Annotated in this window: 106 protein-coding genes and 3 pseudogenes (2 of these 109 running past the window's edge); 55 read left to right on the top strand and 54 right to left on the bottom strand. The window is 66.6% G+C overall.

From position 1 onward, the window contains the following. Positions 1-1245, top strand: the 3' portion of a protein-coding gene (locus H516_RS17945) for a trans-sulfuration enzyme family protein (RefSeq protein ID WP_022888209.1). It extends 24 nt beyond the left edge of the window; only the last 1245 of its 1269 coding nucleotides appear in the window; the start codon falls outside the window, past its left edge; it ends in the stop codon at positions 1243-1245. Here H516_RS17945 and H516_RS0102810 read toward each other — a convergent pair. Next, complete coding sequence (locus H516_RS0102810; protein ID WP_022888208.1) at positions 1197-2582, bottom strand: MFS transporter; 1386 nt, start codon at positions 2580-2582, stop codon at positions 1197-1199. The genes H516_RS17945 and H516_RS0102810 overlap by 49 nt on opposite strands. Positions 2583-2646: 64 nt before the next feature. Next, the gene (locus H516_RS0102805; RefSeq protein ID WP_022888207.1) at positions 2647-4473 is read right to left on the bottom strand and encodes a DEAD/DEAH box helicase; all 1827 of its coding nucleotides are present in this window, start codon (positions 4471-4473) and stop codon (positions 2647-2649) included. Positions 4474-4536: 63 nt separating this feature from the next. Here H516_RS0102805 and H516_RS0102800 point away from each other — a divergent pair, with 63 nt between their 5' ends. After that, the gene (locus H516_RS0102800) at positions 4537-5322 is read left to right on the top strand and encodes an SGNH/GDSL hydrolase family protein (RefSeq protein ID WP_022888206.1); all 786 of its coding nucleotides are present in this window, start codon (positions 4537-4539) and stop codon (positions 5320-5322) included. On the opposite strand, the gene H516_RS17940 is transcribed toward H516_RS0102800, so the two are convergent. Next, the gene (locus H516_RS17940) at positions 5304-6608 is read right to left on the bottom strand and encodes a D-alanyl-D-alanine carboxypeptidase family protein (RefSeq protein WP_022888205.1); all 1305 of its coding nucleotides are present in this window, start codon (positions 6606-6608) and stop codon (positions 5304-5306) included. The genes H516_RS0102800 and H516_RS17940 overlap by 19 nt on opposite strands. Beyond that, entirely contained in the window at positions 6605-7423 is an 819-nt protein-coding gene (locus H516_RS0102790) for a TrmH family RNA methyltransferase (RefSeq protein ID WP_022888204.1), read from the bottom strand. The genes H516_RS17940 and H516_RS0102790 overlap by 4 nt, the downstream gene beginning before the upstream one ends. A 156-nt stretch (positions 7424-7579) precedes the next feature. Between H516_RS0102790 and H516_RS0102785 the strand changes: the two genes are divergently transcribed. Both H516_RS0102785 and H516_RS17935 read left to right on the top strand, forming a co-directional pair. Further along, a complete protein-coding gene (locus tag H516_RS0102785) occupies positions 7580-8362 on the top strand; it encodes a Sir2 family NAD-dependent protein deacetylase (protein ID WP_084620302.1) in 783 nt (260 codons plus the stop codon). A gap of 31 nt (positions 8363-8393) precedes the next feature. Then, entirely contained in the window at positions 8394-8999 is a 606-nt protein-coding gene (locus tag H516_RS17935) for a histidine phosphatase family protein (RefSeq protein ID WP_022888202.1), read from the top strand. 37 nt (positions 9000-9036) lie between these two features. Here the strand turns inward: H516_RS17935 and H516_RS0102775 are convergent, their stop codons facing one another. Both H516_RS0102775 and H516_RS0102770 read right to left on the bottom strand, forming a co-directional pair. Next, a complete protein-coding gene (locus tag H516_RS0102775) occupies positions 9037-10137 on the bottom strand; it encodes a glycosyltransferase family 4 protein (RefSeq protein WP_022888201.1) in 1101 nt (366 codons plus the stop codon). Then, complete coding sequence (locus H516_RS0102770) at positions 10134-11027, bottom strand: alpha/beta fold hydrolase (RefSeq protein WP_022888200.1); 894 nt, start codon at positions 11025-11027, stop codon at positions 10134-10136. The genes H516_RS0102775 and H516_RS0102770 overlap by 4 nt, the downstream gene beginning before the upstream one ends. Positions 11028-11149: 122 nt before the next feature. Here H516_RS0102770 and H516_RS0102765 point away from each other — a divergent pair, with 122 nt between their 5' ends. Continuing rightward, positions 11150-11851 carry an exonuclease domain-containing protein gene (locus tag H516_RS0102765; RefSeq protein ID WP_022888199.1) on the top strand — a complete coding sequence of 234 codons (702 nt, stop codon included), beginning with the start codon at positions 11150-11152 and terminating at the stop codon, positions 11849-11851. Between the two features lie 94 nt (positions 11852-11945). Here the strand turns inward: H516_RS0102765 and H516_RS0102760 are convergent, their stop codons facing one another. The 3 genes from H516_RS0102760 to glgA form a co-directional block, all read right to left on the bottom strand. Then, on the bottom strand, positions 11946-12194 hold the full coding sequence (locus H516_RS0102760) for a type B 50S ribosomal protein L31 (protein ID WP_022888198.1): 249 nt from the start codon (positions 12192-12194) through the stop codon (positions 11946-11948). Positions 12195-12348: 154 nt separating this feature from the next. Then, positions 12349-13140 carry an ABC transporter ATP-binding protein gene (locus tag H516_RS0102755; RefSeq protein WP_022888197.1) on the bottom strand — a complete coding sequence of 264 codons (792 nt, stop codon included), beginning with the start codon at positions 13138-13140 and terminating at the stop codon, positions 12349-12351. A gap of 60 nt (positions 13141-13200) precedes the next feature. Next, the gene (gene glgA, locus H516_RS0102750) at positions 13201-14388 is read right to left on the bottom strand and encodes a glycogen synthase (protein ID WP_022888196.1); all 1188 of its coding nucleotides are present in this window, start codon (positions 14386-14388) and stop codon (positions 13201-13203) included. 82 nt (positions 14389-14470) lie between these two features. On the opposite strand from glgA, the gene H516_RS0102745 reads away from it, so the two are divergent. Next, positions 14471-15718 (top strand): glucose-1-phosphate adenylyltransferase, encoded by a 1248-nt coding sequence (locus tag H516_RS0102745; RefSeq protein WP_022888195.1) that lies wholly within the window; start codon positions 14471-14473, stop codon positions 15716-15718. Continuing rightward, positions 15715-16377 (top strand): phosphoserine phosphatase SerB, encoded by a 663-nt coding sequence (gene serB / locus H516_RS0102740; RefSeq protein ID WP_022888194.1) that lies wholly within the window; start codon positions 15715-15717, stop codon positions 16375-16377. Before H516_RS0102745 ends, serB begins: the two co-directional genes overlap by 4 nt. 24 nt (positions 16378-16401) lie before the next feature. On the opposite strand, the gene H516_RS0102735 is transcribed toward serB, so the two are convergent. Then, on the bottom strand, positions 16402-17112 hold the full coding sequence (locus tag H516_RS0102735; protein ID WP_022888193.1) for a beta-ketoacyl-ACP reductase: 711 nt from the start codon (positions 17110-17112) through the stop codon (positions 16402-16404). Positions 17113-17245: 133 nt separating this feature from the next. On the opposite strand from H516_RS0102735, the gene H516_RS17930 reads away from it, so the two are divergent. The 3 genes from H516_RS17930 to H516_RS0102720 are packed head-to-tail and all read left to right on the top strand — an operon-like array spanning position 17246 to position 18662. Continuing rightward, positions 17246-17572 (top strand): DUF3099 domain-containing protein, encoded by a 327-nt coding sequence (locus tag H516_RS17930; RefSeq protein WP_022888192.1) that lies wholly within the window; start codon positions 17246-17248, stop codon positions 17570-17572. After that, complete coding sequence (locus H516_RS0102725) at positions 17569-17826, top strand: hypothetical protein (protein ID WP_022888191.1); 258 nt, start codon at positions 17569-17571, stop codon at positions 17824-17826. The genes H516_RS17930 and H516_RS0102725 overlap by 4 nt, the downstream gene beginning before the upstream one ends. After that, entirely contained in the window at positions 17823-18662 is an 840-nt protein-coding gene (locus tag H516_RS0102720; RefSeq protein ID WP_022888190.1) for an SURF1 family cytochrome oxidase biogenesis protein, read from the top strand. Before H516_RS0102725 ends, H516_RS0102720 begins: the two co-directional genes overlap by 4 nt. Before the next feature lie 19 nt (positions 18663-18681). Here the strand turns inward: H516_RS0102720 and H516_RS0102715 are convergent, their stop codons facing one another. Then, complete coding sequence (locus H516_RS0102715; protein WP_022888189.1) at positions 18682-20280, bottom strand: ABC-F family ATP-binding cassette domain-containing protein; 1599 nt, start codon at positions 20278-20280, stop codon at positions 18682-18684. 113 nt (positions 20281-20393) lie between these two features. On the opposite strand from H516_RS0102715, the gene H516_RS17925 reads away from it, so the two are divergent. Then, positions 20394-21509: a winged helix DNA-binding domain-containing protein gene (locus H516_RS17925; RefSeq protein WP_022888188.1), complete on the top strand. Its 1116-nt coding sequence runs from the start codon at positions 20394-20396 to the stop codon at positions 21507-21509. Positions 21510-21557: 48 nt separating this feature from the next. On the opposite strand, the gene H516_RS0102705 is transcribed toward H516_RS17925, so the two are convergent. Continuing rightward, positions 21558-22121 carry a YceI family protein gene (locus H516_RS0102705; protein ID WP_022888187.1) on the bottom strand — a complete coding sequence of 188 codons (564 nt, stop codon included), beginning with the start codon at positions 22119-22121 and terminating at the stop codon, positions 21558-21560. Positions 22122-22234: 113 nt separating this feature from the next. After that, positions 22235-23395, bottom strand: coding sequence for a glycoside hydrolase family 3 N-terminal domain-containing protein (locus tag H516_RS17920; protein ID WP_033196756.1), 1161 nt, complete (start codon positions 23393-23395; stop codon positions 22235-22237). Between the two features lie 80 nt (positions 23396-23475). On the opposite strand from H516_RS17920, the gene H516_RS22485 reads away from it, so the two are divergent. From H516_RS22485 to H516_RS0102670, 6 genes are all read left to right on the top strand, one after another. Further along, entirely contained in the window at positions 23476-24636 is a 1161-nt protein-coding gene (locus tag H516_RS22485) for an aggregation-promoting factor C-terminal-like domain-containing protein (protein WP_022888186.1), read from the top strand. Beyond that, positions 24636-25484, top strand: a complete 849-nt coding sequence (locus tag H516_RS0102690) for an oxygenase MpaB family protein (protein WP_022888185.1) — start codon at positions 24636-24638, stop codon at positions 25482-25484. Before H516_RS22485 ends, H516_RS0102690 begins: the two co-directional genes overlap by 1 nt. Before the next feature lie 8 nt (positions 25485-25492). Continuing rightward, entirely contained in the window at positions 25493-25987 is a 495-nt protein-coding gene (locus tag H516_RS0102685) for an Lrp/AsnC family transcriptional regulator (RefSeq protein ID WP_026378330.1), read from the top strand. Positions 25988-26096: 109 nt separating this feature from the next. Beyond that, positions 26097-27224, top strand: coding sequence for a pyruvate dehydrogenase (acetyl-transferring) E1 component subunit alpha (gene pdhA / locus H516_RS0102680; protein ID WP_026378329.1), 1128 nt, complete (start codon positions 26097-26099; stop codon positions 27222-27224). Beyond that, a complete protein-coding gene (locus tag H516_RS0102675) occupies positions 27221-28243 on the top strand; it encodes an alpha-ketoacid dehydrogenase subunit beta (RefSeq protein ID WP_022888182.1) in 1023 nt (340 codons plus the stop codon). Before pdhA ends, H516_RS0102675 begins: the two co-directional genes overlap by 4 nt. Beyond that, positions 28240-29721 (top strand): dihydrolipoamide acetyltransferase family protein, encoded by a 1482-nt coding sequence (locus tag H516_RS0102670; RefSeq protein ID WP_022888181.1) that lies wholly within the window; start codon positions 28240-28242, stop codon positions 29719-29721. Before H516_RS0102675 ends, H516_RS0102670 begins: the two co-directional genes overlap by 4 nt. Positions 29722-29789: 68 nt before the next feature. Here the strand turns inward: H516_RS0102670 and H516_RS0102665 are convergent, their stop codons facing one another. Further along, positions 29790-30293 carry a hypothetical protein gene (locus tag H516_RS0102665; RefSeq protein ID WP_022888180.1) on the bottom strand — a complete coding sequence of 168 codons (504 nt, stop codon included), beginning with the start codon at positions 30291-30293 and terminating at the stop codon, positions 29790-29792. Positions 30294-30387: 94 nt separating this feature from the next. Beyond that, the gene (locus tag H516_RS0102660; protein WP_022888179.1) at positions 30388-30885 is read right to left on the bottom strand and encodes a glutathione peroxidase; all 498 of its coding nucleotides are present in this window, start codon (positions 30883-30885) and stop codon (positions 30388-30390) included. 68 nt (positions 30886-30953) lie between these two features. Here H516_RS0102660 and H516_RS0102655 point away from each other — a divergent pair, with 68 nt between their 5' ends. Both H516_RS0102655 and H516_RS21110 read left to right on the top strand, forming a co-directional pair. Beyond that, positions 30954-31754: a metal-dependent hydrolase gene (locus tag H516_RS0102655; RefSeq protein ID WP_169513487.1), complete on the top strand. Its 801-nt coding sequence runs from the start codon at positions 30954-30956 to the stop codon at positions 31752-31754. A gap of 235 nt (positions 31755-31989) precedes the next feature. Continuing rightward, positions 31990-34038, top strand: a complete 2049-nt coding sequence (locus H516_RS21110) for a PQQ-dependent sugar dehydrogenase (RefSeq protein WP_022888177.1) — start codon at positions 31990-31992, stop codon at positions 34036-34038. A gap of 449 nt (positions 34039-34487) precedes the next feature. Here the strand turns inward: H516_RS21110 and H516_RS0102645 are convergent, their stop codons facing one another. From H516_RS0102645 to H516_RS0102600, 8 genes are all read right to left on the bottom strand, one after another. Continuing rightward, the gene (locus tag H516_RS0102645; RefSeq protein ID WP_022888176.1) at positions 34488-35525 is read right to left on the bottom strand and encodes an Eco57I restriction-modification methylase domain-containing protein; all 1038 of its coding nucleotides are present in this window, start codon (positions 35523-35525) and stop codon (positions 34488-34490) included. Between the two features lies 1 nt (position 35526). Then, entirely contained in the window at positions 35527-38859 is a 3333-nt protein-coding gene (locus tag H516_RS0102640; RefSeq protein ID WP_022888175.1) for a DEAD/DEAH box helicase, read from the bottom strand. Then, on the bottom strand, positions 38852-39499 hold the full coding sequence (locus tag H516_RS17910) for a DNA methyltransferase family protein (RefSeq protein ID WP_022888174.1): 648 nt from the start codon (positions 39497-39499) through the stop codon (positions 38852-38854). The genes H516_RS0102640 and H516_RS17910 overlap by 8 nt, the downstream gene beginning before the upstream one ends. Positions 39500-40090: 591 nt before the next feature. Beyond that, complete coding sequence (locus H516_RS0102625; RefSeq protein WP_022888172.1) at positions 40091-41521, bottom strand: ApeA N-terminal domain 1-containing protein; 1431 nt, start codon at positions 41519-41521, stop codon at positions 40091-40093. A 146-nt stretch (positions 41522-41667) separates the two neighbouring features. Continuing rightward, positions 41668-42783 (bottom strand): EcsC family protein, encoded by a 1116-nt coding sequence (locus tag H516_RS17905; RefSeq protein ID WP_022888170.1) that lies wholly within the window; start codon positions 42781-42783, stop codon positions 41668-41670. Between the two features lie 359 nt (positions 42784-43142). Beyond that, the gene (locus H516_RS0102610; protein ID WP_022888169.1) at positions 43143-43664 is read right to left on the bottom strand and encodes a hypothetical protein; all 522 of its coding nucleotides are present in this window, start codon (positions 43662-43664) and stop codon (positions 43143-43145) included. Next, positions 43664-43912: a hypothetical protein gene (locus tag H516_RS0102605; protein WP_022888168.1), complete on the bottom strand. Its 249-nt coding sequence runs from the start codon at positions 43910-43912 to the stop codon at positions 43664-43666. Before H516_RS0102605 ends, H516_RS0102610 begins: the two co-directional genes overlap by 1 nt. A 72-nt stretch (positions 43913-43984) precedes the next feature. Then, complete coding sequence (locus H516_RS0102600) at positions 43985-45154, bottom strand: hypothetical protein (RefSeq protein ID WP_157432119.1); 1170 nt, start codon at positions 45152-45154, stop codon at positions 43985-43987. A gap of 171 nt (positions 45155-45325) precedes the next feature. Here H516_RS0102600 and H516_RS21515 point away from each other — a divergent pair, with 171 nt between their 5' ends. Beyond that, positions 45326-46129 (top strand): helix-turn-helix domain-containing protein, encoded by an 804-nt coding sequence (locus H516_RS21515; RefSeq protein WP_245561712.1) that lies wholly within the window; start codon positions 45326-45328, stop codon positions 46127-46129. Positions 46130-46149: 20 nt separating this feature from the next. Here the strand turns inward: H516_RS21515 and H516_RS0102585 are convergent, their stop codons facing one another. From H516_RS0102585 to mobF, 5 genes are all read right to left on the bottom strand, one after another. Beyond that, a complete protein-coding gene (locus tag H516_RS0102585; protein WP_022888164.1) occupies positions 46150-46884 on the bottom strand; it encodes a hypothetical protein in 735 nt (244 codons plus the stop codon). A gap of 197 nt (positions 46885-47081) precedes the next feature. Next, the gene (locus H516_RS0102580) at positions 47082-48368 is read right to left on the bottom strand and encodes a hypothetical protein (protein WP_157432118.1); all 1287 of its coding nucleotides are present in this window, start codon (positions 48366-48368) and stop codon (positions 47082-47084) included. 5 nt (positions 48369-48373) lie between these two features. Next, on the bottom strand, positions 48374-48640 hold the full coding sequence (locus tag H516_RS0102570; RefSeq protein WP_022888161.1) for a hypothetical protein: 267 nt from the start codon (positions 48638-48640) through the stop codon (positions 48374-48376). An 89-nt stretch (positions 48641-48729) separates the two neighbouring features. Next, positions 48730-49194, bottom strand: coding sequence for a hypothetical protein (locus H516_RS17895; protein WP_342663192.1), 465 nt, complete (start codon positions 49192-49194; stop codon positions 48730-48732). Positions 49195-49218: 24 nt separating this feature from the next. Further along, positions 49219-52665, bottom strand: coding sequence for a MobF family relaxase (mobF, locus tag H516_RS17890; protein ID WP_051138687.1), 3447 nt, complete (start codon positions 52663-52665; stop codon positions 49219-49221). Positions 52666-53048: 383 nt separating this feature from the next. Between mobF and H516_RS21105 the strand changes: the two genes are divergently transcribed. The 11 genes and pseudogenes from H516_RS21105 to H516_RS0102505 form a co-directional block, all read left to right on the top strand. Further along, a complete protein-coding gene (locus H516_RS21105; protein WP_084620213.1) occupies positions 53049-54623 on the top strand; it encodes a serine hydrolase domain-containing protein in 1575 nt (524 codons plus the stop codon). A 236-nt stretch (positions 54624-54859) separates the two neighbouring features. After that, complete coding sequence (locus H516_RS0102550; protein ID WP_026378325.1) at positions 54860-56296, top strand: ABC transporter substrate-binding protein; 1437 nt, start codon at positions 54860-54862, stop codon at positions 56294-56296. After that, positions 56296-57231, top strand: a complete 936-nt coding sequence (locus H516_RS0102545) for an ABC transporter permease (RefSeq protein WP_022888156.1) — start codon at positions 56296-56298, stop codon at positions 57229-57231. Before H516_RS0102550 ends, H516_RS0102545 begins: the two co-directional genes overlap by 1 nt. Next, the gene (locus H516_RS17880; RefSeq protein WP_211217057.1) at positions 57231-58145 is read left to right on the top strand and encodes an ABC transporter permease; all 915 of its coding nucleotides are present in this window, start codon (positions 57231-57233) and stop codon (positions 58143-58145) included. The genes H516_RS0102545 and H516_RS17880 overlap by 1 nt, the downstream gene beginning before the upstream one ends. Next, positions 58142-59917 (top strand): dipeptide ABC transporter ATP-binding protein, encoded by a 1776-nt coding sequence (locus H516_RS0102535; RefSeq protein ID WP_022888154.1) that lies wholly within the window; start codon positions 58142-58144, stop codon positions 59915-59917. Before H516_RS17880 ends, H516_RS0102535 begins: the two co-directional genes overlap by 4 nt. After that, on the top strand, positions 59910-61442 hold the full coding sequence (locus H516_RS0102530) for an N-acyl-D-amino-acid deacylase family protein (RefSeq protein ID WP_022888153.1): 1533 nt from the start codon (positions 59910-59912) through the stop codon (positions 61440-61442). The genes H516_RS0102535 and H516_RS0102530 overlap by 8 nt, the downstream gene beginning before the upstream one ends. Before the next feature lie 3 nt (positions 61443-61445). Beyond that, positions 61446-63056 (top strand): PucR family transcriptional regulator, encoded by a 1611-nt coding sequence (locus H516_RS0102525; protein ID WP_022888152.1) that lies wholly within the window; start codon positions 61446-61448, stop codon positions 63054-63056. Positions 63057-63097: 41 nt separating this feature from the next. Then, positions 63098-64387: a diaminopimelate decarboxylase gene (gene lysA, locus H516_RS0102520; protein ID WP_022888151.1), complete on the top strand. Its 1290-nt coding sequence runs from the start codon at positions 63098-63100 to the stop codon at positions 64385-64387. Further along, positions 64384-66033, top strand: a complete 1650-nt coding sequence (locus tag H516_RS0102515; RefSeq protein WP_022888150.1) for a serine hydrolase domain-containing protein — start codon at positions 64384-64386, stop codon at positions 66031-66033. The genes lysA and H516_RS0102515 overlap by 4 nt, the downstream gene beginning before the upstream one ends. 173 nt (positions 66034-66206) lie before the next feature. Next, complete coding sequence (locus H516_RS22855; RefSeq protein ID WP_051138657.1) at positions 66207-67334, top strand: type III PLP-dependent enzyme domain-containing protein; 1128 nt, start codon at positions 66207-66209, stop codon at positions 67332-67334. A 32-nt stretch (positions 67335-67366) separates the two neighbouring features. Then, positions 67367-67840: pseudogene (locus H516_RS0102505) on the top strand (DnaB-like helicase C-terminal domain-containing protein); the annotation flags it as partial. 227 nt (positions 67841-68067) lie between these two features. Here the strand turns inward: H516_RS0102505 and H516_RS17870 are convergent. Together H516_RS17870 and dhaL are read right to left on the bottom strand one after the other, a co-directional pair. Next, positions 68068-68745 (bottom strand): DAK2 domain-containing protein, encoded by a 678-nt coding sequence (locus tag H516_RS17870; RefSeq protein ID WP_022888147.1) that lies wholly within the window; start codon positions 68743-68745, stop codon positions 68068-68070. Positions 68746-68758: 13 nt separating this feature from the next. Further along, a complete protein-coding gene (gene dhaL / locus H516_RS22850) occupies positions 68759-70648 on the bottom strand; it encodes a dihydroxyacetone kinase subunit DhaL (RefSeq protein ID WP_084620207.1) in 1890 nt (629 codons plus the stop codon). A 71-nt stretch (positions 70649-70719) separates the two neighbouring features. Between dhaL and H516_RS0102490 the strand changes: the two genes are divergently transcribed. From H516_RS0102490 to H516_RS0102480, 3 genes are all read left to right on the top strand, one after another. After that, the gene (locus tag H516_RS0102490) at positions 70720-71472 is read left to right on the top strand and encodes an IclR family transcriptional regulator (protein WP_022888145.1); all 753 of its coding nucleotides are present in this window, start codon (positions 70720-70722) and stop codon (positions 71470-71472) included. 248 nt (positions 71473-71720) lie between these two features. Then, positions 71721-72476, top strand: a complete 756-nt coding sequence (locus tag H516_RS0102485) for an MIP/aquaporin family protein (protein WP_022888144.1) — start codon at positions 71721-71723, stop codon at positions 72474-72476. 58 nt (positions 72477-72534) lie between these two features. Then, complete coding sequence (locus tag H516_RS0102480) at positions 72535-73590, top strand: alpha/beta fold hydrolase (RefSeq protein WP_022888143.1); 1056 nt, start codon at positions 72535-72537, stop codon at positions 73588-73590. 128 nt (positions 73591-73718) lie between these two features. On the opposite strand, the pseudogene H516_RS20855 reads toward H516_RS0102480, so the two are convergent. Beyond that, positions 73719-74139: pseudogene (locus H516_RS20855) on the bottom strand (ATP-binding protein); the annotation flags it as partial. A gap of 152 nt (positions 74140-74291) precedes the next feature. On the opposite strand from H516_RS20855, the gene H516_RS0102465 reads away from it, so the two are divergent. The 6 genes and pseudogenes from H516_RS0102465 to H516_RS21505 all read left to right on the top strand — a co-directional run. Beyond that, positions 74292-75020 carry a GntR family transcriptional regulator gene (locus H516_RS0102465; RefSeq protein ID WP_033196746.1) on the top strand — a complete coding sequence of 243 codons (729 nt, stop codon included), beginning with the start codon at positions 74292-74294 and terminating at the stop codon, positions 75018-75020. Positions 75021-75098: 78 nt separating this feature from the next. Next, positions 75099-76004: an ABC transporter substrate-binding protein gene (locus H516_RS0102460; RefSeq protein WP_022888141.1), complete on the top strand. Its 906-nt coding sequence runs from the start codon at positions 75099-75101 to the stop codon at positions 76002-76004. 3 nt (positions 76005-76007) lie between these two features. Continuing rightward, positions 76008-76943 carry an amino acid ABC transporter permease gene (locus H516_RS17860; protein ID WP_022888140.1) on the top strand — a complete coding sequence of 312 codons (936 nt, stop codon included), beginning with the start codon at positions 76008-76010 and terminating at the stop codon, positions 76941-76943. Position 76944: 1 nt separating this feature from the next. Continuing rightward, on the top strand, positions 76945-77733 hold the full coding sequence (locus tag H516_RS0102450; RefSeq protein WP_022888139.1) for an amino acid ABC transporter ATP-binding protein: 789 nt from the start codon (positions 76945-76947) through the stop codon (positions 77731-77733). Positions 77734-77769: 36 nt separating this feature from the next. Next, the gene (locus tag H516_RS0102445; protein ID WP_022888138.1) at positions 77770-78903 is read left to right on the top strand and encodes an NAD(P)/FAD-dependent oxidoreductase; all 1134 of its coding nucleotides are present in this window, start codon (positions 77770-77772) and stop codon (positions 78901-78903) included. 279 nt (positions 78904-79182) lie between these two features. Then, positions 79183-79312, top strand: a pseudogene (locus H516_RS21505) (CoA-transferase); the annotation flags it as partial. A 160-nt stretch (positions 79313-79472) separates the two neighbouring features. Here the strand turns inward: H516_RS21505 and H516_RS22475 are convergent. The 5 genes from H516_RS22475 to H516_RS0102420 form a co-directional block, all read right to left on the bottom strand. Next, a complete protein-coding gene (locus tag H516_RS22475) occupies positions 79473-79676 on the bottom strand; it encodes a hypothetical protein (protein WP_211217056.1) in 204 nt (67 codons plus the stop codon). Between the two features lie 217 nt (positions 79677-79893). Then, on the bottom strand, positions 79894-80295 hold the full coding sequence (locus H516_RS21500) for a YciI family protein (RefSeq protein ID WP_169513486.1): 402 nt from the start codon (positions 80293-80295) through the stop codon (positions 79894-79896). A gap of 286 nt (positions 80296-80581) precedes the next feature. Then, positions 80582-80872, bottom strand: a complete 291-nt coding sequence (locus tag H516_RS21495; protein ID WP_084620198.1) for a DUF4287 domain-containing protein — start codon at positions 80870-80872, stop codon at positions 80582-80584. A gap of 4 nt (positions 80873-80876) precedes the next feature. Beyond that, a complete protein-coding gene (locus H516_RS17850; RefSeq protein WP_022888135.1) occupies positions 80877-81464 on the bottom strand; it encodes a dihydrofolate reductase family protein in 588 nt (195 codons plus the stop codon). A 9-nt stretch (positions 81465-81473) separates the two neighbouring features. Beyond that, on the bottom strand, positions 81474-82289 hold the full coding sequence (locus H516_RS0102420) for an alpha/beta fold hydrolase (protein ID WP_022888134.1): 816 nt from the start codon (positions 82287-82289) through the stop codon (positions 81474-81476). A gap of 110 nt (positions 82290-82399) precedes the next feature. Between H516_RS0102420 and H516_RS17845 the strand changes: the two genes are divergently transcribed. Then, a complete protein-coding gene (locus H516_RS17845; RefSeq protein WP_022888133.1) occupies positions 82400-83125 on the top strand; it encodes a TetR/AcrR family transcriptional regulator in 726 nt (241 codons plus the stop codon). A gap of 205 nt (positions 83126-83330) precedes the next feature. Here the strand turns inward: H516_RS17845 and H516_RS0102410 are convergent, their stop codons facing one another. The 3 genes from H516_RS0102410 to H516_RS0102400 all read right to left on the bottom strand — a co-directional run bounded on the left by H516_RS0102410 (position 83331) and on the right by H516_RS0102400 (position 85487). Further along, positions 83331-84128 carry an alpha/beta fold hydrolase gene (locus tag H516_RS0102410; protein WP_022888132.1) on the bottom strand — a complete coding sequence of 266 codons (798 nt, stop codon included), beginning with the start codon at positions 84126-84128 and terminating at the stop codon, positions 83331-83333. Between the two features lie 64 nt (positions 84129-84192). Further along, a complete protein-coding gene (locus H516_RS0102405; RefSeq protein WP_022888131.1) occupies positions 84193-84579 on the bottom strand; it encodes a VOC family protein in 387 nt (128 codons plus the stop codon). 47 nt (positions 84580-84626) lie between these two features. Then, positions 84627-85487, bottom strand: coding sequence for an SDR family NAD(P)-dependent oxidoreductase (locus tag H516_RS0102400; protein ID WP_022888130.1), 861 nt, complete (start codon positions 85485-85487; stop codon positions 84627-84629). Between the two features lie 112 nt (positions 85488-85599). On the opposite strand from H516_RS0102400, the gene H516_RS0102395 reads away from it, so the two are divergent. Further along, positions 85600-86205, top strand: a complete 606-nt coding sequence (locus tag H516_RS0102395; RefSeq protein ID WP_022888129.1) for a TetR/AcrR family transcriptional regulator — start codon at positions 85600-85602, stop codon at positions 86203-86205. Between the two features lie 635 nt (positions 86206-86840). Here the strand turns inward: H516_RS0102395 and H516_RS21100 are convergent. The 10 genes from H516_RS21100 to H516_RS0102345 form a co-directional block, all read right to left on the bottom strand. Then, positions 86841-87296: an alpha/beta hydrolase gene (locus tag H516_RS21100; protein ID WP_157432115.1), complete on the bottom strand. Its 456-nt coding sequence runs from the start codon at positions 87294-87296 to the stop codon at positions 86841-86843. 462 nt (positions 87297-87758) lie between these two features. Continuing rightward, the gene (locus tag H516_RS0102385; protein ID WP_051138686.1) at positions 87759-89429 is read right to left on the bottom strand and encodes a PucR family transcriptional regulator; all 1671 of its coding nucleotides are present in this window, start codon (positions 89427-89429) and stop codon (positions 87759-87761) included. 16 nt (positions 89430-89445) lie between these two features. After that, a complete protein-coding gene (gene menC / locus H516_RS0102380; RefSeq protein WP_026378319.1) occupies positions 89446-90546 on the bottom strand; it encodes an o-succinylbenzoate synthase in 1101 nt (366 codons plus the stop codon). Positions 90547-90578: 32 nt separating this feature from the next. Further along, on the bottom strand, positions 90579-91364 hold the full coding sequence (locus H516_RS17835) for a hypothetical protein (RefSeq protein WP_051138656.1): 786 nt from the start codon (positions 91362-91364) through the stop codon (positions 90579-90581). Next, positions 91361-92482: a M20 family metallopeptidase gene (locus tag H516_RS0102370; RefSeq protein ID WP_022888124.1), complete on the bottom strand. Its 1122-nt coding sequence runs from the start codon at positions 92480-92482 to the stop codon at positions 91361-91363. Before H516_RS0102370 ends, H516_RS17835 begins: the two co-directional genes overlap by 4 nt. Before the next feature lie 175 nt (positions 92483-92657). Continuing rightward, positions 92658-94217, bottom strand: a complete 1560-nt coding sequence (locus H516_RS17830) for an ABC transporter substrate-binding protein (protein ID WP_022888123.1) — start codon at positions 94215-94217, stop codon at positions 92658-92660. Positions 94218-94248: 31 nt separating this feature from the next. Further along, positions 94249-95937 carry an amidohydrolase gene (locus tag H516_RS17825; protein WP_022888122.1) on the bottom strand — a complete coding sequence of 563 codons (1689 nt, stop codon included), beginning with the start codon at positions 95935-95937 and terminating at the stop codon, positions 94249-94251. Then, positions 95934-97601 (bottom strand): dipeptide ABC transporter ATP-binding protein, encoded by a 1668-nt coding sequence (locus H516_RS17820; protein ID WP_022888121.1) that lies wholly within the window; start codon positions 97599-97601, stop codon positions 95934-95936. The genes H516_RS17825 and H516_RS17820 overlap by 4 nt, the downstream gene beginning before the upstream one ends. Further along, positions 97598-98551 carry an ABC transporter permease gene (locus tag H516_RS17815; protein ID WP_022888120.1) on the bottom strand — a complete coding sequence of 318 codons (954 nt, stop codon included), beginning with the start codon at positions 98549-98551 and terminating at the stop codon, positions 97598-97600. The genes H516_RS17820 and H516_RS17815 overlap by 4 nt, the downstream gene beginning before the upstream one ends. A 4-nt stretch (positions 98552-98555) precedes the next feature. After that, positions 98556-99515: an ABC transporter permease gene (locus tag H516_RS0102345; protein WP_026378318.1), complete on the bottom strand. Its 960-nt coding sequence runs from the start codon at positions 99513-99515 to the stop codon at positions 98556-98558. 299 nt (positions 99516-99814) lie between these two features. Here H516_RS0102345 and H516_RS0102340 point away from each other — a divergent pair, with 299 nt between their 5' ends. Then, positions 99815-100657 (top strand): M55 family metallopeptidase, encoded by an 843-nt coding sequence (locus H516_RS0102340; protein WP_022888118.1) that lies wholly within the window; start codon positions 99815-99817, stop codon positions 100655-100657. Between the two features lie 274 nt (positions 100658-100931). Here H516_RS0102340 and H516_RS0102335 read toward each other — a convergent pair whose 3' ends face one another. The 4 genes from H516_RS0102335 to H516_RS0102320 all read right to left on the bottom strand — a co-directional run bounded on the left by H516_RS0102335 (position 100932) and on the right by H516_RS0102320 (position 104048). Continuing rightward, complete coding sequence (locus tag H516_RS0102335) at positions 100932-102050, bottom strand: alpha/beta hydrolase family protein (protein ID WP_026378317.1); 1119 nt, start codon at positions 102048-102050, stop codon at positions 100932-100934. 26 nt (positions 102051-102076) lie between these two features. Beyond that, complete coding sequence (locus H516_RS17810; RefSeq protein WP_022888117.1) at positions 102077-103099, bottom strand: DUF6545 domain-containing protein; 1023 nt, start codon at positions 103097-103099, stop codon at positions 102077-102079. Then, the gene (locus H516_RS0102325; protein ID WP_026378316.1) at positions 103096-103560 is read right to left on the bottom strand and encodes a hypothetical protein; all 465 of its coding nucleotides are present in this window, start codon (positions 103558-103560) and stop codon (positions 103096-103098) included. The genes H516_RS17810 and H516_RS0102325 overlap by 4 nt, the downstream gene beginning before the upstream one ends. A gap of 65 nt (positions 103561-103625) precedes the next feature. After that, positions 103626-104048, bottom strand: coding sequence for a hypothetical protein (locus H516_RS0102320; protein ID WP_022888114.1), 423 nt, complete (start codon positions 104046-104048; stop codon positions 103626-103628). A gap of 342 nt (positions 104049-104390) precedes the next feature. On the opposite strand from H516_RS0102320, the gene H516_RS0102315 reads away from it, so the two are divergent. From H516_RS0102315 to H516_RS0102275, 9 genes are read left to right on the top strand one after another with little or no spacing between them, the layout of a single operon-like run. Further along, a complete protein-coding gene (locus tag H516_RS0102315; RefSeq protein ID WP_026378315.1) occupies positions 104391-105452 on the top strand; it encodes an ArdC family protein in 1062 nt (353 codons plus the stop codon). Further along, positions 105452-106381, top strand: coding sequence for a bifunctional DNA primase/polymerase (locus H516_RS22900; protein WP_022888112.1), 930 nt, complete (start codon positions 105452-105454; stop codon positions 106379-106381). The genes H516_RS0102315 and H516_RS22900 overlap by 1 nt, the downstream gene beginning before the upstream one ends. Next, the gene (locus tag H516_RS17800; protein ID WP_022888111.1) at positions 106369-107067 is read left to right on the top strand and encodes a DUF2637 domain-containing protein; all 699 of its coding nucleotides are present in this window, start codon (positions 106369-106371) and stop codon (positions 107065-107067) included. The genes H516_RS22900 and H516_RS17800 overlap by 13 nt, the downstream gene beginning before the upstream one ends. Continuing rightward, on the top strand, positions 107060-107470 hold the full coding sequence (locus H516_RS21095; RefSeq protein WP_022888110.1) for a hypothetical protein: 411 nt from the start codon (positions 107060-107062) through the stop codon (positions 107468-107470). Before H516_RS17800 ends, H516_RS21095 begins: the two co-directional genes overlap by 8 nt. A gap of 3 nt (positions 107471-107473) precedes the next feature. Further along, positions 107474-108364: a hypothetical protein gene (locus H516_RS0102295; protein WP_245561694.1), complete on the top strand. Its 891-nt coding sequence runs from the start codon at positions 107474-107476 to the stop codon at positions 108362-108364. Continuing rightward, on the top strand, positions 108361-109338 hold the full coding sequence (locus tag H516_RS0102290; protein WP_026378314.1) for a ParB/RepB/Spo0J family partition protein: 978 nt from the start codon (positions 108361-108363) through the stop codon (positions 109336-109338). The genes H516_RS0102295 and H516_RS0102290 overlap by 4 nt, the downstream gene beginning before the upstream one ends. Positions 109339-109392: 54 nt before the next feature. Further along, on the top strand, positions 109393-110049 hold the full coding sequence (locus tag H516_RS0102285; RefSeq protein ID WP_022888107.1) for a hypothetical protein: 657 nt from the start codon (positions 109393-109395) through the stop codon (positions 110047-110049). A gap of 13 nt (positions 110050-110062) precedes the next feature. Next, positions 110063-111226 carry a M23 family metallopeptidase gene (locus H516_RS0102280; protein ID WP_022888106.1) on the top strand — a complete coding sequence of 388 codons (1164 nt, stop codon included), beginning with the start codon at positions 110063-110065 and terminating at the stop codon, positions 111224-111226. Position 111227: 1 nt separating this feature from the next. Next, positions 111228-111494 (top strand): DUF6112 family protein, encoded by a 267-nt coding sequence (locus tag H516_RS0102275; RefSeq protein WP_022888105.1) that lies wholly within the window; start codon positions 111228-111230, stop codon positions 111492-111494. A gap of 21 nt (positions 111495-111515) precedes the next feature. Here the strand turns inward: H516_RS0102275 and H516_RS0102270 are convergent, their stop codons facing one another. Then, positions 111516-111890: a hypothetical protein gene (locus tag H516_RS0102270; protein ID WP_157432114.1), complete on the bottom strand. Its 375-nt coding sequence runs from the start codon at positions 111888-111890 to the stop codon at positions 111516-111518. A 296-nt stretch (positions 111891-112186) separates the two neighbouring features. On the opposite strand from H516_RS0102270, the gene H516_RS0102265 reads away from it, so the two are divergent. The 3 genes in view from H516_RS0102265 to H516_RS0102255 are tightly spaced (at most 27 nt apart) and all read left to right on the top strand, a layout consistent with a single transcriptional unit that may run on beyond the window. After that, a complete protein-coding gene (locus H516_RS0102265) occupies positions 112187-112456 on the top strand; it encodes a DUF6112 family protein (protein WP_022888103.1) in 270 nt (89 codons plus the stop codon). A gap of 27 nt (positions 112457-112483) precedes the next feature. After that, a complete protein-coding gene (locus tag H516_RS22315) occupies positions 112484-113896 on the top strand; it encodes a conjugal transfer protein TrbL (RefSeq protein WP_022888102.1) in 1413 nt (470 codons plus the stop codon). A gap of 3 nt (positions 113897-113899) precedes the next feature. Then, positions 113900-114155, top strand: partial view of an SCO6880 family protein gene (locus H516_RS0102255; RefSeq protein WP_022888101.1) — the 5' end (the start) only. 1205 nt of this gene lie beyond the right edge of the window; only the first 256 of its 1461 coding nucleotides appear in the window; the start codon lies at positions 113900-113902; its stop codon lies off the right edge, out of view.

The raw sequence follows: 114155 nt of genomic DNA, 5'->3' as shown, positions 1-114155 counted from the left end.
GAGACCCGCGCCGTCCACGGCGGAATGAGCGGAGTCCGGGAGAGCGGATCCCACGTTCCCGTCATCGATTTCTCGACCACGAATCCACTCGGCTCGGTCGAGGCCGGTGGGCTCTCCTACGAGGAGCTCGCCACCGGTCACGACCTCGGCGAGGATCGTTCGGCGGTATACCAGCGCCTCTGGCAGCCGGGCGTCGCACGCTTCGAGGAGTCGCTCGCCGGCCTCGAGGGCACCGACGGCGCCGTCGCCTTCGGCAGCGGCATGGCCGCGCTCACCGCGGTGCTCATCGCCACGGCCTCGGCGGGCAAACCGCACATCGTCGCGGTGCGCCCGCTCTACGGCGGTACCGACCACGTGCTCGAGAGCGGTCTGCTCGGTACCGAGGTGACCTGGGCGACGATCGACGAGGTCGGCTCGGCGATCCGCCGCGACACCGGGCTCGTCGTCGTCGAGACGCCGGCGAACCCGACGCTGGAACTGGTCGACCTGCGCCGGCTCGCCGACGCCGCGGGCGAGGTGCCCCTGCTCGTCGACAACACCTTCGCCACCCCGGTGCTGCAGCGCCCCGCCGAGCACGGTGCGACGCTCGTGCTGCACAGTGCGACGAAGTACCTCGGCGGCCACGGCGACGTCATGGGCGGCGTCGTTGCGGCCGACCGTGACTGGGTCGAGCGTCTCCGCCGGGTGCGGGCGCTCACCGGCGGGCTCCTCCATCCGATGGCCGCCTACCTCCTCCACCGCGGGCTCCGCACGCTGCCGCTGCGGGTGCGCGCGCAGCAGGAGACGGCTCGTGAGCTCGCCGAGCGCCTTGCGGGCCACCCGGCAATCGCCCGGGTGCACTACCCGGGGCTGCCCGGACAGGATCCGCAGGGCCTCGTCGGCACGCAGCTCGAGGGGCCGGGATCGATCATCGCGCTCGAATTCGCCCACGGGTTCGACGCGGCGGTGCGGTTCACCGAGTCGTGCGAACTCGTCACTCACGCCGTTTCACTCGGCGGCGTCGACTCGCTCGTGCAGCATCCTGCGTCGCTCACGCACCGCCCCGTCGCCGGTGCGGCGAAGCCGGGCGACGCGGTGGTGCGCCTCTCGATCGGGCTCGAGCACGTCGACGACCTCGCGGCCGATCTCCTCGCAGCGCTCGACGCGGCGGCGTCGGCCTCGGGCGCGGAGGACGACGCCGACCGCACCGACGCCGGTCAGTCCGCCGGCGACGCCGACGAGGGCTCCTCGACCCGCGCCGCCTGAGGCGGGTTGCGGATCCCGAGCCAGGAGACGACTCCCCCGACCACGAGGAGGGCCGCCGTCGCGATCGCGGCCCGGTGGTAGCCGTCGACGTCGAGCGTCGATCCGACGATGACGCCGATCGAGGCGATCGCCACGAGTCCGGCGATGCGTGCGACGGCGTTGTTGACGGCCGAGCCGATGCCCGCCCTGGCGGGATCGACGGCCCCGAGGATGGCCGCGGTGAGCGGGGCGACGGTGATCGCCATACCGATGCCGGAGACGACGATGCCGGGAAGAAGCTCGGTCCAGAAGCCGACCTCCTCGGTCACGGCGAGCGTGAGCAGGTACCCGACGGCGACGATGATCGGCCCCGCGGTCATGAAGATCCTCGGGCCGAACCTCGTCGAGAGCCCGCCGAACCACGAGCCGAGGAGCACGAGCATGATCGTCGGCGGCAGGGTCGCGAGACCCGCGGCGGTGGCGCTGAACCCGCCGAACTCCTGCAGGAAGATCGTGATCGCGAAGGGTCCGAGCGAGAATGCCGCGTAGATGAAGAGCGTGGCGAGGTTGCCTGCGGCGAAGTTGCGGGCCCTGAAGAGGCTGAGCGGCAGCATCGGCTGCGGTGTGCGGCGCTCCCACCAGATGAAGAGCCCGAGCGCGATCACCCCGCCGATGAGCGGCACGAGCACGAGCGGCGAACCCCAGCCGAGACGCTCGCCCTCGATGAGCGCGAACACCGTGCCGCCGAGGCCGGCGACGCAGAGCGCGGCGCCGATCCAGTCGATGGAGGCGTGCTCGGCGGCGGGCTCGTCGCGCGCGATGCCCCGCAGCATCACGAGCGCGACGACGATCGGGATCAGGTTGATCCAGAACACGAGCCGCCACGACACGAGGTCGACGAGCAGCCCGCCGAAGAGCGGCCCGATGAGGAACGCGACCGTCGTCCACGCCGTCCAGCGGCCGATCGCCTTGCCCTGTTCGGCGAGCGGGAACGTCGCGACGATGAGCGCGAGCGAACTCGGGACGAGCAGGGCGCCCGCGGCGCCCTGGAACGCACGGGCGACCACGAAGAACACGCCGTCGGGGGCCATCGCGCAGGCGATCGAGGTGACGCCGAAGCCGTAGAGCCCGATGCGGATCATGCGTGCCCGCCCGAACGAGTCGGAAAGCGATCCCGCGAGCAGGATGAACGCGCCGAGCGTCAGCAGGTACGCGTCGACCGCCCACTGCTGCAGCGCGAGACCGCCGCCGAGCTCGTCTGCGAGCGACGGCAGCGCCACGTTGATGACGGCTCCGTCGAGGAACGCGATGAACGAGACGATGATCGCGATGACGAGCACCCGGGTGCGGCGAGCCATGGGCGCCATGGTATCGCCCGGCAGCGGATGCCCCGTGCCTCCCGTTCACGGGAGCACTCGACCTTCATCGGCCCGAGAGCCGCCGCCGCACGAGCTCGATGCGCGACTGCAGCTGCGTCACCGTCGCCTGCGCCACTTCGGGCCCGCCGCACGCCCGCCGCAGCTCGGCGTGCACGAGCGAGTGCGACTGCCCGCTCTGCCGGGCGTACAGCCCGACGATGCTGTTGAGCAGCGAGCGCTGCTCCTTCAGGGTTCGGAAGAGCGCGACCGGCTCGCTCGATGTGTCGCCGCCGCCCCCAGCGCCCTCGTCTTGGACCGACGCGGCGTGCTTGCGCCGCTCCCCCGCGCGTCGCGCCTGTCTCGCCTGCCGATGCCGCAGGAGCTCTGACACCTGCTCGGGCTCGAGCAGACCGGGGATGCCGATGAAGTCGAACTCCTCGTCGCTGCCGGGTTCGGCGAGCGTGCCGAACTCGGTGCCGTCGAAGACGACCCGGTCGAAGGAGGCGTCGGAGCCGATCGCCTCCCAGGTGCCGAACTCCATCTCCTCGGAGGCGCGCTCCTCGCGGTTCGCCGACTCGAGCAGGCCGTCGTCGAGCCCGTCGTCGTCGGAATCGCCGCCCCGTCGGTCGAGGGCGTGATCGCGCTCGCGTTCGAGCTGGGCTGCGAGTGCCATGAGCACCGGCACGTTCGGCAGGAACACCGAGGCCGTCTCACCGCGACGGCGGGCCCGCACGAAGCGGCCGATCGCCTGGGCGAAGAACAGCGGCGTCGAGGAGCTCGTGGCGTAGACCCCGACCGCGAGACGCGGCACGTCGACACCCTCCGAGACCATGCGCACCGCGACCATCCACCGCCGGGCGTTGCCCGAGAACTCCTCGATGCGCCCGGAGGCCTCTTTGTCGTCGGAGAGCACCACGGTCACGGGCTCGCCGCTGATCTTCTCCAGGATGTCGGCGTAGGCGCGAGCGACCGTCTGGTCGGTGGCCAGCACGAGCCCGCCGGCGTCGGGGATCGACTGCCGGACCTCGGTGAGCCGGCGGTCGGCCGCCCGAAGCACCGCGGGGATCCACTCGCCGCTCGGCTCGAGCGCCGTGCGCCACGCCGAGGAGGTGATGTCCTTCGTGTTGTCCTCGCCGAGCTTCGCCTCCATCTCGTCGCCGGCTTTGGTGCGCCAGCGCATGTGACCGGCGTAGACCATGAACATGACCGGCCGCACGACGCCGTCGGCGAGGGCGCGCCCGTAGCCGTAGTCGTAGTCGGTCTTCGAGAGGCGCACGCCCTGCGCATCGGGCTCGTAGCGGACGAACGGGATGGGCGCCGTATCGGAACGGAACGGCGTACCGGTGAGCGAGAGTCGCTTCGTCGCGGGCTCGAACGCCTCGCGGATCGCGTCGCCCCACGAGAGGGCGTCGCCGCCGTGGTGCACCTCGTCGAGGATGACGAGCGAGCGCCCCGAGAGGGTCAGCTCGCGATGCAGCGCGGGGCGCATCGCGACCTGCGCGTAGGTGACGGCGACGCCGTGGTAGTGCTTCGGCGAGCGGCCGTGCGCATTGCGGAACCCGGGGTCAAGCCGGATGCCGACGCGCGCCGCGGCATCGGCCCACTGCCGCTTCAGATGATCGGTCGGTGCGACGACCGTGATGCGGTCGATGATGCGCCGCCCGCGGAGTTCGGCGGCGAGGCGGAGCGCGAAGGTCGTCTTGCCGGCGCCGGGCGTCGCCGCGGCGAGGAAGTCGCGCGGGAGTTCGTCGAGATACTGCTCGAGGGCCTCGGCCTGCCACGCCCGCAGCTTCGACGCGGTACCCCAGGCGGCCCGCTCGGGGAAGGAGGGTGAGAGGTGTTCGGCCGCCGAGGTGCCCGGATGGGCCCCGGATGGTGTCGCTGTACTCACTGGATTCGAGGGTAGCGGAGGCCTGCGACATCCTCGAACCGACACGTTGTGCAGAATGGAGTGATGGTCACCCAGCAGCACCCCTGGTCGCGTTACGTCGCCGTCGGCGACTCGTTCACCGAGGGCATCGGCGACGCCGAGCCCTCCGTACCCGGCGGGCACCGCGGTTGGGCCGACCGCGTCGCCGAGGTGCTCGCGCAGGGCACTGAGGACTTCGCCTACGCGAACCTCGCGGTGCGCGGCAAGCTCATCCAGCAGATCATCGACGAACAGCTCGAACCGGCGCTCGCGCTGCGGCCCGACCTGATCACGATCTCGGCGGGCGGCAACGACGTCATCCGCCCGCGCACCGACCCCGACGAGATCGCTGCGCGCTTCGAGTACACGATCGAGCGCCTCTCGCGCGACCACGCGACCATCGTGCTCTTCACGGGCGTCGACGTCGGCTTCTCCCCCGTGTTCCGCGGTATCCGCGGCAAGGTCGCCATCTACAACGAGAACCTCCGCACGATCGCGGCGAAGTACGACTGCATCGTCGCCGACCAGTGGGCGCTCACCGAGATCCAGGACCAGCGCATGTGGGCGCCCGACCGCCTGCACCTGAACTCGCTCGGCCACCACACGGTCGCGCGCATGGTGCTCGCGGCGCTCAACGTCGACAACGAGCTCGAGCCGCTGAAGCCCGAGCCGCTGCCGTCGACGACTTGGCGCCAAGCACGGGTCGAAGACCTCGCGTGGGCGCGCGAGTACCTCGTCCCGTGGGTGGTGCGCCGCATCCGGCACCAGTCGTCGGGTGACCTGATCTCGCCGAAGCGACCCGACGCGGCGCCCTACTCGCTGCCCGACTGAGCGGTCGCGGGCGCGAGCCCCGAGGGGTTCGCGAGCCGCCACCAGGTGCCCGGGTCGTCGATCTCGGCGTCGAGCACGAGCGGCACGGTGATCTCCTGCGCGCCCGCACGGACGACCGCGGTGCCGACCTCCTCGCCCTCGTTCGCGAGCGTGAGCGGCTCCGCGTGCACCTCGACCTCGACGGGGGTGTCGCTCCACACCACGACGGATGCCCCGTCGGAGGTGCGTGCGCGCGCGGTGTCACCCCAGGGCGTGGCATAGCTCGCGAGCTCCTGCCCGGCCTCGAGCGGTGTGACCTGGTGGAACCCAGGTGCGACGCTGTCGAGCAGCTTCGCGATCGCCTCGCGGAGCATCGCGTGGTTCTCGCCGCCGAGGAGCACCCCGACGACGGTCACGGTCGTGTCGCCGACCGCGTAGTCGGCCGAGAACAGCAGGTTGGCGGCGTCGTCGGTCGTGCCCGTCTTGATGCCGTCGACGCCGTGGGTGCCGAGCAGCTTGTTCGAGTTCTCGAGGGTGCCGAGTTCGGGGATGTCGACCTTCTGCGTCGCGACGATCTCGGCGAGCACGGGCTCGGCGAGGGCGAGCTCGCCCAGCTTCACCAGGTCGGCGGGCGTCGACACGTTCTCGAGCGACAGTCCGCTCGCATCGGCGATACGCGTGTCGACGAGCCCGTGGGCGTCGAGCCAGGTGCGCGCGGCGTCGACGAACGCCTGCTCGGAGCCGAACGCCCAGTTCGAGAGCGAGATGGCGTAGTTGTTGCCCGACGGCAGCAGCAGCGCCTCGAGGCTCTCGCGCAGGCTCAGCGTCGCGCCCGCCTCGACGGGCGCGACCGAGCCGTTCTGGGCGATCATGTCCCAGTAGATGTCGACGTCGGCGTCGGTGTACTCGATGTCGGGGCCGTGCTCGCCGGCCGCGATCGGGTGCTGCTCGAGGAGCACGAGCGAAGTGATGATCTTCGTGATGCTCGCCGAGGCCATCGGCTGACCGGCGTTGCCCGCGGCGAGGAGCCCGTCGAAGCCGATCGCGCCCACGGCGTAGCCGCCGAAGCCCGGCAATGCGAGCGATTGCGGCTCGGCGACGACGGGGGCGGGCTGCTCGACCTCGGGCGCGGCGACCGGCACGGGGGCGCCGAGGGCGTTCGCCGTGTAGACCCCGCCGCCGATGAGCAGAGCGACCACGACGGCGAGGGTGCCGAACACGACGATGCGGCGGCGCCGGTAGACGCGCCGCCGCTCGTCGGGGTCGGTGGGGCGTGCGGGGTCCGCAGGCGCGAGCGTGTCGGTCACGGGGTCTGTTCCTCCGGAAGGGCGAGTGCGTAGAGCACGACGGCCGCGGCGGCGGCGACGTTCAGCGAGTCGACGCCGTGGCGCATCGGGATCGTCACCACGGTGTCGGCGGCCGCGAGCGCGCTGCGGCTGAGCCCGTCACCCTCGGCGCCGAACACGAGCGCGAGGCGTTCGGGCGCATCGGCGGCGAGCCGGCGCAGCGGCACCGCGTCGTCGGCGAGTGCGAGGGCGGCGGTCGTGAACCCGGCGCCGTGCAGGAGCATGGCCGCCTCGCCCCACTCGGGCAGCCGCGTCCACGGCACCTGGAAGACGGTGCCCATGCTGACGCGCACGCTGCGGCGGTAGAGCGGGTCGGCGCAGCGCGGCGTCACGAGCACCGCGTCGGCGCCGAGCGCCGCCACCGAACGGAAGATCGCTCCGACGTTCGTATGGTCGACGATGTCCTCCAGCACGACCACGCGGCGGGCGCCCGCGAGCAGTTCGGCGGGGTCGGGCATCGCGGGCCGCTCGAACGCCGCGAGGGCGCCGCGGTGCACGCGGTACCCGGTGATCTCCTCGAGCTGGCCGGGATCGGCGAGGTGCACGGGGATGTCGAACGGCGCGAGCACGGGCTCGAGGCCGGCGAGCCATTTCTCCTCCATCAACACCGAGCGGGGGCGGTGCCCGGCAGCGACCGCCCGCCCGATGACCTTCGCGGATTCGGCGATGTAGAGCCCCTGTTCGGGCTCCTGCGCGCTTCGCAGGGTCACGTCGGTGAGCCGTGCGTAGTCGGCGACGGAATCGGATGCCGCGTCGTGGACTCGTTCGATGTGCATTGATCTCCTCCCCTCAAGAGTGCCAGCCCCGGAAACAATCCGGAAAACGACGGTGTTTACAATCAGGTCAACCCTCGTCTGAATGGAGCTTCCGTGGAGATCGGAATCGACACGACGCCCGACACCGGGCGACTGGTGCGCGAGGCGATCGACCTCATGCGCGGGGCGCGGATCGCGGTGCTCACGGGCGCGGGGGTCAGCACCGACTCCGGAATCCCGGACTACCGGGGCGAGGGGGCGCCGGCGCGCACGCCCATGACCGTGCAGCGATTCCTCGCGTCCGAGGACGCGCGCAAGCGGTACTGGGCCGGAAGTCACCTCGGGTGGCGCCACTTCGGTGCGGCGCGGCCGAACGCCGGCCACGTCGCACTCGCCTCGCTCGAGGCGTCGGGGGCGGTCGCCGGCGTCGTCACCCAGAACGTCGACGGTCTGCACCGCCGCGCCGGCAGCCGCCACGTCGTCGAACTGCACGGCGGCATGGACCGCGTCGTCTGCCTCGACTGCGGCCAGCACTACGCGAGGCAGGCCATCGCCGAGGAGCTCACCCTCCTGAACCCCGGCATGGACCTCGAGCAGTCGATCCGCCAGGCGCCCGACGGCGACGTCGTCGTCGACGAGGTCGAATCGATGGTGATCCCCGCCTGCTCGATCTGCCGAGGCATCCTGAAGCCCGACGTCGTCTTCTTCGGCGAGTTCGTGCCGGTGCCGACGTTCCAGGCGGCCGCCTCCCTCGTGGCGGGTGCCGAGGTGTTCCTCGTCGCCGGCTCCTCGCTCGTCGTGAACTCGGGCGTTCGCCTCATCGAGCAGGCGCGGCGTCGCAAGCTGCCGATCGTGGTCGTGAACCGCGGGGTCACCAAGGGCGACTCCCGCGCCGCCGTCAAGATCGACGCCGGTGCGAGCGAGACGCTCACCGCCTTCGCCGAGGCGCTCGGTTCGTGAACGCGGCCCGAGACGTGCGAGAGTCGTCGACATGACGGATGCCACGAGCCACCCCGAACCGACGCTGATCGCCCTCGTCCGCCACGGCGAGACCGAGTGGAACCGCGAACGTCGCATCCAGGGCATGACCGACATCCCGCTGAACGACACCGGGCGCGAACAGGCGGCCGAGACCGGCTCGCGACTCGTCGACGGCGAATGGGATGCCGTCTACGCGAGCACGCTCTCACGCGCCGCAGAGACGGCCGAGATCATCGCAGGAGTTCTCGAACTGCCGGCGCCGCGCCTCTTCGGGGCGCTCGCCGAACGAAGCCACGGTGTGCTCGAGGGACTCGATCATGCCGGCCGTGCGGCGGTCGAGGCTCAGGCGGCGACGATCGAGGGGCTCGAGCCGCGCTCGACCGTCATCGCCCGCGCGAGCGCCGCGCTCGCCGAGATCGCGGCGGCCCACCCCGGCGGCAGCGTCGTCGTCGTCTCGCACGGCGGCGTGATCCACTCGCTCATCCTCGAGCTGAGCGACTGGACGCTGCCCGGAACGGGCTACGCGATCGCGAACGGGTCGGTGCACCTGCTGCGTCACGCTGCGGGCGCACTCGAACTCGTCGAGCCCGAGCTGCTTACCGGCACCGAGGCCTGAAGCCCGAGGCCGGGAGCCGGCAACAGCGCAGTATCGATCAGCGCCGCCCGCGCCGCCCCTTCCGCGCGCCGTGCTCGGCGACGGTGCGGTGCATGAGCTCGAGCAGCGTCGCCGCGGACTGGGCCCAGGTGTACTTCGCCGCACGCTCGACCCCGCGAGCGGAGTGCGCCTGCCAGATGTCGTCGGACTCGAGGTCGCCGAGCGCTCGCACGAGGTCGTCGGCGTCGCCCGAATCGAAGTACGACGCGGCGTCTCCGCCGATCTCGCGGAAGATCGGGATGTCGCTCACCACGACGGGCGTGCCGAGGCGCATCGCCTCGATGAGGGGGATGCCGAAGCCCTCGGCCTTCGACGCGTGCACGAGCGCGGTGGCGCTCGCGAGCAGCTCGGCGTACGCGGCATCCGTCACACCGTCGTGGAAGACGAGTCGCGCCCCGGGGGCGAGCCGCGTGAGCCGCTCGCGCTCCTCCCTGCCGATCCGGCTGAGCAGGTGCAGTTCGTGGTCGGGCAGCGCCGCGACCGCCTTCACCAGCGTGTCGACGTTCTTGTACGGCATGTACGAGCCCATGTAGACGAGCCGATGCCCCTCGGGGCGTGTCCGGGGAAGCTCGGGCACGCCGAGGTCGTCGGAGGCATTCGAGACGACGGTGATCGGCCGGCGGGTGAGGCGGTGGTCGCGGATGAGCCCCGCCGTCGTCTCGGAGACGGTGACCACGGCATCGGCCCGGTTCAGGAGCAGCCGCTGCGGCCACCACGCGAGGTGGTAGAGCCGCCAGAGCAGGCGCACGGGCGCGGGCAGGTCGCGCGGCGGCGTACGGTTCTCGTAGTAGATCAGGTCGTGCAGGGTCAGGAGCAGCCGGTAGTCGCGCCCCCACGAGCCCATCGTCTGCATCGGCGAGAAGACGATGTCGGGGCGAAGGCGCCGCACCTGGCGGGCCACGAAGGGCTCGCGCGCGCTCGTCGGCGAGCTCACGAGCTGCCACGGCAGGTCGGGCAGCATGTCGAGCTGCCGGTGATCGCTCACGAGCATCGTGACGGGGTGCAGCTTCGCGAGCTCGGTGACCAGGCCCGCGGTGAACCGGCTGATGCCGTCGTGATGCCCGATGCGGGTGTAGCGGCAGTCGACGACGACCCTCATGCGAGGGACTCCGTGCGCAGGAATCGGCCGATGCGCGCGGCGGCGTCGCCGGGGGTCTCGTAGTGGATGAGGTGACCCACCTCGGGGATCACCTCGAGCCTCGCATCGGGGAATCGCCCGACGAGGCGGCGCTGCGCCTCGATGGGCGTCACGTCGTCGCGTTCGGCGGCGACGAGGAGGGTCGGCACGGCGATGCGCTCGGCGTACTCGCTCACGTCGTGGCCGACCGAGGCCCGGAACGCCTCGAGCAACTGGTCGCGGTCGCCGAAGTCGGAGAAGTAGCGATCGTGCTGGTCGTGGATCCAACGGCGGAGGTCGCGCTCGCCGGTCTTCGCCATGGTCACACTCATGACGCGCACGATCGCGCCGTTGCGCAGGAGCGCGAAACCGGCCTTCTCGGGCAGCGCGGCGGCGGCGCGGTAGTAAAGCACCGCGAGCCGGGTCATGATGCCGCGCGGACCCTGGAGGGCGGGAGCGCCGATCGGGTTCACGAGCACGAGCCGCCGCGGTGCGAGCCCTCCCGCGACGGCCGCCGACGACACGATCGAGCCGAAGGAGTGCCCGAGCAGGTCGTAGTCGCCGTCGAGACCGACGGCCTCGATGAACGCCCCGAGCCAGCGCGCGTAGCCGTCGATGTCGTGCTCGCGGTCGGCGAAGGTCGCCGACTCGCCGAAGCCCGGCAGGTCGGGCGAGACGATGCGGTACCCCGGTAGCTGCGCCACGACGGGCTCGAGGCCGTGGTGGTCGCCCCGGAACCCGTGGACGAGCACCAGCACCGGGGCATCCGCGTCGCCGTACTCCCACCACGCGGTGTCGGTGCCGTCGACCTCGACCCGGTGGGCCCTGACGGGAATGCGGGCGAGCGCGGCGGCGTAGGGCGATTCGATCATCCCAGCCATTCTAGGGATCCGGCCTGTGCAGAAGCCGCGCCGACGACCGCGACGTCGCGAATGCCGCGAACACGCGCCGCGCCACCCGGGCGATGACGGTGGCGCTGCATAGCCTGTCGCACATGGATGCCACGAATGCCGCCCCCTGGGCCGACACCCTCGCCGTCTTCGACCTCGAGACCACCGGCATCGACGTCGACGTGTGCCGGATCGTGACCGCCCACGTGGGCGTCATCGGCGCCGGCGGCGAGGTGCTCGAGCAGAGCGAGTGGCTGGTCGACCCGGGCGTCGAGATCCCGACGGCGGCGTCGCTCATCCACGGGGTGACGACCGAGCGCGCCCGCCTCGACGGTCGGTCGGCGCCGTCGGCGGTCGCCGAGATCATCGCGACGCTGACCGATGCCGCTGCGCGGGGCCTGCCGATCGTCGCGTACAACGCGGCGTACGACCTCACCGTGCTCGAGCGCGAGGCCGCGCGCTACGGCCTCGCGCCGCTGCCCGGCCCCGGTCCCGTCATCGATCCGCTCGTCATCGACAAGGCGGTCGACAAGTACCGGCGCGGCAAGCGCACGCTCTCGGCAGCGGCAGAGCACTACGGTGTCGTGCTCGACGATGCCCACAACGCCGCTGCCGACGCGATCGCCGCGGGGCGCGTGGCGCAGGCGATCGCCCGCGCGCACCCCGAGCTCGCGACGGTCGCCGTCGCCGAGCTGCACGCCCGCCAGATCGACTGGTGCCGCGAGCAGGCCGAGAGCTACCAGTCGTGGCGACGCCGCAACGGCGAGCCCGAGTTCACGACGTCTGGGGCGTGGCCGGTCCGCTGACCCGTGCGGGCGCGTCGACGAACGTGAGCGAACGGGCGCTGGCACGACGAAGGGGCGGGCGACTCGCGTCGCCCGCCCCTTCGGTTCGGCTGGATTACTTGCCGAAGCCCTTGAAGCGCTGGTTGAACTTCTCGACACGGCCGGCCGAGTCCATGATGCGCTGCTTGCCCGTGTAGAACGGGTGCGACTCGCTCGAGATCTCGACGTCGATGACCGGGTAGGTGACACCGTCGAGTTCGATCGACTTGTCGCTCGTCGCGGTCGAACGCGTGAGGAACGTGGCGCCCGAAGCCAGGTCGCGGAAGACGATGGCGTTGTACTCGGGGTGGATGTCGGTCTTCATGGAGACTTCCTTGGATTTCGATTGAGAGAGCGGACGATGGATTCAGAGCTCCAGCCGCACGACTGCGACACCTTCGCGGTGCCGGTCAGCGGCGGGAAAGCATGTTGGCGGTAGGGCCAGCTGACAAGTTTAGCAGAATCGGAGCGAGAACTTCTCAGACGGCGCGCGCGGCGAATCGGCCGTCGCGCTCGCTGAGTTCGATCTTCATGTCGAAGGTCGAGCTCAGGTTCTCGGCGGTGAGCGCCTCGGCGAGGGGGCCCGCCGCGACGATTCCGCCCTTCTTCACGAGGAGCGCGTGGGTGAACCCGACGGGGATCTCCTCGACGTGATGGGTGACCATGACGATCGCAGGCGATGACGGCGAGGCGGCGTAGCCTCCGAGGAGACCGACGAGCTCTTCACGGGCGCCGAGGTCGAGGCTCGCGGCCGGCTCGTCGAGGAGCAGCAGTTCGGGGTCAGTCATCACGGAGCGCGCGATCTGCACGCGCTTCTGCTCGCCGTCGGAGAGGCTGCCGAAACGGCGACCCGAGAAGCCGTCGAGGCCCCACTCCTTCAGCACGCGCTCGGCGCGGCGGAGGTCGATGCCCTCGTACTCCTCGTTCCAGCGGCCGGTCACCGAGTACGCGGCGGTGAGGATGACGTCGAGCACGGTCTCGTCGCGCGGGATGCGACGGGCCATCGCTGTCGAGGCGAAGCCGATCATCGGGCGGAGCTCGAAGACGTCGACCTTGCCGAGCGCCTCTTGGAGGACCTCGGCCTTGCCCGATGTCGGGTGCATGGCCGCGGCGGCGATCTGGAGCAGCGTGGTCTTGCCCGCCCCGTTCGGGCCGAGCACCACCCAGCGTTCGTCGGAGGCGACGCTCCACGTCACCGCGTCGAGGATCGTGTTGCCGTCACGAACCACCGACACGTCGCGGAACTGCAGAACCGTACTCGCACTCGCCATGCACCAATGCTATCGGGAGCCGGAGGCCCGCCCGACGCAGGCGGGCGGAGGCACGCCCGGTCAGCGGGCGAGTACCCGCTCGTACACCTCGATCGTGCGCGCGGCGATCCTGTCCCATGCGAAGTGGGTCTCGGCGCGCCGGCGTCCGGCCGCACCCATCTCCGCGGCGCGCGCCGGATCGGCGACGACGCGAGTGAGGGCATCAGCGAGGTCGCGCACGAACCGCCCGGGGTCGAGCGGGGTGCCGGTGCCGTCGTCGGCCTGTTCGATCGGCACGAGCACGCCGGTGACGCCGTCGACGACGACCTCGGGGATTCCCCCGGTCGCGGTCCCCACCACCGGCGCCCCGCAGGCCATGGCCTCGAGGTTCACGATGCCGAGCGGCTCGTAGACCGACGGGCAGACGAAGGTCGTGGCCGCGGTGAGCAGTGCCGTCAGCTCGCGGCGCGGCAGGTGCCGGTCGATCCAGACCACGCCGTCGCGTTCGGCTCGGAGCCCGTCGACGAGGGAGGTGACCTCGGCCATGATCTCCTCGGTGTCGGGCGCCCCTGCGCAGAGCACGAGCTGCACCTCGGGCGGCAGGAGGCGCGCCGCGTGGAGCAGGTACGGCAGGCCCTTCTGCCGGGTGATCCGACCGACGAAGACGATGGACGGACGGCCGGGGTCGACGCCGAGTGCGCGCACCGCGTCGCCGTCGTGCGACGGCGCCCAGTCGGCGAGGTCGATGCCGTTGACGACGACGTCGACCTTCGACGAGTCGAGGTCGGGGTACGCGCGCAGGATGTCGCGGCGCATCCCCTCGCTCACGGCGATCACCGCGTCGGCGTCCTCGAAGACGGTGCGCTCGACCCACGAGCTCAGTCGGTAGCCGCCGCCGAGCTGCTCGGCCTTCCAGGGCCGCAACGGCTCGAGGCTGTGCGCGGTGACGACGTGCGGGATGCCGTGGAGGCGCTTCGCGGTGAGGCCCGCGAAGTTCGCGTACCAGGTGTGGGAGTGGACGAGGTCTGCGCCCGCGGCGTCGCCCGCCATCAGCAGATCGACGGCCATGGTCGAGAGCGCGGGATTGGCGTCGTCGAAGGCGCTCGGCGTCGGGTAGGCCTGCGTTCCGACCTCGTCGCGGGGTGCGCCGAAGCATCTGACGCGCACGTCGATGCTCGCGCGGAGCGCGCGGACGAGCTCAGCGGCATGCACTCCCGCACCGCCGTACACCTCGGGCGGGTACTCACGGGTGAGGACGTCGACGCGCATGCAGGCAACGGTAGCGCAGCGCCGGATGACACGGGCCGACACCGGGACGCGGGAAGACGCGTCGGCTGGTTACAGTTGCCTCATGGTTGCGCGCAAGGTCTTCGGCATCGTCCTCGCTGGTGGTGAGGGCAAGCGACTCATGCCCCTGACCGAGGACCGGGCGAAGCCCGCGGTGCCGTTCGGCGGGCAGTACCGGCTGATCGACTTCGCGCTCTCGAACCTGCTGAATTCCGGCCTGCGGCAGGTCGTCGTGCTGACCCAGTACAAGTCGCACTCGCTCGATCGGCATGTCTCGCAGACCTGGCGGCTGAACGGCCTGTTGAACTCCTACGTCGCCTCGGTGCCCGCCCAGCAGCGGCTCGGCAAGCGCTGGTTCTCGGGTTCGGCCGACGCCATTCTGCAGAGCCTCAACCTGATCTACGACGAGCGCCCCGATCTCATCGTGGTCGTCGGCGCCGACCACGTCTACCGCATGGACTTCTCCCAGATGATCGACGCGCACGTCGAGTCGGGTGCCTCGGCGACGGTGGCGGCGATCCGCCAGCCGATCGCGCTCGCCGACCAGTTCGGCGTGATCGAGGTCGCGCCCGAACGGCCCGGCCGCATCCACCGCTTCCTCGAGAAGCCGAGCAATCCGATCGGTCTGCCCGACTCCCCCGGCGAGGTGCTCGCCTCGATGGGCAACTACGTCTTCGACGCCGACGCGCTCATCGACGCGGTGCTCCGAGACGGCGAACAGAGCTCCTCGAGCCACGACATGGGCGGCGACATCATCCCGGCGTTCGTCGCCCGGGGCGACGCCGGCGTCTACGACCTCAAGCAGAACGTGGTTCCCGGCTCGACCGACCGCGACCGCTACTACTGGCGCGACGTCGGCACCATCGACTCGTTCTTCGAGGCCCACCAAGACCTGATCTCGGTGATGCCGGTGTTCAACCTCTACAACCGCGAGTGGCCGATCTTCAGCCAGCAACTGAACTCCCCGCCCGCCAAGTTCACCCGCGACGCGCGCGGCACCCTCGGCACCGTCATCGATTCGATCGTGTCGCTCGGATCGGTGATCTCGGGTGCGCACGTCGAGCGCAGTGTGATCGGCCCGTGGGCGGTCGTCGGCTCGGGCGCGCACGTCTCGGACTCGATCCTCTTCGAGCGCGCACGCATCGACGCGAGCGCGACGGTGCAGCGCGCGATCCTCGACAAGGAGGTCGTCGTCGAGGCCGGCGCGCGCATCGGCGTCGACCGTGCCGAAGACGTCGCCCGCGGCTTCAGCGTGACCGACAGCGGCGTCACCGTCGTCGGCAAGGGCTCGCGCGTTCGGGCCCTCGCGTGAGCCCCGCAGGCCTGGGCCGCTCGCGCGGCCCGCTCGTCGTGCTGGACGCCGACTCCACGCTCATCCGGGAAGAGGCGATCGAGCTGCTCGCCGAGGCGGCCGGCAGCCTCGAGCACGTCGCCGCCGTCACCGAACGTGCGATGCGCGGCGAGCTCGACTTCGCCGAGAGCCTGCGCGAACGCGTCGCCACGCTCGCCGGGCTCGACGCGGCGGTGCTCGCCGCCGCTCGCGAGCGCATGACCCCCACCGACGGGGTCCAGGAGCTCATCGACGGCGTGCACGCGGCCGGGGGGCTCGTGGGCGTCGTGTCGGGCGGGTTCCACGAGCTGCTCGACCCGCTCGCCGAACGCCTCGGCCTCGACTTCTGCCGGGCGAACCGGCTCGAGCTCACTGATGGGCGGCTCACCGGCCGCGTCGACGGCCCCATCGTCGATGCCGCGGCGAAGGCGAGGTCGCTCGAGGAGTGGGCGGCGGCCGGAGGCATCCCCCTCGCCCGTACGGTCGCCGTCGGCGACGGCGCGAACGACCTGAAGATGCTCGATCGCGCCGCGCTCGGCATCGCGTTCTGTGCGAAGCCCGTGGTTCGGGCTCAGGCCGATCTCGCGATCGACCGCCCCGACCTCGGCGCGGTGCTCGCCGTGCTCGGCCTGCGCGGCTGAAGCGCGTTCACGCGGAGAGGGCCGTCAGTGCCCCATGCCGAGGCCGCCGTCGACCGGGATGACGGCGCCCGAGATGTAGCCGGCGTCGTCGCCCGCGAGCCACGCGACGACGCGCGCGACCTCGTCGGGCGAGGCGAAGCGGCCGAGCGGGATGTTCTTCTTGTACTCGGCCTGCTGCGCCTCGGGGAGTTCGTCGGTCATGTCGGTCTCGATGAAGCCGGGCGCGACGACGTTGGCGGTGATGCTGCGGGCGCCGAGTTCGCGCGTGAGCGAGCGGGCCATGCCGACGAGGCCGGCCTTCGACGAGGCGTAGTTGACCTGTCCCGCCGAGCCGTAGAGGCCGACGACGCTCGAGATCAGCACGATGCGGCCGAACCGCGCCTTGAGCATGCCCTTCGAGGCGCGCTTCACGATGCGGAAGGCTCCCGTGAGGTTCGTGTCGACGACGCTCGCGAAGTCGTCGTCGCTCATGCGCATGAGCAGCATGTCGCGCGTGATGCCGGCGTTCGCCACGACGACCTCGACGGGGCCGAGCGCGGCCTCGACCTCGGAGAACGCCCGATCGACCGACTCGGAATCGGTGACGTCGGCGCGCACCGTGAGGGCGCCTTCGGGGCCTTCGCCCGAGCGGGCGGTCACCGCGACGCGGTGCCCCTGCGCGAGGAACTCGCGGGCGATCGCGTGGCCGATGCCGCGATTGCCACCGGTCACGAGGACGGTGCGGCTCGTCGTCATGCTGGACTCCGTTCTGCAGGTTCGGCCGTGCGGCCCGTCCCAGCATAGAGGCTCGCTCCACGGGGCATCCGCCGGGCCCGAATCGACGTAGGCTTGAGTGAAGAGGAGCGCCGTCAGGCCTGCGGCGACCAGCATGAAGCAGCAGTCGATCACCACGCTGCCGCCCTCACCCGAGGCGGAGCGTCGCTCGCGGATGATCAAGTACACGATCGCGATGTCGATCCGCGTGCTCTGCATCGTCGCGATGCTCTTCGTCGACGGCTGGTGGCTCGCGGTCTGCGCGGCCGGCGCGATCTTCCTTCCCTATTTCGCCGTCGTTCTCGCGAACGTCGGCAGTCCGAGTCGCACGAGTCGGGTGCTCCGCCCCGGCGGGCTGGTGCGGCGCACTCCCCCGCCCGCGGCGGGTTCCGGCGACACCGGCACCGCGCCGGACGGGCATCACGAGCGAGGAGCCGCATGATCGGCGGACTGGGCGGCGCGCCCACCCAGGGCGGTTGTTCGCGCGCCGGATGCCGCGAGGCGGCCGTCTGGCGCATCGATTGGCGCAATCCCCGCATCCACACGGGTGAACGGGGCAAGACCTGGCTCGCGTGCGACGAGCACGTCGGCTACCTCCGCGAGTTCCTCGAGTCGCGTTCCTTCCCGGTCGGGGTCATCGCCTTCGAGCACACGGGCGATGCGGCGACGGATGCCTCGGCGGGGGGCCGCGCGTGAACGAGTGGCGTTTCCTCCTGGCACGGCGCTGGGCCGGCTACCTCGCGCTGACGATCATCTTCGCGATCGTCTGCTCGGCACTCGGCACCTGGCAGCTCAACCGTCGCGCCGAGGCGCTCGCCGAGGTCGCCCGCATCGATGCGAACTACGACGCGGAGCCCATCCCCGTCGACGAGGCGCTGCCAGACCCTGCCGCGTTCGACGTCGATCAGCGCTGGCAGGTCGTGGAGCTCTCGGGCGAGTACCTGCCGGCCGACGAGGTCGTCGTGCGCAACCGCCCGTTCGGCGGCACCACGGGCTTCGAGGTGATCACCCCGTTCCGCCTCGACGGCGGCACCGTCATCATGATCGACCGCGGCTGGATTCCGCAGAACTCCGACGGCCGGCCGAGCGAGATCCCCGAGGCGCCCCCCGGGCAGGTCGAGGCGACCGCTCGTCTGAAGGCCGGCGAGGGGCGCATCGAGGGTCGCACGAGCACCGGCATCGAGTTCGCGACGATCGACCTCGGCGAGCTCGCCGAGCGCGTCGGCGAGCCCGCCTACACGGGGGCCTACGGCATCCTCGTGCAGTCGGGCGACGACGCGACCGAACCGCCGCTCGCGGCGCCGCGCCCCGAACGCGACGAGGGCCCGCACCTCTCGTACGCGCTCCAGTGGTACGTCTTCGCACTGCTCGCCTTCATCGGTCTCGGCTGGGCGGCGAACCAGGAGCGCAAGGGCCTCGCCGAGGCATCCGGTGCATCGGATGCCTCGCGGCGCGTGCCGCGGCGCCCGAAACCGCAGAACCGCGGCGGCGAGGACGCCGACTACGAGGACGGCGTGCTCGACCGGCGGTGAGGCGGCCACTCGAGGTGCCTCAGGCCAGCTCGATGAGCTCCTGGTACTCGCGGCTCCAGTGGTCTTCGGTGCCGTCCGGCATGATGAGCACCCGCTCGGGGTTGAGCGCCTCGACGGCGCCCGGGTCGTGCGAGACGAGCACGACCGAGCCCTCGTAGTGCGCGAGCGCATCGAGGATCTCGGCGCGGCTCGCGGGGTCGAGGTTGTTCGTCGGCTCGTCGAGGAGCAGCACGTTGGCACCCGAGACGACGATCATCGCGAGCGCGAGCCTGGTCTTCTCACCGCCTGAGAGCACGCCCGCGGGCTTGTGCACGTCGTCGCCGGTGAAGAGGAACGAACCGAGCACCTTGCGCGCCTCGGTCTCGGTGAGGTTCGGCGAGGAGCTCACCATGTTCTCGAGCACCGAGCGCTTGACGTCGATGGTCTCGTGCTCCTGCGCGTAGTACCCGACCCGCAGGCCGTGACCGGCTTCGACGATGCCGGTGTCGGGGGCGTCGACGCCCGCGAGGATGCGCAGCAACGTCGTCTTGCCCGCGCCGTTCAGCCCGATGATGACGACCTTCGACCCGCGGTCGATCGCGAGGTCGACGGCGGTGAAGATCTCGAGCGAGCCGTAGCTCTTCGACAGGTCGCTCGCCGTGATGGGTGTGCGACCGCACGGCGCCGGGGTCGGGAAGCGCAGCTTCGCGACCCGGTCGACGGCGCGCACCTCCTCGAGGCCGGCGAGCAGCTTCTCGGCGCGGGCGACCATCTGGTGGGCGGCGGCGGCCTTCGAGGCCTTCGCGCCGAACTTCGCAGCCTGGAGCTTCAGGACGTCGGCCTTCTTCTCGGCGTTCGCGCGCTCCTTCTTGCGGCGCTCCTCGTCGGCGGCGCGCTGGCGCTGGTAGTGCTTCCAGCCCATGTTGTAGATGTCGATCATCGAGCGGTTCGCGTCGAGGTAGAAGACGCGGTTCACGACCTCCTCGACGAGCACGACGTCGTGCGAGATGACGATGACGCCGCCCTTGTAGCCCTTCAGGAACTCGCGGAGCCACACGACCGAGTCGGCGTCGAGGTGGTTCGTCGGTTCGTCGAGGATCATCGTGTCGGCGTCGGAGAAGAGGATGCGTGCGAGCTCGATGCGCCGGCGCTGACCGCCCGAGAGCGTCTTCAGCGGCTGGTCGAGAATGCGGTCGGGCAGGTTCAGGTTCGAGGCGATCGAGGCGGCCTCGGCCTCGGCGGCGTACCCGCCGAGCGCGTTGAAGCGATCGGTGAGGTTGCCGTACTTCTTCATCGCCTTCTCGGCGACGACCGGGTCGTCGCTGCCCATGTTCATGGATGCCTCGTGCATGCCGAGCACGAGCGAGCCGAGGCCGCGCGCATCGAGGATGCGCGTGCGCGCGAGCATCTCGGGGTCGCCCGAGCGGGGGTCCTGCGGGAGGTAGCCGATCTCGCCCGAACGGTCGATCTTGCCGTCGCTCGGCAGCGTCTCGCCGGCGAGCGTCTTCGTGAGCGTCGTCTTGCCCGCCCCGTTGCGGCCGACGAGGCCGATCTTGTCGCCGTCGGAGACGCGGAAGTTCACGTGCTCCATGAGCACGCGGGCACCCACGCGGATCTCGAGATCATGGACGGCGAGCACGACGGGCCTCCTGGCTGGGGTGGGGTTCGTGTGCCGAACGGCACAGCCGCCCAGTCTATCGTTCGCGAGTCGGCGTCGGCGCCGATGTCGGCGGCGCCCGGCAGAATCGCAGCATGACGATGGATGTCGCGAGCGAACCCTCGAGCGTCGCGCTGCGGGCCGCACGTCTTCGTGCGCACGGGCTCGACGGCGGGTTCGGCTCCCCCGGTGCGGCGGTCGAGCGGCTGGCGTGCGTGCAGGCGCAAGACCTGGGCGCCGCGAAGTGGGTGCTCGGTGCACGTGTGCCGGGCGCCACCGAGGCGTCGATCGACGCGGCGATCGACGACCGCTCGCTCCTGCGCTCCTGGCCGATGCGGGGCACGCTGCACTTCGTCAGACCCGAGCTGCTGCGGCCGATCCTCGGGGTGACGGCGCCCAGGCAGTTGCAGCGCGCGGCGAAGACGCACCGCGACGAAGGCCTCGACGACGCGGTGCACGCGTCGGCCCGCGCCGTCGCCGAGCGCGAGCTCGAGGGCGGCCGGTCGGCGACGCGCGAGGAGCTGCAGGCGGCGTGGGCTGCAGCGGGCATCCCCACCGAGGGGCAGCGCGGCTACCACCTGATCTGGCGCCTCGCGAACGACGGGGTGCTCTGCTGCGGCCCGGTCGAAACCCGGGCGAGGCAGCGCTTCGTCCTGCTCGACGAGTGGTCTCCGCGCCGGCCCGGCGAGCTCGACGATCACGATGAGACGCTCGGCGTGCTTTTCACGGGGTACGCGCGCGGCCACGGCCCGGTCTCGGTCCGAGACTTCGCCTGGTGGGCCGGAATCACCCTCACGCAGGCTCGGGTGGGCCTGGCTGCGGCGGGCGACACGATCGCCGAGTACGACGACGAGCACTACGTCGCCATCGATGCCGCGGCGCCGCCCGTGGCTCGTCCTTCCGGGCGGCTCGCGCTCGCCCCGTTCGACGAGTACTTCCTCGGTTACGGCGACCGCACCGCCTTCTGCTCCACGGCCGACGCCGAGCGCGTCGTGCCGGGCAAGAACGGCCTCTTCCTCTCCATCCTGGTCGACGGCGGCGAGGTCGTCGGCACCTGGCGGCGTTCGCCCGAACGCCGCGGAGTGACCCAGGTCGAACTCGTGCCGTTCCGCGACGGCCTGGGCGTCGAAGGGTTCCGTCCCGCGCTCGAGCGATGGGCGGCATTCCGGTCGACGAGCCTCGGCGAGGTGACCGCGCGGCCCACGACATGACGAACGGGTGGATGCCACGTGGCATCCACCCGTTCGCGTGAGCGTCGACTACTGGTCGAGCGCCGCCTGCAGTTCGAGAGTGATGGTGACCTGGTCGCCGAGCAGCACGCCGCCGGTTTCGAGCGCGGTGTTGTAGTTGAGGCCGAAGTCCTCGCGGTTCACGACGGTCTTGGCGGTGGCGCCGCCCTTGTAGTTGCCGTAGGGGTCGCCGCCGAAGCCGCCGAACTCGAAGTCGAAGGTCACGGGCTTCGTGATGCCGCGCATCGTGAGCTCGCCGTCGACCTTGAAGTCGCCGCCCTCGACACGGACGCCCGTCGACACGAAATCGATCGTCGGGTAGGTCTCGGCCTCGAAGAAGTCGCCGGTGCGCAGGTGGCCGTCGCGGGTCGGCTCGTTCGTCGTCACCGAGGCGACCTCGGCCGATGCGGTCACGGTCGAGTCGAGCGGGTTCTCCGCGGTCACGAAGGTCGCGTCGAAGCGCTCGAACTTGCCCTTCACCTTGCTGATCATGAGGTGACGGATGCTGAACGCGACCTCGCTGTGCTGCGGGTCGATCTTCCAGGTGCCTGCGCGGTAGCCGGGGATCTCGATCGTCGTGGCGGTGGTCGTCATGTTGCGGTTGCTCCAAAGAGTTCGGTGCTGAGCCGGTCGGCTCACACGGAGGTCAACACGAGCATCCGGGAGATCTATTCCCACGTATGGAAAAACTCCTCGAGCTGCTCCGTTCACGCGAGCGAACGACGAAGCGTGAGCACGTGCCGTACCGCGTCGTCGAGTCGCTCCTCGGAGATGCGCCCCGCGTCGACCGCGGTCGTGAGCGACGCGACGAGCCCATCGATCGAGATGCCGAACTCCGAGGGATCGGCCGGCAGCACGTACAGCAGCAGGTCGGCACCCGCCGCGACCGCGCGCACGGCGTTCTCTCCCGGATCGGCGTACTCGGCGAGCCCGTTGTGCTGCAGCATGAGCATGTCATCGGTCACGACGACGCCTTCGAAGCCGAGCTCATCGCGAAGGATACGGTGCCATTCCGGCGAGAGCGAGGCCGGCGCCGCGTCGACGGCCGGGTAGGCGAGGTGCCCGGTCATCACGAGTTCGGCGCCGGCATCGATGCCCGCGGTGAATGGCAGCGCCGGGCCGCCCCGCCACTCGGCGAGACTCGAGGGCGCGGTCGGGATGCTCGTGTGCGAGTCGCCCGGCGCAGCCCCGTGTCCGGGGAAGTGTTTGAGCGTGCTCGCCGCCGTGCCGCGCTCGCCCGCGACCGCCGCCCCGACCCGCTCGGCCGCGCCGGCCGGGTCGGTTCCGAGCACCCGGCCGAAGATGAATGAGCCGGGATCGGCCGTGACATCCGCGATGACGCCGAAGTTCACGTTCGCGCCTCCTGCGGCGACGCTCGCGGCGCGCGCGGCGAACGCCTCGCGGGTCGCGTCGGGCGGCGCGTCTCGCAGTGTCGCCGCGCTCGCGGCGGAGTCCCAGTCGAGTCGCGAGACCTCGCCGCCCTCCTGGTCGACGCCGATGAGCGGCGGCAACTCGGGGTCGGCGACGAGTGCGGCCGTCAGCGCTGCGAGCGCAGGCGCGTCGCCCGCGATGTTATCGCCCATGAGGATGACGCCCGAGGCACCCGCGTCGAGGAGCGCGCGCGACGGCGCCGGGTCGGTTCCGGGCGCGTGCAGCATGAGAAGCGCTGCCGCCTTCTCCTGGGTCGTGAGGCCCGACATCCGCTCGTCGACCCAGGCCGCCACCGGATCGATGGGGGTCGGGGTCGGGGTCACCGACGGAGTCGGCGATGCCGCCGGGGTGGTCGCCGGCGCTGCACCCGCGCACCCCGCGAACGCCGCCGCGGAGACGACGACGAGGAGTGGGAACAGGAGCCGGGACGAACGCACCCGCCGAGTGTACGCTGCGTGTCCGATCAGCCGCCGAGAGGCGGCGTGGGTAGACTCGCGGCCTCGAAGGGGGTGAGTCGATGCGCCGAGGAGGCCCGATCGCGTGCGCCGCGAGCGTGCTCACGCTCGTCATCGCGCTCGGCGCGGTGGCGGCGCCGGCCGCAGCCTCGGACGAGTACCCCAGCTGGGGCGAGGTCGAGGCGGCCAAGCAGAGCGTCGCCGCGCGCGAGGCCACGTCGACACGCATCACCGCACTGGTCGACCGGCTCGAGGGCGAGGCCGCCGTGCTCGGCGACGCCGCGGTCGAAGCCGCCGCTGTCGCGGCCGCCGCGGAGGCCGCCCGACGCGACGCAGCCGAACGGGCGACCGTACTCAGGGCGGCGTCCGAGGCGGCCGCGCAGACCGCGAGCGCGTCGCAGGCGGAGTTCGGGCGCCTCACCGGCATGCTCGCACGAACCGGCGGCGCGGACGTCACGCTTCAGCTGCTCGCCGGGGCAGACGCGGACGAACTGCTCGACGGGCTCTCGCGGAGTGCCCAGCTCGCCGACGTCTACGCGGGGGTGGCCGCGCACGCTGAGACCGCCCGTGCGGAGTTCGGTTCGATCAGCGCCCAGGCCGAGGTCGCCGAGCGGGAGCGGACGCGGCTCTCTCGCGAGGCCGACCGCACCGCGGCGGATGCGGAGGATGCGCACCTCTCGGCCGAGGCGCGACTCGCCGAACAGCGAACCGCGCTCGACACGCTCTACGCCCAGCTCGCGAGCCTTCGCGATCGGACGGTCGAGCTCGAACGGCGCTACCGGGTCGGCGAACAGGCCCGACTCGAAGCCGAGGCCAGAGAACGGGCCGCGGCCGAAGCGGACGACGACTCGGGCGGCTCCGGTGGGTCGGACGGGTCCGGCGGCGGCTCCGCCGCTCCTCCACCGGGCGTCGTCGTCGACCCCGAGGCGGCGAAGGCCTACGCCGCCCGAGCGATCGGCCGCTACGGCTGGAATTCGAGCCAGTACGAGTGCCTTGTGCTGCTCTGGACGCGGGAGTCGGGTTGGCGCGCCGACGCGTACAACGCCTCGAGCGGGGCGTACGGGATCCCGCAGTCGCTGCCCGGCAGCAAGATGGCGTCGGCGGGCGCCGATTGGCGCACGAACGCCGCCACCCAGATCGAGTGGGGGCTGTCGTACATCGGCGAGCGCTACGGAGCGCCGTGCGGAGCCTGGGCCCACTCCGAGCGGTTCAATTGGTATTGATGAGCGCCCCGCACACCGACCCCGCACCACACACCGAGCTGTTCCGACGCCACGCGGCCGAAGGCGTCCTCCTGCTCGGCGGCGGCGCCGCCATCCTCCTGCAGCTCGCCGACCCGCGCGTCGCGCGCGGTGTGGCACGCCACAGCGACTTCGCGGGCCGCCCGCTCGACCGGCTGTTCGGCACGCTCGACTACATCTACGCGGTCGGCTTCGGCGACGGGGAGGTGCGGCGTTCCGCCGTCCGGCGAGTCAACGCCCGTCACGCGCCCGTGCGAGGCGGGTCCGTCGACGTCGACTCCGTCGGCGCGGAATCGATCCGATATTCGGCGTTCGACGCCGACGCCCAGCGCTGGGTCGCGTCGACCCTGCTCGCGACGGCGCTCACGCTCGAGGAGCGCCTCTGGGGCTCGATCGACGAGGCCCGCGCCGACGCGATCGTGCGCGGCTACGCCCCGCTGGGCGCGAGCCTCCAGGCCGGCGGCGAGGGCTGGCCCGGGAGCCGGGCCGAGTTCGACGAATGGTGGCACGCGCGCCTCGCCGAGGCATCCGTCGGTGACGACGCCCGTCGGGTCGCCCGCACCCTGCTCGGCGGGTCGGCCGCGCTGCCCCCCGGCACACGCCTCATGCTGCCGCTCGTCCGTCTGCTCACCGCGGCCCTCCTGCCACCGCCGATCCGCGCCGCCTACGGCTTCCGGTGGACCGCCCGCGCGGAGCGCGTGAGCGCGGGATGGCTGCGGGGAGTCGCCCTCGTGTGGCCGTTGCTTCCCGCCGCGGTCCGCCACGCTCCGATGCGGAACTCGCTTCGACGTGTGCGACGCTCGACCCGGTACGCTGAGCGTGAAGCATGAGGACGACGATGACCCCGCAATCACCGAACCGCAACGAGCCGCTCGACAGCATCGACCGCCGAATCGTGGCCGAACTGAGCCGCGACGGTCGGCTGTCGGTGCGAACCCTCGCCGACCGTGTCCACATCTCGCGCACGGCAGCGCACAACCGGCTTCAGCAGTTGCAGCAGCGCGGCGTCATCACGGGGTTCGGCGCCCAGATCGACCGCCGTTCGATCGGTCTTCACATCTCGGCGCTCGTCGTGGTGCGCATCGGCGAGGTCTCCTGGGAGGAGATCGCGGCGAAGCTCGCCACCCTCCCCTTCGTCGAGAAGGTCCAGGCGGTGTCGGGCGACATCGACATCATCCTCACGGTCAGTGCCCCCGACCACGAGCAGCTGAGCCAGGCGATCCTCCGCGACATCCACGACATGCCCGGCGTCGTGTCGACCAGATCGCATCTCATCCTCGAGGAGATCGAGGGTCATCCGCCCGCCCAGACCTTGGACATCTGGCGCACCTGAGCCCGCTGCGGGTGGACGATCGGCAACGGTTTCGCGCCCCGTGAGCCGTTCGTTCACGCTTGGATGACACGCCCGACGTGCCGGGGCGACCATGTCGCACGATGGCACCATGAGCCTCAATGTCGAGCACGCCCCGACCCGAACCCTGCCGTCGGAGAAGCCACTCCGCCTTCTCGACAACGCGGGTCATGCCGTCACCGGCCACACGACCGGCGGATTCTCGCTGCCCGACACCGAGACGCTCCTCGGTCTCTACCGCAAGATGGTCGTCGCCCGTCGTTTCGACGTGCAGGTCACCGCGCTCACCAAGCAGGGCCGCCTCGCGACCTACCCCTCGGCATACGGCCAGGAGGCGTGCGAGATCGGCGCCGTCGCATCCCTCGACCGGGCCGACTGGCTCTTCCCGACCTACCGCGACAGCATCGCCCTGCTCACGCGCGGCATCGCCCCCGCCGACATCCTGCAGTCCTTCCGCGGCGACTGGCACAACGGCTACGACCAGCACGAGTTCCGCGCGGCCGCGCAGGCGACGCCGCTCGCCACGCAGGCCCTCCACGCCGTCGGCCTCGCGCACGCCGCACGACTCCGCCGCGACCCGATCGTCGCCCTCACCTTCCTCGGCGACGGCGCCACGAGCGAGGGCGATGCCCACGAGGCGTTCAACTTCGCAGCGGTCTGGCAGACCCCGACCGTCTTCATCGTGCAGAACAACCAGTTCGCCATCAGCGTGCCGCTCGAGAAGCAGACCCGCGCCGCGACCCTCGCCGACAAGGCCGTCGGCTACGGCATGCCGGGGTTCCACGTCGACGGCAACGACGTCGCCGCGATGTACGCGATCACGCACGCCGCCGTCGAGCGCGCCCGCGCAGGCGGCGGGCCGACCCTCATCGAGGGCGTCACCTACCGCATCGAGCCGCACACGAACTCCGACGACCCGAGCCGCTACCGCGCGGCCCGCGACGTCGAGCACTGGAAGCGGCGCGACCCGATCGAGCGGCTCGAGAAGTACCTCGTCTCCGAGGGGGCGCTCACCGAGACCCTCCGGGCCGAGATCACCGACGAGGCCGAAGGGCTGGCGGCGGCGACACGAGAGGTCATGACCGCCGAAGCCGAACTCGACCCGCTCGAACTGTTCGATCACGTCTACGCCCGCCCTCGCGCCGCGCTCGCAGCGCAGCGTGCCGCGCTCGCCGCCGAACTCGCCGCCGCCGGCACCCACCAGGAGGACGCCCGATGACCGCCACCGTGACGAAGGACGCCCGCCCCGAGGCATCCGCGCCGACGCAGCTGACCATGGCGGGCGCCTTGAACGCGGCCCTCCGCGACGCGATGGACGCCGACGATCGCGTGATCGTGTACGGCGAGGACGTGGGGCCGCTCGGCGGCGTGTTCCGCATCACCGACGGACTGCAGGCCGAGTTCGGCGAGGAGCGCATCTGGGACTCGCCGCTGGCCGAATCGGGCATCATCGGCACGGCGATCGGCATGGCGATGTACGGCATGCGCCCCGTCGTCGAGATGCAGTTCGACGCGTTCAGCTACCCCGCGTTCGAGCAGATGGTGTCGCACGTCGCGAAGATGCGCAACCGCACCAAGGGCCGCGTCACCCTGCCGATGGTCGTCCGCATCCCGTGCGCGGGCGCGATCGGCGGCGTCGAGCACCACTCCGACTCGTCCGAGTCGTACTGGGCGTCGACGCCCGGCCTCACGGTCGTGATGCCCTCGAACCCGGCCGACGCGTACTCGATGCTGCGCGAGGCGATCGACAGCGACGACCCCGTCGTCTTCATGGAGCCGAAGAGCCGGTACTGGTCGAAGGCGCCGATCGCCCTGCCGGTGACGACCGCGCCGATGGACCGCGCCGAGGTCGTGCGCACGGGCGACGACGTCACGCTGCTCGCCTACGGACCGACGGTGCGCACCGCGCTCGAAGCGGCCGACGCGGCCGAACACGAGGGCCTCTCGATCGAGGTCGTCGACCTGCGCACCCTGTCGCCCTTCGACGACGAGACGGTCGGCGCGTCGGTGCGCAAGACCTCGCGTGCCGCCGTCATCCACGAGGCGGCGCAGTTCGGCGGCTACGGGGCCGAGGTCGCCGCCCGCGTGACCGAGCGCAACTTCCACCACCTCGCGGCGCCGGTGCTGCGCATCGCCGGGTTCGACATCCCGTACCCCTCGCCGAAGCTCGAGGAGCACCAGCTGCCGACCCCCGACCGCATCCTCGCGGCGCTCGACACCTGGGAGTGGGACGCATGAGCCGCGAGTTCATCCTGCCCGACCTCGGCGAGGGTCTCACCGAGGCCGAGATCGTCGCATGGCTCGTCGCCCCGGGCGACGAGGTGGCGATCGACCAGCCCGTCGTCGAGCTCGAGTCGGCGAAGTCGGTCGTGCAGCTCCCGACCCCGTTCGGGGGCGTGGTCGAGTCGCTCGGCGGCGAGGTCGGCGAGACGCTGCACGCCGGCACGGTGCTCATGACGCTCGGCTCCGAGGTCGCGGCGGGTGGTTCGCCGTCGAATCAGGATGCCTCGGAGCCCACGCCGGCCGCTTCCGCCGTGCCGGTCGCCGCCCCGGAGCCCGGGGCACCGACCGCATCTGTCGCCGCCGAACCCGGCGTCGCGGCGCCCACCGAGGTCGCGACCGAGGAGTCGGGCGCGGTACTGATCGGCTACGGCACCCGCGCCTCGACCGTGACGAAGCGGGCGGTCACCGCACCGGCGCGATTCGGGCGTCGCCGCACCGGAGCCGCGACGGGCTCAGACCCGGGCACCGGAGCGGGCGGCGGCGGGGTCGCCGCTCGCTCCCGCCTCGACAGCGCGCGCCGCTCCCCCGTGGTCTCCCCGATCGTGCGCCGACTCGCCCGCCAGCACGGCTTCGACGCCTCGCAGCTCGACGGCTCGGGCCCCGACCATCTCGTCATGCGCCGCGACGTCGAGGCCTTCATCGGCGAACAGCAGGCGATGCCGCAGACGACGATGCCGCAGGCCGTCGTCGAGGCATCCGCACCGTCGACGCCGGCGCCCGCGACCGCCGCCGCGCCAGGCTCCGGTGACGAGCGGATCCCGCTCGACCGCATCGGCCGCGCCGCCGCCGCGCATTTCTCGCGCTCGCGCCGTGAGATCCCCGAGGCGACCGTCTGGATGGACGTCGATGCGACCGCACTCGTCGCCGCCCGCAAGCAGTTGCACGCGGCGACCGGCGAACGATTCGGCACGACCGCCCTCGTCGCACGCTTCGTCGTCGCTGGCCTGCGCAAGCACCCGCGCCTCAACTCGAGCTTCGACGCCGAGCACGACGAGGTCGTGCTGCACGGCGCGGTCAACCTCGGACTCGCGGCCCAGACACCGCGCGGCCTCATGGTGCCGGTCGTACACGGCACGGAACGCATGAGCCTGCGCGAGCTGCGCGACGCGATCGGCGCCCAGACCGAGGCCGCCGCGACCGGCGTCTTCGCTCCGGCGGCGCTCTCCGGCGGCACCTTCACACTCAACAACTACGGCACACTCGGCGTCGACGGCTCCGCGGCGATCATCAACCACCCCGAGGCGGCGATGCTCGGCATCGGACGCCTCGTCGAGCGCCCATGGGTCATCGACGGAGCCCTCGCGGTGCGCACGGTCACCGAGCTCACGCTGTCGTTCGACCACCGCGTGTGCGACGGCGCCGAGGCGGCGGCGTTCCTGACCTTCGTCGCGGGGTGCATCGAGCAGCCGCTTTCGCTGCTCGCCGAGCTCTGAACGTCGAACGGTCTCGCCCGGAATGGGCGAGACCGTTCGCGCGGCGGCTCAGCGTCGCCACGAGTCGATCAGAAGAATTCGTCGGGCGTACCCGCTGCTCGCTCGACGTCGCGGGTGTCGACGCCGGCCGCCCTCAGCTTCGCCACCGATACCCGAAGCCCCGACTCCATCTGCGCGGCCCAGGCATCGGACTCACGTGCGCTCGTCTCCGCCGCCCGTGCCCGCGCCTCCGACGACTCGGCGGCGTCGCGCGCGTCGCGCACCTGGCGCAGGGCGAGCGAGATGCCGTAGTAGGCGGCGACCATCGTGGCGATCGGTGCGGCGATGATCGCCAGGGCGCTGATCGCCGCACCCGTGGGGCTGAAGGCGATGAGCAGCGCGAACGCGAGGAAGAGCGCCACGATCGCCGCGAGGACGACGAGCATGAACCGCAGGTCGCGGCTCCACGGGCGCCCCTCGGCGGCCTTCTCGGGCGGTGCGGTGGTCGCGTCATCGACCGACAGCGGCGGCGGCGCGAAGTCGGGCACCGTGGGCTGGTCGTCGTGACTCGGACGGGCGTACACGTCGGACATTCGGTCTCCGCTCCCCTGCATTCGGATAGACCCCCCAATTGTGGGCCGCACCACGCGAGCGGTCAAGGAACCGCGCCGGGTGAGTGCGGATGCCTCAGGCCACGCGCCGCTCGGAGATGCCGCGCTCGATCACCGCGATGATCTCGGGGTCGTCGGGCTCGGTCGTCGGCCTGAAGCGGAACACGTCGCCGCCGGGCTGGATCACGAACTTCTCGAAGTTCCATTTCACCCGGCCGGCCTTGCCGCGGGCATCCGCAACCTCGGTGAGCGCCTCGTAGAGCGGGTGACGATTGCGGCCGTTCACCTTGATCTTCTGCATCAGCGGGAAGCTCACGCCGTAGGTCATCGAGCAGAACTCCTTGATGTCGGCGGCCTCGCCCGGCTCCTGGCCGGCGAACTGGTTGCACGGGAACCCGAGCACCGAGAACCCGCGGTCGCCGTACTCGCGCTGAAGTGCTTCGAGTTTCGTGTACTGCGGGGTGAGCCCGCACTTCGACGCGACGTTCACGACCATCACCACCTCGTCGGCGTAGTCGGCGAGGGTGACGGCGTCGCCGTCGATGGTCGTCAGGGGGATGTCGCGGATTTCCACCCTCCGAGCCTACGGCGCGAATCTGAGCTGTGGGCGGCCGCCGATACGATCGTCGATCGATGATGGGCATGAATCACGCGATCAGCGGCGCAGCCGCATGGGTCGCCGTCACCGGCGCCGCCCCCCTGCTCGCGACGGGGGCATACCCGCTCGACCCCGTCGGCGTCGTCGCGGGTGCGACCGTCTGCGCAGGTGCTGCCCTGCTGCCCGACGCCGACCACCACAGCGCGACGATCTCGCGCTCGGTGCCGATTCTCGGGCCGCTCGCCGCTCGCACGATCGGCGCGCTCTCTGGCGGGCATCGCCATGGCGCGCACTCCCCCGTCGCCGTGCTGATCGTCGCCGCGGCCGCCTGGGCGTTGACGGCCCTGACTGTGCCCGTCGAACCGATCGGGCGTTTCGACCCCGGCACCGTCGCGATCGGCGCCGGCATCGGCACTGCGGCGCTCACCGCCTTCGCGGTGAAGGCACGCGACCTCGTCGAGTCATGGCTCACCGCGTGGCTCGTCGGCGTCGCGCTGGGGTTCTTCATCGTCGTCGTCGCGCCAGAGCAGATCGCCTGGTTCCCGCTCGCGGTGACGCTCGGCTTCATCGCCCACCTCGTCGGCGACGCGCTCACCACGGGAGGGCTGCCGGGCCTCCTGTGGCCGTGGGTGCCGCGTCCGCCTGAGATCGTCGGCGACATCCCGCTGCTGAACCGCCTGTGGCTGCCGAACGGTTACCTGGCGCTGCCGCTGCTCGGCGACACCGGTTCGTGGCGCGAGAAGGCGTTCGGCGCGCTGCTCACCCTGTACTGCACACTCGGGCTCGGGTACGAGGTGCTGCGCCTCGTGGGTGCGGAGCAGCTGCTGTCGCGGCTGAACATGTGACGGAGGATCGCGGCGTTCCAGCCGACGAGCCCACCTGAGCGCGTGCCGCTCGCCGGGCGTTCCAGAAGGACGGCCAAGCCGACCCGCGCCAGGAGGCCATTCTCTCGGAGTCGCCAGGCTCGATGACCTTCGTGGCAGCGCTCGGAGCGTGGAAGAACCGCTTGTCGAGCCAATGCACGCGAACCGCACGGCCATAGACTTGGGAGGTCGCGACTCCGCCACGCGAGGGGGACTCATGGCCGGTCACATCAGTCGTCGCAGCTTTGCTTTCAGCCTTGTCGTCTCACTTGCCCTGAGCCTGGGCATCGGCATCCAAGCTCCCGCCGCCCATTCGGCCGCGCCCACCCTGTCGACCGCGGTCGTACAGGTCGGGCTGACCATCCCTTGGGACGTGGCGTTCCTCCCCGACGGCCAGATGCTCGTCACGGAGCGTCCCGGACGGGTGCGGATCTACGCCAGCGGCTCTCCGAATGCCGCCCTGGTCCGCACGATCACCATTCCCGACGTGCGCGCCGAGAGCGAGGCCGGGGTGATGGGCATCGCCGTCGACATCGACTTCGCGAAGAACCGCCTCGTCTACGTGTGCGCCTCGCGGCAGTACGCCGACAGCGGCGGGTGGAAGAACCAGCTCCTGCGCTACCAGGTCCGCGCCGACGGCACCTGGGGCAGCCAGACGATCCTCATCGCGAACATGCTCGCCAGCACGATCCACAACGGGTGCGCGCTCGAGATGGATCGCAACGGCAAGCTGTGGGTCGGTATGGGCGACGCCGCCAACCCCGCGCTGGCTCAGGACCGGAACAGCCTCAACGGCAAGATCCTTCGCTTGAACCGGGACGGCAGCGCGCCGAGCGACAACCCGGTGATCAGCGGGACGCGCAACATCGTGTACTCGATGGGCCACCGCAACCCCCAGGGCATCGCGCTGCGACCCGGCACGAACCAGGTCTTCGCCGTCGAGCACGGCCCGGACGTGAACGACGAGCTCAACGGGATCGTGGCGGGCGGCAACTACGGGTGGCCGTGCAACACCGGCAACCAGACCGGACCCTGCGGCTCGTCGTCGACCACCATCGGCTCGATCTGGGCGTCCGGCAGTTCGACGATCGCGACGTCCGGCGCCACCTTCGTCGCGAGCTCGCAGTGGGCCGACGACAACGGCAGCCTCTTCGTGAGCACGCTCAAGCAGTCGGACGCCCGCCGGTTCACGATCAGCACCGACGGCACGGGCGTGGGCGGCAACCAGATCTTCTTCGACGGTACGTGGGGCCGGCTCCGGGCATCCGTACTCGGTCCGGGCGGGCAGCTGTACCTGACCACCTCGAACGGCAACAACGACACGGTGATCCGAGTTCGGCCCGCGGCAACGGCGGTCACCCGGATCGCCGGCGCCGACCGCGTCGCGACCGCAGCGGCCGTGAGCTCGAACGCGTACCCGTCGGGTGCCACCGACGTGATGATCGCCACTGGAGCCGACTTCCCCGACGCCCTGGCCGGCGGTGCGGTCGCGGGCGGGCGGGGCATGCCGATCCTGCTCACGCTCGCGAACCAGCTGCCCAGCAAGACTCGGGCCGAACTCGACCGCCTGAACCCCCAGCGCATCTGGGTGATCGGGGGCACCGGCGTGATCAGCGATGCGGTGCGCTCGGCATTGATGGCGTATGCGTCGTCCGGCCAGGTCACGCGAGTGGCGGGCTCGGACCGCTATGCCACCGCGGCCTCGATCAGCCGCCGCTGGTTCGCCCCGGGCGTGCCGGCCGCGTTCGTGGCCGTCGGCACGGACTTCGCGGACGCCCTGGCGGGCGCACCGGCCGCGGCGCTGCGGGAATCCGCGCTGCTCCTCGTGAGCCGCAGCGCGATCCCCGCCGTGACCGCCAAGGAGCTGGATCGGCTCAACCCGCAGCGCATCTACGTGCTCGGCGGCGCGGGCGTGATCAGCGCGTCGGTGGCCTCGCAGCTCGATGCTTACACGAACGGGCCGGTCACGAGGCTGGGGGGCGCTGACCGCTTCGCCACGGCCGAGGCGATCACGCGCACCTTCTGGACGAAGGTTCCGCACGCGTACGTCACGAGCGGCCTGAGCTTCCCGGATGCGCTGGCCGGCGGTGCGGTCGCCGGCACGCAGGGCGTGCCGATGCTGCTCTCCGGGAAGAGCCACGTCACCTTGTTCACCGGGCAGGAGGTCCTGCGGCTCTCGCCGCGCCGGGTGGTCATGCTGGGCGGCACGGGCGCGCTCACCGCTTCGGCGCAGACGCGCCTGATGCGGCTCGTGGCCACACCATAGCGGATCCGTGGGCACCGCGGCCGGCGGATCGTCTCCGGTACTCATCCGGCCGACCCTCCCGATTTCAACGAAAAAACCCCTGACAAATCTTGCGATTCATCAGGGGTTTTGGTGGATCTGAGGGGACTCGAACCCCTGACCCCCTGACAGCGCTGCATATCGCCTTCAGCGCACGTGTTTGGTTGTGGATACCAGCAATTATATGGCAGAAGCGCTGATCGAGCTGGCCGAAGTCTTTCCGTTGTATTCCCCCGATTGGCGGTGTTTGTGGTTGAAAACGGCCACAAAAGAGCCACACCGTCACCGATGTCCTGCGACATAACAGCCGCACCCGCACGGAGGGTGGGCGACATGCCGCGACGGCGTCCTGGTGGTGATGGGCTCGAGTCCACCGACGGTACAGGGGCACCCCCTGCGGGATCGTCACAATCAGCCACTGGCGTCGCTGGTTACTCCATGGATGTGACCTTGTCCTCGATGAAGGCAATCTCGGCGGCGTCGAGATCGTACTTCGCGTAGAGTTGCGCGTCGATCTCCGGGATCGACTTCGACCAGTCGATGTCGGATGCGGACGTGAAGTCTTGAGCAGGGACGTACTTCCAGGTGCTGCGCGGGTTGTGCTGCGTCACCTTGAGCACGTAAAGCATCGCGCGAGCGAACTTCGACTTGACGTACTTGAAGCAGGCCTGCGCCTCTGCCTCTGTGCCGAAAGCGCCGATGGTGAGAAACGTCTGTGTCACGGCCACATTGGGCCCGACCACTTCGGGGGCCGCCATCTGCCCCAATCGATTGAGTTCGTTGGCCGCGGGTACCGCGACCTTGTACTTGCCGAGGCTCTCAGGACCAGTGACGTAATCACCGCGAATCCATCGATACACGCGTTGGTTGTCGACGCGACCAAAGACTTCGACGTACGCATGCTCGTCATCGGGCCGGATGGACGAGTACAAGAACGAGACTCGCTCAAACGCGTGCGGCCCGATGACGTACTGGTGCCCGTCAGACAGCAGGCCTGTCGCCTGCGGGTGGTCCTCATGCATCTTGTCCGTGTACCTGTAGGACCGCCCGCTCGTCATACCGACAGACTCGAGCGATTCGAAACCAGTGGCGGCAGAGACCTTGTGAAGGACGGTGTTGAGTTCCGGGTACTCCGTAAACGTGCCGATCGGCTCACCCATGCGGCTTGCGTCTCGGTACGTCACCGCGATGCCGGCACGAATCTTCGTGCCGGGGAACAACTCGGTGCTGTTGCGGACGTAGATGGGCACTGACAGGTGCGGGTCCGCGAGCATCTTGGCGTTCCACGCTTTCGGGGTGTACCCCGCATTGAAAAGGAAGCGTGCAGGAGTGATGAGTACGGCCTTCTCGGCGATCTCGTAGGCGGCATCCATGAATTTGCCATAGATCGGCATGTTATGCGTGGAGTCGCCGACCGAATCTTCCTGATAGGGAGGGTTGCCGATGACGACATCGAACTTCTTAGTCATGTCAGTTGTCTCCCAGCATCTCGTCGACCATGTGCGCGCGTTCCTCAGCGGTCATCCTGGCAAGGTTGCCGACCCGGAAGTGTCTAGAGTCTGCCAACCAAGCTCGACGCTCGGCAACGCCGCCGCTCACGGCTTCCAAGGTGATCTTGTGCAGGATCTCGTTGGGGTTCATCTCAAAGATCTGTCGGGTGAGGATGTGTCGTAGACGGTCGTCCTGGTCAGGGATGGCGTCGGTCAGGCCCTTGTCGAGTCGGCGGACGATCTCCATGCAGAACAGGCCGGCGGTGGAGAACAGGTCGGCAAAGGTCTTGTCCGGGTCGGAGAAAATCCCCGGATTCGCCTCCTCCAGCGTGTCGCACATCATCTGCACGACCGGCTTCGGGGTGAACACGAGCGAGGTCTTTTGCTGCGGGATGTACGCGAAGATGTCCTCGGTCAAGGCCGAGTCGAAGTAGTCGGAGAGTTCGTCCTTCTTGTTCAGGAACTCCTTGATCGATTGGTTGAACACTGCCTCGTCGAACAGTCCCGGGACGCGGGTGACAGCCCCGCTGTCCGGGTCGGTCACCTCGCGACCGTCGCGGAGCTTGCGGAAGTCGTCCTCGGTGATTCCCGTGATCTCGTGGAAGACGGCGTCCGGCGTGTAGTCGTCGAAGTTGGCGAGCGTGGTCTTGCGGTCGCCGTAGGCCATGAGGAACATCGGGATGGTGCGCGCAAACCCGCGCAGGTGATCGCGGGCGGCATCCATCGTCTTGTCCGCCTGCGACTGTGCCTTCCTCGTCTCCTCACGCATGACAATGGTCTCGGTGACACTGTCGAGCGTGCTGTGGAAGATGGCGAGCACCTGCGCGTCGAGCTCGGCCTTCGCTTCAGCCTTCTTCGCATCGACGGCCAGGAACTCCGCCTCCGTTGCGGCGTCCCTGCTTTCAGCTTCGATGTGGTTCAACGTGATCTGATGGTCGACGTAAGCGCGCTCCACCTTGGCCTTCACCTGTGCCTCGGTAGTCTTCTCGTCGTTCTCGACCTGCTTCGCAGTCATCCCGTACTCGGCCGCGACATTCACCCGCGTCTCGCGCGCCTTCTCGGTGATGACTGCGGCGACCTGCTTGGCCGCGGCAGCCGCCTTCGTCGTGGCCGGATCGAGCTGCGGCACGTCGTCGTCTGAGTAGATTGGCTTGCCAAGCTCGGCGATCTTCGGGTTGATGACGGTGCCGACGTCGACCTGCACGTTTCCATCGGCATCAGTGGTGGGCGGCGGGATCGGAACCTCGACCGGATCGCCCTTCTTGGCCGTCTTCTCCTTGGCGACGGGGAGCTGGTTGAGTATGTCCTGGAAGTGCTCGACGGCCCGGAAGATGCCAGACACGTTCGCGAACAGCAGGTTCGACAAGAATCCCCGCCGAACGACCTCACGAGCTTTGAACATCTGCGGGAACGTTAGGACCTGCGCGGCGTCAAGCTCAATCATCCGGCCCTCGGTGTCTTCACCCAGGATGGGGAAGAAGTTCAGCAGCCGGCGGATGTTCTCCCTGCGCTCACCAGCATCCACCGGCGGGTGCGGGGCGAGGTTGTTCGCGAACGCGTCGAAGATCGTCAACGTGCGCTCAGGCGCGAAGTCGAAGATGTAGGCGTTCTTCTTCTGGAACACTGTGTCGCCGCGCATGAATGTGCACGGGTTCTGCGACCGGAAGGCCGCCTGCATGTAGAGAGCGGGCGAGGACAGATTGGACAGCATGATGACCGCGGTCCACTCCGGCACCGTGACACCGGTCGTGAGCTGACCCACCGACAGTGTGATCGTTTTGCCGCCCTGGGCCTCCGCCCTTGCGATGGCCGCGCGGACCTTGTCGAGCGACTTCCCCACCGTAACCGAGTCGTCGGCATCCTCGTCGAGCCCATCGTTCTCGCCAGCGTGCGGTTGACCATCGCCGGCCGCCAGGATGACCGTGTACTCACCGAAGATAGGGTGCTTCTTGAGCAACCGCTCCAACGCTTTGGCGGACGCAACCCGGTTGAGCAGCCAGAACGAATGCCTGATCTCGTCACGCAGCTCCGGAGTGGAGAACGGGTACTTCTCCTGCGTCGCCAGCGCATCCAAGAACCGAGCCACGTCAGCCTCGTAGATGAAGAAGCCGTTCTCTTTGGTGGCAAAGAACTCCGCCAGATCGAACGTGTAGTCGACGTTCCCCGCTTCTTCGTCCAGAGCGACGCCCTCAGCAAGCCGGTCGACCACCATCCGTGAGAGCTGGTAGGTCAGCAGGTTCAAGGTCGGGAGCTGGACGTACGGGTTGTCTACCGAGGCGTCGGCCCACGACTCCTTGACGACCTGCTCGTCCTCGTACGTCCAGTTGAAGATCTGGTCGTCGCCGAAGCGTCCTGACGCCAACGCCTTGAATGGCGTGCCCGACAGATGCAGCGCATGGCGACGCTTGATCTGAGTGAACGCGACATCGGTCTTCGTCGTGTCGATCCCTTCATGCGCTTCGTCGATGACGAGCAAGTCCCAGTCGGCGTCGGCGATGTGCTTGAGCTTATCGATGAAGCCGCCGAAGTACTTGGACCCCTTGAGATCTTGGAGCGACACGAACTCAATGATGCGGGGGTCCTCGTCCACGTGCTCCAGGGAGTATGCCCTCCACTGCTCGCGGGTCATTGGGCCGCGTTGGGCAAGCGACGGCGAGTCGGACACGAACTGGTAGTTGGTCTGATGGCCGATGAACCGCTGGTAGTCGTCGAACCAGGAGTTGGCGATGGCCGGGCGATTGGTGACGATCAGGACGCGCCTGGCATCCATCTTCCGCATCAGGTCGTACGTCGTTAGCGTCTTACCGAATCGCGGCTTCGCGTTCCACAGGACCTCGCCAGCACCGTGCGGGCGGAACGCCGACAGCGCCTGCGCGACAGCCTGCTGCTGCTCGGGGCGCAGTTCGTAGTCATCGCGCGACTCCCCGAACGGTGTGGTGAAGGACTTCGAGGCGAAGTCGAAGAAGAACTGCTGGCTCGTCTTTGGGGCCCCGGCGAGCTTGTGCCACTCCGTGCGACTCGGCGTGTTGGTTGGGTCGAACTCGCGCTGGATGCCCTGCTGCTTGAGGAAGGCGTGAAAATCGGAGTCGCGGAAAGTCCCACCGTCTTCGGTGATGAACGCCGCCCTATACGCCCAGACCTTGATCTTCGTGATGTTGAGCTGACTGGCCTGCTGGGAGATTCGCTTCTCGGCAGACTCCTGCTCGGTGTACCCGATCTTCTCCCAACCGTCGTACTTGGGGATGTCGGGAGTTCTCCACGAATAGATGTAGGGGATCACCTCGTGGAACGTGCTGATGTTCGGGCTAGCCATCGGCTCTCGCTTCTTTGTAGACGTGGTCGATTCGACAGACCGCGTACGTGTCGTAGACGGTGAAGTCAAAGGCGTTGTCATCGCGCAAGGAGGCGAGGGAGAACGGGTCGCGCCGCACCATGCCATGGCTGTTGGGGACCCTGCCCCACCAGGAGAACTGGATCTCATTGCCACGCCAGTCGCGGCCGGTCAGGGTGTTGCCGCGGATGACATTCGTGTCGACCAAGAACGATGCAGCGCGCATCAAGTCCGTGTCGGGACCGCAAGGGACATCGTGCCTCGCGTGGAAGCGCGAGAACTCAGCGAGCATGGCCGCCTTGGCATCCTCGTGGTTGTCCTCGAGCAGTTCGACGCCGTAAATCGACGCGAGGGCGAAGAGGGACTCATTTGGCCAGGACTCAAGTTGACACCGCTTTTGGATCGCTCGGAGCTTTCGGTGCAGAATCGCGACGAGGAAGTTCCCGTCGCCCGCGGCCGGTTCGAGGAATGTCTTGTCGACGAAGTCCGGGCCGGTCTCTAGCTCCTCATGTACCAGGTCGAGCATGCGATTGACCATGTGCCGGGGGGTGAAAACCTCGCCGTAAGCCTTTACGCGATGCCGTGACTTCACCATCAGCTCCTCGGTGATCGTCTGCGTCACTCGTGTCTCCCATACTGGCCTCGGTCGGCGGCTGCCTGGCCCGGCAGCCCGCGTGGTTCGAGCAACGAATCCGGCTCACGCCAGAGTACAGCGTCGCGCACGATGGCCGTGCTTGGCACTCCATTCCGTCGCTTCAGTCGGGGTCGCAATATCAGACATCATCAAGCCCATTGAAGAGCGCTTCGTAGGAGAGGTAGCGGAGCCTTGCTACGCTCCGCGGGACCCGCCAGGGCGAGATTACCTTCGCTGCGTCCGATTTTCCGCGAGCGGGCCGACCAGCTTCACGTATCAGTTCCGGTTCAGCCCGTGCTTGCGGGTATCGAGCGCGTCCTTGAAGTGGCTCTCCGCAGCATCGATCTCCCGCATGGTTGACGCCGGATCGAACACGCGCAGCAGCAAGAATCTGAAGCTCGTCGGTTCGACGTTCGCAGCTCGACGTTGCCGCCGTGACCGTTCATCGCAGACGCACCCCAGCGCTGACGAGTGTTCTCCGCCGCATGCCGGCGAGAAGGGCCGCGTCAGTACGAACTGGCCGTTCCGAAAGTCAATGCCCACAGTTCATTTCACAACGATTGACCGCTGTCACGCGCCTCAGGTTGCGCCGTCCGCTGCCGCGTCGGAGGGAATGGCTTGCCATGTCCCGGCGACGTCAGCAATGCGAATGCGATAGGCATCGAAGCGCTGCTTGATCTCCCAGAGCTCCGACCCTTCCCGATATCGACCCAGTAGTTCGTCTGCCTGCCCGGTGAGGTGAACAGCGAGGAGGCGGACGACGAGTTCGTTCACATCGCCAATGAGGAACGTCTCAGCATGGTCAGGGAAGGAGCCGCGGTCAGCGTGCTTGACCGAGTTGTAGTTATTCGCGATTGCCTTGGCCAGCCCGACCTGGCTGTGAATGTAGTCGCCCCAGCGGATGCCCAGCAGCTCCAAGCAGCGATACACATACGTCGCCGTAGTTCGCCGCCCTCGATGGTACGTAGCGGCTTCGCCGGGTCGTTCACCGAGCAGTTGTCCCGCAGCTTCCAGGCTCATTGACGTCGACATGACGATGTCCTCCGCGAAGCGGTGGCGCCGACCGACAATCGAAACAGCCGGCAAGATGAACCGCTCCCACGCGTCGTAGTTCGATGCCCATTCGGCGAGGCCTTCCGCGCCGAGCTCCTCCAATACGAGCAGAGGTCGTCCGAGCTTGTCCTTCGACGGGATGGGCTGCGCCCGCTCCCGGATAGTGCGGGCGCTGATGACCTCGACGAACGGATGCTCGAAGATCTCCCCACCCATAAGGCGGGCGGCGATTGACTCGTCACGCACACGATGCTCACGGAATGACAGCGCCGTACCGAACAGGAAGACCAGCAGGTGCAGCGCCTTGCGTTGCTCGACAAGGTGGTCAACGAACGGACGGGGCTGCTCCCACTCGCTTTCAATGACGACATTGTCTTCCAGCTCGTGGACACGCTCGTAGCCATCTTCGCGAGGTGCGAAACGCCACGTTGCCCTCACCCGTATGAGTGCGTCCCCCTGCCGCCATTCGATAGGTTCCGGGCTCTCAACCCGAACGTCGAGCGCGTTGGCTCGGCGCTCCTCGTCTCGGGTCGCTTCCGAGCTCACCGCCGTGACCCGCGACCACCGATTGAGCCCGTCGGCACGACTTTGGCACGTCTTCACTGTTAGCGGCTCCAAGAGGGCGCCATCGCGGTCATGAAGCAGCGCCTCGGTCGCAGAGAAGCGTCCGCTCCCGACTCTCGAACCGGCTGCATCGGCATGCCCGTTCCAGCGGCAGCCGAAGAGCTGGATATTGCCTTCGCGGGTGTGAACCAGCACATTCTCTGGCGGGGTCATCCGGCGGAACCACTGGGCGACGTGGTCGAACTGCGGCACGACGAAGCCCGGCATGTACGGGACCTCGACCTCGACGCCGGCCTCCTTCATACGAAGGGTGGCGCCGACGTACGGAGTCTCCTCGACGCCGTCGACGAGCAGCACCGCCAGGCTGTCGCCGAAGTTCAGTTCAACGCTCATTGGTCATCCCCGAGTTCTGGTTGGTCCTACACGGCCGGAAGCTCCCCCGCCTCGTGGCCACCGTATCGGCGTACCCCGACGTCGAGCGGTTGCGCTGAGCAAAGTACCCGGAGTCCGCGGTGTACGGAGTCCCCGTCGTTGCCTCACTATTCGAGGTCCGGGCCTCCAGCGTCCGAGACTTCCCGAAGGACGCTGATTGTCTCGTCCGCGTCCTCAGCGGCTTCGGCAGTGACGGATACAGGCACCTCTTCGGCTGCGAGTGACGGGTACTTCTCGAGAAGGAACCGATGTCGGTACGCGATGTTCGCAGCATCCACGATCGCCTCGAGCGTCGTCCAGTTGAAGGTGCCACCGAGGACGATTCCTGCCACTGGGACGACCTTGCCGAGCGACTGCTTCGTGATGCGAACGCCGAATGCCTTGGCGAACTGCTTCGACACTTGGGAGACGACTGACTTGTCGAGAATGCTCCACACTTTGCCGCGTACGAGCGCCTGGGTGAGCCGAGAAACATCGGCCATCGCGGCAGTCTTTGCCGTGGCGGACAGTGCGGTACCGGCGTTGACGACGGACATGATGAAGAGCTTCTCCGCGGGCTCCTCAGGGTCGTAGCCGTAGTGGAGCGACACCTGACCGACGCAGCGGGATGCCAGACCGAGGACGATTGCGGCGTCGCCGACCATGGCGCCCGCGATCACGGCGCCAGATGGGGCGGCTGATGCACCACCGGACACGGGTACTGCGAGCTCGCCGCCGGTAATCAAGAAGCCCGCACCGGCGCCAGAAAGCGCCGCAGTAGCCGGGTAGTACCAATTCGCCGCGCGTCCACGAACGAGGTCGACCTGCTTCAGGTCGAGTCGCCGGACATCTGCGAGATCCGTTACATCGTGCCCGCGCTTCTGATGCAGCTCGACCACCCGGGCCGGCGACAGCGCGACGCGAGAGATCCTTCCCACGATGCGCCGAATCGAATCGAACGCCTGGCCGCTCCAGTCCGTCACGCCGTCGGGGATCGCGCCGACCGCCTGCTTCGCTCCCGTCCCGACAACCTGGGCGGTCTTGACCGCGGCTCCTTGCCCCTTCGCCACGACCGCTTGAGTCTTGGGGTGCTTCGCGAGGTACGTCGTTGCCTGGGTGCCGATCGCTGAGAAGCCGAGCGCCATCTGCTCGCCGACGCCTCGCATCGCTCGGGACAGTGGGCGTCCCTTGAAGCGCTGGACGTCGCGCCACGCGGCGAGTTCATAGTCGGACGGGTCTGCCATCCCAGTCAGGCTATCTGGCTCTGCCGACGTGACAGACGCGACGTCCAGCCGCCCCCATTGAATCGATCGTTCTCATGTTTCATAGCCAGGCGCAGTAATGGCGCGTCGACCTTCCCGCACCAGTCGCGAACTTGCACCAACCGCTATCCGAGGCCGCACTTCGAGCTACATCTCACGCCGACACGGCTTGAATCTCGTCGAGTTGGTCATCGTCGTCGTCGGAGTTGTCGCTGCGATTGCGATAGTCGCGTACAACGGCATCAGGCGACAGGCCGTCGAGTCGTCGATGATGTCCGACCTTCGCGGCGCGCGAGGATGGTCGAACTTTCCAAGACAGAAACTGGTTCGTATCCGGGTGATCACGCCTTCCGATTCGCGAACGGCCAGCGCCCTTGCTCAGCCCGAGCAGCGAAGTCCGCGATTAGGTGATGCTCCAAGGCGGCAACGTACGCATCAGCTTCATCGTCGGCCGCTCGCCAGCACACCATGAGGTCGTTGGCGTCGGCGAGTTGAAAGATCCAGACGCCGCCACCGTGGTTGTCCGCTGTCCCCGCTCCGGTGCGTCGGAACTGCTTCAACCGTCGGTGGATACCGTCTCGCCGGGCGCCATGCGTAGCGAGGCCGATGTAGATGACCTCTGCGCCTGGAATCCAGTTTCGCTGGAGGTGCGCGACATCCTCCGTGAAGCTCTTAGCTTTCCCCGCGGGACTGACAGGTAGAAATGTGGGCTGCGTGGAGGGTGAACGAAGGACGACGTAGACGCCTGGCTTCGTTGACGCCCCGAGCCGCCGAAGCTCACCGAACGTCACAAAGCCTGCGTAGCCCGCCGCTTCGAGTCCCGCCCGATTCCATGTCGTCGGCGTCGCCGCCTCAAACTCCATCACGAACTTTCGATGCGAATGACAAGGCCGGCGTCCACGAGCTCTTCAATCGCCACGCGAACATCTTCGAGATCCTCGAAGGGATTTACCGGTCGCCCCTGCCCTACCAGCACCAGGGCATAGAGTCCCTTGGCAACGAGCGACAGACTGGAGTTGCCCAGCACCGTGTCGGGGGTGGCATGATCCTCCGGATCGGCGCTGACGGCTCGTGGGCCGGTCGCCGCGATCCAGTCTTCAGGGCTGGGCATAGCTCCACGTTACTTCGGCACACGGCTTAGGAACGTTGGTTGAATCCCGTACCCCCGAGCGCCTGGCACGGGTTACGCGGCGCGCTCGCCTTCGCCGAGCTCAAGCTGATAGACGGTGACAAGCAGCGACGACATCAGCATCACGGCGACGATGCAATTGCGCTCGGTCACCTGGTCGGCATCGAGGTGGTGGGATACGACGTGGCGCGTGACATGCGCAGGACGGGGCTGTCCGGACTTCGGGTTCCAGTCTGCATAGAACGGCACGAGTGGTGCGCGGGTCGCGCGCTCGAGCAGTTCCGGATACGGAGTATCCATCGTGAGGCTGTGGTGCTTCGCCACACGCTGCCGATCGCTGACCCAGTGCAACGCTTCGACGACATTGTGAACGACGATCACAGCTGAGATAGCGGCCACGCGCCAGTGACCACTACGGCAGGCGTCGAGCACTTCACGCGCCACCGGCAGCACAGGCTCCAGAAAATCGTCCTGGAGGTCATCAATCCAGCCAGCGCAATCGTCGAGGATCTCCTCACGACGCGCGATCAACAGCTCCGAGCGTTCATCGCCTGGTGCGGCATCAAGCAGGGCTTCCAGGACTTCGGCGCGCGGTACCCATGCTGCCGGGATGCCTTCGCGGCCCACCATCTCGACGAGCACCTCCAGGCGGGCCTCGGTGCCACGGGACCAGTTGTTCGGCAGGCTCTGACGCCGGAGGACTTCTTCCCAGTCGATGCCCCGAAACTGCTCCAGAACCGGTTGGAGGAGTTGGCCGGCCTCGTTTATCTGGGCAATGGCGCCGGCCGCGATCGAGTCGAAGCCCTTGATGTCCGGCATCACGAACGATTCGGCCAGGCTGTACTGCTTCAGAAGCTCTGCCGAATCCATCAGCTTGAGCACGGACGAGGCGCCGACGCTCGCCCACGCTTCCGAGAAGTCCAGCTTCGGCATGAAGTCGGCGGCGGTGATCATGGACGTGACCGCGCCAATACTGGCCGCCGCCTGCGACCGCAACAGCTCGGTGTCGATCACCGACGAGAACAGGCTCGCATCGATTTTCGGAACGTACCTCGACACGTCGAGCGTCGGCATGATCTGGTCGATGCTGATGCCCCAGCTCTTCGGCATCGACGCCGTGTAGGCGCCCGCCAGCGACCGAGTGCTCGTCGCGAGCGCTTGCGAACCCTTCTCAGTCTCGTCTCCCGGTTCCTCGTTCACCACGACGGTGTCGCGTGCATCCATCTCGCCGCCTCCAAGTTGAAGCATCCGCAGGTGCTGTTGCGGACATGTATCCATCTGAACACTGGCCACCGACGTTCGCGACCGACACCCCGACGCAACGGACTTCTCGCGGCCCTGGCACAGGTATAGCCGTTCGCCGTGCAGGCACACGACAATGAATCAGTGGATGAGATGAAGGCGACCGAGCCAGATGACCGGAGTACGGTCCGTCTCAACTCCACGCAGCAGGCCATCCTCGGCTGGGTGGTCGCGGGGTGCCCTCCTGATGTCTATCCCGAAGATGAGTACAGCCACCGCGTCTCGGCGCGGGCACTGAAGAATCGCGGACTCATCGAGATTTCCGGGCATGGCAAATCCTGGCGAGCCACACCGACTGAGCGCGGTCGACGCTGGCCTGAAGCCACCGAGGAAGACCACCGTGAGCGAGCACACCTTGCGCGCGCCGCACCTCGCGTTGCGGTCGAACAGGGCTCGGCCAAGGTCGAATCCGCGCTCGGTCGTGCGCTGCAGCGGATGCCTCGTAGGAAGCCAGCCGAGAAGGAACCGCTTCCGGTCAAGAAGGTCAGTAGGCAGGAGACGTACATGCGCTACAAGGTCGTGGTTACCAGGGTGCAGATCGCCGAGAAGTGGGTGCGCGCCACCGACGAGGAAGACGCCGCTCGCAAGGTACAGGAGGAGTTCGCCAAGCCCTACTCCTACTTCGGCAACTGGGAAACGAAGGCCACTGAGGTGGAGATCATCGAGGCCGAGCAGACCACTGTCATCCACCCGAGCAAGCTGTCCGAGTCCGGCCCGATGCTCCTCAGCCTCAAGGACGCCGCGGCGGCGCTCGGCATCCCGTACTCGGCGCTCTACGAACTGACCAACCGCGGCGACATCGAGTACACGAAGATGGGCTCACGCAAGTACATCCAACGGGAGTCGCTGATGAACTTCATCGCGACGAACACGCACCGCGGGTATTACCCGGGATGACGCCGCTACGAGACGCGCGACTACTCGGCCACCCGTGCGCGGAGCACATCGACGATGTCGGGCACATACCGCTGCTTGACGCGGTGCTTCACGCCCTTCTGCATCTCGGCCACGAACTTGTCGATGTGCAGCGCTTCCTTGAACTCGCCGCCTGCCGCGTAGAACGCGCGTAGCCAGGCCTCGCCGTCGAGCGGATACCCAGCGGCGGTGAAAGCGCGCAGAAGCTGGATGACAGTGTCCTTGCCTCGTCCCGAGCTGAGCCCGTTGTACTGCTCATCGACCATGCTCACGGCCGCCTCGAGCTGTACCGGGTCAACGGTTGGCGCGGTCTCGCCGGTGTGAAGGTCGACCGCGCCGAGGCCGTCGAGCATGACGTGCACCTCATCGGCTCGTGCCCAGATTATGACGAATATGCGCTCGACGCGGCCCGCCCGGATGACTTCGCGGAGCAGTTCGCAGTCCTGTTCCTTGTTGGGGTGGATAATCACGACGGCGTGGTCGAGTCCGTCCTCGCCGCTACGGCGGAACTGACCAAGCTCCGAGAGCGCAAAGACCCGGCGCTGGGACGCGTCGGGTTCCACGAAATCGACGAACTCACGGTCGGCGTCGTTCTCGGTCTCGTGCTTCTTCAGGTCGGGCGCGAGGAAGAGGTACGGTGCATCGCCGAGCCACTCGCGGATGACGGCGCTCTGTTCGGTCATCGCCATGCCGTGCTGGGCCCAGTCGCTACGGATCATGTAGGCAAGTTCGGTCATGGAATCGATGATGCACCGGGCCACCGACGTTGAGCCTCCTGCCCAGGCCAATAGAGCGGTCCCCCGACGAGTCGATCGCGACACCCATCGGCGGGTTGAAGCGTGCAGCGGTGACGACGCCATGGACAATGCAGCAGCTCGCTTGGTAACAGATGCTCACGACGCGCGCGACCGTGCCAGTTGTCGAATGGGTATGTTCACGCCTCCAGACAACGGCCGCGCTGATAGTCACTCGATCCTGCATCGAGCATCTGACCGAGCGCAAAAGATGCGCGACCAAGCGCCTTGCGGATGTCCCCAGCGGCCAGCAAGGTTGTCGGCACCTGCGCTGCTACTTCTTGCAGCGCGATTCGGACCAGGAGTTCGTCTCGATCGACGGATGGCTTGCCTCGCCTGCGGCGAGCGCGGCTTTCCATCGCCGCGTCCACGGCGAGCCGCACCCGATTCCGCTGTACGTGCACCACGACTGCCTGAACGAGCCGCTCGTGCTGCCGCTTCTGCTCAGCCCTCCGCACCGTCACCTTCGCAGCCCGCACGGCTGCAGCGACATCCCGGCTCGTGAGCAAATCGACCCGTGGACTGCTGTCGAGCACAACGTCAACCGCCCTCGCCCACATCACATCGTCTGCGTTCGCCGGCGGCAGGCCCATCCGTTCACGGGTCGCGACGTAGGATTCGGCGAACTCGCGCATCCGGGCGTGGTGCAGGAGCATGTGCTTCGTTAGATTCTCGACGAAGACCGTCGACTGGTGCACGTGCTCCGGGAGCGAGGGGTCACCGAAGAACGCGACGGCGGCTCGCTCGTTGGCGCGGCGTTCAGCAGCGGTCGCCGGGTGTAGACGCTTCGGCGGCAGGCCCGCCCGTGCGAGGGAGCGCTTGAGTCGGCGGGTAGCGGCGTTCGCCTGGAGCTCGGCCGCGTACACATCCGGATCGGCGCGGCGGGCGCGCTGCAGCTCAGCGCGGCGCTCTTTGTGGTCCGCGGCCCATGCCTGCTTTCTCGCTGTGGTGCCCGCAGGATCGGCGTCGCGGCGGGCCGTCGCCCGGTCGTTCACCTCGTCACGGTGAGCGCGGTAGTAGCGGTTGTAGCACTCGCGCACCTTGTCGCGGTTCGCCTCAACCCAATCGCGCTGATACTCCCGAACGCGATCAGGATGCTCCTCCCGCCAAACACGCACGCGTACACGCGCCTTTGCTCGAGTCTCGGCCTCGCGACGCTTTCGGTCAGCGGCGCGGCGCATCGAGTCACGATTAAGCTCACGGGCGCGCTCGAGATGCTCTAAGCGCCACCGATGGTTCGACTCGCGGATCCGGTCACGGTTCGCCTCAACCCACCTGCGGCGCTGCGCGGCGAGCTCCTCCGGATGCTCAAGCCGGTATCGTCGGTCGCGCTCGCGCTTTCGCGCGCGCGCATCCTCGTCTCGCTGGGCCGTGCGAGACTCCGGCCCCGGCTGCGGCGCAGCGTCCTTGTCGACCAGGCCGCTCATGATCCCTACTTGCTCGGTGGCGGCGCCAGTTCGGCGACAAGCGCGAGAAGCTCGGACCGGTACGCGGTCGGGTCGGCGATCGCTCGCGCGACCGCTTGACCCAGACGCTCGATATCGGCGGCGGGCAGTCCCTCGACAGCCTGTAGGCAGTACTCGACATCATCCTGGATGCGGTACTCGCCGTTCTCGACCGTGACCTCGGGGTAGTAGAACAGCGCGGCCAGCGCGGTGCGTCCGAGCAAGTCGTCGAACTGCTCCTGCGAAATCGTCATGACGGGGCCTCCCTGTCGGCGTGCTCGTACGCGACCAGCCTGCCGTGAACGAGAGGTGCGCCGACCGTGCCGTGCCGCGCGACCGTCCTTCAGTTTCGGAGCGCCGGCTCCGCTGCCCAGGCATGCTCCTGCTCGGCATCGAGTTCGAGCATTGCGAGAATCCGGCGAGCGCGGGCCTCGCGTGCGCGCACACGAATCAGCCGAACGAGGGTCGCGGGGCCGGCGACGAGCAACTTGAATGCGTTCCACATGCACAGCAGCGCCAGTGCGCTGAACCAGCCGCCGTGCTGCGTCATCTCGGCGAATGCGACGGCGGCGAGCAGGTACGGAATCGCGAGCAGCATCGCAGGCATGCCCCACTTCAGGCCGCGACGCGTGTGGATGGCGTCCAGCAAGATGCTGGTCGGCATGAAGCGACGGAGGAATACTCCGGTGCGGACGCTCATGGCCCAGACGAGTGCGAACATGCGGCTGCTCTCCGATCGGTCAGCAGCGAGAACCTGGAGAGACGGCCTGTCGGTCGTCGTGCCATCGCATCGAACAATGGCGAACACATTGATTGCTGCCTGATCCGCACTTTAGACCCGAAGACCGACATCCGAAAGGCCGGCGTTGACGTTCGGCACATGGTCGCGGGTCGGGTCGTTCTCGCGATCCGCGATTCGGCGGGCGGCCGCGAGGGCGGCGCGAGCGCGCGTGGAATCCGCCTTCTGGGCATCGGATGTCGGTTGCCCGACGCCGAGCGGACGGCCGCCGACGATCCCATAGCGGTCGCGGTACGCGGCAACAGTGGCCGCATATCGGCGCCACAATCCTTCGCCGGAGCCGATGGGCAGTGCCCCGAGTGCGCGTATCCACGACTCCCCCGACCCGATAGCCTGCTCAGCCAACGCCATCGCTCGCGCCTCGATGAGATCGGCTCGCTCGCGCAGCGCACGCTTCGATGCGGCATCCATCGGTCCGCCAGCGATCGGCACCAGCCCGGCGACGAGACGTGGCGCGGGCCCACGAGGTCTGGCCGCGGCATCCTGCACCATCGCTCGCGCAACCCGAGCCCGGAGGACTGCGGCGATGTCCGCGGCATCCTCGAAACCGCGCTGCCCGACCACCCGGATCAGCAGCCGTTCGACATCCGCCCGGTATGCCTCCGCCCGACGGAGCTCCGCCCCGAGAGGCCCGAAGGCTTCCGAGCCGACCACAGCATCCGCCTGCTCGCCAGTGAGCCCGCTGCCTCGCACAAGCGCAACCCAGCGCTGGTGCTGTGCGGCGGCAGCGATGGTCTCGTACTCGGCGGCGAGCTGCGCGATCGATCCCCAGGTCTCCTGCTCGGCGGTGATCATCTCGTGTGCCGAAAGTTCCGCACCGACATGGTGAAGCACGCCGACGAGCACCGACTGGGCACTCGCGTCAACGTAATCACGGGGCCGGATGCCTGTGTGTGCGATATCTGGGCGGTCGAGTGCGACGTACGCGGTGTTCGCTTCGCGTCCGCGGGTCATGGCGACGTAGAGGTTCTCGCGCGTCATGCCGCGGGCGACGACGACGTGCGCGGTATCTGTCGTCAGGCCCTGAGCGCGGTGCGCGGTCACGGCGTACCCAAGCTCGACGTGCTCGGCGACGTACCCTGCGGGCACGAGTGTGCTGCTCCCCCACCGGCGCCCCTGACGCCGCACCTCGAGCGCGCCGTTGCGGTGCACGGCGAGGACCGTCCATCGGTCGCCGTTGCGAACCCATGCCCGACCGGCGCGCAGACGCCGGTCGTTGTGGCGGGTGATGATCATGTCTCCGACCGCGGCGCGGGTTCCGTCATGCAGGCTGACCTCGTGCAGGGCATCCACCCGCCCGTCGAGAATCGAGTCCGTGCGCGCCCGCTCGTTCAGGGCTGCAACGGCCTCGTTCGAGTCACTGATCAGCACGCTCACCCGGCCCGCGCGGGCGTCGGCCCGCCACGCGAGGTAAGCGGCATCCGCCATCTCCTCGGTGTCGCCTTCCTGCACGCGGTCGTGCGCGAGATAGCGATCGATGGATTCCTCGTCGCCACGCCGCAGGCCGAGGGAAGCCGCCTTCTCCCACTCGTACACGAATCGGTGCACGTCGACGAGTTCAGGCGCATCGCACCGGTCGTGCACCAGCATCGCGAACGCGCCACCTGCATCCACGGATTGCAGTTGGGCGTAGTCGCCGACGAGTAGCACCTTTGCACCTGCCGACGCGGCGAGCGTGCTCACCCGGTCAAGGGCGAGCGTGCCGGCCAAGGATGCCTCGTCGACGATCACCAACTGGTTGGCTCGGAATGCGTCGCCATGGGCGACGTAGTTCTGCCACCACATCGCAAGGTTCTCGGTTGCGATGCCGAGGTCTTCGGCGAGGACGTGTGCGGCGGCGGCCGACGGGGCAAGGCCGATGATGGAGCCGCGGCCGTGCTCAGCCTCCCATGAGCGGCGGAGAACGCCCATGACGGTGGACTTACCAGCGCCGGCAGGGCCGACGAGCACGTCGACGATGCGGCCCGATTCGATGATCGCCCGCAACGCGCCCGTCTGGTCGTCACCGAGGGTGCCGCCGCCTGGCAAGCGTCGGCGGGCGGCCTCGTGCAACGTGGCGGTAGCGATCGTCGGCCCCGAGACATCCGTCGCCCGCTCGCGAAGCCGCGCCTCAGCGTCGATCAGCGCCTCGGACGTGTAGACGGTGGAGTGCTTCGGGCGGAAGACCGAAGAGCCGTCATTGCGCTGGAACACAGCCGGGCTGGACGCGAGCTCGGGCGGGGTGATGCGCAATGACGCACGCTCGGCCGCGTCGACGACGAGGCCGATGACGGCCTCACGATCGGAAGCCATTGCCAACCGGTACTGCATGGTTTGCCGTGCGGCCTCGGCGGCGAGATTCCAGTGCCGCCACGTTGCACGCTTCTCGCTGACTGCCTGCAACACCTGCGCGCCGAGCGTTGCAACGACGTCGAGCGGCATGTCTTCGGCGTGCAACACCGGCGGCGAGACATCCGTGGATGCAATGCGCGCCCATGCCGTTGCATCCTGCCCGAGCACCCGCGTTGCACGCTCCCGCCACCCGCGCGTGAGCTCGGCGAGCGAGCGCACGTGTTTCTCGGGACGCGTCGACAGCGTCGCCTGCGCGCGGAGCTTCATGATCGTCGCCCGACTCGGGCGATGGCCGCGCGCCTCCACGTACGCGGCGATGAGACGATCGGTCACGGCGTCGATGTGGCGCGAGCGCGTCGAGAACTCCGTGAGCAGCGCCTCGGGCACCGCGGCGATCGCCCAAGCCGGATTGCGGTCGCGGCCGCGCTCGCGCTGCTCCCAATCGACGCCGAGCGCACGCGTGAGCGCATCCATGAAGAGCGCCTCGTGCAACTCTGACAGAGCCACGACCGCGCCGTGCAATGGGCGGCCGTCAAGGGATCGCCATTTGCCATCGAGCACCGTCTGCACCTTGTTGCTCACCACGACATGCGTGTGCAGGTGCGGATCGCCCGCGCGACTGTCGAAATGATCGAACGCCGTTGCGATCAAGCCAGCGACATCGACCTGTGCAACAGCGCCATCGCCAGCCGCCACGCCCGTACGGGTGGCGGCGACCTCACGGTCCATGAATGCGACCACCTGGTCGACCGCGTCGTGGTGTGCGCGCGCGATGATTTCCTGCGTCGCGGCATCCGCGACGCCCCAGAGTACGCTCGCCGCCTTCGGCACCGAGAAGGTGAAGTCGAACCCGGCCACGGCGCGCCTGCCTCCCTCGTACTGCGGGAAGGCTCGGCCAAGCGGATCGCCGGTGACAGGATCGCGCCCGAGCCCTATCAGCAGTTGAAGCTGTTCCTCGGTAACTTCATCGCCAGGGGCGAGCTGCCCGTCGCCGAGCCCGCGGACACCGTTGCCCATCCAGCGCCCAGGCGGCGTGCCCTTCGCCTCGTAGTACCGCGTGAGCGGCGTCGCGAGCGAGCGTTCACCGTCACCGGCCGCGACAGTGCGCAGGAGATACCGGAATCCGTCGCCGGCACTCATGACCCGCATCGACACCGTCACCGCGTCCTACCTCCGTCGTCGCGGAGAAGGTGCGCCCTCGATCTGCAAGAGGCGTGGGACGCTCGTCCACGTTCGAATGTGATCCGTGTTCGAGGCGGGTGAACAGCAGGAATCGCAGAGACGGCGGCTAAGGTGTTCGCAGCAGGACGCGCAACTCAGATGTTGCCGGGCTGGAGTCTCCGGTGGCGGCGGTCGCCGCTGATTCGCATCTCGGCCCACTCGCCGCCGCTGCGTCAGCGCCCAGCGTCGCCGATCGAATGTGTAGCGGACAGGTCAGCCCAGTCACTGGTGTGGCCGAGGACAACGTGCCCGCCGACGACTTTGGCTGTTACGACAACTGGGTCCCCAGGGAACGGTGAGAGCATGACGGCATGTCATTCGAAGACCGAGTTGTCGAGGCCGTTCGCTCCACGGTGGACTCGGGCGCTCCAGGGGTCGCCGTCGGCGTGTACTCCGATGGACGACTCATTCATCACGCCTCGGCGGGCCTTGCGAACGTCGAGTTCGCCGCGCCTGTCGGGATCGATACGCGCTTCGACATCGCCTCCATGAGCAAGCAATTCACGGCAACCGCTGCGTTGTTGCTTTGCAGAGATGGCGTGCTCTCGCTGCAGGATGACATCCGAACTTATCTGCCGGAGCTTCGTCTGAGTCAGCCTGTGACGATCGCCCAAGCACTTCGTCACACCGGAGGACTTCCCGAATGGCTAGCGCTCAGCGCCATGGCTGGTCGTCCGCTCACGCGAATAACCCAAGATCAAGTTCTTGCCTTCGTTGCTGGGTTGGCTGAACTCAACTTCACCCCGGGCACCGATTTCTCATACTCGAACACCGGGTACGTCCTGATCGCGTCGATTATCTCGCGCGTCACTGGCAAGACATTGCGCGAGTTCGCCTCAGAGCGGATCTTCGACCCTCTCGGAATGACATCAACACTCTTCCGTGACGATAGCGAGCAGCCCCTCACGGGACTCGCCGACGGCTATGCGGTGAATCAGGAGAGCGTGCGGCGAGCGGGTACCGAGGAATGCGCTGTAGGGGACGGCGGACTAGCAACCAACCTCGTCGACCTCGGCCATTGGTTCGGCTTCCTTGAGGACGGTCGAGTACTCGGCACCGACCTACGCGACCTTCTCATCGACCCTGCAGCATTTGGTTCTGACTCTCCCCGTCCGTACTGTTTCGGCCTGTATCACTGGGAAATCGGAGGCGAGCCCGTCTTCGGCCACTCTGGGGGTGTTCCCGGCTATCGATCGCACCTTGTGGTTTCTCCCAAGACGCATCTCGGCGTCGCCGTGCTGAGCAACAATTCGTCGGTGGATGCCGCAGAGCTCGCGGCCGCCGTCCTGGGCATCGTCGCGGACCTTCCAGCCGAGTCACCCAGCCAGCGGGTCGAAGAACCCGAAGCCGCCGCAGCACTCGACGGCTTCTGGATCAATTCGGCGACGGACGAGCCGATGAAGATCACGGCCGTCGACCGTGCTGGGGTGAGGTTGGCTGAAGGACATCCCTCCGGCCGCTTCGATCTAACACTCGACGGGACCTGGCACGGTGTCGGCGAGTGGGCCGAATCACGGATCAGCGCGACCACCGACGACACGATGCTCATCGAATCCATCCGGCGCCCGGGCGCTCCGGCGGCCTATCGTCGTGTTGCGCCGCCGCTTGCTGATAGCAGCTTGCCCGCAGGAATCTACCGCAGCAGCGAGTTGAGCATTCTGGCGATCATCACCGATTCCGGACAGTTGGAGCTCGGACTGAGGATGGTCGTGCCGGTCATGCCCGGCCCCGGTGGAACCTTCCGGGCCGGCGAGATGCTGACGCTCCGGCGCGACGGAAACGACCTCCTCGTTAGCGCACCCGGTGTGTTCAGGATGCGCTTCACTCGCCAGTCAGACGGCTCGATACCCTTCGGCGTTCCGCCCAGCCTCAGGGACGCTGGATGAGCAGCCGCCCATTGACGCCCTGACCCTCAGGACAACAACGACTTCCGACGAACCTGCTTAGAACTCCCCTACCCAGAACAAAGGTGAACCCAATGACGACCACCCGACTTTCTCGACGACGCGGAGCCGTTTTGCTCTGCGCTGCCTCTGCCGCGCTTACTCTGACTGGCTGCGTAGGCCCGGCAGGTGACACGAGCGCGGACACACTAACTATGGCGACTTCGAGTCAGGCAGACGTGCTGGACATCGCTCATGGATTCAACGGGCCGTCCACCTTTGTGCAGTCCAGTGTCCTGCAGTCGCCCGTAGCGTTGGACGCCGATGGTCAGATCGTCCCGCAACTGGCGAAGGCCTGGACGCAGCCGACCCCCGATACCTATGTCTTCGAGCTCCGGGACGACGTTGTCTTCTCTGACGGTACGCCGATGACAGCGGAGGATGTCGCTTTCTCCTTGGAACGTCATTTGGATCCAGCCGTTGCGTCGCAGGCTGCCGGATTGCTCACCGCTGTGGAGTCCGTTCGCGCGTCAGGCAAGCACGAGGTCACGGTCGATCTGAAGTTCCCCACTCAGGCCTTCCTGGCCAGCGCACCGATGGTCTGGCAGGTGGTGCCGAAATCCCTGGCCGAGGCGCACCCGCAGGATCTGGGTACTCCCGAGGTCGGCGTGATCGGCACCGGCCCGTATAAGGTGACGAAGTTCTCCCTCACGGATGGCATCGTCCTAGAGGCTAACAGCGAGTATTGGGGGCCGAAGCCGGCGATTGAACGAGTCAAGGTGGTCGCGATCACCGACCCGGAGGCGATGCGCCTGGCAATCTCCTCGGGAAGTGTCGACGGCACCAGTTTCATTCCACCGGAGGACGCGCGGAAGTGGACCGACATGAAGGGGGTGGACACGCGATTCTTCGCAGGCAACTCAATCGCGTCCATCTATCTCAATGTCCAGGATCCGCACTTGTCCGATGTGCATGTCCGCCGAGCCATCGCCCACGCTGTGAACACGGAAGCCGTGCAGCGACTCGTCGTCGGCGACCAGGCTCAGCCGGCACAGACGATCGTGACCGTCCCGCAGCTCAAGGCACTGTACGGCGACGACTTTGAAGAAGTCACATCCGATCTGCCGAGTTACCCTTACGATCTAGACGCCGCGAAGTCCGAACTCGCGAAGTCAGAGTTCCCGGATGGTTTCGAGATGACTGTCAATTACTCGAGCGGATCGGAATCGGCGGATGCTCTGCAGGCGATCGCGGCTGATCTCTCAACGATCGGGATCGAGGTAGTACTCAACCCCGTGCCGGACGATGCGTACTGGTCGACGCTGATGAGGCACGAGGATCTCACCATCGGTATCACTGATCTCGGATACGGGAGTGCCGATGTCGGCGAGCTTCTTCCCGACTTCCTTACGAGCACGGGGGCGAAGGCGGAGGGCTTCAACTTCTCGCAATACTCGACGCCTGAGATGGACGCCAAGGTAACGGAGGCGCTCTCCCTCACCGGCGACGCTCGGAAGCTGGTGGTGACGGATATCCTCACCGAGGTGGCAGACCAGGCCCTGTACGTTCCGCTCTACAGCACCAATGCGGGCATCGCTCTGAACGAGCGGTACGCCGGCGATATTGGAGTGTGGACGCGCGACTACTTCTCGGCGATCCGGCCCGTGGACCAGTAATGGTCGTCGTCAAGCTTGTAGCACGGCGGCTTATCGCTGCCGTGTTACTGCTGCTCGTGCTTTCCCTCCTCACCTACGCACTGCTTGCGCTGTCACCCGGCGGACCGGAGCGCGCCTTGCTGGGCGATCGGCCGGCGACCCCGGAGACCATCGCTGCCATCCGGGCTCAATTCCTGCTGGATGAGCCGTTCCCTGTTCGATACTGGCATTGGCTCAGCCAAGCGCTGACCGGAGACTTTGGAACGTCGATCACCGTGCGGCAGCCCGTCATCTCAATGCTCAGCGAGCGGGTGAACGTGACGGTCACACTCGCGCTACTCGCCGCCGTGGTAACTCTGGCAGTCGGCATCCCCGCGGGACTCGCAGCAGGGATCCGCCGTGGAGGACGGCTGGATCGCTCCATCACCCTGGTATCCCTCGTGTTCTTGTCCTTCCCACCCTTCGCGATCGCGCTGGTGCTCCTCTACGGCTTCGCGATACAGCTGCGATGGTTCCCCGTATACGGGACGGGTGATCTCAGCCACTACGTCCTCCCCGCGATCGCACTGGCGCTCGGGCCCGCCGCAGTGCTAACAAGGCATACCCGGGCAGCAGCGTTGCAGGTCGGCGAACAGGACTACATCACTTTCGCTCGGGCTCGAGGGTTGTCCAGGTTCGGCATCTGGGAAAGCTATCTGCTGCGCAACTCTGCGCTCCCCGTTTTGACGATCGCCGGACTGATCATCGCCGGGTATCTGACTGGGGCCGTATTCGTCGAGCAGGCGTTCAGCCTCCCGGGCCTGGGCTCGTTGCTCGTGCAGTCGGTGACCCAGAAGGACATCCCAGTTGTGCAGGCGCTCGTGTTGCTCAGCGGCGTCGTCGTAATCGTCGCGAATCTGCTCGTCGACGTCGCCTATGTCATCGTCAACCCGCAGATCCGCCAAGGGAGGGCGTAATGGCCCAGAACGAGCTTCTACCCCGGGGGGCGACGGCCGACCAGTCCGATGCATTCACCGGGTCAGTAGCGGCTGCCGGCCGGAAGCGGACGCCGCGCGCGCGCAGACCCGCGCTGACCATCGCAGCAATGATCGTGCTCGGCATCATGCTGATCGCCGCGGCCGTTGGGCATTGGATAGCGCCCTACGATCCGGCTCTGCAGAACGTCGGCCTCGGCCCCACGGGGCCGTCCGCCGCGCACTGGCTAGGCACGGACGATCTCGGGCGAGACGTCCTCTCCCGACTCCTGGAGGGCGCGCACACGGCGCTGATTGCGCCGGTTCTGATCGCAGTCGGTACGACCGTCCTCGGGACGACGCTCGGCCTCCTCGCCGGATACCGCCAAGGTTGGCTGGACACGATGCTGATGCGACTCACCGACTTGATGTTCGCGCTCCCGGGGCTGCTCGTGCTGATCGTCGTTGTGGGTGTCGCGGGCGGCGGCTACGCCATCTCCGTGATCACGCTCATCATCCTCGGTGCACCATCGGACATCCGGATGGTCCGCAGCGTCACCATGAGTCAACGGGAACTCGCGTACGTAGATGCCGCGCGAACTCTCGGCATCCCGGCTCGCCGCATCATGTTCCGGCATGTCCTTCCCAACTTGGCACCGACAGTGGTGGCGAACCTGCTTCTCAGCTTCGTTTTCGCCCTGGTCGCCTTGGCTGGACTGTCGTTCCTCGGCATCGGCCTTCCGGCAGGGACGCCGGACTGGGGTCTGATGATCCAGGAGAATAGAGGCATTCTGGACATCAACCCTTGGGCGGCGATCGCGCCCGCGCTTCTGATTACAATCACCGCCTGCGCTGCCACACTGCTCGGCGACAGCATCTATGAGCGGCTCGATGCCGGTAAGGGGTTCTCCGAATGACGGATCTGCTTCGTGTGCGAGGTCTCTCGGTGAGCCTCGAAGAGCGGCGGATCGTCGACGACGTCGACCTCGACATCGACGCCGGAGAAACGGTTGGCCTGGTGGGCGAATCCGGCAGTGGCAAATCGCTATTGGCTCGCGCTGTCGCAGGGCTCCTCCCGCCCTCGCTCACCACCACTGGTTCCGTCACGATGTCCGGAACGGAACTCGTCGATGCGAGCGAACGATTGCTGCGCACGGTACGCGGCCGACGCGTCGGACTGCTCATGCAGGACCCCTTCACCATGTTGAATCCCCTCAAGACCGTCGGCGCGCACATCACTGAGTCGCTACCCCGGGGGCTTCGGCGCCGCCGAGGGGAGATCGAAAAGAGACTCGCCGAGGTCGGCATCTCCGACCCACGCGTGGCATCGCGATACCCGTTCCAGCTCTCCGGAGGAATGCGACAGAGGGTGGCGATCGCAGCAGTTCTAGCAGGAGATCCGGAGCTTCTGATCGCGGACGAGCCGACCACAGCACTGGATGCGACCATCCAGGCAGAAATCATGCAGCTCCTTCGCAGCGTACAAAAGGCCCGCGGAATGGCCGTGCTGCTCATCACGCACGACCTGAGAGTGGCGTTCGCGATCTGCGACAAAGTTCAGGTGATGTACGCCGGTCGCGTACTGGAGACCGGACTCAGCGAAGACGTTGCGCGGAATCCTAGGCATCCGTACACGGCGGGCCTTATCGGCGCACTGCCGGTACTCGAACGTCGCATCAGCCAACTCGTCGCGATCCCCGGATCGGTTCCCCGGGCGGCCGATGTCACGCACAAATGCGCTTTCGCTGACCGGTGCCCACAGCGCCGACCCGATTGTGTGGAGACGCGTCCACCGCTGAGGATCGTCGCAGACTTGCACGCGACCGCCTGCCTGTATGACGTTGCACCCGCCGAAACGGCCCCGCCCGGTGATGCTGTGGAGCACGCACAGGAAACACCCGCGTTAGGCAAACCGCTCCTAACCGTTGCCGAACTACGCAAGGACTACGGGCAGGTCCGCGCGCTCGACGCTGTGACCCTCACAGTCCAGCCCGGAGAACGAGTCGGACTGATCGGTGAGTCTGGATCCGGAAAGACGACCTTGGCTCGCTGCGTACTCGGCTTGGCTAGCCCGGACGGTGGGCGGATCATGCTCGATGGTCTCGACATCACATACCCCCACAGGCTGTCAGCCAGCGGAAAGCGGCAGATGCGCTCGCTTGTGCAGTGCGTCTTCCAAGATCCATCAACTTCGCTGAACCCGTCGATGACGGTGGGCGCGGCACTGGCAGAGGCCGCGGGCAGAGTTCAGCGGGCTGAACGCCGCTCCGTCGATGAGTTGCTCGACCTGGTCGGACTCCCGAAGAAATACGCGCTGCTCCGGCCGAACAGGCTCTCAGGCGGCGAGAAGCAGCGGGTCGCGATAGCCCGCGCGCTCGCCGTGAACCCAGCTCTGTTGATCTGCGATGAGCCAACGGCGTCCCTCGATGTCTCGGTGCAAGCTCACATCCTGGAACTCCTGCGCACCATTAGCGCGAATGCCGGAACGGCGCTCCTGTTCGTCACTCATGATCTGGCCGTCGTGCGGCAGATCACCGATCGAGTAGTGGTCTTGCTCCATGGAAAGGTCGTCGAAACCGGAGCGACCGCCGCAATCCTCGATGAGCCAACACATTCGTATACGCGGCGGCTGGTGGCTTCGGTGCCGCCGGCCCCCGTCACATTCCGCGAGGAGCGCGCAAATGCATGACCTGATCCTGACTGGCGGAACGGTTCACGACGGATTCGGTTCTCCCTCGGCGGCTTCGGACGTCGCCGTCCATGACGGCCGGGTTGTAGCGGTCGGGGCAGATCTCGGTCCAGCGCGGCGGACGATCGATGTGACCGGACTCGTCGTCGCTCCGGGTTTCATCGACGCGCATACCCACTCGGATGGGGTGCCCTTTCTCCCAGAAGCGCAGCCCTTCAAGCTCTTCCAGGGCGTCACCACGGAGATTGTCGGCAACTGTGGATTCTCCCCGGCGCCCGCAGCCTCCGCCCTCCGCAACGACGCCGATGAACCGCAGTTCGCCGACTTCGAGGCGTACATGAGTGCGGTCGACTCGGCGGGCACGACCAACCACCTCGCCGCGCTGATCGGGCACAATACGGTGCGGATCTCCGTCGCCGGGATGGATCGGCAGCTGCCGCCTGACGGTCTGGAGGAGATGTGCCGGAGATTCAGCGAGGCGTTCGAGGCCGGTGCGGTCGGCTTCTCCACGGGGCTCGAGTATGTGCCCGGGGCGTACGCAGAACGGCACGAGCTCTCGGCATTGGCGCGCGTTGCGCGTCAATACGGCGCGACGTACGCGACGCACGCTCGGAGCGAGAGCGAGGGACTCGCGGACTCGCTCGACGAGGCGATCGACGTCGCGCGATCGGCGGGGATCCGGTTGCAGGTGTCTCATTGCAAGGCCTCCGGGCGTGCTATGCACGGATCGTCTCAGCTCATCCTCGACAGACTGTCCGGTGCTCGCCGGTCGGGTCTGGACATTCGTGGAGACCAGTACCCCTATCGGGCCTTCTCGACCGGACTATCGGCGATGCTGCCGCCCGCGGCCTGCGAGGGCGGCGTCGAAGCGATGCGGGCGCGACTGAGGGACGGCCGAACCCGTGCCGATCTCCAGGCGCTGGCGGAGAATCCTAATAACGGGATGGGCGTGGGGCTCTGGCGGGAGGTGCATCCGGAGGACGTTCAGATCCTGCATCATCAGGACCCGGCAGTCTCGGGCAAGCGTCTGGCCGACGTGCTCGAAGGGCGTCGTCCATGGGATGCGCTCTGCGATCTGCTGATCGCAGATCCCTACGCCGACACCGTGTGCCACACGATGGATGAAGCGGATGTGCTGGCCATCATGGCCGATCCGCTGGTCGCGATCGGATCCGATGGCGGGTCGCCGGTCGGGCCGAGTCATCCTCGCGCCTTCGGCACCTTTCCGACGTTCCTCGGAACCTACGTTCGCGATGGTGCGGTGGTCGATCTCTCCGAGGCCATCCGGAAGGTCAGCTCTGCCACGGCGAGCCAGTTCAGCCTGTACGATCGCGGGTGGCTGGGTTCCGGTGCGGCGGCGGACATCGTCGTGTTCGATCCGCAGACGATCGGTCACGCAGGGACCTACGAGCGGCCGGATGTTCGGCCCACGGGCGTCGTCCATGTGCTCCTCGACGGCGAACCTGTCATCATCGATGGTGAGTTCCTGGGAGAGCGACGTGGGCGGATGCTGCGCCGAAGGTGAACCATGTTCGGAGGTGATGCGGTGACACCGAGTGGACTGACCCTGGGGGCTCTGCTGGAAAGCCTCGGTGAGAAGACAGTGCGCGCGCTCGTCCTCCCGCGCGGCCTCGAGGTGCCGATCGGAGCTCCCACCATCTTCGACCCCGCCGACACGCAGGGAATGCAGCCCGATGCAGTGGTTCTCGTACCCGGACGACCCAACGTCGAGCTCGTCGTGTGCGCCGCGGGCCGGGGAGTCGCAGCCCTGGTGATCCGCACCAGGGAACCCGACCCGGGGATCATGGCGGAGGCCGAGAGCTGTGGCATCGCGGTGCTGCTGTGCGAGGAGGCGATACCCTGGGGACAGCTCTATACGCTCATCGATGAGTTGCAGGCGATCTCCGGATCCGGCCCCCTGTATGACGGGGCGGCCGATTTGTTCTCGTTGGCCAATGACATCGCGCTTCGCGCCGGTGGTGCCGTCGCCATTGAGGACCTTTCGATGCAGGTTCTCGCATACTCGACGATTCCGGGACAGCAGGTCGATGATCAGCGCCGAGACGGGATTCTCGGACGGCAGGTGCCCGCGCATCCAGGGAACGTCGAGGAATACGACACAGTGCTGCGATCAGAGACCGCGGTCTGGAGTGTGAAACCGGCCGAGTACCGGCCGCGGCTTGCGATCGCCATCCGCGACGGCGGACAGGCACTGGGCAGCATCTGGGTCGTCGAGGGCGATGTACCACTCGCACGCGACGCGCCGGAGGCTCTCGCAGAGGGTGCACTGGTCGCCGCGTCGAACCTGGCACGGATGAACCTCGCTGCGGACATCGAGCGCCGCACGCAGACGGAACGACTTGACCGGTTGCTTCGCGGAGCGAGTCCGATGCAGCAGGCTGAAGAGTCGTTCGGCTTGAAGCCGGCCGACAGGTGCACGGTGGTCGCGCTGAGCCGATCACGGGGATCCAGCGATCAGCCGTACGGGTTCTCGGACGAATCTGCTGCAGCTTATGTGAGCGACATGCTGCGTCGCGAGTTGACCGCGTATCGCATTCAGGCCGCCGTCGGGGCGTTTGACGGACAGGCTATCGGTGTGATCGGTGCGACGGCGGATGCTCAGCTGCTCGAGCGAATTGCGACCGCCGTACTCACTCGAGCCGATGAGCTGGTGGGCGGGCCATGGCGGGCGGGGTTCAGCCGCACGCTGTCCGGGCTGTCGGAGGTCCCTGCGGGCGTTCAGCAGGCGAGACAGGCGCTCGGCGTCGTGCACGGCCCCCTTGGCCGGGGCGCTATCGGTCGCAACGACGAGCTGGCCGCTTCCGTGTTCCTTCTCGATCTGTTCGAGTCCATGAAGTTTCGTCCAACGTTCGCGGCGGAGCCGCTGTGGCTGGTACTGGATCATGACCTCCGATACGGGACTGAGTACGCGAGGACACTTCGCGCGTGGACGGCCAATCAGTACGATGTGCCGCGTGCTGCTGAGGTGTTGAGGGTGCATCCCAACACGCTCCGGCACCGCCTGCGTCGGCTGGGTGAGGTGATCGACCTCGACGATGCGGATGTCCGTCTGGCACTGGCCGTCCAGCTTCGCCTGCAGGAGATCGGCACAAAGCACGTCGGTCGAACTTCTGCCTGAGCGACAACGCCTTTCGGACACCGTCCGGCAAGACTCGGTCCATGACCATTACCTCTCCGGCTGAATTGGTGCGGGCGCGCCTCGACGCAGATCTTGAGCTCTTCCCCGCAGGGACCCGTCGCACCGCGGATGGGGACATCTCGATCTCCGGTTGCTCGCTTCGTGCACTGGCCGACGAATACGGCACGCCCGCCCTGATCATCGATGAGGCGGCTCTGCGGGCTCGTGCGGCGGAGTTCCTGCGGGCGTTCAGAACACGGCATGCAGCGACCGACATCCATTTCGCTAGCAAGGCGTTCCCCTCTGCAGCCGTCCTCGGAGTCCTCGCGGAGGAGGGGCTGAACTTCGATGTCGCCTCGGGAAATGAGTTCTCGGTCGCGCGGGCCGCGGGGGTCGATCCGTCGCGGATGCTCCTGCACGGGAATGCGAAGACTGACGAGGAGATCCGTCTGGTGACGTCGTCGGGCATCGGCCACATCGTCATCGACAACCTGGATGACGTCGAGCGCATCGCTCGCATTGCAACGACTCAGGTCCCGGTGCTGCTGCGTGTGACACCGGGGATCGATGCGCAGACGCACGAGGCCACCGCTACAGGGCACAACGGATCGAAATTCGGGGTCTCGATGGAGGATGCCCCAGCGGCTATCGAGCGGATCCAGAGTGAGCCGAGCATGCGTTTGGACGGCCTGCATGCGCACATCGGGTCGCAGATCTTCGAGTTGAAACAGTTTCAGCAGGAGGTCGCGGCTCTATCGGAGCTGCCTCGATTCCCGCTGTATGACCTCGGCGGAGGCCTGGCGAGCCGGTATACGTCGGAAGACCCATCGGTCAGCATCGACGATTATGCGCAAGTGCTGGTGAGCGCCGTCCACGAGCACCTCGGCCACGATGTGCGACTCATGGTGGAGCCGGGAAGGTCGATGGTCGCGTCGACGGGCGTATCACTGTATCGGGTCGTGACGGTCAAGCGAGGGCACCGAACCCATGTTGCCGTGGACGGAGGAATGGGCGACAACCTCGAGGCTTCTCTGTACGGGCAGCGGTTCCAGCCTTGGCTGCTCGGGACTGACCCGCGTGTGGAGACTTACGATCTCGTCGGCCATCACTGCGAGTCGGGCGACGTGCTTGTGCGGGATGCCGTGATGCCGACGGCCTCGATTGGAGACCTTGCGGTTGTGCCGGTCACAGGTGCCTATACATTTACCATGTCGAACAACTACAACGCGGCGTTCCGACCGCCGGTTGTGTTCTGCACCGACGGGACGTCACGCCTCGCCGTACGTCGAGAAACCATGTCGGATCTTCTGGCGCGTGAGGTTCTCCTGTGACCGTCGCCGTCGCCCCCCGCGTACGGCTGGAAGAGCAGTGCGCCACGCTACTCGCAGACGCGCTCCGATGGTGGCCGATGACGGGGGCCGCGGTATGCGTCGTTGATGGGGACGGCACGGTCATCGATGTCTGCGACGGCACCGCGGGTCTCGGATCGATGCAGCCGGTGACGGGGCACAGCCGGTTCGAGATCGGATCAATCAGCAAGTCGTTCACGTCCTTTGCGCTTTTGCAGCTCGCTGAGCAGGGACGCGTGGATTTGTCCGCGTCGGTGATGGACTATCTTCCATGGTTCTCCGTCCAAGGAGGATTCGGAGCCATCACACTGCGACACCTGCTGCACCACACTTCTGGCCTCAACGCCGGCTCGGATGCCTTCGCGGACGCGCTCCCGCAGGCGCTGCTGCTTTCGGACTCCACCACGGCGGCGCCACCCGGTGACTTCTTCCACTACTCGAACGCTGGATACATCCTTCTCGGACTGGTCATCGAACAGATCACCGGTCGGAGCCTTGCGGCAGTCACCCGGGAGCAGCTGCTGCAGCCGCTTGCTATGCACGAGACCGCGGGCGCGATCACCGCCGACGGCCACCACCTCATGGTCTCAGGAACACAACCGCTCAGGCACGACCAGCCAATTCTGCCCGGTGATGTGCTGGCACCAGCGGTTTTGGTGGAGGCAGACGGCGGCGAAGGACACATCGTATCCACCTCGACCGACATGGGACGATACGCACGGATGCTGATCGGTCGAGGAGAGCTCGACGGTGTCCGCGTCCTCAGCGAGGCGAGCATTCGCCAGACAATGCGGGACCGCGCACCATCGGATGCGCTGGCGAACATCCCCGGCCGCTACGGCCTGGGACTGATCGTCGAAAAGAAGAACGGCCACACTTTGCTCACGCACAGCGGAGGAATGGTGGGCTACAACAGTCACCTAGCGGTCGACATGACCGCGGGTATCGGCGTCGTCGTGCTGACCAACGCGAATGGTGGATCTGGTCCGGCCGAGATGCTGAGCCGTGCAATCCTCGATCTGGCGACCGGAGGTGTGGGCGTCGGGAGCGCGAGGCTGAACCGGTCGCGCGTCCGCGACAGTCAACGGTACGAGGGGATCTGGACGGACGGTACCTCCACCATCCAGGTGGTCCGAGGAGCGACCGAGGATGGACTCGCCCTGATCGCGGACGGGGTGAGCGGCGCGTTTTACGGCACGCCGCAGACGCGGCTCGCCTGCGCGCATCCCAGCTGGCGTCGATTCCACCATCACCTCGTTGGCGGCGATGGTGACGAGCGATGGGTGTACGGGGAGCAAGTTCTCACCCGAATAGGATTGGAACGAGGCAGCGAGGCACGCGACGCCGGCTCGGAGGCGAGCACGCTAGTGGGGCACTACCGCAGCTATTCGCCCTGGTACCCCAGCTTCCGAATCGTAGTGCGCGCCGGCTCACTCCACTTGATCGCTGCCACAGGCGTTGAAGCACCGACAGACGACCCGATTCTTGTTCCGCTCGGGCCGGGAGTCTTCCGGATCGGCCAGGACGCGAGACTCCCCGAGCGGTTGGTCGCCGGACCCGTCGTCGACGGCTCGACCGCGTGGGTCGAACGCGATGGCTTCCGCTATTCTCGGTTCTTCCGCGCATGAGATCTTCGTGGAACGAGGCCTCGGACAATCCGAATACTCGACCTCACAATTCGTCGATCTCCTGGTCGGGGACAACGAAGGGCATTCGCGTCGCCCCTGGCTCGCGTCTTTCGCCAGTCGATGTCGGCTCGCAGGGGTGGAACGCACTCGATGGAGGGCTGGAGCTTCCCGCGATGGTCCTCAAGCCGGAGATCATCGCCGGGAACATTGCGGCGATGAGCGCCTTCTGTCAGAACGCAAACGTGCTGCTTGCGCCGCATGCCAAGACGGCTATGTCTCCCGAGATCACGGCACTGCAGATGGACGCCGGAGCGTGGGCGATGACCGCCGCGACGCCACACCAGGTGCGTGTTCTGCACGCCTTCGGGGTCCAACGCATTCTCCTCGCCAACGTCCTGGTCGATCTCCCAGCAATTGCCTGGGTGCGAGATCATGTGCTCTCCGACCCGAGCAAGGACTTCCTTTGCTACGTAGACAGTCTCGCCGGGTTAGAACGGCTGGAGAATGCCCTCGCCGGAAGCGGCCATCAGCGTCTGGGCGTTTTGATCGAGCTCGGCTATCGACGGGGGCGAACCGGATGCCGCACGATCGACGAAGCCCTCACGCTGGCGCGTGCCGTCAGCCGTTCCGACGCGGTCTGGCTCGCCGGCATCGCTGGCTTCGAGGGGCTCATCCGCGGGTCCTCGGAGAATGCGCCTATCTCCGAGGTCGATGCCTTCCTCGACCACATGCACGACTGTCTGGTGGCACTGCATGACGACGGACTCTTCCCCGTTGAACCACCCATCGTCAGTGCAGGTGGCAGCTCCCACTTCCAGCGGGTCGTTGAGAAGTTGGGTCCGACGGCGTTCCCGCTCGCCGTCAGAACCGTGCTGCGCAGCGGGTGCTACGTCTCGCACGATCACGGACTGTACGCTGAGACCTCACCCCTGTCGTGGAGCTTGACGAATCCCACGGGGCTGCGTGCCGCGCTCGAACTGCTTTGCTCCGTGTGGTCGCGACCGGAGCCGGATCTCATCATCGCCGGCTTCGGTCGACGCGATGCGCCTACTGACGATCGGATGCCGGTCGTTCTTCGCAACCACTCGGCACCGCAATCGGACGACATGGCAGGGTACGAGGTCGTCGGAGTGAATGACCAACATGCATTCATCAGAGTACCCGCGCACAGCCTCGTTGGAGTTGGAGATGTGCTGGGCCTCGGTGTGAGCCATCCCTGCGGGGCGTTCGATCGATGGCGGTTCCTCCCCCTCGTCACCCCCGACTACGATGTCGTCGGGGGTGTCACCACCTACCTGTAAGAGTTCCGGGCTCTCAGAGCAATCAACACCGGCCCTTCTACATCGACGACTCCCCCAACATGACCCTCGTCGAGATCCGCGCGAAGTGCCGCCGTCTGAAGCAGCGCGTCGGCCTCAAGATGGTCGTCATCGACTACCTCCAGCTCATGACGAGCGGCAAGCGCGTCGAGAGCCGCCAGCAAGAGGTCTCGGAATTCTCGCGAGCGCTCAAGCTGCTCGCGAAAGAGCTGCAGGTGCCCGTCATCGCGCTCTCGCAGCTGAACCGTGGCCCCGAGCAGCGCGCCGACAAGATGCCCGCCATCAGCGACCTGCGCGAGTCGGGCTCGATCGAGCAGGACGCCGACATGGTGATCCTGCTGCACCGCGAGAGCGCCTACGAGCGCGACAGCCCTCGCGCGGGCGAGGCCGACCTCATCGTGGCCAAGCACCGCAACGGCCCGACCCGCACGATCACCGTGGCGTTCCACGGGCACTTCTCGCGCTTCACCGACATGGTTCAGGGGTAGCCGCTCGCCTGTAGGTTCTCGCACAACCTGTCATTTTCTCGATGAGATGTCACGCAGACGGCAAACTGACAAGTCGATGAGAAGCGAAGCCTCACCGATATGGAGGATGCCGCGGCATGAAGCCGACTCCCGCGGGCCAGGCGTTGGTGTAGGAGTCGGCTTCATACGGTCAGCAGTGCCCTGTGGGGCATTGCCCGGTACTCCGCGTCAGCGGAGGCTTCTGCGAGTCAGCTCGCGAAAGCGTCCAGTCTTGCGAGTGGTGCACGTTCTTCGAGCGCCCCGGTCGCGATGGCGCCGGCTTCAAAGAGCATGGCGATCGTGACCGCGCCTGGGTCGAGGACACCGCGCGCGAGTTCTCCGACGTAGCTTGCGCGTCCACGGGATGCGATGAGGGCTCCGGTGGATTCCGCGCCGACCCACGCTGCCGAGGCGGCGGACGCGAGCGCCTCAGAGACAGCCCCGCCGTCGTTCGCGGATTCAGTCAGCGCGGCGGCGGCAGGCGCGAGCGCATCGATCATCGTGTTGTCGCCGACCTTCGCGCCGCCTAGTTTCTGGATGGTCGCAAGGCCGGCCGCGACGCCAGATGCGAGTTCGACGGCGGTGGCGCCTGTGGGCGTCGCCGACTTGGAGATGTCCCTCAACCACATGCCAAACAGCGGTCCACTTGTCCCACCGGTCGCAAGGAAGCCTTTGGACGCGGCCGCGAACACGGTCACGAAGGTCGCCGAATCGCGGGTGGGGAGCGCATCGGAAGTGCGTCGCAGCGCGGATGCGATGTTCGTGCCGAAGTCGCCGTCTCCGGCGAGGCGATCGAGGTCGGTGAGCCGGTCCTGTGCTTCGGCGAAGCGGAGGGTGAAACGGTTGATCCAGTCGAAGGCGCTTTGGCCGGTGATGAGGTTGGTCATGGTTCGCGATTCCTTACCAGGTGAGGGCGGGGGTGCGGACCGGGGCGTCCCACGCGCTGATCAGCGCGTCGTCGGCCACGGTGAGGGTGACGGATGCGCCGTGCATGTCCAGTGAGGTGACGTAAGAGCCGACGAGCGAGCGGGCGATGGTGACGCCGCGGTCTTCGAGCAGGTTGTGGACGTGGCGGGCGATGATCGACAGCTCGAGCGGGTACGCGCCGCCGAGACCGTTCACGATGGCGATGACCGACTGTCCTCGCTGGAGCTCGAGCGCAGAGGCGAGCGGGGAGACCAGCTGCTCAACGAGTTCGTCCGCTGTGGCGAACGGGATCCGGGACGTGCCGCGCTCACCGTGGATGCCGACGCCGAACTCGACTTCGTCGGCGCTGAGCTCGAATGCCGGCTCGTGGCGGCCGGGATGCGTGCAGCCGTCCAGGGCGAGCGCGAGGCTGCGCGAGCGGGAAACGACCTCGCGGCCGCGGGATGCGACTGTCGCGAGGTCGGCACCGGATTCGGCGAGTGCTCCGCAGACCTTCTCGACCGTGATCACTGCAGCGGTGCCGCGTCGACCGGGCCCATCGCCGGCGCTGTCAGAGGCGAGGTCGTCGTCGACTATGACCGATTCCATCGGGATGCCGTCATCACTGACCAGCTCGGCGGCGATCTCGAAGTTCAGGACGTCGCCGGTGTAGTTCTTGACGATGTGCACGACGCCAGCTCCGCTGCTCGCGAGCCGTGTTCCGGCGAGGACCTGCTCGGAGGTGGGACTCGCGAAGACCGCACCGCACACCGCCGCGTCGAGCATGCCCCTGCCGACGAAGCCGGCGTGGAGCGGCTCGTGGCCGGAGCCGCCTCCGGAGACCAGACCTACCTTGCCGACTGCTGGCGTGGCACGGCTGATCACGTTCGCCGTCGCATCGAGGGTGAGGTGGGACGGGTAGGTGCGGACGAGGCCGTCGAGTGCCTCTGCGATAACCGAGTCGGGGTGGTTGATGAACTGGCGGCGGGTTGTCATGGCTGCTCCTGATCGTGATGGTTGGACGAGGAAGGGGAACGTTGAGGCGTCCGTATCGGCACGGCGGGCAAACGAGTCTGCGAGCGAGCGGACGAGGATGGCTGCGGACGCGGCTCCGGGATCGATGTGATTCGCGCTTCGATCCCCGAGGTAGCTCGCGCGGCCCTTGCGTGCGACCAGAGGGAAGGTGGCGTCGCGGCCGGCCTCCGCGGCCTTCGCGCTAGAGTTCAGCACCGACTCGAGGCGCGAACCGTCGGCGGCTGCGGCGGATGCGGCCTTGGACGACGGCAACAGGGCATCGACCATCGTCTTGTCGCCGGGCTCGGCCCGACCGCGCGCGATGACGGCCTCGACGCCTGCGGCGAACGCGTTCGCGAAACCCGCAGCGTCCAGTGCGGCGGACGCTCCGTTGCCCGTTCCCATCGCTGAGATGAAACCGCCGAACAGTGGGCCGCTCGCTCCGCCGACGGCGGCGACAAAGGCGGCCCCGCAGGCCCGGAGCGCCGTGCCGACGTCCGCAGGCGCATCGCTCTCAAGTGTCATTCGCATCGCCAGCGCGCCGCGCGCCATGTTGACGCCATGGTCACCGTCGCCAATCGAGCTGTCCAGTTGGGTGAGGAGCCCGGCCTGGTTGCGGATGTCCCGGTCGAACCGGGCGATCCACGCGACGAGGTCGTCAATGCTGAGCGTCTCGGCGGTGTTCACGTCCGTGGCCCCGGCGTTGCGACTGCGTGCATACGCAATGCTCCCGCCGTGTTGGCGAACCTTGCAATGGCGTGGCTGCTGCCCCGAGCGCGCATTTGCTCTCCCTTGAACTGAAAACTTCCTGCATAATCGAATTACATTCGATAATGTCGAATGGTGCACGACGATGAAGCACGATGTCAAGTCGTGCGAGACAATTGCGTGGCGTCGCTATGCCGTCGGTGTATCGCAGCTTCAGCTGGAGGAGGGAACGCGTGATTCAGTCGATCGACCGTGCCGCGAAGATCCTGGCGTTGCTGCAAGGGGCGAGGCGACTGGGCATCGGCGAGCTTGCGGCGGGTCTCCAGCTTCCGCCCTCGACTGTGCACGGCATCGTGAAGTCCTTGCAGGCGCACGGTCTGGTGGTCCAAGAGGCGGTCGGGAATCGGTACATGCTCGGGCCGGCCCTGCTCAAGCTCTCCAGCGTGTACCTCGACACGCTGGACGTGCGGGCCCGAGCCATGCGGTGGATGCACGAGCTCTCGCGACGCACCGGCCTGGCCTCGCGACTCGGCGTCGAGTCGTTCGGCGAGGTGATCCTGATCCATCACGACCGTCGACCCGACGACACCGAACAAATGCCCGAGACTGGACTGACCATCCCGAGCCATGCGTCGGCAATCGGCAAGGTCCTGCTCGCCTACAGCGATGAGCACGCCGCGGACGTTCTCGCTCGACCGCTCCGAAACCTAACGGCAGACACCCTCACCGACCCGGACAAGTTGCGCTCGGAGTTCCCACTGATCCGCCGAGACGCGCTCGCGACCGAGAATGAGGAAGCGGTCATCGGAGAATCCTCGATGGCAGCGCCGATCATCGACGGTCATGGTGAGGTCGTGGCTGCCGTCGCGATCGTCATACCCGCCAACGAATGGCCACCGGCGGACGCCACCGCGAACATCCTCCGAGAGACCGCACGCAACATCTCGCGCGAGCTCGGAGCGCGCTCCTGGCCGCCATCAGTGTGACCTGAGCCTGGTTCCGCCTGGCTCCGTCGCCACATGACCGCGGTTGCCGGCATCATCCGCCGCCGGTCAGCTGCCAGCGATCCACCGGACGCTCAGCAGCGCTCGTCGCCGCGGCACATTGGTGGGGCGGAGTGGTTGACAGCACGCCCACGGATCTCCTAACCTGCAACCCATCTGTTCGACATTGTCGAATTAGATTCGGGATGATCGTTCATGGTGGACGGTCTCGCTCAAAGGAGAGTGATGTGATGGATGAATCCACGCTGGGTCAGAAAATGCTTTCTGAGGCCATTGGGACGGCCCTATTGGTGTTCGTCGGTGCCGGATCGGTGCCCGCAACACTGCTGTTGAACGGTGACCGCGGAATATCGATGGCAGATCTCGGGGTGATCGCGTTGGCCTGGACCTTCGTGGTGATCGCGCTGGTCTACACCCTCGGGCACGTTAGCGGGATGCACGTGAACCCCGCCGTGAGCCTCGGGCTCGCGATCTCCCGGCAGATGCCGTGGCGATTCGTTCCCGCGTACATGGCAGCGCAACTTGTCGGTGCGGTCGTTGGCGCATTCGGGATTGCGGCCGTGCTCGGGTCGGGTGCCGTCACAGTCGGCCTCGGATCAACGGTCTACGGGCCGGGGGTGTCTCCGCTCGCTGTCGCCGGCGCGTCCTGCCTGGGCACGTTCGTGCTGGTATTCGTCGTGCTTGGGGTGATCCACCGCAAAGCGGCCCCCGGTTTCGCGGGGATCGGCATCGGAACCGCGGTGGGTGCCCTCGTTATCGTCCTGGGTGCCAGCACAGCGGCATCTATCAACCCCGCGGTGAATTTCGGGCCGATGGTGGTGCTGCAGATCTTCGGCGGGAGTGTGCCGTGGGAACAGCTGCCGGTGTATGTCATCGCACAGCTCGCCGGTGGCGCGGTGGCGGCCTTCGTCTTCCAGCTCTTGCCTCCCCGACCGCAGGTCGCCACCTCCCTCCAGCCCAGTGAGGTCGCGAGCCTGGACGCATGATCGACCGGTACGCCCACCCAACGCACCCCAACGAACTTGCACCTAGGAGCCAGAACCCATGATCGAGAACACCTTCTACACCGATGAATCCACGCAAGGAAGATACGAACTCTTCGACCTCGGCGATCTCCTCGTCGAGGAGAATGCCGAAACGCTCCGCGGAGCCACGCTCGCGTTCCGGACCCTCGGAGAACTGAACGCCAACAAGGACAACGCTGTCCTCGTCACGACCTGGTTCTCCGGAACAGGCAAGGTCATGGAGGACGTCTACATCGGCCCCACGCACGCACTGGATCCGCGAAAGTACTTCATCGTCATCGTCGACCAGATCGGCAGCGGCACCTCGTCATCCCCGCACAACACCCCCGGCGCGCAATCGATGGCCAAGTTCCCGCAGGTGCGAATCGGTGACGACGTCCGAGCGCAACACAAGCTCATCACCGAGCATCTCGGCATCACCGAACTCGCCCTGGTCGTGGGCGGATCTATGGGCGGCCAGCAGGTCTACGAGTGGGCAGTGCGCTATCCCGACATGGTCAAACGTGCGGCGTCGATCGCCGCCACCGCGAGAATCTCGCACCACCAGGTCACGTTCACCCAAGCCCTGCAAGAAGCCCTTACCTCCGATCCGCGCTGGAACGGCGGGTGGTACCAGGACGGAACCGACGTGCGCGACGGCATGGATCGGATGGCGAAGATCGTAGCCACCTTGGGATGGAGCCGAGAGTTCTACCAGGAAGAACGGTGGCGCACCATCCTCGGCATGTCCTCGCCCGACGACTTCATCAACGGAGTCATGAAAGCGTACTTCGAGCCCATGGACCCGAACGCGCTCCTCACTCAGATCTGGAAATGGCAGCGCGCCGACGTGTCCCGACACACAGGTGGCGACCTCGCGGCCGCCCTCCAGCGAATCCAGGCCAAGACGATGATCATGCCGATCAGTCACGACCTATTCTTCCCGCCGAACGAGATGGAAGCCGACGCCGCTCTAATCCGAGACGCCACGGTGCGAGTCATCGAATCGAAGGAAGGACACTTCGCGCTCAACGGATTCGAACCGGCGTACATCGAGCAGGTCGACACGATTCTGCGTGAACTCCTGAGCCACTAGCTTTCTCGCCTCGCCTCGCCTTCGCCCTCGCCGCCCTTGCCCTGCGGTTTTGGGAGGCACTGCACTTGTAGTGCGAGGGCGGGCGGCTGGGATTTGACGATGCTGGAGCATCGTCAAATCCCCCTTATCTATGCGGTTGCTTGTTGCAGGCGTAGTCGAGCCGAGTAGAAGGTGGCGCCGGTTTCAATGATGGTGCCGTTGACGGTGAGCTGGTCGACGATCGCGGCGCACAGCCGCGGGTCAGTGAAGGTCTTCCAACCGGAGAATGACTCGTTCGAGGCGATCGCGACGGAGGCCTTCTCATCGCGTTCGGTGGACCTGGAGTAGCTCGGCGCCGCGTCGGTCGAGTTCCATCCAGTCGAGCTCATCGATGCAGAGCAGATCGACGCGCCCGTAGCGGGCGACCGTGCGAGCGAGCTGCTTCTCGTCGGCGGCTTCCATGAGCTCGTCGACGAGCTTGGTCGCGAGGGTGGGTGAACTTCACCCGCTACCTCTTTTCGGCGGACGCGATCCGAGTCTGATCAATAGGTGGGTCATGCCCGTGCCAGATGCTCGGTCTCGAGATGTAGTCGTCGGGTTGAACGCCTGCAACGCGACCGGCCCATCCGGCGTTGCGCCGAGCCCGCCCGGGTTCTCCGCCCGCAGATTACGTTCGCGTTACGGATATTGACCGGTCATTAAAGAATATGTACGCTCTATTTATGGCTACACCGCAGTATCAGGTAATTCGCGCAGGCCTTGAAGCACGTATCGTGTCGGGCGAGCTCGCGCCCGGCGCGAAGCTCCCGACTGAGGCAGAGCTACAGGCGGAGTATCAGGTAAGCAGGTCTGTTGCTCAGCGAGTTCTGAACGATCTGGCCCAGGCGGGACTTGTGATTCGGCGCAAGCGGCTCGGGACCCACGTGGCTGACGGGGCTCGCCAGGTCAACCTGATGCGGTCAGTTGACCCACGAATCGGGGATGCCAACCTTCCGGGTCGCATGGACGCCGTCGCTGGTGTTGTGATCCCAGCCGGCAAAGCGTTCGTAACCCTTCCAGGGCTGGACGATCTCGAACCGGTGATCCAGATCACTCGCGTGCGTCGAAATCCCACCGATGACACGCCAACCGTGGTGGAGATCGCGGCGATCCCGTTCTCCCTCACACCCGAGCTGCTCGAGGAGTCTCTGGAGGACGTCTCCGTCCGCGCATACTTCTCGGCTCACGGTATCGAGATTGCACGGTCGCGGATGTACTTCGACCCCGTCTTGCTGGACGAAGAGAATGCCCGACTGTTGGACCTTGCTCCTGGCATCCCTGTGCTACGGCGCCGCCGCCTCATGTGGCAGTCCAACGGACAGATCGCCGAATCAGCCGCCTACTACCTCAAGCCGGGAGCGATGGAGTTCTACATCGAGTACTCCGACGAAAACCCGTCCGACCCCTCGTAGTCCGATTCGAGACACCCGAAGCAGTACCCACCCGCCGATGCAATGCAACGCCGCATCGCTAATCACGGAGAACATCACATGAATCGCATCATCGTATCCACTGTCGGTGTCGCCGCTCTCGTCCTCGGTCTGGCTGCCTGCGCCAATCCCGAGATCGAGAGCAAGGGCCAGCAGACCGAGGCCGCCGACATCGTCGCGTCCGTTGAGAAGGACAACGAGATCGCGGCACTCCTGCCTGAGGAGTACGCCGAGGGATTCACCATCTCGATCAACACCGACGTCGAACCGATCAAGTTTGTCGACAGTGACGGGAACATCGCCGGTCTGAACCCCGATCTGCTGCGCGCGGCTGCACGTGTGCTTGGCACGGAGGCCGAGTTCGAGGAAGGCACCTTCGACGGGCTCATGCCCGGGCTAGAAGCAAAACGCTTCGACGTCATCGCGTCCGTTGCCGATTTCGTCGAGCGGCAGACTTACATCGACTTCGTCGACTACCTCCGGAACGGCACAGCCATCATCACAACGACGGACTTTGCAGAGGACGAGATCACCCGCGAAGGACTCTGCGGGCTGAGCGTCGGCTACGCACGCGGAACCTCGCAGCAGGCCAGCCTCGAGGAGATCGCTGCCGAATGCACCGCGTCGGGTGCGCCGGAGCTGGAAATCAACGGCTACAACGACACCGGCGCCGGGATTCTCTCCGTGAAGAGCGGCGAGGCTGACGCGTTCTGGGGCGACTTCCCGCAGATGGCGTACAACGTGAAGAAGACTCCCGACACCTTCAAGATCGTCTACGAGGAGCAGAAGAGCATCCTCGGCATTGGCATCCATAAGGACAACACCGGCCTGCGCGACGCGCTCCAGGCGGCACTTCTGAAACTCGTTTCGGACGGCACCTACGACGCGCTCCTGGAAAAGTGGGGCCTCACCGACTCCGCTCTGCCCGGCATGGACATCAACAGCGACATCTCGATGGAGGGATAGTTCGTGAGTAACATCTCCCATCCGACGACGCAGGGGATCTCCACCCAGGAATGGTCTCGTCAGGAACTCGCTTCACTCGAGATCAAGCCGCGCGTTGGTATCGGATTCTGGGTCAGCATTGTGCTGGCCGTCTACGTCGGTCTCGTCCTGATCCAGCTGTTCGTCTTCAACGACAACTGGAACTGGCAGCTCGTGTTCTCATACATGTTCAGTCAGGTCATCCTCACCGGGCTACTCAACACGATCGTCCTCACCGTGTTGACGACGATCGTCGGCCTCGCGTTGGGAATCGTCACCACCTGGTGCCGGATGTCCAAACTGGTCGTGCTGCGCACGTTCGCGATTCTGTACATCTGGCTGATGCGGGCGATGCCTCCGCTAGTGATGCTGCTCCTCGTGTTCTTTTGGGGCGCCCTGGTTCCGACGTTGAGTTTTGGCATCCCATTCGGCCCCAGCCTGTTCGACGTTCCGACGAACGAGGTAATCTCCCGATTCAGCGCTGCGATCATCGGGCTGGCGATCTATCTCGGCGCATACTCGGCCGAGGTCTTCCGTGGCGGCGTCCTTGCGCTGCAGTCCGGCCAGTTCGAAGCGTGCAAAGCGCTCGGGCTGCCGCCGATCCGCGCGTACCAGAAGATCCTCGGCCCGCAGCTGATCCGTGTGATCACCCCGTCGATGGCGAACGAGGTCATCACGATCTTCAAGAGCACGTCCCTGGTGTCCGTCATCGGCTACACCGAGCTCCTGACGACCGTGCAGACCATCTACGCGCGGAACTTCGAGACCATCCCGCTGCTGACGGTCGCGGTGATCTGGTACCTCGTGCTTACCTCGTTGGCGATGTTCGGTCAGTCGCGTCTCGAGAAGCGGTTCGGCCGCGGATTCGCGCGCCGCAACCTGTCGAGCAAGGCGAAGCAAGTGGATCTGGCAGGAGCGTGAGATGAGCGAGACAACGAACCCGAATGCGCCGCTACTCCAGCTGGTCAACGTCAGCAAACACTTCGGTGAGCTACGGGCGGTCGACAACGTCAGCTTGGACATCTTCGCCGGCACGGTCACCTGCATCGTCGGACCGTCCGGTTCAGGGAAAAGTACCCTCTTACGGACTGTCAACATGATGGAGACCATCGACGGCGGGGCGATCTTCCTGAAGGGGCAGATGATCGGCCACGAGGTACGTCACGGACACCGCGTTCCCGTAAGTAACACTGTCGCTCGACGACAGACGCTCAACTTCGGAATGGTGTTCCAACACTTCAACCTATTTCCGAACTATACCGCCATCGAGAACGTCGCCATCGGCCCTACCCTGCTTCGAAAGGCGAGCAAGAAGGCTGCGACCGCGGCCGGGCTTCGCTATCTCGAACAGGTCGGCCTCGCGGACCGGGCCGACCATTATCCGAGCGAGCTGTCCGGCGGTCAGCAGCAGCGAGTCGCGATCGCTCGAGCGTTGGCTATGGAACCTCAGATCCTCCTGTTTGACGAGCCCACAAGTGCTCTGGATCCGGAACTGGTGAGTGAGGTGCTCTCGGTGATGCGCGGTTTGGCGGCGAACGGGTCCACCATGCTCGTGGTCACCCACGAGATGCGGTTCGCCGAGGATGTCGCTGACGAAGTCATCATGATGGACGCCGGCAAGGTCATCGAACGCGGGATCCCGGCCTCTCTCCTGCACAACCCGACAACCGAACGAGCGAAGAAATTCTTCGCATCTGTCGGGACGCTGTGAACCATCGAATCTCCATCATCAGAGGAACCAGCAGGAATGAAGAAGCCCACAGTCATCGTTGTCGGCGCGGGAGTGATCGGGTGCTCACTTGCAGCCGAGTTCGCTCGAAGGGGCGCGACGGTCGCAATCATCGATGCCGCAGAAGCCGCATCAGGCACAAGCGCGTCGACCTTCGCCTGGATCAACGGCAACGACAAGTCCCCTGAGGAGTACAGCTTGCTCAACTTCCTCGGGGTGCAGGCATACGAGCGCGAGGCACAACGCGGGGGGCGGTGGTTCCACCAAACGGGCATGATCCAAGTCGCACAGTCCGACCAGGAAGCCCAGACCCTCGAGACCAACGTCGCACGCATCGCGTGGGAGGACTACGGCGCCCGCGTGCTCACGCGCAACGAAGTGCTCGAGCTCGAACCCTCCCTTGACCCCACGCGCATCACGGGCGGGGCAATCTACCCCCGCGAGGGATGGGTTGATGTTGAGACGATGTGCCTGAGTCTTCTTGATCGGGCGATCCAGTCCGGGGCCACCTTCCTTCCGTTCCGCTCAGTCGCCGCCGTCGAGCAGAGCCATCTCGTCACCGTCGCCACAGACGGTACGACACAGCGACACGGCGCCGATGTCATCGTCGTGGCGGCAGGCAACGGTACAAGAGGCATCCTCGCTAATGCAGGGATCGATTTCCCGCTTCTGGATCCGGCGGAGAACGCCGAAGGGGCAGGCGAGCCGGGATCATCGGTCGGCATCATCAGCACCACAGGTCGCGTCCAGTCCGGTATCCGGCATTTCGTCCGCGCCAACGGGATCGCGCTACGACCCGCACGCAACGGCGGAATCACCTTCGCTGACCACCCGACCGGCGGAAAATGGGCGAAGACCGACCCGCAGGTTTGGACGGTGCCAGGCATCCTGCTGGAGAGGGCACGTGAGCTGTGCCCCGCGTTGCGGGACGTCGCGGTGGAATCAGTGCATCTTGGCACTCGTGTACTTCCGAGGGACGGGCTGACCATCGCGGACTGGGCAGATCGCGACCGTTCCATCTACGCGGTTGCCACTCACAGCGGGGTAACTCTGGCGCCGCATCTCGCCACGACGGTCGTCGACGAAGTGCTCGATGGAGTGCGTCACGACTCGCTCGCGCCATTCGGACTCGCTCGATTCGCTGCCATCTAGATCTACCCGCTGGGCACTGCCCTGAGCGCCGCGTTGCAGCCTCCGGGGCATATTGGGGGCTGTAGGAATGTGCCATTTTTCGTGGAATCCGGCGTACTGAATCGATGACATGTACCGCGGATTCGTGGCCTCACATGCCAGGTCGGCGCGGAACCTACATCGCCGCCTGTAGGTTCCGCGGGAGTATGTCATTTTCCGCGAGTACTTGTCACCTACTTGTCATTAATGACAATTGCCGCGGATTCCGGCCGCCCATCTATCGATCTCCCGCGGCCGGCCGTGCCCGGCAAGATGATCAAGGGCATGGGCGGTGCCATGGACCTCGTGAACGGCCGAGCGCGTCATCGTGGTGATGGAGCACGTCGCGAAGGACGGCTCAGCGAAGCTCGTCGAGCGGTGCACCCCGCCGGATCCTCGGCTGGGATACCCCACACGACCGCTTCACTGCGCTCATCAACGAACCAATTCAGAGCTGAGTGTTGCGACGACCGTAGAAGGCGCCCCGTTTCACTTTGGAGCACATGGGGTCCGTGGTCAACCCTGGGACGGCGGTCAGCCTGTTTCGACCCTCAGTGCAGGGGAATCGCGGTGAGCGGGTTGCCGGTGTCGACGTAGAGGACTGCACCGGGCACGACAGCACGTCGCAACCGCGTGATGGCGTCGGGGTAGAGCTTCGGATGCCGTCCGTCGAGCGCGCCGACTCGGCACGCGAACGCGATGTCGAAGAGCGGCACTCCAGCAGGCAGTCCGAACTCTTCGACTGGCGCGCACAACGTGGAAAGTGTTCCCGCATCGATCTCGCGGCGGCACGCTCGCCGTGTCTGCGCGATGCCTGTCTGGGAGCGATCGAGCACGAGAACATGCCCGGCCGGGCCCACCTTTTGCAGCAACTGCGCGGGCCGCGGCGCCCGGGGCACCGCCGACTTCGAGCACCCTCATCCCCGGCGCAAGAGGGAGCGCGTCGACAACGGCGTGAAGGCGGGAGAAAGGTCAGGCATGCGACGCCCCCTCGCTCGTGGGCGCTGGAATGACGCCTGGGATACCCGGAAGTGGCATGAGCGCTCGCACGGTCATGTGCGCGCTTGCAGCATCTGGAATCAGTGCCGCAAAGCGTTCGGCCTCCGTGAGGTCAGCGGCTCGAATGAGGTAGAACCCGGCGATGGGCTCGGCGTCAACGGCAACCGCACTACTCGATGCGTGGCCGCCTCTGACTTCTACCCGTCTCGCATGCGCAGGATCATCGAATGGAGAGCACGCGATCAAGACACCTTCAGACCGCAGCTTCTCGATTGCTGCCGCGCGGTCGCGGAGGGCGGCATCCATCGCCTCATCGTCGAGGTCGGCCCAGCCATCGGGATCTGCATGGACGAAGAGCACAAAGTTGCCGTTCATCGGTCCATTCTCGCCGGACATTGACCGACCTGGCGATGATTTGGTGGGAATCGGCGTAGCACTTGGACGTTCGACACGCCTCGCGCGCGATAACCGACACCAACACCTTGTCGGCGAACCGTGTCGGTTGCGAACGACATCCGGGGAAGGCGTGCCCCCCGGACTGAAGACGTCATGCGTCCATCCTGCCGAAGGCCGTGTGCCGAACCTTAAACTGTCCGAAACCGGTACTCGACCCCGTTGCGGACGACTTCATGATTGAGAGCGACCCACCCGGACGGAATCGTCACGCGGACCGGTTATTCTTTCCGTCTAGCCACAGTTCAGTTGACTCGTCTCGATGAGTTCCGTCCGAGCCGACATGTTTTTCGCTGATGGTGGGTCCGTTCTTGATGACGTGAACCATGGCCATCGCATGTCCGCGCCCGAGTGCGTAATCCTCCTTGAGCCAGTCGACGATGGCTCCGGCCTTGACCGGAGGTTCGTCCAGTCCGCGTTCATGTGCCAGCGCGAGGAGTTCTCGTGGCGTGAGGCCGGTCTTGTCTTCGATCGTGTCGAGGTATGCCTGGAATGACATCGTTCTAGCTCCTTATGTCTTGGTTGGCTGGTTCGGTACTCGGTTCTGGGCGCTGATAGATGAGGTCGAGTACGCCCGTCGAGAAGGGGGTGCACCGCCTGAGGTCGAATGTGATGGACTCGAGGCCGCGGCCATGCGTGAACAGCTGTTCGCCGTGGCCGAGCACGATTGGATGAATCATGAGCTCGAGTTCGTCGAGCAGTTGTTCCTGGATGAGCCAGCGCACGAGGGTGATGCTTCCGGCGACGGCGATGGTTGCGTCTGTCTCTGCAGTGAGGCGCGTCAGTTGCGTTCGCAGGTCGACGTCAGTGACGGAGGTGTTTCGCCACGCGGGCGCGTCGATACTTGAAGAGGCGACGAGCTTCGGCATCGAATTGATGCGCTGTGCAAGGAACTCCTCGTCTGGCCGGTTCGGCCAGGAACTGGCGAAGGTCTCGTAGGTCGCCCGACCGAGTAGAAGGGTATCGGCGCGCGTGAAGAAGGCTGAAACCGCCGCCATCATCTCGTCGTTCAGGAACGGGAAGTGCCACTTCTCGGGTGCTTCGACGACGCCGTCGAGGGAGATGAACAGTTGTGCAGTGATGGTTCCCATGGCGATTGCTCAGTTGAGGAAGAAGTCGGCAATGACGGGACCGAGTACGGCGGGATCTGCTTCGTGGGTTTGCTCGGGGAGCGTGCGCCGTTCGGCGTTGTTCAAGTGAGATGTGATCGCGTCGGCTCCGGTGCGGAACATGGAGGGACTGGCGCCACCGTCCAGCACGAGTGCGGGCACCGAGATGGATGTCAACGATTCGACAAGCAGGTCGTCGAGTCCGTGCCCGCTTTGGCTGTCGCCCATGATCGCAGCGTCATACACGAGCGTCGCAGCCCCGGATTCCATCAGTGGCCAGGCCGGCATGGCCTTCATCGGCGCAAGGTACTCGGCGGGAATGCCGACCACGTCGGTGTTGAAGAGATCGATGGCGTCGGAATTGCGGCCGGCTGCGACGATGGATTTCAAACGGGAAGCATAGTCAGCTGGGATCCCGTACCCCTCCACCATCACCGGCGCCTCGTACACGGCGACGGCCAGGACGCCATCGATCTTCGCGGCCGATCGCAAGACGAGCACCGCCCCGGACGAGATGCCGTAGACGTATGCGCTGCCGCCGGCGGCGGCCACCATCGCCGCAAGGTCCTCGGTCTCTCGTGCCGGCGCGTAATTGCCTGCATCTCCGCTCTCATTGCGCCCGCGGCGATCGTAGGTGAAAACGGTGAAGCGGTCGGCGAGGTGCGTGGCCAGGGCGGGGAGTGGGCCGAAGGCGCGGCTGCATAGGGCGCCGTCGACCAGCACCAAAGCGGGGCCATCGCCCGTCACGCTGTAGGCGATGCGTGTTCCGTCTGCTGAGGTGACGGTCCGGGATTCAGTCGTGTTCACGGGTGTTCCTTTCGTTAGCCGATCCAAGTGGTCGGCGTGCGGTACCTGACGGTACTAGACGGTACTGTACCCATCGAGTACGGTACTGTCTAGTACGAAGGAGGCTGGCAATGCAACTCGACAGTGAAGACGTCCCCATGTCTCGGCGAAGTGAGGAAAAGCGACAGCAGATCCTCGACGCAGCCCTCACGGTGTTCGTCGCCAACGGTTATGTGGGCACGAGCACCGACCAGGTCGCTGCGGCAGCCTCGGTGTCCAAGCAGACGATCTACAGGTACTTCGCCGACAAGGAGGGGCTCTTCACCGCGCTCATCACTGACATCGGCGACCGCATCCATAACCCGTTCGACGACCTCACTCAGGCGATGCGTTCCGCTCAGGATGCCGAATCGGCGATCAAGCTCCTTGCGGAGCAGTTCACCCGTTCGATCATGAATCCACGGGTGCAGGAGATCCGACGCCTGGTCATCGCGGAGGCCGCCCGCTTCCCAGATCTTGGGCGTCTCTACTGGCAACGAGGATTCGAGAGAGTGCTCGAATCGGTGGCGACCTGTCTTCGGCTCGTGGCCGAGCGCGGGCTGCTGTCCATTCCGCAGCCAGCGATCGCTGCGCAGCACCTGACAGGAATGCTGCTGTGGATTCCGAGCAACCGAGTCATGTTCTGCGGCCCCGGGCACGCGCTCGAAGGGGACGAGCTGACAGGCTCCATCGAGTCCGGAGTCAGAGCCTTCATCGCCGCCTACCTTCCCGAAGCAAAGGGCGCTCAGCGGTTGAGTTCGTCTGATCGCACGGCATCGAAGGCAGGGCATCCTGAGGTCAGCGCCCCACGCCCGTGAAGTGCCCGCGCTGGTGGTCGACGCGTTCCGTGTCGTGTCCGCCGTCGGCTCTCGATTGCTCGCCGCCGAGACACGTTGCTCCGCGGGCCGCACCATCGACAGGCGGGAGCAGGCGTGGCGCCCCCGGAGCCGTGACTGCGACGAGGGAAGGTCTTCGTCAAGGTTCGCACCCGATGTCGCCGAGTGCTCGTGAGCGGTTCTCTCATTACGCGAGTTCGCTCACCTCGCGCACGGCTTTGGCGATGGCCGGTGCGTCCTTCTTCAGGATGGCGCCGTGGTTACTGGGGACCTTCGCGGCGAGTTTGATGTTCGGGTTGCCGGCAGTGACCCGATCAAGGCTGGCGCGAATGCGTTCCTGCTCATCCCCGCGGCTTCCGAACGAGGTCCCCGAGCCGACCACGTACCGCGTGGGCACCGAGATGCCGTCGAGCACGGGGCTAAGCTCGCGTGCGCGTGAGAGCCGGCCGAGTTCGATGTTGCTCTCGGCTTGCTGCGCGGCGGTCATCTGCGGGAGGAGGCCCAGCGGTCGCAGCGCGGGCCTCAGCCAAGCGAGCCGTCGGAACAGCATACGGATCCGCTGCTCCATGGCCCCGTCGAGCCAGTCATGCGGAAACGCGCCGTCGACCAAGACAGCCCCCAGCGCCTGTTCCGGGTTGCGGCTGGCCCAGTGCGCTGCGACGACCGCGCCGTAGGACCACCCGACCAGCAGCGCCCGCTCGACCCCCCTGGCTTCGAGAATGACGTCGACATCGCGGACGGCGGCCTCGAAGGAGTAATCGCTCGACGTCCTCGACTTGCCACGAGCCCGCTCGTCGAAGGTGATGTGCCGGAAATCGGGACCGAGCTCGGCGATGACCCGCCGCCAGTACCGCTGGGTGGCGAACTGACCGTTGCAGTAGAGCAGCGGGATGCCGCTGCCGCCGCTGTCGCTGACGGCAAGCGCCGTGTCGTCGATCGGGACCATGCCGGTCCATGCCGCGATGCGTGCGGTCGCAGAGGTCATAATGTCTCCTTCTTCAAGATCGGAAATCGTGGTCTGGGATCGGGGGGTCTGTAATGGTTCGGAGTCAGCCCGGGGTGACCCATGTGACGAGCTGCCAGACGATCCCGTTGGGGTCGGCGAACTGGCAGTACCGCTCGCCCCAGGGCTCGGTCGCAGGCGCGCTGATCACCCGGGCGCCGGCTGCCGTCATGCGCGCGTACTCGGCGTCGATGTCGTCGACGACGAAGGCGAGCAGCATGCCCTGCCCTGCAGAGCCGGCGATCTCGGCCGGCTTGAACGTGCCGAGCCCCGTGCGCAGGAAGATCACGTTGATTCCTGCGTCGGGATGCTGCAGCGAGACGAAGCCATCGGCGGACATCGCCTCGGTGAAACCGAAATGGGTCTTCGCGAACTCGGCGGATGCCGCCTCGTCGGCGACATTGAGGGATAGGGCTGTGGCGTTGATCTGCATGGGCATTCCTTTCGTGGGAGCGGGAGTCGGGGTGAACGCCGGCCTGGTCACTCGGCCACGACCATGGGATTCGGCACGGCGTGCTCGGCGGCGCGGCTGACCTGCTCCCAAGACGACCAGGTCTCGATCCGCTGACGCGAGAGATCGTGCGCCAGGTCGTAGACCATGCTGCCGAGCAGGAGCCGCAGCGGCGGTTCGTCGCTGTCGACAAGAGTGAGCATCGCCTCAGCGGCCAGCTGCGGGTCGCTGTCGACCGAACCCTCCGCCCACTGCTGCTCAAGCGCGGCCCGCAGTGGGCCGTACGCTTCGGATGGCGTCGTCGAGACCATGCCGGAGTAAAGGTCGGTCCAGTAGCCGCCGGGCTGCACAATGGTGACCTTGACGCCGAACGACGCGGCCTCCGCTGCCAGGGCTTCGCTCAGGCCCTCCAGCGCGAACTTGCTCGCGCTGTACATGCCGGTGCTCGGGAAGCCGCCGAGTGCAGCGATGCTCGAGATCTGCAGGAGATGACCCGATCCCTGCCGACGCAGGTACGGCATCACAGCCTGGCTAACCCACAGGGCGCCGAACAGGTTGACCTCGAACTGCGCCCTGGCCTGAGCCTCGGTGAACTCCTCGACCATGCCCATGGACATGTCGCCGGCGTTGTTGACCACGACGTCGAGCCGGCCAAAGCGCGCGACGGCGTCCGCCACGGCGGCTTCGACCGCGTCCTTGTCGGTCACGTCGAGCTTCAGCGCGAGGACGCGGTCGCGGTGTCGCGCGTCGAAGTCGTCGGTCGTCGCGGTCCGTGCCGCGGCGACCACACGATCTCCGCGCTCAAGCGCCGCCAGAGCGAGCGCCCGCCCCAAGCCTCGGCTGGCGCCTGTGATGAACCACGTACGGGATGCAGGGGAAGACTGTCGCATTGTCACTCCTTGACCTTGAGACGAGACGGTTCGTCTCGTGATGAAGACCATAGCAGCAACATTCTCGCTTTGCAATACGCAACGTCTCGTCTCGCTTTGATACGCTGGCCGCATGCCGAATCCCGACCCCGCGCGGCGCAACGAGAAGTCTCGCCGCGCCGTCCTCACCGCGACGCTTGACCTCCTTCACGACCTGCCGTACCCCCAGCTCAGCATCGAGGGCATCGCCACGCGCGCCGGCGTGGGGAAGCAGACCATCTACCGGTGGTGGCCCTCGAAGGCCGCGGTCCTCTTCGACGCATTCCTCCTCCTCAGCGAGGACGGTGAGGGAGCTCTGCCGGTGCTGCCCGACACGGGTGACCTCCGCGCCGACCTGACACTCGTCCTGCGCGCGACCGCCGCCGAGCTCAATGACCCCCAGCTCGCCGCGCCGATGCGTGCCCTCGCCACCGAGATCACGCACGATCCCGCACTGGCCGAGGCCTATCACGAACGGCTCGACGCCCCGCTCCGAGAGGCCAAACGACAGCGCCTGCGCAGCGCACAGGCGGCCGGCGAGCTGGACGACGACCTCGACCTCGACGTGGCCATCGACGTCATCTGGGGTCCGGTCCTCAACCGTTGGCTTCAGCGCAGCGGACCCCTGAGCGATGAATACATCGAGACACTCGTCACCACGGTGCTCGAGGGCATGCGCCGCCGAAGCCCTTGCGACTGAATCAAGCCACCTGTGACTACGCCCGGTTCGGCTGGCCGTTTACGCTGTTCTCCTCGCCGGCGTACTGCTCGTACCGCTAATCTGGTCGTTCTGAACCGGGCATTCGTTGCGCGTCCATAACCGGGCGGGAGGCACTGCGGAGCGTTGATCGCGCATGACGCATATCCGACGGTCTTGATAGGCCGCCTGACATGCGCTTCAAATAATCCGCTCCGTGCCACCATATTCGGCGTCGAACGAGAATCAACTGAAACCTCGCAGATCGTAGACGGTGCGCTTCGGCCTGCCGCCCATTGAATCTCGCGGCCGCACGCGTGGGCGCATGTTGCGGGCATTTGGTGTAAAACCCCGACACGGCAACCGGAACGGGAAGGTGGGGTTCGCTTAGATTGCCAGCCTGGTCCTGCGTTCAGTTGACATTTTCAAGTATCAGCGGCCCCCATTCTCCCTGCAGGTGTCAAGCATCGTGTGCTACTGCATCACCGAGCCGCGGCAGATCACCGTCCGACGTGCCCATCCAACGCGGTAATCACGGATGCCCGCCAACGCTCGGGGTCGGAGTTCCACGTCATGGTGTGGTCCGCATCAAAACGCTCGAGCTGAACGATCGGGTCTGCGATCTCGGAGGCGCGCCGCTACCCCGATCGGCGCGGACGTATCAGCGGATCCGTGGAGGATAAGCATCGGGGCGGCGAGTTCATCGGCACGCGTGATCCAATCGAAGCGGCGCAGCCCGACGGGCGCACGAGATCCGTGATGCGTGACAGCCGCCGGTTGTCGAGCCACGACACGGCGAGCGCGCCGGTCCACGCGGGAAGGCTCGACCGCTTGCAGTTCGCCTTGATCGTAGAGACCCAGTCGAGCACCGGCGACTCGAGCACGAGCCCGGGGACGATACCGCGAAGCTCGGGGTCGGCGGCGAGTTGCAGCGCAATGGTCGCGCCCATCGACCACCCGAAGCGGATGACCCGGCTCGCGCCGTGCGCGAGCGCGTACTCCACGGCGGCCCGCACATCGTCGACTTCAGTGGCGCCGAGCGTTGACCGTCCTGAACCAGTGGTCGGGCCCTCGCCGTCCTTCCGATAGGTCACCACGAGCGACGTGAGTCCGGTCTCTCGGCGGCGACCTGCACGCCGCGGAGCGTTCCGGCTCGGGGGCTTCCGAGACCGTGAATGTGGATGGCCCACGTCGTCGATGAGCCAGTTGGTGGGCGGATGAGCCAGGCGGGAGTTGGGCCGGCATTGGTCAGGATGTCGACGTCTGAAGCCTCGAGGTCCGCATCCTCCGAGCTCGAGAAGTACCGGAGCCGACAATGCCAGCGAGCACGACATTCGGAGCGGTGATCATGCCCTGCCGGTAAAGCACCCACGGGTCGTACAGGGCGAATTCGGGGATTTGCCCACGGGGTCGCCGGGAATCCCCGGGCTGCGGAGAAGGCGACACGCGTGCGGAGGCGGAATCGTAACTCACTCGGCTCACTCCAGTTGATTGATTCCCGGGGTCTCAGTTGTCGTAAAGGCCAATGACGGCGTGCGAGCGCTGAGCGCCGGGAATCAGCCATTCTTGCGGGCGATCAACCGTAGTTGCAGCATCGCCGCGAAACGCTCATCGGCATCGCCGAGGTCGATGCTGGCGATCTCGGTCGCCCGGCGGAGACGGTAGCGGAAGGTGTTCGGGTGAACGAAGAGCGCGGTCGCTGCCTGCCTCACGTCGCCGAAGTAGTCGAACCAGGCCTGCAGCGTCTCGACGAGATGCCCCCGGTGCTTGCGGTCATGCTCGATAAGCGCAGAGATCGGGCCGGTGATCTCGTCACCTCGCGCGGTCATCAGCTCTTTCAGCTCGAGCGTCAGCACAAGCGCGTGAACATCGGAGAGACGGGCGACCCTTGGAGCGATATTTACTGCGTTCGCGCTCGGTGTGCGTTCCTGCAGCGCGCGCAGCACTCGCTGTGCTGTCGCTCGCGACCTAGCGACGTCTAAAAGATCGTGCGCCAACGGCCCTACAGCGATCGAGGCGGAGGTGTGCCCGCCGAGTCGATCGAGGAAGTCCTCCATCGTCTGCACTACGCGTTCGCAGCCGGGATCGTTCGGCGCGGGAATGATGCCGAACACAGTGTCGCTGAGTAGGGCGACAGCCGAACCAGGGCGCAGCGCAGAGAGATGCACCGTGAACGCGTCGGCGAACCGCTCCCGTTCGGCCATCACGGTCTGCCCCGCCACATCGGTGCTCTCCTCGGGTGCTTCAGTCAGCACGGCAGCCACGACGCACACCGGCTTGCCCATCAGGTTCAGCCGTGACAGCGCGTCGCTCGCTCCAGCGCCCCCCTCGAGGGCAGTGCTGAGCAACTCGGCGCGCAGGCGTCGCTGCACGCCTGCGCCAGCGCGCACACGAAGCAGATGTAGTGCGACGAGCTTCGCAGCGTCGCGTAGCGTCGTCGTGAGCTCAGGCGTGAGCGGCCCGTCCATCGCCGCCCAGATCGTTCCGAGCACCTCGTCGCCGGCGCGCACGCCGATCGCGACACGCTCCGTGGCGTGCCCGTCTTCGAACTCAATCGCCCCGACCTCCAACGGATCCTCGCTGCGATAGAGGTCGCGGAACACGCCGCGCTCGGTCAGCACCTGCGTGATTCTGGCAGGTACTCGCCTACCGATGATGGTCTCCACCCTGCCGGGGTCGACGTGCAGTTGGCCTTCGGAGAACGCGAGCACGCGGGACGAGCGATCCTCGATTGTCACCGGAGCGGAGATCAGCGACGAGATCGCGTTCGCAACGGCGAAGAGATCGCCGGACGGGATGCCGCCGAAAGAGTCGACCCTAGCCTCTCCGATGTCGTCTTCGGCGAGCAGCGAGCGCAGTAGCGCGGCCACCTGGGTCCAGGTCGCACCGCGGGCCAACCCGAGCAGCGTGGTGCCATGTTCGTCCGACGCCCGGCGCACCTCTTCGGTGAGTTCGACGGGCGAGCGCACGACGACGGCGGCGGGAGTCTCCGGGCCAAGTGCATTGAGCATACCCACGATTTGCTCAGGGCCGTGCACGCCTACCCCGAGCACGATAGCGTGCTCGGGGTAGATCGGCTCATCGACCGGGTCGTAGATGCTCACCCCGCCAATGTTCTCGGTCTCGTCGATGCGGCCGTGAGCGACCTCGAGCAGGGTCATACCGAGGTCGTCGAGCACTCGCCCGAGACTGAACCTAGTGAACCTCGGCTCGCCGGCGGCGCTCATGAATGGAAGCATAACGTCAGGCGGCAACCCATTCGACGGAAGTGGTGAACTCTTCGAGCACCTCAGGAATCGGCGTCACGCCAAGGCCGGGTCCGGTGGGCACGGTCAGGTGCCCGTCCTCCATCACCCAAGGTTCGGTAATGTCGGTCGCATAGAAGCGCCCACTGGCCGAGACGTCCCCGGGCAGTGTGAAGCCGGGCAGTGAGGCCAGGGCGATGTTCGCGGCTCGGCCCAAGCCAGTCTCGAGCATGCCACCGCACCACACCGGCACGCCGGCCGCCGCAGCGAGGTCGTGGATGCGGCGCGCCTCGAGGTAGCCGCCGACGCGCCCTGGCTTGATGTTGATCACACTCGCTGCGCCGAGGCGGATCGCCGCGGCCGCGGTCTGCGCGGAAGTCACAGACTCGTCGAGGCAGATCGGGGTCTTCAGCATCTTCGCGAGATCCGCGTGGCCGACAATGTCCTCCTCCTCGAGCGGCTGCTCGATAAGCAGCAGGTCGAAGTCGTCGAGCTTCGCAAGGTGGCGCGCGTCTCGCAGCGTGTACGCCGTGTTCGCGTCGACCTGCAGCAACACGTCGTCGCCGAACTTTTCGCGCACCGCGCGGACCACGTCGACATCCCAACCCGGCTCAATCTTTAGCTTGATGCGCACGTACCCCTCATTGATGTACCCGCCGACCGCATCGAGTAACTCAGGGACAGAATCCATGATGCCGACCGAGACGCCGCACGGCACCCGCTCATGCACCGAACCGAGCTCGCGCGCGAACGATCTGCCCTCGGCGCGCAGCTCAGCGTCGAGCAGTGCCGTTTCAAGCACAGCCTTCGACATGGGGTGGCCTTTGAACTTGTGCAGGGCCGGCGCTACACCGCTCGCGTCGCGCACGTCGGCCATCGCCGGGATGAAGTAGCGCTTCAGCACGTCGACGGATCCCTCCATGTACTCGGGCGAGTAGACTGGCTGCGGCAGCGTGACGCATTCGGCCCAGCCTTCGGCGCCGTCTGTCACAGCCTTTACGAGCAGGATGTCGCGCTCCGTTTGCGTGCCGAATGATGTGCGGAACGGTGACACGATTGACAGCGCGATACGCCGCAGTTCGAACCCTTCGATCTTCATGGTCATTCTTCTCCTTCTGCTATGGCGAATGGCTAATGCAAGATGTATCCTGTGCCGCGCTCGAACCCCACAATCCTCGCGCCGCGGTCAAGCAGACCGGTCAGCTGCTCGCGCACGCGCTGACGCCATTCCCTGGCCTGCGCCGGATCCGTGACTCGCATCGCCCCAAAGTCGTCGGGGATCGCGACTGTGGCGTTGCCGACAGGTAGCGGGAGTCTGCTGCCGTCGGTAAGCAGCGCGGCGACGGTGGGATCGCGCAGGTGCCAACGGACCAGCAGACGATCGCTGGAGTCGCCGGCGTTGATCGAGTCGACCATCGGCCCGTAGAAGTTCTCGAGGTATTCCACCGGTCGCGCGCCGAGCTTTCTGATGTTGAAGTTCGCGTTAAGTGAAATCAGCGGATCATACGTCCATTCGATGGTGTCAATGCCCCGGCTGAGCGCCCACGCCCGCTGGTGGAGCTTGAGCGCGTACCCTACGGATTTTCCGACGATGTTCGAGGTCACTCCGGCGATATGACTGTGCAGCATGTGCCGTTCGGGGCTGGAGTGGAGCCCGAGGGACGCACCCACGAGTGTCCCGTCTACATACGCGCCCGCGATGTAGTTCCCGGTCTCGCCGAAGACGCGGACGAATTCCCCGGGTAGCACCGGGTTGTCCATGGTGCGGCCCCAGATGTGGTTGAGCAGGTCGATGACCTGAATCTCTTCCTCTCTGCCGCGCACCTCGCGGATGACCGCGCCCGAGAACTCGGCCGCGCGCTCAGCGTCCGAAATAGCCTGCAGAAGCACTGCATCCTGAAGCTTCATTGCGCTCATCGTCTTCCTTCTTTCGCTTCGTCGACGAGCTCGGTCAGGAGCGCACAGAGCAACCTGGTGCGAGGTTCGATCTCGGCAACGACGACATGCTCGGACTCGGCATGCGCGCCGCCACCGACTGCGCCGAGCCCATCAAGGGTCGGCACGCCAATGCCGGCCGTATAGTTTCCATCGCTCGCACCTCCGACGGATACGCCGTCGATGGGTTTTAGGCCGAGCTTCGCGGCGAGCGCCGTTACCCTTCCGAAGAGTTCGATCGAGGCGCTGCGTTCGAGCGGGGGCCGGTTGACTCCCCCGAGCACCTCGATGCTCGCACCGTTGAGCACCGGCCGCAGCTCTCGCAGGGCCTTCTCGATTCGCTGTTGCTCAATCGCAGTGCGCGCACGCACGTCGACTTTGAGTGTGGCCCGCGCTGGCACCGTGTTGCTAGTGACTCCGGACACAGCGAGCGTCGGAGTGACCGTAGTACCAAGATCGAGGTTCGCGAGCGCCGTGATCGCGAGCACCTGATGGGCCAGCTCGATCGACGTGTTCACCCCCTTTTCGGGCTCGAGACCGGCATGGGCGGCAGTGCCGCCCAGCACGACCTCGTAGACCGATACGCCTTTTCGCTCGAGCTTTAGCGCCCCGCCATCGGCTGAGGCCTCAAACACGAGGACAGCCCGCGCGCCCTGCGCTGTGTCTTCGATCAGAGTCCGGGAACTCGGCGAACCAAGCTCCTCATCGCCAGTCACGAGCAGCGTGACACCGTTCCGGTCGTCGAGAGCCACTATCGCGTGCATCGCCATCGCGAGCCCGGTCTTCATATCGAAGCACCCGGGCCCCGCGAGGTTGCCGTCGTCAATGGAATACGGTAGACGGTCGAGGGTGCCGAGCGGCCAGACCGTGTCATGGTGCGTGAGCAGCAGCACCTCGGTCGTATCGCCGAACCTCCAGCGCAGGTGGCTGACGCCGTTGATCTCGATTCGCTCGGCGGCGGCGCCGAGAATCGCCTCGCCGAGTTGAGCAACGAGATCGGCCGAGGATGCCACGGCGGCAAGATCGGAGGAGGGCGATTCGCACTCCACCAGGGATCGGATGGTGCTGATGATGTCATCGGACTGCACCGGCTTCGGCATGGTGTCGAAAGACCTTTCTGTGTAGGCGCGGCAAACGGATCTTCCCCCTCCCACTATTCGCTAAGCGGGTAGGCGACACTTCGCGCGTTGGACACAATCGCCCCGGCATGATTAGGGCCGAACAAGTGCAGGGGGCGGGCGTACCGCGCGACCGCCCATCCGCCGAGTGCCTCGCTTAGCCCTTGTATTTGAGTTCCCACCAGCGGATGCTGGAGTCGAATACCGGAACATCAAGTGTCTTGGTCGCGGCATATACATTTGCGACGTCGCCGAGCTTCACGAGCGGTCGCACGTCCTCTATGTACTGCTGCATCTCGTCGTAGTACTGAGAGGCTTCTTCGAGCGTCGGGATCGCGCGGTACTTCTCCGACATCTCGTCGAAACGGGAAGACGGGATGTACCCGGGGAAGTCGCGGATGAAGCCGATCACCGTCGACGGCTCTGGCTCTGTCACCGCGGGGAACACCGTGAGGTCCCAAGATTCCGCGTCGTTGAGGAAGCGTTCGATGTACGCGCCCCATTCCATCGCCTCCAGCTCGACAGAGACGCCGATCGCCTTGAGCTGCTCCTGGAGCACGACCGCGGAGTTGTAGGCCTCGGTATAGTCACGCGTTACGATGAGAGTGACGGGCGTACCGTTGTACCCGGCCTTCGCGAGAAGCTCCTTAGCTTCGTCGGCGTCGGCCCGGTTGAAGCCGTCCTTGCCGACCTCGGTGTTCCAGATGCTCTCCTGAGACTTCGACATCTGGTGATGCACGAGTTCGTAGAGGTCGGAATTCCCCCCGACGGCCGCCATCATGATCGGGTCACGATCTACGGCGGCGTTGATCGCCTGTCTGAAGTCCACGTCCACCACAGGGCCGTCGGTGCGCGGGCTGAAGACCATCTGCTGGGGCGTAATGAGGTACGCGCCGACCTCGAGCTTCGGGTCGTCGTAGATCTGGTCGAGGCTGTCGTAGGGAACCTCAGTGACGATGTCGTATTGACCCGATTGCAGTCCCATCGTCCGCGTCGAAGGATCAGCGACAAAGTTGAAGGTGATGTCCTCGATGGTGCCGGTCTTGTCCCCGATGAGACCGCTCGCCTCACCCTGACCCGGCTTGTAACCGGCCCACTTCTTGATCTTGATGAATTGGTCGGACTTCCACTCGATGAACTCGTAGGAGCCAGTGCCAATGTATTCGGTGATCGGCTCATCTGCGGCGGCCTCTGCGATCTCCGAGGGAATCACTGCGGGGAACTGCGTGAGTCGGTTCGAAAGCTGCACCTCATGGAGGAAACTCGGTTTCGTGACCTTGAGCTCAGCGGTGAGTGGATCGATAGCCGTCCAAGTTGCTCCGGGGAAGATCGACTCCCCAAATGTCGAGTTGCGGAGCCAGCGCTCCATCGAGACGACTACGTCATTCGAGTCGAGGTCTGAGCCGTCCTGGAACTTCACGCCCTCCCGCAGGTGGAAAGTAAAGGTGAGGCCGTCGTCCGACCGCTCATACGACTCGGCGAGCACCGGGACGACTCCATACTCCTCGTTGACACCGATCAGCGTCTCGTAGATCGGTCGGGTAACCTCGGCCGTGATCTGCAGGGTTGAGAGGTGGGGGTCGAGGTTCGCGGGCTGCGCCGGCGAGACGACGTTCACGTCGGTGCGATCTTCGCTACCTTCGCTCTTTCGCCCGTCGATCGAGCAGCTGGTGAGTAGCAGGGCTGCGGCAAGTGTGGCGCCCCCGATTTTCAGCATGCTTTTACTCATCTCGTGTTGTCCGTCCTGTTTATGAGTGATTGTCTGTCTTATGGAGTGATTGCGTCCGGTGGATCAGGGAGTCTGATTGCAGTGAGCCCCGGTGGGCGACGCGCCCGCCCACGACAGTGAGCACGACCGGCGTCGCCGCGAACTCTTCGGGATCGAGAGTCAGCGGATCGCCTGCGAATGCCGCAAGATCGGCGATCGCGCCCGGCTTAATCATCCCGTTCCACGGCTCGCCGATGGAGGCCCACACCTGCTGCGTGAACTGCCTGAGCGTGATCTCGGCGTCAAGCCCCTGATCCGGGCGGATCGGAGCCTGATCGGTGAAGGGGCGTTTGCGGGTGATGTTCGTCGCGAACACCTGCCGCGCGTCGAACTCCTCGACCGGCCAGTCCGAGCCGAGCGCAACGATCGCACCGGTCTCCCAAATGTCCTTGATCCGCCACTTTGCGTGTGCCCGGTCCGTCCCCTTGCCGAGCTTGATCGACCACAGGTCGCTCTCGTCCGCGCTCGTCGACAACACATGCATCGGCTGCATACTCGCAGCGACGCCGAGCTGTTTGAAACGAGGCACGGTCGAGTCGGGGATAGTCTCTACGTGCTCCACCCGGTGCACGAGTTCACGCCCAAGATCGGGGGCCGACTCGAGTACGTCGAGCACGAAGTCGACGCCGCGATCCCCGATCGCGTGCGTGACGACCGGGATCCCGTTCTCGATGAGCGCGTGCACCGAGCGGATGTAGAGCTCGCTCGGCACCCAGTACGGCAGAGTACCTCCGCCGTCGATATCGGACTCGTAAAGCCAGGCCGATCCGTTCTCCACCGTGCCGTCGAGCATCATCTTCACGCCCTCGACCTTCCACCGACGCCCTCCGAGGCCCTGCAGGTCAACGAAGCGCTTGAAGGTGGTCTCCCAATCGTCCATCGAGCGCCACATCGGCGAGATCCGCACGCGGACTGGCAGATCCCCGTCCGCCTCGAGCGCCTGCAGCACCTCGATGTCGGTCTCGGAAAAGTCCATGGCGTGGAGCCCGGTGTACCCGCTCGCTGCGAACTTCTCGAGCGCGGCAAGTACAGCGACCTTCCGACTTTCGAGAGTAAGCGGCGGGATCACGTCGCGCACGAGCGATTGCGCATTGCTCTCGATGAGGTACCCGGTTGGTTTCCCCTGTTCGTCGACATCAATGGAGGAGTTGTTCCCGAAGTCGATGGGCCCGGTTATGCCGGCGAGCCGCAGGGCTTCCTCGCTCGCAATGCTCGCGTGTCCATCAAAGAACGTGAGGAACGCAGGCAGATCGCCAAAGATATCGGCGAAGTGCTCATTTCTGATCGTCTTCCCGATGAAGGCGTGGAACGGCATTCTGTTCCCGATAATCCACCCCCCCGGCCCGAGGGTCTCCGCGTGGGCCGCGATCGCGGTGCGAAGCTCGTCGAGCGTGTCGAGCCCTGAGAGATCCACGGCGCGCCAGAGTTGCTCGGCGCCGTAGATCGGGTGGATGTGCGCATCAACAAACCCGGGAGTCAGCGTTGCCCCAGGAAGTTCGATCACCTCCGCGCGACTGAGATCCCAGCTATGCACGTCCGCGCGGCTGCCCACCGCGATTATGGTGCGACCGCTAATCGCCACGGCCTCGGCCGTCGAGTTGTCGGAATCGACAGTGTGCACGCGGTCCGCGATGATCACTCGATCCGGCCTGATGTTTCGGTCCGTCATTGGAACAACCTTCCTTGTACTAACGGTTGTTTGCCCGGTGTAGTCGGCGGCCTGCGCGCTCGCTGAACCTTCGGATCCGGCACGGGTACTGCGGCGATGAGTCGTCGCGTGTACGCTTCCTTCGGGTACTGCAGCACCTCGGAAGCGGTCCCGGCCTCGACGAGGCGGCCGCTCTGCAACACGCCGATGCGATCGGACAGCATTTCCACGACGGCGAGGTCGTGGCTGATAAACAGACAGCCGAAGCCGAGATCACGCTGCAGTTCGTTGAAGATTTCGAGCACGCGGGCCTGCACCGACACGTCAAGCGCGCTCGTCGGCTCGTCGGCGACGAGGAACTCGGGATCGAGCACGAGCGCGCGTGCAAGACCGACGCGCTGCCGCTGCCCACCGGAGAGTTCGTAGGGATGACGAAAGGCCATCGAGCGCGGCAACTGTACCGCATCGAGGAGCTCGTTCACCCGACGCTCGCGGACTTGACGGCTGCCTGCACGGTGGATGCGCATCGGTTCCTCGATGCACTCGCCCACGGTCATTAATGAGTTGAACGAGGACGCCGGATCCTGGAACACGAATCCGACCCTCCTGCGCAGCTCCCGCAGCTCCGCTCCCCTCGCATGGCGCAGATCGGATCCAAGCAACTTGGCAGAGCCACCGCTCACCGGCGCAAGGCCGACGATCGAGCGACCGATGGTGGACTTGCCCGATCCCGATTCGCCAACTAGTCCGAAGACCTCACCGCGCCGCACCGTGAACGACACCCCGTGCACCGCGTGGAACGGCTTCTGGCGGAAGCCTCCCGAGTACACGATGTCGAGATTCTCGGCCTCGTAGACGACGTCGCCGATCCCTTCGTCGCGAGCCTCGCGTGGCTCCGCGCCGAGACGCGGCACCGCAGCGAGGAGGTCCTGCGTGTATTGCTCGCGCGGACTGGCGAAGAGCTCTTCGACTGGCGCTACTTCGACGAGTTCCCCCTGGTACATGACGGCGACTCGGTCGGCGAGATCCGCGACAACTCCCATGTTGTGCGTAATGAGCAGGATCGACGCACCTAGTTCGTCTCGGCAGCGACGCAGCAAGTCGAGGATCTCGGCCTGCACAGTGACATCAAGTGCTGTGGTTGGCTCATCCGCAATGATCACAGCGGGGCGAAGCGCGAGCGCCATCGCGATGACGATGCGTTGTTTCTGCCCGCCAGAGAATTGGTGCGGATAGTCATCGATGCGTGTCTCGGGGCTCGGAATACCGACCGCCGTGAGCAGTTCGATCGATCGGCGGCGGCGCTCCCTGACGTCGGAGATGCCGTGGGCCCGCAGACCCTCTGACATTTGCCATCCGATCGTGAAGACGGGGTTCAGTGCCGTTGACGGCTCCTGGAAGATCATCGCGGCGTGCTCGCCGCGCACCTTTCGCCCTTGCTCGGGCGTCGCCTCGAGCACCGAGATGCCGTTAATGAGAATCACTCCCTTGGTGCTCGCGCGGGCCGGGAGCAGACCAAGCACCGCGCGGGCAGTGATCGTCTTTCCCGAACCGGATTCTCCAACGAGCGCGAGCACCTCCCCCGCTGCCAGGTCGAGGCTCATCGATTTCACCGCCTCGACGGCGTCGTCACCCTCGGCGATAGTGATCGCGAGGTTTTCAATGTTCAGCGGCGAGCTCGTCATGCAGCGCCCCCTTTCTTCGCAGTGCGGCGTTTCCTGCCGATGCCGAATATCGAGAAGTGCGCAATGTGGCGCTGGGCTCGGCGATCCACGAGGTCGCGCAGACCGTCGCCGAGCACGTTGAGCAGGAGAATCGTGATCACCAGAATGAGGCTCGTGAATACGACCATCTGGGGCGCAGATGCGACGACTGATTTGCCATCGTAGAGAATGTTGCCCCAGCTGGCGGTGGGTGCGGGAACACCGGCGCCGAGGAAGCTCAGCGCGGCCTCTACGATCACCGACTCCGCAAAGGTGAATGTCGACTGCACGACGATCACCGACATGGTGTTCGGGAGAACGTGGCGGAGGATGACATGCCAGGGACGGGCTCCGCCACTCAAACTCGCCTCAACGAAGGCCTCAGACTTCACCGCGATGGCGCGCGAGCGCACGAGCCTCGCGAGGTAGGGGGTGTATACAACCGTCAGCGCGATGATTAGGTTCGTCGTGCTCGGGCCGAGCGCTGCTGCGAGCGCCACGGCGAGGAGGATTGCGGGGATGGCCATGAGACCGTCGCAGAAGCGCATGAGGATCTGGTCGAGCACCGAGTTGAAGGCCGCGACGACCCCAATGACGGTGCCGAACACGCCGCTCACGAGCGCGACGAGAAAACCGACGACGAGCGATGTTTGCGCGCCGGAGAGGATACGTGCGAGGAGATCGCGCCCGAAGGTATCAGTGCCGAGGATGTGGCCGGCCGACGAGCCCTGCAGACGGGACATCGGATCCACCGCATACGGGTCGAGGTGGGCGAGCGGGGGGACCGCGAATGCGAGCAGGGCGATGAGGAATAGGCCAATCGCGCCGACGACGATGCCCGGGGTGCGAATCATGCGCGAGAAGAGCGACGGACGCTTCTCGTTCTGCACCTGCACGATGCTGGTCGACGGTGTCGAGAGCTGATCTAACATGGGCTTACTTCCCTCCTGACTTTGCGAGGCGGACGCGCGGGTCAATGAACCCGTAGAGGATGTCGACGAGCAAGTTGACGAGGAGGAAGACGACAGTGACGAGGAGCACCACTCCCTGAATCACTGCGTAGTCGCGGCGCGGGATTGCCTGGATGAGCAGAGACCCGAGTCCGGGAATGTTGAAGATGGTCTCGATGACGGCGGCGCCGGTGACGAGTGCGCCAAAGGTGAGACCGACGACAGTGAGGATCGGGAGGCCGGCGTTCTTCAGTGTGTGCGAGAACAGCAGACGCCGCTCGCCCACGCCGCGCGACCGCGCCGCATCGATGTACTCCGCATTGAGCACGTCGAGCACGGCGGCCCGCGTTGTGCGGGTGATGTAGGCGGAGATAGTCGCGCCGAGTGCTAAGGCGGGAAGCAGCAGCGAGTCCATTCCTCGACCGAAGTCCTCGAAGGGGTTGGTGTAGCCGGACACCGGGAGCACCCTCAGCCATACGCCGAACAGCAGGATGAGCAGGAGGCCGAGCACGAAGCTCGGCACCGCAAGCCCGATGAGAGTGAAGCCGTTCACGGTCTGGTCAAGGACGCCGCCGCGGTAGCGCGCGGCGAGTGTACCGAACGGGATCGAGATCACGAGCGCGAAGATGATAGCGAGCAGCGCAAGCTGCATCGTTGGCTGCACGTTGTCGGAGATCGCGGCGACGACCGATTTCCGCAGGAAGATCGAGTCCCCAAGGTCTCCCCGTAGTGCGTCGGCCACCCATTGGAAGTACTGAATGATGAGCGGTTCGTTGAGTCCGAGCCGTTCCCGAAGTGCGTCGACCTGCGCTGCCGACGCCTTGGCGCCGAGCATCGCCCGGGCAGGATCGCCCGGTGTGAGGTGCAGGATCGAGAAGATCACCACCGATACCGCGAATAGGAGTGGAATTAAAGCCAAAAGTCGCTTGGCTACATACATCAACATTGATGGAACTCCTCTAGGGCGCCCAGGGTTGTACACGAGTACGAGCCACGCTTCTGTTCTGGAAGACAGCTGTGGTTCTGGGGTTCCCAGAAACAACTGACATGCGCTCTCCTCGTCTTCGGGGCTGGCAGTCCTCCAACCGTATTGCTGCGTGATCAGATGTGCGTTGTTCGATGCACCAACATCTCTAGCCGAGAACTGGTCGATCGACCTAGAACGCCTCCCCAATCCGCCTTAGGCTGAGAACCGAAGTGTCATCGCACCTCCCCGTGCCGAGGCCACTCGCAGAAAGGTGAAGAATGCGGGTATACATCTCAATCGATATGGAAGGTGTCGCCGGCGTCGCGACCCTGGATCAGGTCATTCGCGGAGGTCACGGCTACCCCCGGGCGCAGCAACTCATGACCGGGGAGGCGAACGCTGCCATCGCGGGAGCGTTCGAGGGCGGAGCCACCGAGGTACTTATCAACGACAGCCACGGCACGATGGACAACCTGATCCACGCCGACCTCGACCCGCGCGCACGAGTGATCTTCGGTAGCCCGACACTCGACTGCATGGCGGAGGGAATTTCCGCAGAACACGATGTCGCGCTCTTTATCGGCTACCACGCGGCGGCCGGCGCTGAGGGCGTCCTGGCTCACACCTATTCCTCGTGGTTCACCGAGGTACGAGTGAACGGCGTGCCCGTGTCCGAGGCAGACGTGAATGCGCTGCAGGCCTCGGCGGTAGGTGTGCCCGTCGGCCTGGTGACCGGCGACGACATCATCTGTACCGCAGTCGCGAGGACCCTGCCCGGCATCGAAACGGTCGCCGTGAAGCAGGCTCGCGGCTGCAATGCCGCCAACTCGCTGTCACCGGCGGAGTCCCAGCGCCTCATCTCCGGAGCGGCCGCGCGTGTGGTCAGCCGGGCGAGCTCCTACTCACTGCCCATCGTTCCCGAGATCCTTGAGGTTGAGATCGACCTGCCCAACGCCTCGGCCGCGGAGCAGGCGGCCATGATCCCGCATGCCGAACGCACCGCGAATCGCACGGTCAAGCTCATCGCGCGCTCCCCCCGTGAAGCGATTGGCTTCGTGGAAGTCTGCTATCAGCTCGCGGCGGCCGCGCTGCGCAGCCTGCTCCCGCTCATCAGCCGCTGAACTCGAAGCTCTACCATCTCATCCCCACAGACCCATGGGGCCCGTGTTCAATTTCACGCCAACGGCGGGCGCTACTTGAAGTGGGTCCCGGCGGGTGGCCGCCGCGAGGGGCCGGGTTCGGTTCAACTCATGGGATACGACGACGACGGGGATGCTCACCAAGGGTGGACGACACCAGTCTCTCGCTCGACATACTCAATCGTTGCTTCGTCGATTCCAGCGGGTGCGACGTCGTCCTGCATGGGAGCCGACTTCAGAAGAGGGCAGCGGCAGATCACCGTCCGATGTGATCATCCAACATAGTCCCGACGGATGCCCGCCAACGCTCGGAGTCAGCGTTCCACGTCATGCTGTGGTTAGCATCAAAGATCTCGAGCCGCACGAGGTCAGGTCGAAGTTCATGGAGGCGCTCCGCGAGCCCCATCGGCGCCGACGTATCGGCCGATCCGTGGAGGAGAAGCGTCGGGACGGCGAGCTCATCGGCACGCGTGATCCAATCGAAGCGGCGCAGCCCGACGGGCACATCGAGACCTAATATGCGTGACAGGTACCGGTTGTCGAGCCACGGTACGGCGAGCGCGCCGGTCCACGCGGGAAGGCCTGAGCGCCTACAGTTTGCCTTGATGGTGGATTCCCAGTCGAGAACAGGCGACTCGAGCACGAGCCCGGCGACGATACCGCGAAGCTCCGGCTCTGCAGCGAGTTGCAACGCAATGGCCGCCCCCATCGACCAACCGAAGAGGATGCCTCGGCTCGCGCCGTGCCCGAGCGCGTAGCGCACAGCGGCCCGCACATCGTCGATTTCAGTGGCGCCGAGCGTCGACCGTCCTGAACCAGTGGTCGGGCCCTCGCCGTCATTCCGATAGGTCACTACGAGCGAGGTGAGTCCGGTCTCGGCGGCGACTTGCACGCCGCGGAGCGTTCCGGCTCGTGGGCTTCCGAGGCCGTGAATGTGGATGGCCCACGTCGTCGATGAGCCAATTCGAGGGCGAATGAGCCAGGCGGGGGCTGGGCCGGCATCCGTCGGGATAGCGACGTCCGATGGCTCGAGGCCGGCATCCTCCGGGCTCGAGAAGTAGATGCCGCTCCAGGACGCTCGTTCGCCGACATGGAGTCCCGTGTGGGGCTCGCTCAACACGCCGCGGCCGACGAGCCCCGGACCGAGGTCGTCGACTTCGCTTGACAGCTGAACCCAGCCTCCGTTCTCGAGCAGGAGGCAGTAGCGACCGGGCGCTGCCGTTTGTGGCGTGCGGTCGAGCGCGACGATCGGCCGCTCCCCCAAGGCATCCACCCCACGAATGGTGAGGTCGTACGTCCGACTGCGCACGGGAGTGGTGAGGCGCCTCGCGATACCCAAGCCTAGGCCTCCGAGCGCGACGCCGATCGAGGCCACCGCGCCCGCTACCGCCCACCTCACGCTCATCGCTTCTGCTGCCCCCACCCGACACCGGAGTGCCCGTGCGCCACGGATGCAGCAGCACCCGGACCCGTTCCGAGCAGATGCCGCTCCGCCCGCTCGACGAGCCCTCGTTCGTCATCGCTCACCTCGAACGACACCCGCGTGTCGATCATCGCATCGCGGACCTCAACGACCTGGCGGTGCAGCAGTGTTTCGCCATCGTCGGTGTGGAATGGGGCAACCTGGCTCTGGCTGATACCGGGTCGCACCGCGATTGCTCGGGCCCACAGCGGCATGAGCTCGCGCGCCAGCGCACGCGTTGACCGTTCCCGCGAACGTGATTGCAGGCTTCGGGCGACTGGCTGTCCGGCGAACCCGAAGCAAAGGAATGCGAACGTCAGCAGGTAGAGCGGGTTGTAGGCGACGGAAACCGCGGCCATCAGGTCGAGGTTGCCGGCCAGGTGCGCGACATCCATCGTCATGACGACAATGGTGAGCGCGAAGCCGAAGACGCTACCGAGGACCAGCGAGGCTGGTGGCAGAAGTTGGACGCCCCTGTTGACTCGCAGCTGCCGGGCCGCGAGCACGGCCATCGCCGTGAGCACGACCGCGTAGTAGGCGAAGTGAATCATCGAGTAGGCGGCTGCAGCTGGCTGGTATCCGAGGTCAAGCATGAAGGTCGTGGTGGTGGAGTCCCGATCGATGAGGAAGAACGCGACGATCGCACAGACCAGCGCGGTCGCGAGCGCGGGAGTCCCGAGTGCAACCTGTACGGATCGCGGCTGGTGATCGGATGCCTTCATGACGCCGCGACCGAGGAAGAACACGCCGACCGTAAGGGCGAGATCGGCAATGAGGGTCACAAAGTTGGTTCCGCCGACAAGTCCGTCGAGCGCGACATAGATCGAGTCGATGTTCAAGGTCATCGCGATCGCGATGATGAGCGCGGCGTAGGTGATGCTGCGCTCCCCACGTCCCCGGCGCAGGATGAGCAGGCACGCAAGGAGCAGCCACATCAGAACGGAGACGAGGACCGGAATCACCCGAAGATCTCCAGGAACCGCGACTCGTGCATCGCTGACCCGCGGATCGCGGCGGCCAACTGGTCGGCAAGGGACTCCGCCACAATCTCGTCGGCGGTGTCGAGGTTCTGTCGCCGGAGTAGGCGCCGCCGGGTCTCAGGCGGGATTTCCGGCAGCAGGATGTCGGGTTCCGCGGGATCATCGTCGTCGCCGTGGTCGAAGATCATGTGCGCGAGCTCGTGCAGTACGAACTGCTGTCGATGCAGCACCGATTCGCTGTGTGCGTGGAGTACCAGATCTTCTGCGTCGGTCTTGAGCCAGATCGCGCAGAGCCCATCATGGTCGCGGAGTTCGGAGAGTTCGATGATCCGCAGGCGACGCCCGCGCCGAGACTGCACCACGCTGACCAGCTCGTCGAAGGTGAACACATCCCCGAGGGCGAGTGCGTCGAATGCCGCTGACACTGCGGCCTCGCTGTTCATGGGTCATCACCTCCGTTGGGACAGTTGTAAGGTCCCTGGCGCCCTCGGCGCATTCGCGCAGCTGGCTACGTTCTCATGATCTCCTCGTCGAGGAACTTGCTGATTGCTGCGAGCGCGTTCGGCGAGATGTCTCCGAGCGTGCGAGCGGCGTACGACTTCACGCGCGCGGCGCGCATCGAGCGAACGAGGTCGAGCTGTGCGCTCACCTTCTCCGGAGCTTCCGCACCTTCGGCGCCCATCAAGAACTCGGTGTCGACGTCGAAGAATGCGGCGAGCCCGTCGAACAACGCACGGTCCTGCACGTATCGGTGACCGTTCACCATGTACGTCCAGCGGGATCGCGACAGGTTGATCCCGCACTCCTCGAGGAACGCGGCGATCTGCGTGTACGTCGGCTCCGAGCCCGATTCAGCGACCGCGACGTCGAGGAGCAGGCGGAGGCGCTTCGCGAGGTCCTCTGCGGCTGCTTTGCTCTCGGCTTCGTTCATGTCTCGCATCCACCATCACCCTCGGGATAGCTCCCGTACCGCTGATATGCGTCGCTTCGGCATTCGAACGATTGGGCATGCTCAATCTACTCGGCAAGCATGCTCAACACAAGCATTGCGCATGCTCAAATCACGTGGTAGGAACAGAGACAATTGAGCGTTGAGCATGCTCAATGAGGGAGGTGGTCCAGCAAGCTCCGAACTCCGCGGTGTCCACGCTCGCTCGCACGCGCGGCCTCCGCGATGCCGCTCATCTGCGCCCGGAGCATCCGTGCGCAGACCGGCACACCTATGCGTCAGCCACGCTCAGACGCGCGGCGGTCGTTCCGAAAGGTGGTCACCGTGTCGACGAACCCGCAACCGCAACGCGATCGGGAAGCGAAGCTGGTCGAGCTGCACGAACAACTCGTCGCTTCTGTCGAGACACTGGTGACCGGCGACGAGTGGAAGCGCGCCCTCGAGTTCGCCGCCCGATTCCGCACGCGATCCTTCAACAACACGCTGCTGATCTGGTGGCAGCACGACGCTGCATACCGACAGGGGCGCGTCCCCGACCCGATGCCGAGGTACGTCGCCGGATTCAAGCAGTGGCAGATGCTCGGCCGCCGAGTGATCGCCGGACAGCGCGGATACATGATCTTCGCGCCGCTCACCGCGCGCTTTGCGACCTCGTCGCCCATGGACGCGGACTCGTGGCGTCGGCTGAGGCGGAACGAGCGCCCTCGTGCCGGCGAAGTCGTTCGCTCGCGAATGGTGGGAGTCCGGCCGGCGTACGTCTGGGATGTCTCGCAGACAGACGGTCACTCGCTGCCCGAACTGCCGGTTCCGCGGCTGCTTCGCGGCGAGGCACCGCCGGGACTGTGGGATGGGCTCGCCGCGATCGTTCGCGACGAGGGCTTTGGTCTATCGATGGTGACGGATGCCTCGGAGCCCCGCGGTGCGAACGGCGTCACTGATTTCGGGGCTCGCGCGGTCATGGTGCGCGACGACATGGATACCTCTGCGCGTGTGAAGACGCTCGCACACGAGCTCGCGCACATCCGAATGCACGATCCCGGGAGTGACGCCACTTTGCATCGTGGCATCGGCGAGGTCGAGGCGGAGTCGGTCGCGCTGATGATCGGCGCAGCGCATGGGATCGATACGAGCGACTACACAATTCCGTACGTGTCGTCGTGGGCGAACTCCGTGCGGGGGAAGACACCGGTCGAGGTGATCCAGGAGACCGGCGAGCGTGTGCGACGAACCGCCGCCGCCATCCTCGACAAGCTCCCCACTACACAAGGCGGCGCGGGCGATCCTCCCGGACTCGATCGGTCTGCCCCCGCTCATCGCGTCACCGCGGCGGCCGCCGCTGCGTCGGCAGAGCGGCAACCGGGGCAGCTCGAAGTGCGGAGCCTCTGATGGGCGTCGCAGAGCTGCTGCTCTTCACCCACCGCTTGCCGACACGCGATGCGGCGATTGCGTTCGCTGGTGCCCGCGTTCCAGTCTTCCCGTGCACCCGTGGGGAGAAGCGGCCCCTGACCTCGGCGGGATTCCACGATGCAAGCTGCGCCATCGGCCAGGTCGAAGAGTGGTGGGCTCGCTGGCCCAACGCGAACCTCGGCATTCCGACCGGCAGCGCCTCCGGGATCGACGTCGTCGATGTCGATGCGAAGGGCGCCTCGGGGTCGGGCTTCCCCACGTTCGAGCGAGCCGCCGCGGCGGGACTCGTCGACGGCGAACTCGCCCGGGTTCGCACGCCATCAGGCGGCCTGCACGTGTACTTCCCTGCGATGCCGTCCCGCCCGCAGCGCTGCTGGCAGGCAGCCGTCGCCCACATCGACTTCCGCGGGACCGGCGGGTATGTGATCGCACCACCATCGGTCCTGGCGACGGATCACGGCAGGATCGCGTATCGACTCTGCTCCGTGTCATCCGCTCACACGAAGCCCGTCGACGCCGGCGCGCTCCGCGAGTTCGTCGACCCGCGCCAGGCGCTACCGAGGCCGCACACAGCGAAGCCGCCCCCAGCCGGGCCGCCCGACCCGAACCGGCTCGCCGGATGGGTGGGGCGTCTCCGCGAGGGCGAGCGCAACGCCGGTCTCTTCTGGGCAGCCTGCCGACTCGCCGAAGCAGGCTTCCCACCCGACGCCGTCACATCCGCACTCGCGCCGGCCGCAGCGAGCGCCGGCCTCGCAGATGCCGAGATCGCGACCACGATCCGGTCCGCCAGCCGTCAAGCCTCGGCGACACCACCGGGGCCGCCGGGCTCGAGGCAGACTCCACCGGGCCCCTGGTCTGCTCATTCGTCACCACCACGACGGACAGGTGACACGCGATGCCTGCCCTGACCCGCCCGACTACTCCCCCTCGCCCCGACGGCGTCCGCCTCGCGACGATCACCGCTGTCGTCGGCACCGTCTTCATTGCAGCCGGAGCGTTCTGGCTCTCATTCACTTCGCTCAGCGACCTCGCGCGCCGATCCGGGCTCGACGCAGGGCAGTCATGGGTGTGGCCGCTCATTGTCGATGGCATCATCGTCGTCGCGACCGTGGCGGCCGTCGCTCTCGCGCGATCGCGCGTGGCCTGGTATCCGTGGATGCTCCTGATCGCCGGTGCTGCCATCTCCGTCGCCGCGAACGCCATCCACGCGATCGTCGCCGACACGACAGAGGCGCCGCTCATGCTCGCGGCATCCGTCTCAGCCGTCCCACCCCTCGTGCTGCTCGCGATCACCCACCTGACCTCGGTCCTCATGCGCGCTCCCCGGAAGACGGCTTCCGCCGAGGCCGCGGCGCCCGCAGCCGCGAAGTCGCCGACGAGCCTGCAGGCGGCCACGATCATCCGCCAACAGCCCACCGCTGCCCTCGTACCCCGAGACGACGCTTCCTTCCTGCGTGCGCTCGGGTGGTCGAACTCGGCGATCGCGCGTCAGCTCGGCGTGCACCCGTCGACCATCGGGCGGTGGCTGCGTGACCATCTCGGCGCACCTACGTCGCAGACCGGCACCGTGAGGGAGGGCGCGAGCGATGGATGAAGACGATTTCGAGCAGAACCGCCGAATCGCGGATGACTGGCGCACGGGCATCCCGGACATGGATGCACCGACCGACGATGTCGCCGACCGCATTCGCGCCGCGCTCGCCGCCCGCAGCACCGCGACTGAGGCCGACCCGGCTCCCGCCCACGACCCGAGGCGACCCGCACGGCGGCCAGCAATCGTGTGGGTCCGGGCATCCGACCTGTTGAGCGCCGGTACAGGCCGCATCGCCGGTCGCGGGCTTGATCTCGAAGCCGACCTTGCCCGCCGGCTCCGCCGCGCGCCGGCGGCAACCCGGCGGGCGATCCGAGAGCGGGCGGCGAAACTGCCACCCCTCTCCGAGTTCGGCCGCTCCCCCGAGCACCCCCAGGTTGCCCGCCCCGGGTTGGGACGGCGGTGAGTCATGAGCATCCTGCAAACCGCGGCAACCCGCACTGAACAGCCGGGAGGTGCCGCGATGAACTGGTGTTCGACGCGGGAACGCGAACCGGAAGCCTTTCGGAATTCCGAAGGACTGAGGATGCTGCTCAAGCGCATGCAGGAGTCCGACGGCAGAGCCTGGCGCACCGACCCGGAAGCCAACGCCCTCCTGCAGTACGCCGCCGAGAAGTACTCGGCCCTCGCCCGCAAGCACAGACTCGACCCGTGGGAGGCCGCCTCCGCGGCGTTCGACGCGATGCGCGCCCCAGCGACGGTCCGCGCGGACGACCCGTGGGCGCTGGTCACCCGCGCTGTGCAGGTCACGTGCATCGCTGAAGAACGTGCACAGGGGCTGCTGTGCTCGGTACATCAGGCGCGGCGGGCGAAGGTGTCGGTGTTCCACGATGCCGAGCGCTTCAGCGACCGCGAGCATGAACTGCCCGAGTATCACCCGGCGTTCCGGACCGCTGCCGCCGACGCGATTCCCGACGCTGATTCGGCGCCGGACGTGGACGTGCGGGCCGCCATTCACGACGCGATCACCCTCTTCACCCTGCTTGGGTGGCCGAGCGACCGGGCGCGCACCGGCGTCGAGTACATCTGCGGGCGTCTGGCGGATGCACCGTCACGGGCATCCGCCTACGAATCCCTACGCCGCGACTACGCGGCCCGCGCCCAACTCGACCTGCCGCAGCGCGCCTGGCACGCCATGCTGAAGGCCCTGCTCGGATGCTGCGACCCGATGCATCAGCACACGGTCGCGGGCCGAGGCGTCCTATTGCGCTTGCTCGTCGGCGAACCGCTGCGTGCCTTGCTGCACGACGACGACCTCGTCACCGACGTCGTCGTAAACACCCCATGGGCGACGGCATGACCAACGGCCAGGGGCACATCGAGCTCGAGCGGGCGATCGACTCGATCCGCGTCGGCGCCCGCCACCGCACCGACCTCGGTGACATCGACGCCCTCGCCGCTTCCATCGAACGCCAGGGACTGCTGCAGCCGATCACGGTCACGCCCGACGGTGACCTCGTCTGCGGGGCCAGGCGGCTCGCAGCGTTGCGCCAACTCGGGCATCGGACAGTGAGCGTCTGGGTGCGGTCGGGGATCTCCGATGACCTCGCACGGCTACTCGCCGAACAGGACGACAACGCACTGCACAAGTCGCTCGCCCCGACCGAGGCGGCGGCGCTGTATCGCGAGGTCAAGCAGTTGCTCGCCGAGGATGCCCAGAGGCGGCAGGCGACCGGTCGGTTCGGGGTCGGCGGCGTCCACCTGCGCGGTGCCGCACCCGGTGCGGCACCGCTCCGTCGGGGTTCCGGTGATACCCGCGCGCAGGCAGCGCAGTTGGTGACCGGCAATCGCTCGTACAACACGCACGAACGCGTTGGTCGGCTGCAGCAGATCGTCGACGACGAGGATGCGACGGACGAGCTCCGGGCCGACGCGGCGCGAGCACTCGTCGCCATCGACGGCGGCGCGCCGGTCAAGCCGGCGCTCCGGTCAGTGGCGACGCAGCTGCACGCGGTCGACGGACCGACCATGCCTGTGGACCTTGAGCAGCTCGCGACGGAAGCACTCGCCCGCGTCAAAGCAGAATCTCGGTCGAAGCGACGTAGCCGACGGGCTGTGAGCGCGGGCGATGAGATCGTGAAGCTGCCGATCCGGGCGTTCGTGCTGCAGTGGTCCGACCTGTGGGAGTGGTGGCTGCGCTTCGACCTCGACGAGATCGCAGCCGAACTCACCGATGAGCAGTGGGACCAATTCGAGTCGACGGTCGCCGGCACGGTCGAGTTCGCCGAGGGGATCCGAGCGCTCCGGAGCCGGGCTCAGGCGAGCGCCCGCTGACCTCGCGCACCTGTCTCATGACCTTGCTATCGAGACGCTGCAGAGGAGCCGACAATGCCGTTCGCCCGTCGTCGCCGACTGATCATCGCTCTGGTTGCGGGCGGATGCATCCTGCTCGCGCTCATCGCGATGGGGATCTACGGACTACTGCGCGGGCCAGCGGTCGAAGCCGAGCACGAGTCCCGTCCAGCGTCGGCGGCGAACACGGCATCAACTCGACCCGACCCGATCTCCGCGCCGCACCCGATCGCCGCGACATCCGACCCTGAACGCTTCGCGCGCAGCGTCGCTCGGTCGCTCTTCGACTGGGACACCCGAGCACCCGACAACGCCGCCGAGTGGGCACAGTCGCTCGTCGACGTCGCGGACGCCGAAGAGGCGGTCGGCGTTGCCACCGATGTGCGCGCCTATCTCCCGGCCTCTACTGTCTGGAAACAACTGCAGACCTACGGCACTCGGCAGCGCCTCGACATCGAAACGGTCGAGGTTCCGGATGCCTGGACTACCGCCCGCGCACAGGCATCCGCTGGTCAGATCTCGAAGACCACAGTCGCCTACACCGTGACCGGCACTGCCCACCGCGAAGGCGTTTGGAACCGCGAGCTCGTCGAGAGCTCCCGCCTGGTGTCGTTCACCGTCTTCATCGACTGCCCGACCGACGTGTCGTGCCGACTGCTGCGACTGTCGCGCCCCGACGCGCCGCTGCAGTGAGGATGACCGTCCGGTGAAGAAGCTCCTCCTCATCCTGCTAGTGCTCATGTTCATCGGCCCGCCCGCCGGGCTCGTGGGCGTCGCTGCGCTCGTCAACCCGGCCGCGCGCTCGTGCACGGTCGGCTCGCTCATCGTCGGCAGCATCCCCGATTCCCTCACCACTCGAACCAGCAGCGGCCAGACTCTCACGCTGAACCGTCGGCAGCTGACGCATGCGGCCACGATTACCACGATCGGTTCGCAGATCGCCGGCGTCGGCCGCGACGGTGTGATGGTCGCGCTCATGGCGGCGCTCACCGAGTCGGGCCTCAGAATGCTTGCCAACCCCAGCGCTTACCCCGAATCGGCGGACTACCCGAACGACGGCATCGGATCCGACCACGACTCCCTCGGGCTCTTCCAGATGCGCCCGGCCTCAGGATGGGGCACTGTCGCCGAGCTCATGGATCCGAACTATCAGGCCCGCGCCTTTTACGGCGGACCATCCGGCCCGAACGACGGTTCACCGCGGGGTCTGCTCGATATCCCGAGTTGGCAGCAGCTCGAACGCGGCGCGGCTGCGCAAGCCGTCGAGGTCAGTGCCTACCCGGATCGCTACCGCGACTACGAGCCCGTCGCCGAAACGATTCTCGCCGCCCTCACCCGCTCGAGCTCGACCGGCCCAGGAAGCGGCGTCGCCCGCGTGCCCGAGACGACGCAGATCGTCTTCCCTCTCCCGAATGGCACTTACACGAGCACCGACAGCTTCGGCTGGCGAACCGACCCCGTCACCGGCGCCCGCGCCTTTCACGCCGGCAGCGATCTCGCTGCACCTGGCGGCACCCCGATCCTTGCCGTCGCCGACGGCCGCGTCGTCTTCGCCGGCCCGCGCGGCACCTACGGCGGGTTGATCATCCTTGAGCACACGGTCGCCGGCCAGACCGTCGCCACGTACTACGCGCACATGTACGAATCGGGCATCCATGTCGATGCGGGCGACAGCGTCGCCGCCGGTCAACACATCGGCGACGTCGGCTCTGCCGGTAAGTCCACTGGCCCGCACCTGCACCTCGAGATCCACCCTGACGGACAGGGCCAACCCGCCGTCGATGCCCTCGACTGGCTCGCCGAACACGGCGCGGCCGGCATCGGCGACGCAGAGGTCGCCCTCGCCGGATGCCGCCCCGAAAGGAACTGAGATGGACATCTTCCCTGACTTCGGTGCTGTCGGCGCCGCTGCCGATCTCCGCAACATCATCGGCGCCCTCATGACCTACGTCCTGATCTTCGCCGTGCTCATGATGATCATCAGCGCTACCACCTGGGCACTCGCCACCGCGAACGGGCACTACCAAACCGCCACCCGGGCCCGGCTCGGCTTCTGGGTTGCTTGTGGTGCTGCGGCGCTCGCTGGGCTCGGGGTGACTTGGACGAACTTCTTGCTCGGCGTTGGACTGTCGCTCTGATCTCGCGACGAAGGTCGCCGTTCAGCGTAGCTGTGCACTCACGGTCACGTCGTAATAGGGCTGGGAGCCAGCGATCTTCGCATACATCACTGGGAGGAGGCCGCCGTCCAACGCGTCAGTAATTCGTGGTGTGACCTTCGCGGCATCCTCGCGTGAGAGATAACCGGCACTCACGCGGTCCCATTCCTCGTCTCCGGCCAAGATCAGGTCGACACGAACCTGGTTCAGCTCGGGCTCTGGGACTAGCGTCGCCAAGCGACATTCCGCATCGATGCCGTTCTCGTCCCACGTCGAAACGACCCAAGGGACATCACCGGTGCCGTGCCAGCTTGAGATGACCTTGAAGTCGCCTTCGATGCCGTTGACGTCTATGAGACCAACCAACGGCTTGGGCATGTAGGCCAATACTCCTAGCGACGGCATGACAACGCCGCGGATCGTGATGTTGTCAGGCCGCTGCGCGATGCGAACTCCCGCGCATGTGCTCCTAAGCATCCATCCTCCTCTGACCTGCCACCTCAACTCGGTGCCGAGGACGACGGATTCATTCGATAGTCCGCGCCTTCGTATTGGCGCTCCTGACGAGCCGTCGCCTGATCATATTCGTTGCGCAACTGTGCTGCCAGAAGGCTCATCGTGGTGTGAGTCGCACACCTCCCAGTCGACCCTTCAATCAGGCTGAGGAGCGCGACATGATCGACATCGACCCCAACGGCACCGGCCTACCCGGCATCGATCAACTCCGCATCATCGTGGGCGCCGTCATGACGATCGGCCTCATCATGGCGGTGCTCGCGCTGATCGTCGCAGCAATCGTGTGGGGGTTCGGCGCGAACTCGTCGAATCCACACCTAGCCTCGCGCGGTAAGGCCGGCGTACTGATCGCTTGCGGAGCCGCGGTCATCTGTGGCGCGGCGGTGACGCTGACGAACTTCTTCTGGAACGTCGGCCAGGCCGTCTGAGACCGCCGCGCCGTTCAGGGCCGCACGATGAGCGTCTGCGACATCCCAGTCATCGCCGAAGTCTGCACCGCGGTCGGCGAGGGCACCGCCTCGCTGGTCACTGCACCATTCGACTGGCTGGCCGCCGCGATGGGTGCCGCGGCCGCATGGATGTTCGAGGCCGTCTGGACCGCCTTCGATACCACCACCCTCGTCGACGTCACCGACCCGAGTTACCTCGAAGTATTCAACGTCCTCTTCGGGGTGGCCGTGTTCGTAACCCTGATCTTCTTCTTCCTGCAGCTGATCACCGGCCTCGTGCACCGCGACCCGACCGCTCTCCCCCGCGCCGGCATCGGCCTGGCCAAGTCGATCCTCGGCTCGTTCGTGATCGTCAGCCTCACGGCCCTCCTGCTGGAGATCACCGACCAACTCTCGATCGGCATCGTGCAGGCAACCGGCAACACCATGGAAGGCATGGGCGACCGCATCGCCCTCCTCGCCGGCGGACTCGCGACGGTCAACATCGCTGCCCCTGGCGTCGGCGCGATCGTCACGATCTTCCTTTCTGCCCTCGCGATCAGCGCTGCCGCGATCGTGTGGTTCTCCCTCCTGATTCGCAAGGCGCTGCTGCTGGTTGCGATCGTGTTCGGGCCAATCGCTTTGGCTGGGGCGACCTGGGATGCCACAAAGGGCTGGATCTCAAAGTGGATCGCCTTCGTCCTGGCACTTGTGCTTTCGAAACTCGTGCTCGTCGTGATCTTCCTCGTCGCTATCGCGCAAGTTGCCGCCCCGATCGACGCCGACCTCGCCTCGATCAGCGATCCGATCGCTGGCATCGTGCTGATGTTTGTCGCCGCGTTCGCCCCATACATCACGTACAAGTTCCTCAACTTCGTCGGCCTCGACATGTACCACGCCATGTCGAGCGAGCAAGAGGCCAAGTCGGCACTGAACCGGCCTGTGCCGGTGCCCGGCGGGCCTGGCATCGATAACGCGAAGAAGATCCTCGACGGCGGCGCAAGCGGAAGCGACAACAAGGGCGCCCAGGGCGGTGGCCCTGTCCCGACCGTCGCGACCGCTGGGCATGCCGGAGCTCGAGCGGGCAGCACTTCAGGTACGGCAGCTGGCGGTTCCGCCGGAGCATCCAGCGCTGGGGCAGCGGGTGGCGGCGCAGCCGGCAGCGGCGCCGGAGCAGGCGCAACGGGCGCGGGCGCTGCGGCTGGTCCGATCGGCATCGCCGCCGTCGCCGGCGCGCAGGTCGTCGGCGCGACTGCGCAGGCTGGGCACCAGTTCGGCAGCAACATCGGCCACGCCGCTGACTCCCAATTCGGCGCGGCGGATGCCTCGGTCACCCCTCTGCCACCCGCCTCCGCGCCGCCCGGCCCGGCGCCCCACCCGCGCCCGCCCGCCCCGAGCACGCCCGCGACCTCGCCACCGTCGACCCGAAAGGATGCCTGACCCATGCACGCCGACACCGCTCACGAATACAAACTCGCCCCAGTGCAGTTCTCGAGGCTGACGAAGCGAGGCATTCTGCTCGGCCTCTCCGCGCCGCAGCTCATCGCGCTCACGTTCGCTCTCCTCACTCTCGTGTCAGCGCTTTACACGGCCGGGGCATCCGGCGTCGCCTGGACGTCGCCTCTCTGGGGCGCGGCCGCTCTGACCGCCGTCGTCCCGCTCGGCGGGCGCAAGCTCGTCGAATGGGTTCCCGTCACGA

Origin of the sequence: Agromyces italicus DSM 16388 (assembly GCF_000421545.1) — a bacterium.
Lineage (GTDB): Bacteria > Actinomycetota > Actinomycetes > Actinomycetales > Microbacteriaceae > Agromyces > Agromyces italicus.
This window is presented reverse-complemented; position numbering and strand designations above follow the sequence as displayed.

Excerpts from the sequence above, each read along its gene's own strand:
- H516_RS0102810 (WP_022888208.1), bottom strand. The coding sequence starts at position 2,582 with ATGGCTCGCCGCACCCGGGTGCTCGTCATCGCGATCATCGTCTCGTTC.
- H516_RS0102800 (WP_022888206.1), top strand. The coding sequence starts at position 4,537 with ATGGTCACCCAGCAGCACCCCTGGTCGCGTTACGTCGCCGTCGGCGAC.
- H516_RS0102790 (WP_022888204.1), bottom strand. The coding sequence starts at position 7,423 with ATGCACATCGAACGAGTCCACGACGCGGCATCCGATTCCGTCGCCGAC.
- H516_RS0102785 (WP_084620302.1), top strand. The coding sequence starts at position 7,580 with ATGCGCGGGGCGCGGATCGCGGTGCTCACGGGCGCGGGGGTCAGCACC.
- H516_RS17935 (WP_022888202.1), top strand. The coding sequence starts at position 8,394 with ATGACGGATGCCACGAGCCACCCCGAACCGACGCTGATCGCCCTCGTC.
- H516_RS0102775 (WP_022888201.1), bottom strand. The coding sequence starts at position 10,137 with ATGAGGGTCGTCGTCGACTGCCGCTACACCCGCATCGGGCATCACGAC.
- H516_RS0102770 (WP_022888200.1), bottom strand. The coding sequence starts at position 11,027 with ATGATCGAATCGCCCTACGCCGCCGCGCTCGCCCGCATTCCCGTCAGG.
- H516_RS0102765 (WP_022888199.1), top strand. The coding sequence starts at position 11,150 with ATGGATGCCACGAATGCCGCCCCCTGGGCCGACACCCTCGCCGTCTTC.
- H516_RS0102760 (WP_022888198.1), bottom strand. The coding sequence starts at position 12,194 with ATGAAGACCGACATCCACCCCGAGTACAACGCCATCGTCTTCCGCGAC.
- H516_RS0102755 (WP_022888197.1), bottom strand. The coding sequence starts at position 13,140 with ATGGCGAGTGCGAGTACGGTTCTGCAGTTCCGCGACGTGTCGGTGGTT.
- glgA (WP_022888196.1), bottom strand. The coding sequence starts at position 14,388 with ATGCGCGTCGACGTCCTCACCCGTGAGTACCCGCCCGAGGTGTACGGC.
- H516_RS0102745 (WP_022888195.1), top strand. The coding sequence starts at position 14,471 with ATGGTTGCGCGCAAGGTCTTCGGCATCGTCCTCGCTGGTGGTGAGGGC.
- H516_RS0102735 (WP_022888193.1), bottom strand. The coding sequence starts at position 17,112 with ATGACGACGAGCCGCACCGTCCTCGTGACCGGTGGCAATCGCGGCATC.
- H516_RS17930 (WP_022888192.1), top strand. The coding sequence starts at position 17,246 with ATGAAGCAGCAGTCGATCACCACGCTGCCGCCCTCACCCGAGGCGGAG.
- H516_RS0102725 (WP_022888191.1), top strand. The coding sequence starts at position 17,569 with ATGATCGGCGGACTGGGCGGCGCGCCCACCCAGGGCGGTTGTTCGCGC.
- H516_RS17925 (WP_022888188.1), top strand. The coding sequence starts at position 20,394 with ATGACGATGGATGTCGCGAGCGAACCCTCGAGCGTCGCGCTGCGGGCC.
- H516_RS0102705 (WP_022888187.1), bottom strand. The coding sequence starts at position 22,121 with ATGACGACCACCGCCACGACGATCGAGATCCCCGGCTACCGCGCAGGC.
- H516_RS22485 (WP_022888186.1), top strand. The coding sequence starts at position 23,476 with ATGCGCCGAGGAGGCCCGATCGCGTGCGCCGCGAGCGTGCTCACGCTC.
- H516_RS0102690 (WP_022888185.1), top strand. The coding sequence starts at position 24,636 with ATGAGCGCCCCGCACACCGACCCCGCACCACACACCGAGCTGTTCCGA.
- H516_RS0102685 (WP_026378330.1), top strand. The coding sequence starts at position 25,493 with ATGACCCCGCAATCACCGAACCGCAACGAGCCGCTCGACAGCATCGAC.
- pdhA (WP_026378329.1), top strand. The coding sequence starts at position 26,097 with ATGAGCCTCAATGTCGAGCACGCCCCGACCCGAACCCTGCCGTCGGAG.
- H516_RS0102675 (WP_022888182.1), top strand. The coding sequence starts at position 27,221 with ATGACCGCCACCGTGACGAAGGACGCCCGCCCCGAGGCATCCGCGCCG.
- H516_RS0102670 (WP_022888181.1), top strand. The coding sequence starts at position 28,240 with ATGAGCCGCGAGTTCATCCTGCCCGACCTCGGCGAGGGTCTCACCGAG.
- H516_RS0102665 (WP_022888180.1), bottom strand. The coding sequence starts at position 30,293 with ATGTCCGACGTGTACGCCCGTCCGAGTCACGACGACCAGCCCACGGTG.
- H516_RS0102655 (WP_169513487.1), top strand. The coding sequence starts at position 30,954 with ATGAATCACGCGATCAGCGGCGCAGCCGCATGGGTCGCCGTCACCGGC.
- H516_RS21110 (WP_022888177.1), top strand. The coding sequence starts at position 31,990 with ATGGCCGGTCACATCAGTCGTCGCAGCTTTGCTTTCAGCCTTGTCGTC.
- H516_RS0102645 (WP_022888176.1), bottom strand. The coding sequence starts at position 35,525 with ATGACTAAGAAGTTCGATGTCGTCATCGGCAACCCTCCCTATCAGGAA.
- H516_RS0102640 (WP_022888175.1), bottom strand. The coding sequence starts at position 38,859 with ATGGCTAGCCCGAACATCAGCACGTTCCACGAGGTGATCCCCTACATC.
- H516_RS0102625 (WP_022888172.1), bottom strand. The coding sequence starts at position 41,521 with ATGAGCGTTGAACTGAACTTCGGCGACAGCCTGGCGGTGCTGCTCGTC.
- H516_RS17905 (WP_022888170.1), bottom strand. The coding sequence starts at position 42,783 with ATGGCAGACCCGTCCGACTATGAACTCGCCGCGTGGCGCGACGTCCAG.
- H516_RS0102610 (WP_022888169.1), bottom strand. The coding sequence starts at position 43,664 with ATGGAGTTTGAGGCGGCGACGCCGACGACATGGAATCGGGCGGGACTC.
- H516_RS0102605 (WP_022888168.1), bottom strand. The coding sequence starts at position 43,912 with ATGCCCAGCCCTGAAGACTGGATCGCGGCGACCGGCCCACGAGCCGTC.
- H516_RS0102600 (WP_157432119.1), bottom strand. The coding sequence starts at position 45,154 with ATGGATGCACGCGACACCGTCGTGGTGAACGAGGAACCGGGAGACGAG.
- H516_RS21515 (WP_245561712.1), top strand. The coding sequence starts at position 45,326 with ATGAAGGCGACCGAGCCAGATGACCGGAGTACGGTCCGTCTCAACTCC.
- H516_RS0102585 (WP_022888164.1), bottom strand. The coding sequence starts at position 46,884 with ATGACCGAACTTGCCTACATGATCCGTAGCGACTGGGCCCAGCACGGC.
- H516_RS0102580 (WP_157432118.1), bottom strand. The coding sequence starts at position 48,368 with ATGAGCGGCCTGGTCGACAAGGACGCTGCGCCGCAGCCGGGGCCGGAG.
- H516_RS0102570 (WP_022888161.1), bottom strand. The coding sequence starts at position 48,640 with ATGACGATTTCGCAGGAGCAGTTCGACGACTTGCTCGGACGCACCGCG.
- mobF (WP_051138687.1), bottom strand. The coding sequence starts at position 52,665 with ATGCGGGTCATGAGTGCCGGCGACGGATTCCGGTATCTCCTGCGCACT.
- H516_RS21105 (WP_084620213.1), top strand. The coding sequence starts at position 53,049 with ATGTCATTCGAAGACCGAGTTGTCGAGGCCGTTCGCTCCACGGTGGAC.
- H516_RS0102545 (WP_022888156.1), top strand. The coding sequence starts at position 56,296 with ATGGTCGTCGTCAAGCTTGTAGCACGGCGGCTTATCGCTGCCGTGTTA.
- H516_RS17880 (WP_211217057.1), top strand. The coding sequence starts at position 57,231 with ATGGCCCAGAACGAGCTTCTACCCCGGGGGGCGACGGCCGACCAGTCC.
- H516_RS0102535 (WP_022888154.1), top strand. The coding sequence starts at position 58,142 with ATGACGGATCTGCTTCGTGTGCGAGGTCTCTCGGTGAGCCTCGAAGAG.
- H516_RS0102530 (WP_022888153.1), top strand. The coding sequence starts at position 59,910 with ATGCATGACCTGATCCTGACTGGCGGAACGGTTCACGACGGATTCGGT.
- H516_RS0102525 (WP_022888152.1), top strand. The coding sequence starts at position 61,446 with ATGTTCGGAGGTGATGCGGTGACACCGAGTGGACTGACCCTGGGGGCT.
- lysA (WP_022888151.1), top strand. The coding sequence starts at position 63,098 with ATGACCATTACCTCTCCGGCTGAATTGGTGCGGGCGCGCCTCGACGCA.
- H516_RS22855 (WP_051138657.1), top strand. The coding sequence starts at position 66,207 with ATGGTCCTCAAGCCGGAGATCATCGCCGGGAACATTGCGGCGATGAGC.
- H516_RS17870 (WP_022888147.1), bottom strand. The coding sequence starts at position 68,745 with ATGACCAACCTCATCACCGGCCAAAGCGCCTTCGACTGGATCAACCGT.
- H516_RS0102485 (WP_022888144.1), top strand. The coding sequence starts at position 71,721 with ATGGATGAATCCACGCTGGGTCAGAAAATGCTTTCTGAGGCCATTGGG.
- H516_RS0102480 (WP_022888143.1), top strand. The coding sequence starts at position 72,535 with ATGATCGAGAACACCTTCTACACCGATGAATCCACGCAAGGAAGATAC.
- H516_RS0102465 (WP_033196746.1), top strand. The coding sequence starts at position 74,292 with ATGGCTACACCGCAGTATCAGGTAATTCGCGCAGGCCTTGAAGCACGT.
- H516_RS0102460 (WP_022888141.1), top strand. The coding sequence starts at position 75,099 with ATGAATCGCATCATCGTATCCACTGTCGGTGTCGCCGCTCTCGTCCTC.
- H516_RS0102450 (WP_022888139.1), top strand. The coding sequence starts at position 76,945 with ATGAGCGAGACAACGAACCCGAATGCGCCGCTACTCCAGCTGGTCAAC.
- H516_RS0102445 (WP_022888138.1), top strand. The coding sequence starts at position 77,770 with ATGAAGAAGCCCACAGTCATCGTTGTCGGCGCGGGAGTGATCGGGTGC.
- H516_RS21500 (WP_169513486.1), bottom strand. The coding sequence starts at position 80,295 with ATGAACGGCAACTTTGTGCTCTTCGTCCATGCAGATCCCGATGGCTGG.
- H516_RS21495 (WP_084620198.1), bottom strand. The coding sequence starts at position 80,872 with ATGTCATTCCAGGCATACCTCGACACGATCGAAGACAAGACCGGCCTC.
- H516_RS17850 (WP_022888135.1), bottom strand. The coding sequence starts at position 81,464 with ATGGGAACCATCACTGCACAACTGTTCATCTCCCTCGACGGCGTCGTC.
- H516_RS17845 (WP_022888133.1), top strand. The coding sequence starts at position 82,400 with ATGCAACTCGACAGTGAAGACGTCCCCATGTCTCGGCGAAGTGAGGAA.
- H516_RS0102410 (WP_022888132.1), bottom strand. The coding sequence starts at position 84,128 with ATGACCTCTGCGACCGCACGCATCGCGGCATGGACCGGCATGGTCCCG.
- H516_RS0102405 (WP_022888131.1), bottom strand. The coding sequence starts at position 84,579 with ATGCAGATCAACGCCACAGCCCTATCCCTCAATGTCGCCGACGAGGCG.
- H516_RS0102400 (WP_022888130.1), bottom strand. The coding sequence starts at position 85,487 with ATGCGACAGTCTTCCCCTGCATCCCGTACGTGGTTCATCACAGGCGCC.
- H516_RS0102395 (WP_022888129.1), top strand. The coding sequence starts at position 85,600 with ATGCCGAATCCCGACCCCGCGCGGCGCAACGAGAAGTCTCGCCGCGCC.
- H516_RS0102385 (WP_051138686.1), bottom strand. The coding sequence starts at position 89,429 with ATGAGCGCCGCCGGCGAGCCGAGGTTCACTAGGTTCAGTCTCGGGCGA.
- menC (WP_026378319.1), bottom strand. The coding sequence starts at position 90,546 with ATGAAGATCGAAGGGTTCGAACTGCGGCGTATCGCGCTGTCAATCGTG.
- H516_RS17835 (WP_051138656.1), bottom strand. The coding sequence starts at position 91,364 with ATGAGCGCAATGAAGCTTCAGGATGCAGTGCTTCTGCAGGCTATTTCG.
- H516_RS0102370 (WP_022888124.1), bottom strand. The coding sequence starts at position 92,482 with ATGCCGAAGCCGGTGCAGTCCGATGACATCATCAGCACCATCCGATCC.
- H516_RS17830 (WP_022888123.1), bottom strand. The coding sequence starts at position 94,217 with ATGCTGAAAATCGGGGGCGCCACACTTGCCGCAGCCCTGCTACTCACC.
- H516_RS17825 (WP_022888122.1), bottom strand. The coding sequence starts at position 95,937 with ATGACGGACCGAAACATCAGGCCGGATCGAGTGATCATCGCGGACCGC.
- H516_RS17820 (WP_022888121.1), bottom strand. The coding sequence starts at position 97,601 with ATGACGAGCTCGCCGCTGAACATTGAAAACCTCGCGATCACTATCGCC.
- H516_RS17815 (WP_022888120.1), bottom strand. The coding sequence starts at position 98,551 with ATGTTAGATCAGCTCTCGACACCGTCGACCAGCATCGTGCAGGTGCAG.
- H516_RS0102345 (WP_026378318.1), bottom strand. The coding sequence starts at position 99,515 with ATGTTGATGTATGTAGCCAAGCGACTTTTGGCTTTAATTCCACTCCTA.
- H516_RS0102340 (WP_022888118.1), top strand. The coding sequence starts at position 99,815 with ATGCGGGTATACATCTCAATCGATATGGAAGGTGTCGCCGGCGTCGCG.
- H516_RS0102325 (WP_026378316.1), bottom strand. The coding sequence starts at position 103,560 with ATGAACAGCGAGGCCGCAGTGTCAGCGGCATTCGACGCACTCGCCCTC.
- H516_RS0102320 (WP_022888114.1), bottom strand. The coding sequence starts at position 104,048 with ATGAACGAAGCCGAGAGCAAAGCAGCCGCAGAGGACCTCGCGAAGCGC.
- H516_RS22900 (WP_022888112.1), top strand. The coding sequence starts at position 105,452 with ATGGGCGTCGCAGAGCTGCTGCTCTTCACCCACCGCTTGCCGACACGC.
- H516_RS17800 (WP_022888111.1), top strand. The coding sequence starts at position 106,369 with ATGCCTGCCCTGACCCGCCCGACTACTCCCCCTCGCCCCGACGGCGTC.
- H516_RS21095 (WP_022888110.1), top strand. The coding sequence starts at position 107,060 with ATGGATGAAGACGATTTCGAGCAGAACCGCCGAATCGCGGATGACTGG.
- H516_RS0102295 (WP_245561694.1), top strand. The coding sequence starts at position 107,474 with ATGAGCATCCTGCAAACCGCGGCAACCCGCACTGAACAGCCGGGAGGT.
- H516_RS0102290 (WP_026378314.1), top strand. The coding sequence starts at position 108,361 with ATGACCAACGGCCAGGGGCACATCGAGCTCGAGCGGGCGATCGACTCG.
- H516_RS0102285 (WP_022888107.1), top strand. The coding sequence starts at position 109,393 with ATGCCGTTCGCCCGTCGTCGCCGACTGATCATCGCTCTGGTTGCGGGC.
- H516_RS0102275 (WP_022888105.1), top strand. The coding sequence starts at position 111,228 with ATGGACATCTTCCCTGACTTCGGTGCTGTCGGCGCCGCTGCCGATCTC.
- H516_RS0102270 (WP_157432114.1), bottom strand. The coding sequence starts at position 111,890 with ATGCCCAAGCCGTTGGTTGGTCTCATAGACGTCAACGGCATCGAAGGC.
- H516_RS0102265 (WP_022888103.1), top strand. The coding sequence starts at position 112,187 with ATGATCGACATCGACCCCAACGGCACCGGCCTACCCGGCATCGATCAA.
- H516_RS22315 (WP_022888102.1), top strand. The coding sequence starts at position 112,484 with ATGAGCGTCTGCGACATCCCAGTCATCGCCGAAGTCTGCACCGCGGTC.